Source organism: Rhizobium sp. Leaf453, from assembly GCF_001425605.1.
Classification (GTDB): domain Bacteria; phylum Pseudomonadota; class Alphaproteobacteria; order Rhizobiales; family Rhizobiaceae; genus Pararhizobium.
Genome location: NZ_LMRG01000029.1, coordinates 171158 through 286500 on the forward strand (window position 1 = coordinate 171158; position 115343 = coordinate 286500).

Consider the following 115343-nt stretch of genomic DNA (forward strand, 5'->3'; position numbering starts at 1 on the left):
TATGCGGCCGGTCTCTATGACTATCTTGCCGACAAAGTGGCGATCAAGCTGACGCAGACCTGCCTCGACATGCTGAAGCCGAACGGTTCTTTCCTGTTCGCCAACTTCTCCCGCGATGTCGCCGATGACGGTTACATGGAGACGTTCATGAACTGGGCGCTGCTGCTGCGCTCAGAAGTCGATATGTGGAACATCATCCATGCCAGCGCGCCGAAGGAGCAGTTCTCGGCGACCGTCGAGTTCGGTGCCAACGGCAATATCGTCTACGGCATGATCCGCAAGCTGTCCTGACATTGCCACGGATTACAATGAAAAGGCCGCGCTCCGGAAGGGCGCGGCCTTTTCGTTTCATGTCGCCGAAGAGGGCTGTCAGATCGGCGCGGGATACATCTTGTGCAGCTTTGCGATGCCAGCCAGCACGTCGGCCGACAGCGTGACGTCCTTGGCGCCGATATCAGTCTTCAACTGCTCCATTGTGGTTGCGCCGATGATGACCGAGGTCATGAACGGCCGCGTCAGGCTGAAGGCAAGCTGCATCTGGGCAAGGTCGAGGCCGTAGGTCTCGGCGAGCGCCGCGTAGGCAGCGACAGCCGGTTCCTGGTGTTCGGTATAGCGGCCGCCGAGGTCGCCATTGATCGTCAGGCGCGACCCTTTCGGCCGCGCACCATTCAGGTATTTCCCCGACAGCAGTCCGGCTGCCAGCGGCGAATAGGCGAGCAGGCCGACATTTTCGTGGTGGCTCACTTCGGCGAGGTCGAGATCGAAGGAGCGATAGAGGAAATTGTATTCGTTCTGGATCGAAGCGATGCGCGGCAGGCCGTGCTTTTCGGCAAGCGCCAGCATGGTCATCGTGCCCCAGGCAGTGTCATTGCACAGGCCGACATGGCGAACCTTGCCTTCCTTGACGAAGGCGGCGAGTGTTTCGTGGATGGCCAGCAGATCGTCGCGCGTGGCATTTGTATCCTGACGGGAGGGGTCGTAGGTCCAGGATTGACGGAAATGATAATGTCCCCGGTTGGGCCAATGCATCTGGTAGAGGTCGATGTAGTCGGTCTGCAGCCGCTTCAGGCTGATGTCCAGCGCTTCGCGCATCGTTTTCGGGCTGGCCGGCGAGCCATTGCGAATATAGGGGCGGCCCGGACCGGTGACCTTCGTGGCGACGATGATGTCTTCCCGCTTGCCGCTCGCCTTCAGCCAGGTGCCGATATAGTCCTCCGTCAGGCCACGCGTCTCCGGGCCGGCCGGCGTGACAGGGTAGAGTTCTGCGGTGTCGAAGAAGTTGATGCCCTGGTCGACGGCATAGTTCATCTGCCCATGGGCTTCGGCTTCGGAGTTCTGCGTTCCCCAGGTCATGGTTCCCAGGCAGATTTCGGAAACCTGGATACCGGTTCTGCCGAGTGTCTTGTATTTCATGTGCGGTGCGTGCCTCAAATTGGTTCGGCGGCGAATGTAGAGGCTGGTTGCTGCGGCGCAAGGGCAAAGCATGCCGCCGTTCACAAACAGCTATCAGACGGGCTGAAGCCTTGACTTGCAGTGCAGGAATGTGAATGGAAAGGAAAATATCGCCTGCCAGCATTATTTTGACAGTGCGCCGGACATTATAACTGCGCGTCTCATCGCGCAAGACGAGAGGGACCAACCTCATGGCCATCGCTTTCACATTTCCAGGACAGGGCAGTCAGGCGCTCGGCATGGGCAAGGATCTGGCGGATGCCTTCCCGGAGGCTGCTGCCGTCTTTGCCGAAGTCGACGACGCGCTCGGCGAAAAGCTTTCCGACATCATGTGGAACGGTCCGGAAGAAACGCTAACGTTGACGGCCAACGCACAGCCGGCGCTGATGGCGGTGTCCATCGCTGCGCTGCGGGTGCTGGAGGCAAAGGGGCTGGACCTGAAGTCCAAGGTTTCCTATGTCGCCGGCCACTCGCTGGGCGAGTATTCGGCGCTTTGTGCTGCCGGTACCTTCTCTTTGGCCGATACGGCACGGCTGTTGCGCATTCGTGGCAATGCGATGCAGGCTGCGGTGCCGGTCGGCATGGGTGCGATGGCGGCGATCATCGGCTTGGAACATGCCGACGTCGATTCTGTCTGCAAGGAAGCGTCGGTGCTCGGTTCCTGCCAGATCGCCAATGACAATGGCGGTGGCCAGTTGGTTATTTCCGGCGAAAAGGCGGCGGTCGAAAAGGCTGCGGCGCTCGCCACGGAAAAGGGCGCCAAGCGCGCCATCCTGCTGCCGGTGTCCGCTCCCTTCCATTCGTCGTTGATGGCGCCCGCCGCCGATGCCATGCATGCCGCTTTGGCAAAGGTGACCAAGCACAATCCCGTTATACCGCTGATCGCCAACGTCCGCGCACTTCCCGTAACCGACGCGGTCGAAATCGCCAGCCTGCTTGTCGAGCAGGTCACAGGCCAGGTCCGCTGGCGCGAAACCGTCGAATGGTTCGCAGCCAACGATGTCACGACACTCTATGAAGTGGGATCCGGCAAGGTTCTGACCGGACTGGCCCGCCGCATCGACAAGACGGTGACCGGTATCGCGATCAATTCGCCCGCCGATATCGACGCCGCGCTGCAGACCCTGCTTGCCTGAATTTATTGCGAATAGCGAAGAGCGAATAGAAAGCTGCCGCTGCTATTGCTCTTCATCTATTCGCGCCTCCCTATTCGCTATTTGCTCTAAAAAGAGGAAACAACCATGTTCGATCTGTCCGGCCGCAAGGCTCTCGTTACCGGCGCTTCCGGTGGTATCGGCGAGGAAATCGCCCGCATCCTGCACGCGCAGGGCGCCATTGTCGGTTTGCACGGCACCCGCGTCGAAAAGCTCGAGGAACTTGGCAATTCGCTCGGTGATCGCGTTCACCTGTTCCCGGCAAACCTTGCCGATCGCGCCGCCGTCAAGGCGCTGGGCGAAAAGGCAGAGGCCGATCTCGGCGGCGTCGATATCCTCGTCAACAATGCCGGCATCACCAAGGATGGCCTGTTCGTGCGCATGAGCGACGAGGACTGGGATGCCGTTCTCGAAGTCAACCTCACCTCGGTCTTCCGGCTGACGCGCGAACTGACCCATCCGATGATGCGCCGTCGCCATGGCCGCATCATCAACATCACGTCGATCGTCGGGGTGACCGGAAATCCGGGCCAAGCCAATTATTGTGCCTCGAAGGCTGGCATGATCGGCTTTTCCAAGTCGCTGGCGCAGGAAATCGCCACACGCAACGTCACGGTCAACTGTGTCGCTCCGGGCTTCATCGAAAGCGCCATGACCGGCAAGCTGAACGACAAGCAGAAGGACGCCATCATGGGCGCCATTCCGATGAAGCGCATGGGTACAGGCGGCGAAGTGGCGGCCGCAGTCGCTTATCTCGCGTCCAACGAGGCTGCCTACGTCACTGGCCAGACCATTCATGTCAACGGCGGCATGGCAATGATCTGACCGGCGTCAAACGCCTGCGCCGCCGCGATTCCGGGTCAATCGGAGGAGCGGGGCGCAAATACCGGGATTTGCGTGTTGACCAAGCCATTCCCGGCCATTTTCGGACTTTGCGACGGACTTAAACCGTGTTAATCGGGCCATGACTGTGCGCAGTCGATCGGATGATATGAGGTTCACGCAGGCTTTTGGCGCGTGGTTGACCGCTCTTCCGGTTGAACGAATTGCCTGCCGGATCGTCTTGATCTGTCAGGCGTTAATAGGGTACCGATGTCAGAACGGCATCGTTGAGAAAAACAAAGGTCGAGGAATCCGACATGAGCGACGTAGCAGAACGCGTAAAGAAAATTGTTATTGATCATCTTGGCGTCGATGCCGAAAAGGTTTCGGAAGGCGCAAGCTTCATCGACGACCTGGGCGCGGACTCGCTCGACACCGTCGAACTGGTCATGGCATTCGAAGAAGAGTTCGGCGTCGAGATCCCTGACGATGCAGCGGACTCGATCCTGACGGTCGGCGACGCTGTCAAGTTCATCGAAAAGGCACAGGCCTGATATAAGGCGGTGCAGGGCGGGGCGCGTTTGCGACCCGCCTCTTTCGTCCCGTCGCGGGGCACGCTTTCCTTTGGAAGGCAAAAGCGTGACAAGGAAAGCCGGCTAGGGCTTCCGTACCTGAGATCACGCGGTATTCGCATCACGGAAATGGATGTACGGATCCGGTTCATGCGCGAGGTCCGATCCAGTTCCGACTAACTGGCAGGGTGGATCACGGGTTATGAGACGTGTCGTTATCACCGGTACCGGCATGGTATCTCCCTTGGGTTGCGGGACCGAGGTTTCCTGGTCGCGACTCATTGCCGGAGAAAACGCAGCCCGCAAGGTTACCGAATTCGAAGTCGAGGACTTGCCTGCGAAGATTGCCTGCCGCATTCCGTTCGGCGATGGCACAAACGGCACCTACAGTCCCGATAGCTGGATGGAACTGAAGGAACAGCGCAAGGTCGATCCCTTCATCATCTACGCTGTTGCCGCTGCCGACATGGCGCTGGCGGATGCCGACTGGCATCCCAAGTCCGACGAAGACCAGATCGCGACCGGCGTCCTGATCGGTTCGGGCATCGGTGGCCTCGAAGGCATTGTCGAGGGCGGCTACACGCTGCGCGACAAGGGCCCGCGCCGCGTTTCGCCCTTCTTCATTCCCGGCCGTCTGATCAATCTTGCTTCCGGGCAGGTCTCCATCCGTCACAAGCTGCGCGGCCCGAACCATTCGGTCGTGACCGCCTGTTCCACCGGCGCGCATGCCATCGGTGATGCAAGCCGCCTGATCGCGCTCGGCGATGCCGACGTCATGGTCGCGGGCGGTACGGAATCTCCGATCTCGCGCATCGCGCTGGCCGGCTTTGCCGCCTGCAAGGCTCTTTCGACGCAGCACAACGACGATCCGACCAAGGCATCGCGCCCCTACGACAAGGACCGCGACGGTTTCGTCATGGGCGAGGGCGCTGGCGTGGTGGTTCTGGAAGAGCTGGAACACGCTTTGGCGCGCGGCGCCAAGATCTACGCCGAAGTGGTCGGCTACGGGCTGTCCGGCGATGCCTTCCACATCACCGCTCCGGCTGAGGATGGCGATGGTGCGTATCGTTGCATGCAGATGGCGCTGAAGCGCGCCGGTCTCTCCGCTGCCGATATCGATTATGTAAATGCGCACGGCACATCGACCATGGCCGACACGATCGAACTCGGCGCTGTCGAGCGGGTGCTGGGCGAGCATGCCGGCAAGGTTTCGATGTCATCGACGAAATCGGCGATCGGTCACCTGCTCGGTGCGGCCGGCGCGGTCGAGGCGATTTTCTGCGCCCTGGCGATCCGCGACAATGTTGCGCCGCCGACCCTCAATCTGGACAATCCTTCGACGGAAACGAAGATCGACCTGGTTCCGCACGTGGCGCGCAAGCGCCAGATCGACGTGGCCCTGTCGAATTCCTTCGGCTTCGGCGGTACGAACGCCTCCCTCGTTCTGCGCCGTTACGGCTGACACAGGCGATGCGGGGCCGCCAAACTGGCGGTTCGCCCGCATTCTGTTGCGCCCGGCGTATGACTATTTGCGGCAGCTATCCAGTTTTTGCCGCATTGCTCGGTTCAAACGTGCTGGAAGGACGATTGCGACCTTGAAAACGGATTCGGTGGGGCCGATTTCCGTTCACGCTGACACAAGGCCGGCAGGGCAAGATTGCTATCGTCGCTATGAAATGATTCTCTTTCCTGTTTCTCTTCTGGAGTTCGCATCAGGGATCGAGACGTGCATGATGCGGACTCCAGGATCAGGACGATCGTGAACGACGTAAACGACAACAGCGCAGCGCCATTCGGCCGCAATGAGGCCAGTGGCCCGATCATTCCGAAATCGGCGAGCGAAGCCCTTCGCCCAGAAAAAGTGCCGCAACCGCCCAAGCGTTCCCGCAAGGCGAAGAGTCAGGTCGTCATTTTCCTGAATTTCGTGATGACCGTCATTGTCTGCCTGACGATTGCCGCTGCTGGCACGGTCTATTACGCGATGACCGCCTATGAAGACAAAGGTCCGCTGGCGGCCAACACGAATTTCATTGTGCGCAACGGCGCCGGTATCCAGGAAATCGCCAGCAGCCTCGAGCGCAACAATATCGTCTCGGACGGACGCGTATTCCGCTTCATGTCGGAAGCCTACCTGGATGACAATGATACGCTGAAGGCCGGTGAATACGAGATCAAGGCCGGCTCTTCGATGCAGGAGATCATGCAACTCCTGAAATCCGGTAAGTCCATTCTCTATTCCGTTTCTCTTCCCGAAGGGCTGACCGTCAAGCAGATGTTCACCAAGCTGAGCGTCGACCCGGTTCTGGAGGGAGACTTGCCGTCCACCCTGCCGGCGGAAGGGACGCTGCGCCCCGACACCTACAAGTTTTCCCGCGGGACGAAGCGGGCGGAAATCGTCGCGCAGATGACGCAGGCGCAGAAGGCACTGGTCGACCAGATCTGGGACAAGCGCGATCCGGACCTGCCGATCGCCAACCGCGAAGAATTCGTCACGCTCGCATCGATCGTCGAGAAGGAAACGGGTATTGCCGACGAACGCTCGCGTGTCGCTTCCGTGTTTATCAACCGGCTTGAAAAGGGCATGCGCCTGCAGTCGGATCCGACGATCATCTACGGGATTTTCGGTGGCGACGGGAAGCCTGCTGACCGGCCGATCCTGAAATCGGACCTCGACAAGCAGACGCCGTACAACACCTATCTCATCAAGGGCCTGCCGCCGACGCCAATTGCCAATCCGGGCCGCGCGGCGCTGGAGGCGGTCGCCAATCCGTCACGGACCTCCGATCTCTATTTCGTTGCTGACGGAACGGGTGGCCATGTGTTCGCAACGACACTCGACGAGCACAACACCAACGTCCGGCGTTGGCGCAAGCTGGAAGCCGAAAAGGCCGCAGCAGCCGCCAAGACGGACGAAGCGGCTCCGGCTCAGGAATAAAAAGCCTTTCTGCTTGTGGATGATACGGCTCCGCTACGCTTGACCCTTGCGGTCGAGTGTGCCGGAGCCGTACACATTCCAGCACCAATTCAAAGTTCGGCAGGTGACCAGCGTCAGCGACGCCCGCCCGCGAGACCCGAGGAGACACGATGCCGTTGCAATCCATGACAGGATTTGCCCGTCGCGAGGGAACGTCCGGGCGTTATCGTTGGGCGTGGGAACTGCGTTCGGTCAACGGCAAGGGGCTTGACCTGCGCCTGCGCCTGCCGACGGGCACCGAGCATCTGGAGACGGATGTGCGCAGGCTGATCGCCGAGAGTTTTTCGCGCGGCAATATGCAGGTCAATCTCAGTGTCAGCACGAGCGAAGCGGGCGTCGAGACCGTCGTCAACCAAGGCGCTCTGGCGGCTGTCCTGTCGCTGCGCGAGCAGTTGCGCGACGTCATCGATCCGGCGCCGCTGCGCCTCGATACACTGCTGTCGATCCGCGGCATCGTCGATTTCCGTGAACCGGAAGAGCAGGAAGGCGAGCGTGCCGCGCGGGACGCCGATCTCCTGTCCGGCCTGCATCTGGCGCTCGCGGACATGACGACCATGCGCCAGGCCGAGGGCGAGGCTCTGCGCAAGGTTCTCCTGGAGCAGATCGAAACCATCGAGATGCTGACGCGCCAGATCGAGGCGGATCCCTCGCGCAGTGTCCAGTCGATCAGCGTTCGCCTGGCCGGCCAGGTCGCTATCATTCTCGAAGGAGCCGCCACAAGTATCGATCAGGATCGCCTGTACGGCGAGGTTGCGCTGCTGGCCGCAAAGGCCGATATCCGTGAGGAACTCGATCGCCTGCGCACGCACGTGACCGCGGCCCGCGACCTTCTGCGCAAGGGCGGTCCCGTCGGTCGCAAACTCGATTTCCTTTCCCAGGAATTTAACCGCGAATCGAATACGATCTGTTCGAAGTCCAATGCCGCGTCGGTAACAGCCGCCGGCATCGAGTTGAAGGTCGTCATCGATCAGTTCCGTGAACAGGTCCAAAATCTGGAGTGACCATGAGCCCCGCCAGCAAAACCTCTACCAAAGCCATCCAGCGCCGCGGCCTGATGCTGGTGATCTCCTCGCCATCCGGCGCAGGCAAGTCGACGATCGCCCGCAATCTGCTGGAATCCGACCCGCATATGAGTATTTCCGTCAGCGTGACGACGCGCAAGCGTCGCCCGAGCGAGATCGAGGGGCGTCACTACTTCTTCAAGTCGATCCGCGAATTCGAGGGCCTGCGCCAGACGGATGCGCTGCTCGAATGGGCCGAGGTTCACGGGAATTTCTACGGAACGCCGCGTGACGCTGTCGAGGCGGCAATGTCCGAAGGTCAGGACATGCTGTTCGATATCGACTGGCAGGGCGCCCAGCAGTTGCAGGAGAAGATGGGCGGCGATGTCGTGTCGATCTTCATCCTGCCGCCGACCATGGCCGAACTACAATCGCGCCTGCATCGCCGCGCCGAGGACACCGAAGAGGTGATCGCCACGCGTCTGGCCAATTCGCGTTCGGAAATCGAGCACTGGCTGGAATACGACTACATCGTCGTCAACGAAGACCTCGACAGCGCCTTCGCCTCCGTCAAGGCGATCGTGGAGGCCGAGCGCCTGCGCCGTGACCGTCGTCCCGGTCTGTTCGAATTCGTCAACGGCCTGCTGACCGAGACGCCGAAGCTCTAATGATCGGTATCGCTCGAGGCGTTGTCTTCAAGCGATACGTCACCGTTACAAGCAGTTGGCCAAACGGCAGAATTCTTCCACGGAGAGCGTTTCCGCGCGACGCTGAGGATCGATGTCGGCCTTGGCGAGCAGGGCTTCGCCGCCGATCGATTTGACACTCTGGCGCAGCATCTTGCGGCGCTGGCCGAAGGCGGCCATTGTCACTTTTTCCAGGTTTTCGGCGGAGCAGGGGATCGGGTTTGCGATCGGCTCCAGATGCACCACGGACGACGTCACCTTCGGTGGCGGCGAGAAGGCCTGTGGCGGTACGTCGAAGGCCATGCGGGCGTCGGTGCGCCAGCCGCAGAGAACGCCCAGGCGACCGTAGTGATTGTCGTCTTCGCGCGCCACGATCCGAAGTCCTACCTCACGCTGGAACATCAGCGTCAGCGACTGGTAGAAGGGTGGCCACGCCTTCGGCAGGAGCCAGTTGACCAGCAATTGCGTGCCGACATTGTAGGGCAGGTTGGCGATGATCTTCACCGGGCCTTCGATGCCGAGATCCTCGAATGGGGTCTTCAGCGCGTCGCCCTCGATCACCTCGAGACGGCCGGGATAGAAATCACCGATTTCCGCCAATGCCGGCAGGCAGCGGGAATCACGCTCGACGGCGACGACCTTCTTGGCGCCGAGGGAAAGAATGGCCCGGGTGAGACCGCCCGGACCGGGACCGACCTCGATCACCGTCACACCCTCAAGTGGCCCGGCGGTGCGGGCGATTTTCTGGGTGAGGTTCAGGTCCAGCAGAAAGTTCTGGCCAAGCGCTTTCTTCGCGTCGAGGCCATGCCTGGAAATGACATCGCGCAGCGGCGGCAGTCCGTCGATCGCCGCCATCAGCGTTTACCTTCCGCTGCATTGTCGGCAAGTTGCCGCGCCATGCGGAGCGCTGCCAGCAAGCTGTCGGCGCGGGCAATGCCCTTGCCGGCCAGGCTGAAGGCCGTACCATGGTCCGGCGAGGTGCGGATGAAGGGCAGGCCGAGCGTGACGTTGACGCTGTCGTCGAAGCCGAGCGCCTTGGCGGGGATCAGGGCCTGGTCGTGATACATGCAAATGGCCACATCGTAGGTCGCGCGGGCGCGGTCGTGGAACATGGTGTCGGCGGGCAGGGGGCCGGCAATATCGACGCCCTCCGCCTTCAAACGGTCGATGACCGGCTTGATGATCGCATCATCTTCATGACCAAGCGCACCACCTTCACCGGCATGCGGATTGAGGCCCGCAACCGCGACACGCGGTGACGGCAGGCCGAACCGGGCCTTGAGGTCGGCGACGGTGATCGCGCAGGTTCGGTAGATCAGGTCGCCGGTCAGTTGGTCGGGAACGTACTTGAGCGGAATATGGATCGTAACCGGCACTGCCATCAGCTTCGGCCCGGCCAACATCATGACAGGCAGCAGCGGCTTGCCGGTCGCCCGTTCGCCAATATCAGCGAGAAATTCGGTATGGCCGGGAAACTGGAAGCCGGCATCGTAGAGGACGGACTTAGCGATCGGATTGGTGACAACGGCGGACGTCTCGCCCGCCATCGTCAACTGGACAGCCATTTCGATGGCGCCCGTGATCGCGCCGGCGTTGGCCGAGTTCGGGATACCGGTGGAAACATTGGCTGCGCAGGTGACTGGCAGGACAGGCAGAGCGTCGTCAAATGTCGAGACGGCGTGATCACAGTCGGTTTCGCGAACAGGTACATCAAGCCCCAACAGCCGGGCACGCTCCGAGAGTGCGCTGGGATCACCGAGGAAAATGAAGGGCGGGACCTGCAAGTCCCGCCTGTCGACCCACGCTGCAAGGGTGATGTCGAGGCCAATGCCGGCGGGATCACCCATGGTCAGGGCGAGCGGCCTGTCGCGTGTCGGGTTCATGGAAGAAGGCTACTTTTCGACGATCTGCGCCCGCTTGCGCAGTTCTTCCATATAGCGCTTGCTGTTCGGATCTTCGCCTTCCTGCTTCTTGCCGATATCCTCGGCCCGGAAGACGATTTCAGCGGCGACGTCGTCATTCACTTCGCGCTTCTTGCAGATCGCGAGATATTCGACACCGCGTTCGGTCACGCGCGTTCCGGTCGTGTTGCCGTCACCGGCCTTTTCGATCAGCGGTTTCCAATCGGTCGGAAGTTCCTGTGCCATGACACGGCCGAGATTGCGGATCGAGACATCGCGCATCGTCGCGGCGAAAACCTTGGCCTGTTCACAGCCCGGATATTTCGAGCGCGATGCATTGGCTTCCGCCTGACGCTTGCCAATGATGGCGTTGCGCTTAGACGCCGGCACCACGAAGATCACCTGCTGCAGGAAATATTCTGTCGTCACTGGCTTGGTGCCGCCGTTCTCCTGCATCCGGCGGACAAGCTCCTCGTTCGAGAGGCGGCCGCCGCCGCCGCCGCTGCCATATCGACCGTTGACGAGGCGCGGCCAGCTCATGGCGATCGCAACATAGGCCTTGAAGTGATCGAGACCGACGCCAGCACGGTCGAGAACCTGTGAAAGCTGGGCGACCGTCATCTTGTTGCCGCTGGCAAAACGTCCGACTGCTGCATCCACATCCGTCGTGCTGACGGACGCGCCGACCCTCAGGATTTCGTCCCGCTTCAGAGCTTCGTCGATCAACTGTTCGCGGGCCACACCGGCACCACCGCCTTGCCGCTGCAGGCGCATGAAGGCGGTTCTCTTGGCCACGTCGCCGGATGTGATGGCCGTGCCATTGACGACCGCGACGACCTTGCTGGCTGCCAGCACGGCCGGCGCCGAAGACAATGCAATGCCACAGGCAAGGACCATTGCCGCAACAGCACGCGTGATCGAGAGTTTCCCGCCCATTCCCTATCCTTTTCATTCTCCTCGAACGCAGAGGGTTCGCAGGCCATGATCTTTGCCAAGCGCAGTCATCCTGCACATTTCAGTGCAGGATGCATAATACATGCGGCCGAACAATGACAAGACCCGCCGATCATCACAAGGAAGCGCATTGCGACGATCAGGCGCTACGTTTCAGCTCGCAACGGGTTTCAAACGGACCGGATCAGTTCAGTCCATCAAATTCAGTATCACCGACGTTGATATCGCCCAGCGTTCGGAAGCTGATGCGCGCACCGATCGACCAGTCGTTGGCGACCGACTGATCGGTGTCGCGTTCTTCCTTGTAGACGAGCGAGAAGATCGTGTCCCGGTCGTCATAGGTGAGGCCGACACCGTTGCGGGTGATGATATTGCTGTTCAGGTCGTAGGTAACGGAGCCGAACACGGACCAGTAATCTGCGAACTTGTAGGCGGCCGCCGTCTGGATTTCATCCTGATCGCTGGTGGACCCGTAGAGCGGTTGTGCCTGAATGCTGGTGTAGGTGACCGCCGTCTGCCAGAAAATCCCCTGGTAACCGACCGTCGCATCCGCACGGCGCAGATCGAAATTGCTCTCGTCGAGGCGACCGCTGAGGCTTGCTGTCAGACCGGATGGGGCATCGATGCCGACCATCGCCACATAGTCCGAACTGTCCGTCTCAAGTCCCGAATTTGCGCCCGCCTTGACCAGGTCGTCCGTGGCGAAGGAATTCAGGCCGCCGAGATGGAAGGACTGGCCAGCAATGGCCCGCAGTGCATAACCGTTGCCCAGCGCTCCGGTGTAGCGGAAGCCGAGATTGGCACGCGTGCCTCCTTCAATGCGGTCGTATCCGGAGAATTTGTCGCGATCGAACAGGTTGGTTGCGTCAAACACGAAGCTCTGCGCGTCTTCGTTTGGCAAGGCACCCGCATATTCTTCGTCTGGCCGGGTGAAGACCTGGGCGATCGGCTCAAGGATATGGCTGCTGTATTGCGTCGTCAGCAGGATCGGATAGCGGGCATCGATGCCGGCCGTCAGCATAGACCGGGTGGCACCGTCATCATCATAATAGCTGCCTGTATAGTTGGCCGGGTCGTTCATCGAGGTGCCAATCGCATCGCCGCGCGCGGCAAAGATCGGCGTCAGGGACAGGCCGCCCGGAACGATGAAGTTGCGCTTCCATTCGATGTCGGCGCTCAGGCGATGATATGTGCCTTCCAGTCCGCGGTAACGGAAAACGTCGGGGCCTGGTACGCTGATACGGAACTCGTCCTCGCGATTGCGCTTGACGTTGGTCAAATTGATATTCGCAGTCAATTCGCCGCCCAGAACCGGATCCGGATGCGTATAGGAATAGTCGAGGACCTGTGCGACCGGCTGCTTGTTTTCAGCAAGGCTGCCGGGATCGGCGTCCTGAATATCGAAATAGAAGGCGCGGGCATCGAAGTAATTCCGCTTGCCAAGACCAGTCAGGTAAGCCTGGTTGGTCAGCGTCGTGCCATCGAAGGTCGACAGTTCGTAGGTCTTGGCAAAGTTGTTGTCGCTCTGCACGAGAACATCCCAGCCGAACGTCCAGCGCGGGTTGATCTCGAACTTGGCGCGCGACGCGATCATGCCGCGAACGGTTTCCTCGGCGTCCACCGTGCCGCTGGTGAAGCCGTCGCGATTCATCTGGCTGATGCCGGCCATGCTCAGGATGTGTTCGCCATTTTCAAAACGCTGGCGGAACTCGCCCTCAAGCAGGAAGCCCTGACGTGTCAAACCCGTCGCGGTGACGGTTGCATCCATGTAGGGCGAAATAGCCCAGTAGTAGGGGATGCTGACACCGGCGCCAAGCTTCTGCGCATATTTGAACTTCGGAAACAGGAAACCGCTCTTGCGCTTCACTGTCTGGTCCGGAACTTCGAGAACGGGCAGGTAGAGGATCGGCTTGCCGAAGAGCTCGAACCTGGCGTTTTCCATACGAACGGTGTGGGTTCGGCCGTTCTGGACGATGCGCTGCGCTTTGACGTGCCACAGCGAGCGATGGTCCGGATTGGTCGCGCAGGGCGTGCAGGCTGTATAGACAGCCTGATTGAGAATCATTTCTTCGCCGTTGCGACGCTCGGCGGTGACGGCGGCGAGCTTGGTCAGGTCCGTCGTTTCGAGGCGCATGGTTTCGATGAAACCATCGGCAAAATTGTCGGTCACGTCCATCTGGTCGGCGTAGACGCGGTTTCCACCCGGTTCGATCAGCTCGATGTCACCAGTCGCAATGATGCGCCCGGTCTTCTGGCTGTATTCGACCTGCTTGGCGACCATCTGGTAGCCGCCGTAATTGATCTGGACGGCGCCGCGCACGATCACGCGCTCAGCGTCCTTATTATAGACGAGCTCGTTTGCCGACAGAAGCATCTTGGCATCTTCGGGAAGCGAGGGATTGAACGAATCGATACTGGTATCCTGCGCCCACGCGGACGTGAGCGGAGTAAACGCCTGGAACGCAACGCCTGAAAGCAGAATGGCCGTCAGCAGCCTGATATGTTTGCGGTTGCCTGCCGCCACTAGCCATCCTCCTCATGCAATAGAATCGTCGAGCCCAGCGCCATCGCTACAACAACTGGCAACCAGGCTGCAACGAACGGAGGCACAATGCCGCTGCTCCCGAATGCTTTTACAAGCACGGTGACGACATAAAGCACGAAGCCCGACAGGATTCCACCGAGAATTACCGGTCTCGATTGGTTAAACCGGCTAAATTTCAAAGACACGCTTGCAGCGATCAGGGTCATTGCGACCAGAAGCAGTGGAAGCGAAAGCATGGAGTGGAATTGGGTTTCCATTCCGTTGGTCGGGAAGCCGAAGGATTTCGCTACTTCAATCTTCCGTCGCAAATCGAAAAACTGAATGGAATCAGCCTTTGATAGCGTTTCCTGAACGAATTCAGGCTTGAGATGCGTGGGCAGCCGTGCCGTTTCGAGGCGCTTGGGCAACTGACCGTTGCGTGTTTCCGTAACACCATTAAGCAGCCAGTAACCATCTTCGAGTTTTGCCGTCGCGGCATCCTGTCTCGAAACGATCGTGCCGAGTGGATCGAAATGGATCACGGTCACATTGACCAGTGTCTTACCCTCATCCTGAACGGACCGCGCGCCGATGATCGTGTCGTCATCCCCATAGATCTGGCGAAGCCAGGGAATGGAAATCGCCGACTTGGCGGACGAAGAGCTTCCCCAGGACGCTTCCAGGGCTTCGGCCTGTTTGGTGCCCCACGCGGCGATCGGGTTGAGTGCGGCAACGGCAAGGAGCCCGAAGAGGAAGGCACCTATAACGAAGGGCTGCAGGAACTGCCAGACGGAAATGCCAGCAGCCCGTGTCACGACCAATTCGTAACGACGGTTCAGGGAGATCAACGAGGCCATTCCGGAAAACAGCGCGACGAACGGTACGGTCTGCTGCAGGATCGTCGGAATGCGGAACGTCGTCATCAGCAGCGCCCCGGTGATCGAATAGTGCGGCAATTGCGACATCCGGTTGGACAATTCGCTGAAGTCGATGATGAAAATCAGCGAGAAGATGCCCGCGAGGAACCAGAAGGTGGTGATCGCGTAGCGCCTGAAGAAATAGCGTCCGAGTGTCGTGAACATCATGGGGCCGGGTTTCCGTCTGAGGCGGAGGCCGGCTTGGTCAGGCGCAGGCGAACGAGGATTTCGTTGACCTTCTGTTCCCAGGTGAGCGGAATTTCCAACCGCTTGTTGCCCATCAACTGGCGGATGGAGAGATATCCGGTCAAAACCGGGATCAGGTACATGATCGGAATGAAGACGCGCGATTCCTCGGCGCTGTTGGCGGCGTAAAACGTCGTCCAACGGATGAAGAGACAGGTCAAAAGCGCCGTGATCATCGGATGCATGCGCGCCTCGCGGTGCGAGCGCGCATCGCTGCTGACGACAAGTGCGATCAGCGCGAACAGCAGCGGGTAAACCCATTCGGTCAGCCTGCGGTGCAGTTCCGCCTCGAACGACATCGGATTGCGCTCGTATACGGGGTCTTTCGGATCCGGATTGAACAGGAAGGGCAGATCACGGTCCTTTGCGCGGATCGTGGCCTCGCCGGCAGCCTTGGTCATATCCGTCAGGTCGAAGGCGTAGCTGTCGAACTTGATGATCGAGACATTGCCGTCCGGCAGCTTGCGATGGACTTCGCCGTCCTTCATCACCAATGCCGTGCCATTCTCGTCCACGGCGCCTTCACGGGCATAATAGACGAGTTCGTAAGCCGGATCCCGCGAATCGGCCACGAAGATTCCATGCAGTACGCCACCATTCCGACGCGATGCGACCTGCACATAGAGCCCGTCCGCGACCTTGCGGAACGTGTTTTCCTGCACGACCGAGGACAACAGATCGGCATGCGCGGTCGCGATCATCTTGCGCACCGCCATGCGGGAATAGGGCTCGACGAAATTGTCGACGGCAAAGGACGTGATGCTGAGCGCGATGCCGATATAGAGGACCGGGCGGATGATCGTCATGCGCGATGCGCCGGCAGCGTTCAGAACCGTCAGTTCCGAATCGGAATTCATCGCAGTCAGTGTCTGCGCAACGCCGATCACCAGCGCGAAGGGGAGAATGAGCGGAATGATCGACGGCAGGATGAGGGTTGCGAGCTTCAGAAAGGCGAAAATCGACTGGCCGCTATCCGTGACCAGATTGACGCTCGAGAGAGCCTGCGTCGTCCAGACGATGGCCATCAGCGGCAGAAGCGTGGCGAGGAATGCCCCCGATGCCCGCCTCAAAATATAGCGCTCGATGAGTTTCATGCCTGGTCCTGGCTCGACTTCCTGTCCGGTGCCCAGCCCACAACGATCCGCATGCATCCCGTCGGACGGCGTGTTCCTATCGCGCTGTATGAACCGGTTTGCAAGTTTTTCACGATAACCAAATTGTAAAAGGGCAGGACTAAAGCTCGGCAAAGAATGATAATTAACAGCATGTAAACATGTGGCTGCGTCTTGCCAAGGCCATCAAAACCAACAAGGGTGCGCAGACCTGTTTCCGGGCTTGCGGGGGATGGCGAATGTTTGCCACTGTAACCGCCATGTAACATATCGGCGCTTCGCCGAAGCCATTCTGGAGTCTCTTGATGTCATTGAAGTTCGAAATCGGTTTCAGCAAATCAGCACGCCTGTCCGGCGGTCTGGCGATCCTGCTCAAGACTCTTGACGGAAAAGAGGCGGCCGGTGCGGCAGAAGCCGATCCGGAGGGCGTTATCGCCAAGGCGGCTCGGATCGCCAAGTTCAAGGGGAAGTCTCTCGGTGTGCTGGATATCGTTGCGCCATACGGCTCGGAGGCCGACCGCATCCTCGTTCTCGGGCTTGGCGACGGTGCGGCCATGTCTGCGCACGACTGGCTGAAGGCAGGCGGCGCGACCGCTTCGAAAATCCGCGGTGCCGAGAAAGTCACCGTGTTTCTCGATGCTCCCGGCGTCGATGTCTCCGGCAAGGCGGCCGCCGATTTTGCGCTGGGCATGGAAATGAATGCCTACAGCTTCGACACGTACAAGACGACGAAGAAGGATGATGACGACCAGAAAGGGCCGCCGAAGCCGATCAAGGTGACGATCGTCACCGGGGCATCCGCGGACGCGAAAAAGGCCGCCGCGGATTCTCAGGCGATCGCAGAGGGCGTGTTCATCGCCCGCAACCTGGTCAACGAGCCTGCCAATGTTCTCGGCCCGGTCGAGTTCGCGGCCAAGGCCAAGGAACTGGAAAAGCTTGGTGTGGAAGTCGAAATCCTGACCGAGAAGGAAATGAAGAAGCTCGGCATGGGCGCGTTGCTTGGCGTAGCGCAAGGTTCGGTTCGTCCGCCGCGTCTTGCGGTCATGCAGTGGAAGGGCGGCAAGGCGAAGGATCGCCCGGTGGCGTTCATCGGCAAGGGCGTCGTATTCGATTCGGGGGGAATCTCGATCAAGCCCGGCGCCGGTATGGAAGACATGAAGGGTGACATGGGCGGTGCCGCCGCTGTCACCGGCCTGATGCACGTCCTGGCAAGCCGCAAGGCAAAGGCGAATGTCGTTGGCATCATCGGGCTTGTGGAAAACATGCCCGACGGCAATGCCCAGCGCCCCGGCGATATCGTCACGTCGATGTCCGGACAAACCATCGAGATCATCAACACCGACGCCGAAGGCCGTCTCGTTCTGTGCGACGCGCTCTGGTACTGCAACGACCGGTTCAAACCGCAGTTCATGATCAATCTGGCGACGCTGACCGGTGCCGTCATGGTGGCGCTCGGCAGCCATCATGCCGGGCTGTTCTCCAATGACGACCGTCTGGCCGCTGATCTGACCGTGGCCGGGTTGACGACGCAGGAGCGTTTGTGGCGCCTGCCGCTCGGCAAGGAATATGACAAGATGATCGACAGCAAGTTCGCCGACATGAAGAACACCGGCGGCCGCTATGCCGGATCGATCACGGCGGCGCAGTTTCTGAAGCGATTCGTCAAGGACACGCCTTGGGCGCATCTCGATATTGCCGGCACAGCGATGGGCTCGCCGACAGACGAAATCAACCAGTCTTGGGCCTCCGGCTTTGGTGTTCGTTTGCTGGACGAACTCGTCCGCGCCAATTACGAGGATTGAAGCGGCCTGTGACGGAAATCCTGTTCTATCACCTGACCGAATCCAAGCTGGAGGATGCCCTGCCGCCGCTACTCGACAAGAGTGTCGAACGCGGCTGGAAGGTCGTCGTCCAGACGGCGGATGACGAGCGCCGCGACATGCTCGACAATCACCTGTGGACCTATCGCGAAGACAGTTTCCTGCCGCACGGCACTGACGCGATGGATTTCGCCGAAGACCAGCCGATCCTGCTGACTGCGGGCGAAAGCAACGGCAACAACGCGACGGTGCGCTTTCTCGTCGATGGTGCGGTGCCGCCGCCGGTCGCAAGCTACGAACGCGTGGTCTTCATGTTCGACGGCTACGACCAGACCCAGCTGGAAGCGGCGCGCACGCACTGGAAGGTGCTGAAGGGCGAGGGGCACACGCTGACCTACTGGCAGCAGAACCAGGATGGCCGCTGGGTGAAGAAAGCTTGACCGCAATGAAGCGCATGAATGAAGAGGATTGGCGGGCCATTCCCGGAGGCGCTGCACTGATTGCCCACTTTGGGCACATCCCGATGTTTCACGATGGGGAAATTACACAGGTCGTCCTCAATCGCCTTTCGACCAGCACCATTTCGATTCACATTTGGGGCTTGGACGATTTCGGACCTGCCAAGCACGCGGTCGTTACTCTTCAGATCAACGATATTCTCGATCTCCAGCTCGAAAACTTCAGTCCGCAAAACGTCATCGGTGATCTGATCATTCGCGCGCTGCCGCAGCGCGAGGATCGCCGCGCCAACTATTCTCGCGATCCCAAGGATGGTGATGTCGAGATAGAGTTGATACCGATCTTTGGATTGAACGGCTCAATACGCGCAGGTTCGGTGTCGTTGGCGTTCGTTCCCGGCATGCCGCAGGACGCTTGACCTCAAGGGAGGCAGCCGGGGTAGCAAGACCAGAATTTACTGCACTGGCTTCGGCTCTGGAAACGTCCACGACCCATCAAGAATTTCTGCCCGTGGGCGATAGAGCCTGACAGTGTAGTTCCAGCCGGCCGGCGTCGGAAGGCAATTGGCGATTTTGCCGTCGCAGCCGCCAAACTGGATGGTGGTCGAACCGTCGTCATTCTTTTTTGCGGTAATGTCGTTCAGCGAATAGGCGTCGTAAGCGTTCTTCTCGTAATAGCCCTTCGCGTCATAGAGGCTGATCGACCAGAAGCCATCAACGGGCACATCCTTGACTGTGAGCTTGTAGATCGTTTTTGCGTCGTTCTTTTCCGGCGTCACGTTGAGATAGGTTGCGTCCTTGTCAGGATTGCCGCCCCATCCGGCGGCGCTGCCGACCAAATGCCGCACCGGATCGACCTCCTGTTTGGAGCCAAAGGCCTTGTTGAAATTCGGCATGGTGGCGGCAAGCACGAGCAAGGCGTCACGGACGGTTTTCTGGCTCGCCTGATCCCATTCCGGTATCGAAAATTCACCTTTGCTGGCCTGCTCGATCCGCATCGCATCCTGCAGAGCGTGCACCTTTTTGACATCGGCTGGATCGACAGGATTGACGAAGGTGCGAATGCCGATGACCGCGTATCGCGTCTCCACCTGTTCCTTGGTGACGGTGTAAGTTCCGCCGCCATAGGAGACGTTGGCGATGTAATGATCCTCGTTGATGACCATCAGGGACAGGAAACGATCTCCCGCATCCGGCATGGTCACCGTCACCGGCCCTGCATCAAGATCGACGACGGCCGATGAATACAACGTATCACGATTGAGGCGGATGACGGTCTGCTTGTCGATATCCGCCGGCTCGCGGCGATGGATGAATGTGCCCAGCGCGCCGTCCTTCACCATGTTGCCGAAATAGAGATCGCTTTCCGCGCGGATGAAATTGTCGACCGTGACCTTTTCAGCAGCCAGTGCGGGGCAGGCCGTCATGACGGCCAATGAGAGAACGCAGGCGGACTTCAGGCTCGTTTTCGTCATGATTTCAATCCTGTTCAGCTGGAATGATTGAGAGCCGGCGCTTTCCATCGGCCGTCCAGCGCGTCCGCTTTCGGCCAGTAAAGCCGCATGGCCATGAAGAATGGTCCGGGTGGGGCCGGCAGCCAGTTGGCCTCCTTGTCGGCCCCGGCGTTTCATGCTGGATATGCAGTGTTATGCCGCCATCACTGTCCTTGATCAGGTTCGGCAGCATGGCGGAGTTGATCAGGTAGCGGTTGAGGGCATTGGCCGACAGCAGGCTCGATGGCAGCTCATAGAGTGTCAGCGACCAGAAGGCGTTGACGGGCGGCAGTTCGCCGGGGGCAAAACGAAGCGTATAGCGATTCCCGCCACTCAACGGTTGTCCGGCTGCATCAATAAATAGGCCGGATACAGCGCCTCGTCCTTGGAATTGCCGTAGATCCCGAGAACAGCACCCGACATGCGGGTCAGATAGTTGTTCTTCAGAGCCTCGCGGGTTCCGAAGGAATCGGCGCTTGACGCCTTGCCGGTATCGACGAAGTCCTTCTTGTGCTGTTGGAATGCCGCCCAGGCATCGGCGATGCCATCGCTGACCGCTTGCTGCAATTCGGGTGACAGAGCTGCTGCGTCAAAGCTCTTGTCGTCACCGATTCCAAGTTTGGCGAAGCGCGCCCTCAGATCGGTCTCGGAAGGGTGTGTCGGGCAGAACTGGAGAATGAAGCTCAGTTGCTCGAAGAAACGCGGCGAGGTCTTTTCCTCGGCGGCGGTCAGCGGCTTGAAAAATTCGACCGTCGGTGCTGGAGTGGGGGCGGAAATCTTCAAGAACGCAGACAATGGCTCGACCTTATATCCGGCCTGCACCGCCTTCACCTTGTCGATGTCATCCGGCCCGAACAGTTAGGTCCGGTAGAGGACGAAGGCGAATTCGGTCTCGCAGGTTATGACCGAGGTAATACCCTCAGGCTTCTTGCCCTTCCAGCCCGGTCCGGCCAGCAGGTAATGGCCTTCGCCGTTGCCCGTCGCCCGACTGCCGACATAGGCGAAGTTGAAAGTGTAGAGATCGATGAACTGCAGGGAATAGTACCGGCCGTTTTCCACCTTCGGCACGGTGAAGACCAGCGGCTCGGCTCTCAGATCGGCGCCGACATAGGAATAGGGCGTATCCGAGTTCGGCGTCTGGATCGCCTTGTCGTCGGGCGTGTAGACGCGGGCATTGTTGACCAGCGTGTTCCAGTCCGCCTTGAATTCCGGCCCGCCCTTGTCGGCGAAATAGGTACTGCACCCGGTAATTGTCGACGAGCGGAAAGCCGTAGATCGTCGCTTCCTTGGCGACTGCCCGCGCTTCCACAGGATCGAGATCAACGGCCAGAGCCCGCTTCGATGTCAGGAGTGATGGCAATACAAACGTGCCGAGCGCCATCGAACCCAGGAAGTGCCTTCTCGAAAGCATGCCAATCTCCCTTGAAGCAGAAGCCATGGGGAGAAAAGAACATCCATCATCAGGATATTGCAACTGTAAATCTGAAGAATATCAAATCGAAACAATCAGCAGGCGCATGTCGATGCGTTTTTTGCTTCGCGTTGAAAGGCGGACGCCAGCATGCGGTCACGGTGAACTTCCCGGGAAAAAGCAGGCGTAAGCACTCTGCTCTTTCCCGGATATGTCTCAGTCGTGGAACGCATCCACGAACTTGCGGCGGCCGAGCATGAAGGCGTCGGCGACATGGCGCAGCGGAGCGAGATCGACGTCGGAGGTCTTCGCCTTGATGATCTCGGCGAAGCGGGCGTAGAGCGCCCGGGAAAGAGCAGGCGTAAGCACTCTGCTCTTTCCCGGATATGTCTCAGTCGTGGAAGGCATCCACGAACTTGCGGCGGCCGAGCATGAAGGCGTCGGCGACGTGGCGCAGCGGAGCGAGATCGACGTCGGAGGTCTTCGCCTTGATGATCTCGGCGAAGCGGGCGTAGAGCGCCGGATATTCCTGTTCCGGCTCGTCATGAACCAGCTTGCCGTCGATCGACAGCTTGGCGCCGCCTTCGGCCAGAACCATCAGGCCAGCCTCGGTTTCAGCCACAATATCCCAGCTCTGGTGGCCCGTCTGGCGCCAGTCGAATTCGGCCGAGACCGGCAGCTTGTTGGCATCGGTGAAATTGATCGAGGCAGCGATCGGCGCGTCGCGGTTTTCCGGGAATTCCAGGGTTGCCGAGGTGATGAAGACCGGGTTCGGCAGGATATGGGTGACGATCGACAGGGCGTTGATGCCGGGATCGAACACACCGAGACCGCCGGCGGCCCAGATCCAGTCCTGGTTCGGGTGCCAGTGACGCACGTCTTCCTTCCAGATCACCTTGACATCGTTGATCTTGGCGGACGCGAGGAATGCCTTTGCGGCTTCGACGCCCGGCGCATAGCGGGAATGCCAGCTGGCAAACAGCGAAAGGCCCCTGGAATCGGCCAGCGACTGCAGATCGGCGACTTCGCTGAGCGTCGCGCCCGGCGGCTTTTCGAGGAACACATGCTTTCCGGCTTCCAGCGCCGTGCGCGCGGCGGCATAGCGGAACTGCGGCGGCATGCAGAGCGAAACGGCATCGATCGCCGGAACTGCTGCCAGCATTTCCTCGATCGACTTGAAATTGTCGATGCCATCGACCACGCCATGGCGGCTGGCGGCGGCGATCAGCTTGTAGTCCGCATTCTTGGCGATGGAGGGAAGATGCTGGTCGCGGACGATCTTGCCGACGCCGACGATCGAGATATTGATGGGGCTCATGGGTGTTCGCTCGATTTGTATGACTTTATGGTGGGCTTTGTAGCAGAAAGCGATAGACGGGCAAGCCGCTTGCGATGGTGTCCGGATTGGGTGTGTGCACAATCGTCACGGTCGACGGTGGACAATAGCCAAGTCGCGCTATTTGGATAGTCTCGATTTTCAAAACCGGAGTCTTCATGCCCCCCATCATTCGAAAAGCCACCCGCGCCGATCTCGACATCATGATCGAATGGGCCGCAAGTGAAGGCTGGAATCCCGGGTTCGACGATGCACAGGCGTTCTGGCTGGCCGACCCGGAGGGATACTGGATCGCGGAAGAAGGTGACCGTATCGCAGCGGCCCTGTCGCTGGTCCGGTACGGGGACACTTATGGTTTTCTCGGCTTCTATATGGCGCATCCGGATTTTCGCGGGCAGGGCATCGGACACACGCTTTGGCAGGCAGCCGTCGCCGATGCCGGGTCGCGGACGATCGGGCTCGATGGCGTCGTTTCCCAGCAGGACAATTATCGAAAGTCCGGTTTCGTCTATGCGCATGCGAACTTCCGCTATGGCGGGGTCGTCCAGTGCGCCGAACCGCCCGGAACCGAGCTGACATCGGTTTCCCCTGTCCATATCCCGATGCTCGTCGACTACGATGAAAGGTTCAATCCGGCACGCCGGGAGGACTTTCTGCGCGAATGGCTGAGGCCGCTGGAGACACGCCAGAGCATTGCGCTGATCCGCAATGCCGCGATCGCCGGTTACGGCACCATCCGTGCCTGCCGGGATGGCTACAAGATCGGCCCGCTGTTTGCCGACACCGAAACCGCCGCCGATCTGATCTTCCGCAAACTGGTCGCAAATATCGGGGGCGGGCAGGTTTTCCTCGATATTCCCGAACCGAACGCGGCGGCAAGGGCGCTGTGCGACCGGTATAATCTGAAGCCTGTGTTCGAGACGGCACGCATGTATCGCGGCACAGCACCTGACCTGCCGCTTTCCAATATCTACGGGATCACGACATTCGAGCTGGGATAGGGCGAGGAATGTCAGATCCAGCGGAGAAGATCGTGATGACTGCCGATGATCACGATGCTGGCGAAGACGCTGATCACCAGGGCGATGACGAGCCCCCAGAACAGCCTGCTGGATGACGCGGATTCTTCCACGAAGACGGGCTCTTTCAAACGCAAGGCATTCATCGAGTGCCTTGGGTTTCCCCATTTCACGCGCCGGAAGCGGAATACGTTGTCTGTTTCGTGTGTCATGGGCGAAAAGTTAAAACGTCCATTTGAACAGCACGTTAAAGGATTTCTTAAAATTTTAGCGATCGCTTGTGGATGGCGCGAAATTGGGCGGAGGCCGCTTTTGTCAGGTCGCTATGCCGCGCTTCTGCAGCGCTGCGCGCGCCGTCGATGCATCCCAGTCTTCATCTGTTTCCTGTGCCGGAATTTCTTCTTCGGCGACCGGTGTTGCCCGGATCAGCGGGACGGCGCCGAACGGCATGTCCGGGATGGTCTCCCCGGTTGCGCTGAGAATCATCCGCGTCGCCGGCAGATAGTCGTCTGTCAGCCCGCAGAAGAGGATCGCCCGGTGTTTTTCCACATCGCGCGCCACCCGGTAGCCGTCAGCGACGAGATCGCCGATGCTGATCAGCAGGTTCGCCCACAGACTGATCCGCTCTTCGTCGGTTGCGTCGGTGCCCGTCAGTTCCAGCATGAGTTCGCATTCGACGCCATTTTCCGGATCGGCGATGCTGGCCCAAGGCGTCGAGAGACCGTCGGTGGCGAGGATGACATCGTCCGCGCGGCGGACCAAGAGAACCCGGCGATGTGGGCCGAACCATTTGGTCTGGCCGTAACTGTTGGGTTCCCCGCGCTGTGCGGCATCGCCGACCGCGCCAAGGGATTGCCAGAAACGCCGGCGGGTCGCGGCGACGGTGTCGTAGATCGGATCATCCGCTCTGCGCGGAACGGTGCTGGCATCGAAGCGCGTCTCGATGCTGATGTCGCCACGCTTCCACGGAAAGCGGGCCTTTTTCCAGCGAATCGTGACGGCGTTGAATTTCGAGGTTGCGGAGGCTTCCAGCCGGGCGACGATGTCCTCGATCACGTTCAGGGGTTCCGTCGGATCCTGACGCACATGATCTCCGTTCGCATCGAGATATCCGCCGGTCCGGGAGGAGTGGCCGGCCTGCATTGTCGATGCGGTCCATTCGCCGCTGACGGCGCCCTTCGGTGCCTTGTCGAGGATGGGGAGCAATTCCTGCTCGGCATCTGCAACGGAATAGGACGTCAAGGGTGATCTCCCGGTTGGTTCAAGGACTGGGCTGCATCGAGAGATTGAAACCTAGTTTTGCGTCGGCAATTTGAAAGGGTTGTCGATGCAGTTTCCTGATGTGCAGTGTCAGAATTGAAAAGCCGCCCGCAACATGGGTTGCGAGCGGCTTGAAATGTAAAACCGATTTTTGGCGGAGGACGGCAGATTATCCCGCCATCGCCTCTTCATATTCGGTGGAAAGTTCCATCCATTCCTCTTCGGCCTTGGTGAGCTTCGCAAAGATCTCGGCGCGCTCCTTGACCTTGGCTGTCGCTTTGGCGGGGAATTTTTCGTAGAGTTCCTGGCTCTCAAGTTCCGTATCAAGCACCCGAATCTGCTTCTGAAGCTTTTCCGTCAGGGATTCGATTTCATTGATCTTTTTCTTGAGCGGAGCGAAGGCGGCGCGCTTTTCGGCGGCGGCCTTGCGTTGGTCGGCCTTGTTCACCGTCTCGTCGGCAACTTTCGCCTTGTTCGCCTTCGGCTTGGCGCTGGCAACGACGATGCTGCGGTAATCCTCGAGGTCGCCGTCATAATTGGTGACGGTGCCGTCCTTGACCAGCCAGAGCCTATCCACCGTCGCCTCGATCAAGTGGCGATCGTGGGAGATCAGGATGACAGCGCCTTCGTAGTCGTTCAGCGCCTCGATCAGCGCATTGCGGCTGTCGATGTCGAGGTGGTTGGTCGGCTCGTCGAGGATCAGCATGTTGGGCGCATCGAAGGCAGCGAGGCCCATCAGCAAGCGTGCTTTTTCACCACCCGAGAGATCCTTGGCGGGCGTGTCCATCTTCTCGGTCGCGAGACCCATCTGCGCCACGCGGGCGCGCACCTTGGCCTCCGGCGCATCCGGCATCAAAGGGCGCACGTGCTCGACGGCGCTTTCAGCGGGCCTCAGATCGTCGATCTGATGCTGTGCGAAAAAGCCGATCTTCAGGTTCGGTGCCAGCTTGAGATCGCCCGCCTCGGCCTGCAGCCGGCCGGAGATGAACTTGGCGAAGGTCGACTTGCCGTTGCCGTTCGAGCCGAGCAGGGCGATGCGATCGTCATTGTCGATGCGCAGGTTGAGACCCTTCAGGATCGGCTTGCCCGGCGCATAGCCCACCGCGCCGCCCTGGATGGCGATGATCGGCGAAGCCGGCTGCTTTTCAGGCTCCGGGAAGGTGATCGGATGAACGTGGTCCTCGATCACGGCAGCAACCGTGCCCATGCGCTCCAGCGCCTTGACGCGGCTCTGCGCCTGGCGGGCCTTCGTGGCCTTGGCCTTGAAGCGGTCGATGAAAGACTGCAGGTGTTTGCGCGCGGCCTCGTTCTTGATCTTGGCTTTCTGCTGCAACTCGATCGCCTCGGCGCGCTGGCGCTGGAACTGGTCGTAGGAGCCGCGATAGAAGGTCAGCTTCTGCTGGTCGAGATGGATGATCGAATTGACCGCCGTGTTCAAGAGGTCGCGGTCGTGGCTGATGATGATGACGGTGTGCGGATAGCGGCGGATATAGTCTTCCAGCCAGAGCGTGCCTTCGAGGTCGAGATAGTTGGTCGGTTCGTCGAGCAGCAGCAGGTCGGGCTCGGAAAACAGCACGGCCGCGAGCGCCACGCGCATGCGCCAGCCGCCGGAAAAGGACGAGGCCGGGCGCTTCTGTGCCTCGTGATCGAAACCCAGGCCATCGAGAATGCTGGCCGCGCGCGATTCCGCCGAATGGGCCTGGATATCGGTCAGACGAGTCTGGATTTCGGCGATCCGGTGTGGGTCGGTGGCGGTTTCGGCTTCCTGGAGCAGCGCCTCGCGCTCCTTGTCTGCCTTCAGCACGATCTCGATCAGCGGCTCCTCGGTGCCGGGTGCCTCCTGCGCCACCTGGCCGATGCGGGAATTGCGAGGGATGGAGACGGATCCGCTTTCGCTGTCCATCAAGCCGGTGATGATGCGGAACAGCGTCGACTTGCCGGCGCCATTCTTGCCGACGAGGCCGGCCTTGGTGCCGGCGGGAAGCGATACCGTCGCCTGGTCGATGAGCAGGCGCCCGGCAATGCGCGCGGAGAGATTGTTGATCGTGATCATGGCCGCGTTTTGGCCGAACTCAACCGAGAAGGCAAGGCTTTGACGCGGAGCGATAGATCATGCCGCGTGCGGCGAGTAGGTTTTTTTCGTCCGTCCGCCGATCGCGGCGGAAAACACCAGCGTGCCCGGCTTGCCGGAACTGCGAACGGCCCGAAGCGCCAGTTCCGCCTGGGTGAACAGATCGACGCCGCCGGATGCGGTAAAGGCCATGGCGATGCCGGTTGAGAGCGACAGTGTTTGCGTCGTGAAGGCCCGGTTCGGCAGCGCAACCTGCACGCCCTCGACCGAGGTGCTGATGCGCTGGGCGATCGCTTCTGCGTTGTCGGCGGACACATCATGGAAGACGAAGGCGAATTCGTCGGTGCCGATGCGGGCGACGAAATCGTTCTTCTTGACGGATTTGCGGAATTCCGGCGCAAGCTTCTTCAACGCCTTCTCGACCGTTGCCGCGCCATGGCGCTCGCCCATGTCGCGCAAGCCTTCGACCGTGACCAGCGCCAACGCGGCCGGGCCGATGGCCTTGCCATCTTCATACAACGCGCTGAGCTTGGCCGAAAAGGCGATGCGGTTCGGCAGGCCGGTGACGGGATCGCGAGTGGAGACCTTCCGCATCGCCTCGATATCGCTGTCGATGCCGCCGAGCTGCGTCACAGCCTCGTTCATCGCTGCGGCAAAGGTCCGCTCCTCGCGCTCGAACACGGCGACCGCATCGCGCAGGCGCGCAGCATCATCGGCGAAATCCGACATGCCGGCGACGGGATCTTTTTCGAGCCGGCCGATGAACGTGCGCAGCATCGCGGCAAAGGCATCCTTCTTGGCAATGCTGTCCTTGAGGGAATGGCTGATCGCGGAAATCGCACGGGCGGTTTCGGCGCGGATCGTATCCGCCTCGATCGCCGCAAAGCCCGGCAGGTGGTGCTTGACGCCGATCTGCTCCAACTGGTTCTGCGCCGGATGGGCGCCGAGCGCGACGAAATCGCGGGTGAGCTTGGGATTATTGCCGGACAGGGCTTCGTAGAACAGTTCGTAATTGCGTGGGAAGGCGGCGACACCGGCCTTGGCCATGGTCTGCGCGACCTTGAACAGTATTGCGGCATTCTGCGAATGATTGCCGTCGTTCTGAGTTTTTTCCGCCATTGCCATTCCCCACGAAATCGCCTGAAGCGCGACCGGTTGCAGGAAACAGCACTTAACATATTGGGATTAAAAGACTGTCAAAGTGCGTGCGTTTTAAGTTGGCACAACCACCGGGGTTGTGATCGGGGCATAACGCTATTTCGCCGGGCAGGGCCACTTCGATTGCATGGCCAGTTGCACCAGCATGTCGGCGCTGCGGCCCCGATCCTGCGGATGATCAGCCACGAAGGCGCAGACGACCCGCACCTGCTCCTCCAGTGTCACAGTATCGGGATCGCAGACATTGGCGCGGATCTTGTCCGTGACCGGAACCTTGCTCTTCGGCCGGTTGTTTTCCGCATCCACCACGTCGGAGAGTTCGGCATGATGCAGGTCGCGCGACCAGCGATCGAGCACCCCGGCAACATAACCGAAGGCGACAGGGTGGCGCTGCTCGCAGAATGTATGGAGGTCATCGGCATCCATGAATTGTGCCTGGGCCGCCGAAGATACCAGCAGCAGGCCGGCCAGAATCAGCATCGTCTTCTTCATGCGATTTCCACCTCGAGTGCCTGTGCCCGGGCAAAGCTTACAGGAGACAGGCAGACGTTATCAACGGATTGTCCGTCGGCGGCCGCGCCCTATATCCCCGGCGTTTCGGAGAGGAAATTGCATGGACGGAAACACAGGCATGAACTGGGATGGCGTTCGGACAAGGGGCGTCTTCCATGTCCGCTAGGCACCCGCACTGGATTCGCACCGAAGAACCCGATCAGACCAGTGCCAGTTTTCCCGAACTGTTCTTCGATCTCGTGTTTGTTTTCGCGCTCGTCCAGCTTTCGCATACGCTGGCGGAGGAGTTCAGTTCGGCGGCGGCGTTCGAATCGGCTCTGTTGGTACTGGCCATCTGGTGGGTGTGGATCAACACGACCTGGGTGACCAATCTGCTCCATACCGGCAGGGAGCCTGTGCGGCTGATGCTGTTCGGGATGATGTTCGGGGGCGTGCTCCTTGCCCTGGCGCTACCGGAAGCCTTTGCGGAACACGGGCTGATGTTCGCGCTGATCTACTGCGCCATGCAGACCGGCCGTTCGCTGTTCACGCTCTATGCGTTTCGCGGCGTCGATGATGCGGCTTTCATGACATTCGTGCGGATCACCATCTGGTCGCTCGCATCGGCCGCCTTCTGGATCGTGGGCGGCATGATGGAGCTGGAAGGCCGCATCCTTTGCTGGAGCGTGGCGCTTGCGATCGACTATGCCTCGCCCGCCGTCCACTATGCCGTTCCGGGATTGGGCCGGTCGTCACCGGAAACGCTCGATGTGTCGGGCGAGCACATGGCCGAGCGCTGCGCCCTGTTCGTCATCATCTGTCTGGGCGAAACGATCCTGACCACAGGCCGCAACGCTGCCGAGCACATGAATTCCAACACGACCTTTGCCGTGTTCTGCAGCGCGTTCCTGAGCACGGGCTTCATGTGGTGGATCTATTTCCATCACGGGCAGGAGAAAGCGGCCGACAAGGCGGAAACGACGTCGCGGCCCGAAAGCGTCGCGCACAATCTCTTCACATACGGTCATCTGCCGATCATTGCCGGCATCATCCTGACGGCCGTGGGTGAGGATTTCAGCCTGTCGCATGCGCGGGAGGAAAGCTCGCTGAAATACGCCATCGCCATGATCGGCGGGCCGGTGCTGTTTCTGGCCGGCAATATCTGGGTGAAAATGGCGGTCGCGCGGCAGATCCCGGTGTCGCACCTGGCCGGGATCGCGATGCTGTTGATCCTGACGGCGCTCGTGCCGTTCAGTCCCAATTACATCATCCAGCTTGCCGCAACCGGCATCCTGTTCATTGTTGCTGTCTGGGAATACTGGGCGCTCAGACCCGGAAGGGGTGCCACCGCCTGAGCGATGGCACTTGAGGATTTACAGAGCCGCCGAAACGATCTGCTTGGCGCTGGCAGGCAGCGCAACGAAGAGCGAGGAAAGGTCCTGCCAGCCATCCGGCTTCTGGCCCGAAACGTTTTCCGGCCAGTGGCAGACGCCGTCGCCATGAATATATCCGACCCAGCGTTGCTCGTCCTGATTTTTGAAATGCAGGACCGCAAGCTTTCCAGCCTCAAGAGCCTCGATCGGATACCAATCCATTCTGCGTCGTCCTCCATGTTTTGAAATCGGAGAAGATGATGGGGCATTTGACTTGCTTCAGCCTTGCGCTACGTGAGTTGGAGCGAAAGAATGAACGAATTCTGATGGTTGTTTCAATCTGTGTAGACTTTCCCGTCCGCGGTCCGCAGGAAATAACTCATATCCAGCCCCAGACTCGGCCCGCCCAGCGCCGTCAGCGTCATATGGCACTGGCCCCTGTGGTGAGTCTGGTGGTTGAAGAAGTGAGCCAGCGGCGGGGCGAGGCGCTGGGTGACTGGGGTGGGGTTAGTGATCGGGGTATAGGTGAAGCGGCCGGCGAGGTCTTGTTCGGTGAGGCGGGCAATCCAGGTGACGATGCGGTCGTCTTCGGCGGCACGGGCAGCGGAGAGGTCGGCGAACGTGTCGTAGAGGATGGTGTCGAGCGCCTTGGGCGCCTCGCCGGTGCCGGTGAAGCGCTTCATCCAGATGCGGTCGGCGGAAAGGATGTGGTTCAGGGTGGCGTGCAGCGAGCCGAAGAAGGCGCCCTTGTTTTCGCGATATTGCGCTTCGTCGAGATTGCCGGCAGCGGCATAGAGCATGCGGTTGGCCCAGCGGTTGTAATCGGCAAACATCCGGTAATGGTCGAGCATCGCAAAGCCTCCCTGTTTTCGGCAGTCTAGCCGCAAAAGATATGCCGGTGGGTGATGCGATCCATGAAATTAACTGATTTGATTGTTGCGCCGGCCTCGGCTGGAATGGCCCGCATCATTACACGAGGACAAGGACGCGATCATGAACCGCAAACTCTATGCGCTCTGCGGGGCGGACCCGAGCCGGCCCTTTTCGCCGCATGTCTGGAAGACGGCGCTGTCGCTGAAGCACAAGGGGCTGGATTTCGAAACGGCGGCTGTCGCCTTCACCGAAATCCCGAAGATCGAGAACGGTGCGACCAAAATGGTGCCGCTGCTGCGCGACGGCGAGACGCTGATCAATGACAGTTTCGATATCGCCGTGTATCTGGAAGAGACCTATCCGGATCGTCCATCGCTGTTTGGCGGCCCGGGCGGAAAGGCTATGGCCCGTTTCATCGAGAGCTGGTCGCAGCTGACGCTGCATACGGCTCTGGTCAAGGTCGTGGTGCTTGATATCCATGATCGCCTCGCGCCGGTCGATCAGGTCTACTTCCGCTCATCGCGCGAAGCCCGGTTCGGCACGACGCTGGAGGCCTTCGTGGAAAAGAATGCAGAGGCCGAGCTTGCCGCCTTTGCTGCCCGGCTGGAGCCGATCCGCGCGACGCTGAAGCGCCAGCCTTTCATCGGCGGCGAGACACCGCTGTTTTCCGACTATATTCTCTTCGGCCCGCTGCAATGGGCGCGCATCACCTCGCCGAAGACGATTCTTGCTGCGGGCGATCCGGTCACCGACTGGTTCGAGCGCTGCCTCGATCTTTATGACGGTATCGGGCGCTCCGTGACAGCTGCGTGAAACTTCGCCTCTCCCCCTTGTTTTGCGCGGCATTGGCGGCTATGGAACCGCCAAATTCGCGGAAAAAACCCCGATTTATGTAAGCAAAGGGAATTGAGACAATGGCGATTGAACGCACCTTTTCGATGATCAAGCCGGACGCCACCAAGCGCAACCTGACGGGCGCCATCACCAAGATGCTCGAAGACGCCGGCCTGCGCGTCGTCGCTTCCAAGCGCGTCTGGATGAGCAAGCGCGAAGCCGAAGGCTTCTACGCCGTTCACAAGGAACGCCCCTTCTTCGGCGAACTGGTTGAAGGCATGACCTCCGGCCCGACCATCGTTCAGGTTCTCGAAGGCGAAAACGCCATCCTGAAGAACCGCGAAATCATGGGCGCCACCAACCCAGCCAACGCCGACGAAGGCACGATCCGCAAGACGCACGCCCTGTCGATCGGCGAAAACTCGGTTCACGGTTCGGACGCTCCGGAAACCGCTGCCCAGGAAATCAAGTACTGGTTCTCCGACACCGAAATCGTCGGCTGAATCAATCCTTGAGGGTTGCGGCCCGAAGAGATTGAAAACTATCGGGAAAAGCCGGGGCGGTAACGCTCCGGCTTTTCTGTTTTGAGGAAGGGCTATGCCGCCGCCCGCTGTTCGCGGAAGCGCGACAGCACGTCGTCGAGCGGCACGTGGCCGCGAAAGCCGCCGCTGCCCGATGGTGTCAGGCCATCCTCGATCTCCATCGCAAAGCGCACCGCCGGGAGAGTTTCTATGCGCGCCCGCAATGCCTCGAGGCGCGGATAGGCGGCCTTGTCACGCAAGTCGTGGAAATCGGCCCAGCGGGCAACGCCGATCAGCACGGCATCCGCCAGCGTGAACCGGTCACCGGCAAGAAAGGCGGTGTCGCCGATCATCGCCTCCAGCCGCGCATGGCGATCCGCCACCAGCAGTCCGCCGAGTTCGCGGTAGAGGGCGCGTTCGGTGGCGGATGCGTCTTCGCGTTCGAATGCCAACCAGAGCGGCGTGAATGCCGAGGTGAAGCCGGTGTTGATGAAGGCCATCATCTGCCGCATGCGGTCGCCCTGCGGCGTGCCGGCGGCATAGCTGACATGCTGGCCGCGGTCGCGGTCGGCAAGCCAGCCTGCGATTGCCATGGTTTCGGTGATGACCCGGCCATCGGGGGCGATCAGCACCGGTGTTTCCTGGCGGCCGTTCAGCCGGCCATAGGCATCGTTCTTCATATCCGCTAGCATATCGACGCGGCACAGGCGGTAGGGTTGTTGCGATTGCTCGAAAGCCGCGACCAGCCCCATGGAGCTTCCGGCGGGGAAGCCGTAGACAAGAATGGGTTCCATCTGAGTATCCTTCGGTGATGGTTGGAGAGGATGCTGCGCAGCGGGTCTTTTCTTGCCGGTGTTCTCTCCCCATGTAAATTACGCACTATTTTGTAACCAGGAGCACTCCCGATGAAGGACGCGGTGACCGAATGCCCGATCGAGGAGGCGATGCGCATCCTCAGCGGCCGCTGGCCGACGCTGCTGCTCTACTATCTCAAGGATGGCGACAAACGCTTCAGCGATTTCCAGCGCGATCTGCCGACGGTGTCGCACCGCATGCTGACGCACGAACTGCGGAAGCTGGAAACGGCGGGCATCGTCCTGCGCACGGCGCAGCCCGGTTATCCGCTCCGGGTCGATTACAGCCTGACGAAGGCGGGGCTGAAGCTCTTGCCGCTCGTCGATGCGCTGGGGGATTGGTGGGAGGAGAATATCGCGCCCGAATCCGGCCGTGCTGCTATCCTCCAGGCCGCCGAATAGTCGGCACCCTCAAATCGGGCACGTCGCCGTCTGGAAATGCGCCGGCGCCTTGCCGTCCTTGAAGACGGCCGGGTTCTTGTCGTAGGCCGGCCCGACCACCAGCGCCTGTGCCGGCAGGATGTCCTGATCGAGGCTCGAGGTAACCTCCGTCTTGAGGGTCTGGATGGTCGTGCCGTCCGGTCCCTTGACCTCGATGGTCACGGCATAGGGCGTTTCCTTCTTGACGCAGGTCACGTCAGGGCTTTCCAGTACCACCTTATCCAGCTTGGCAAACAGCTTGCGATCGAGCCGCAAAGGCTCTCCGCCAGCCGGATTCTGGAATGTAGCCACAACCGTGCTGCCCTCCGGAACGGGCTGGGTTTTGTTCAATGTGATCATGTAGGTGGCATAGGCCAGCCGATAGTTGAAGACGAACAGCTTGCCCGTCAGTTCGAGCGGGTCCGGTCCTGTCTCGCGCTGGCAGGCGGCTAGGCCGGGCAGGACGATGATCAGAGCGGCGGCCAGAAGATGCTTCCCGTGAAGGCGTGTCATGCGCTCAACTCCCTTTTCTGGCGATGATAGTGCCGGCTGGCTTTCATGCGGTTGCCGCAGACGGTCATGTCGCACCAGGTGCGACTGCGGTTGCGGCTGCGGTCGAGGAAAAGCCACTGGCAATTAGGGCAAATCTTGAGGCGTTCGGGGTCGACAGAGGTCGCGAGCGTCAGCGCCGAACGTGCCGCCGCGGCATCGAGCGCGGTCGGCATCGACTTGAGCGGATGGCGCCGGATGATCGATGACGCGGCATCCAGAAGGTCTGCGAGCCATTGGGACGAGGAATTGCCCAGCACTTCAGCGCGAAAATGGCGATCGGTCGCCTCCCGCAAATGCAGGAAGGCGGCGCGGTTTTCCGGCAGGACAGGCTCCAGCGGGCCGAACAGGACGTTTTCCGCAGAAAACCGCGTCGCGGCATCGGCAAAGCCGTCAAGCCCGGCGGGATCGGCGTAGCGATCGATCCGGCGTGCGGGATCAAACCGCAGGACCACGGAATTGGCGACGTCCAGCGCGAGCGCGCCGCCAGCAAACCGGTGTGGAGTCCAGGAGAAGGTCATCGTATAATCCTAACTGGTAAAAGTCATTTTACCAGTTATAGTGATTTTGTCATCAGCCGGAATTGTCATGGCCTATTTTCTCCAGCAACTCGCCAGCGCCCTGCCGATCGCGGCACTCTATGCGCTGCTGGCCTTCGGCTATTCCATCGCCTTTTCGGTGACGCGGCGGGCGGACCTGACCTATGGTGCGCTCTTCGGATTTTCCGGCCAGGTCTTCCTGCTGTTTTCCGATTTTGCTTTCAATCGGCTCTGGCTGCTGCTGCCGCTCGCGCTGACTTTGGGGGCGGTCATGGCTCTGGCCTACACGTTCGGGGCCGGCCTGCTGATCGGCCGATCGGTCATGCGCCGGTTGGCGGAAAATTCCGCCAATACAGTGGTCGTTGCTTCGCTCGGCGTGGCGCTGGTCCTGATGGAACTGTCGCGACTGGCGGCGGAGACCCGCAGCCTGTGGCTGTCGCCGTTTCTCAACACGCTGATCGTCCTGTGGCCCGATCCGAACTTTCCGGTGACGTTGACGTTGATCCAGCTTGCCAACGCGCTACTGATGATCATGCTGGTGATCGGCGGGCATGTGTTTCTGGCGCGCTCGGCTTGGGGAAGGTCCTGGCGGGCGGTGTCGGACGATGCGGGCGCTGCGGCTCTGTGTGGCGTTGATGGCAGCCGCGTCTTTATCGCTGCCTATGCGCTATCGGCGCTGTTGGCCGCCATCGCCGGCATCCTTGCGACATCCTATTACGGCACGATGGATTTCGGCGCTGGCATTGTCTTCGGCGTCAAGGTTCTGTTCATCGCGGCGATCGGCGGCCAGACGGCACCCTTGTTGGCGGCACTCGGCGCTGCTGTGATGGGGTTCAGCGAAACGCTGTGGAGCGCCTACGGTCCCATGCTGTGGCGGGATTTTGCGATCTTCTCGTTCCTGGTCCTGCTGCTGGTTCTGACCCGCAAGGAGCAGTTCCAACCGTAGTACCGAATGCCGATCGATCCTATTCCTTCGTCCAGCGATCCCTTGCGCTGTCGTCGGCATCCTTGGCGCTCACCCAGTCGCGCTCCGAGCCATCAGCCGCATGTTCCTTCTTCCAGAAGGGTGCCGAGGTCTTCAGGAAATCCATGATGAAATTGGCGCCGTCGAAGGCGGCCTGCCGGTGAGGGGAGGCGGCACAGACGAGCACGATGTTTTCGCCCGAAGCGATCGTGCCGTAGCGATGGATGGCGGTGACCGCCTGTAGGCCGAACCGCTGGACGGCTTCATTACAGATCCGGGTGATCTCCGCTTCCGCCATGCCGGGATAGTGCTCGAGTTCCAGTGCGCTCAGCGTGCCCGCCTCGTCGCGGCAGAGGCCGGAGAAGGTGACGATGGCGCCGATATCGTGGCGACCGGCCGAGAGGGCCTGTACCTCATGCGCGAGATCGAAGTCATCGCGCTGAACGCGCACGACAACAGGCAAGCCGGACATCGCGCTCAGCCCCCGGTCATGGGTGGGAATAGTGCGATCTCACGCGCACCTGCGATTGGTTCGCGATGGTCCACATGTTCCTGGTTGATCGCCACCCGGATGACATTTTCGTGCTCGAGCGCTCCCTCGTATTCCTCGCCCAGCGTCTTCAGATGGGCGAGCAGGTCGCCGGCAGTGATGACGCTCTCCGGCAGATCGAGCGTTTCCTCGCCCTTGCCGATCCGCTCACGTACCCAGGCGAAATAGACGAGGTTGACGGCGGTCATTCGTCGATCACATGCTTGAGGCCGGCGCGGAAATAGTCGTAGCCGGTATACATGGTGATGAGCGCTGCGACCCAGAGCATGGCAATGCCGGCGCCTGTCACGATACCGACCGCGTCGCTTTCCGGGGGAATGTTGTCGAGTGCCGGCCCAACGAGCAGCAGGGCGATAGCAACCATCTGAATCGCCGTCTTCCACTTGGCGATCCGCGTCACCGGCACGCTGACTTTCAACGCGGCGAGATATTCCCGAAGGCCCGAAACCAGAATCTCGCGGCAAAGAATGATGATGGCGGCCCAGATCGTCCAACCTGCGATCGTGCGGTCGGCGGCCATCAGCAGCAGCACGGATGCGACCAGCAGTTTGTCGGCGATCGGGTCGAGCATCCGGCCGATATTCGACGTCTGGTTCCAGATTCGAGCGAGATAACCGTCGAGGTAGTCGGTGATCGAGGCGGCTGCAAACAGCCAGAAGGCCGTCCAGCGGGCGAAATCGGAACTCTGCAGCTTGCCTTCGACGAAGAAGCACAGGACGATCAGCGGAACGGCCAGAATCCGTCCGTAGGTCAGGAGATTGGGTATGTTATAGGCAGCAGGCGTGGAGGACATGGATTCGGGTTCTCTGCGAGTTCTTGGCTACAGATGAAGGACTTTGTGACAGCGGCGTCAACCTGTCTTTGATCATTCTGCCCTGATTGTGGCGGAATTCATCTGAACGCACGGTGAACCGGCATGAGGGCGTTTGTCGTTAAATTGATCGGGTTCGCCGGTTGCGTGTGAAGGAACCTTTGTTATGTATGGTACGTTGACGAATAATTGCTCAAGCACAGATTTTTTGTATGTCTGACGCATCAACGCTGATCGATCGCATTTATGAAGCGGCTGTCATACCCGAGCTGTGGTCGGATGTGTGCATCAGCCTGGCGGCGGAAGTGAACGCCTATTCCGCCTGCCTGCTGACGATCGGCTCGGATCAGCGGATCGACTGGATATGCTCGCCGAATATCAACGAGGCGATGATCCGTTATTCGCGTAGCGAAGTCCGTTATCAGAATGTCCGGCCGGAACGGTCGATGATCTCATCGCCTGCGGCATTCTCGCGCGATATCGACGTTATGACGGCGCAGGAAATTATTGACGACCCCATCTACAATGCGTTTCTTCGGCCGATGGGGCTCGGCTGGAGCATGGGAGCGGTGTTTCGGGAACCGTCCGGCCATACACTGATCTTCGATTTCATCGCCCGCGAGGCCGACGGACCGTTTTCGTCCACGCATGTCGATCGCCTCAACAGCATGAAGGGCGACCTGGCGCGCGCCGCGCTGATTTCGTCGCGCCTGACATTCCGGCAGGCGGAAAATATCACCTCGACCATGTCGATGCTCGGTCTTCCCGCGATGGTCGTCGGTGAGGACAATCGGGTGCTTGTCATGAACGACGGAATGGAGGGGCTCGCGCCGCGCATTCGAACCGGTGCGGCGAACAAGCTGTCGCTGGAAAATCCGGCGGTCAATACGCTCGTGCTCGGCGCGCTCGACGAATTGCGGGTTGCCGAGACAGCCAAGGTCCAGTCGATCCCGCTTCCGGCCGTCGAAGATCAGCCGGCGCTCATCCTGCATCTGCTGCCGGTTCGCCGCAATGCAAGGGACATTTTTTCAAGGGGGCTTGCCGTCGTGATCGCCACACCGGTCGGTCTGGCGGGCCCGCCGGATCTGCGCGTCCTGAGCGGGCTGTTCGACTTGACGCCCGGTGAGGCGCGTGTCGCGCGCGAGCTTTCATCCGGCGCCAATCTTGAAACGGTCGCCGTGACACTCGGATTGTCGCTCGAAACGGTGCGCACCTACCTGAAGCGCATCTTCTTCAAGACCGGCACCCGGCGGCAAGCGGAGTTGACGCATCTGCTGTCCGGGCTCGGGCGCGTGGCGGCCTGAGAGAATTTTGCTGTCGGGCTCATAGTTCGGTGACCTGACGGATCGTGTCGACTGTCTAATCATGTTTCAGGATTTGGGATAATACGAATGTCCGACGAAGCCCATCAAGCCACGATGATAGCCGAAGAGTTGCTGCTTCTACGGAAGGCCATTCGTTTCACACAAAAGGAAATGTCTGATGCCATGGGGCTCGGCATAAATGAATATGATGCTCTGGAAAGCGGAGCATCTCGGCTAAGGAAAATTCATCAACTCGCGGCAGAGCGCGTCGCATTCGCTCGGGGGGCTGACCTGAATGACCCATCGGCCGTTCCAGGCTCTATGCTTCTCGAGGCGTATAAAGTCGCCAAGGCGTTTGACAGTAAACGGGGCGGACATTGAAACGAAACGGCGCGTGCTCTTGCAAAGCGTATTGTCTTGTCATGGGAACCATGTGAGCACTTGGCAAAGACCGATGCGGAGACTCCCGCTGGGCAACTCGTTTCGGTGTATCGCTTATCTACTTTGCCCCGTCCTCATGGAAGTGATCGTAGACCAACTTGGCCACAGCTTCCGAAATGCCCTCGACGGCGCGCAGGTCGTTGATCCCCGCGCGTGACACGGCCTTGGCGGTGCCGAAATGATGGAGCAGGGCGCGTTTGCGCGTCGGGCCGATGCCGCCGATCTCGTCCAGCGGGTTCTTGACCATTTCCTTCTTGCGCCGCGCCCGATGCGAGCCGATGGCAAACCGATGCGCTTCGTCGCGCATGCGCTGGATGAAGTAGAGCACAGGGTCGCGCGGCGGCAGGGTAAATCCGTCGCGGCTGCCGCCCGGCGGGAAAAAGCGTTCGCGGCCGGCTTCGCGGTCGACGCCCTTGGCGACGCCGATGGCGGTGACGCAATCCTCGACGTCGAGTTCCTTCAGGATTGCCCGCACCGCCGTCATCTGTCCCTGGCCGCCGTCGATCAGGATGACATCCGGCCAGGCGGGGAAGGCGCTGTCTTCTGTCGTCTCGACGGTACGGTCGGGCTTGCCCTCTTCCTTCAGCAGCCGCGAGAACCGCCGGGTCATGACTTCCTTCATCATGCCGAAGTCGTCGCCGGGCGTGATGTCGGTCGATTTGATGTTGAACTTGCGGTACTGGCTTTTGACGAAACCATCCGGGCCCGCCACCACCATGCCGCCGACGGCATTGGTTCCCATGATATGGGAGTTGTCGTAGATCTCGATCCGGCGCGGGATGCGATCGAGCTTGAAGGTTGTCGCCAGTCCCTCCAGCAGACGGGATTGGGATGCGGTCTCCGCCAGCTTGCGCCCATGCGCCTCGCGGGCATTGGCAACTGCGTGATCGACCAGATCCTTCTTCTCGCCACGCTGCGGCACAAGGATCGAGACCTTGTAGCCCGATTTCTCCGTCAGTGCCTCGCCGAGCAGATCCTGTTCCTCGACGGTTTCGCAGAGCAGGATCTGCCGGGGGCAGGGCTTGTCGTCATAGAACTGCGCGAGGAATGCGCTCAGCACCTCGGCGGACGTGAGCGTCGGGTCGGCCTTCGGGAAATAGGCGCGGTTGCCCCAGTTCTGGCCGGTGCGGAAGAAGAAGACCTGAATACAGGAAATGCCACCCTCGTGATGGATGGCGAAGACATCGGCTTCCTCCACACCCGACGGATTGATGCCCTGATGGCTCTGCACGTGCGACAGCGCCGCCAGACGGTCGCGGTAGAGCGCCGCCCGCTCAAAATCGAGATTTTCGGACGCTTCGCTCATCGCCGCCGCAATGGTCGCCTTTACGGCCTGGCTCTTGCCGGAGAGGAAGTCGTTGGCTTCGCTCACCAGTTCGGCATAGTCGGCGTCGCTGACCTCATGGGTGCAGGGCGCGGCGCAGCGCTTGATCTGATGCAGCAGACACGGACGCGTCCGGCTTTCGAAGACGCTGTCGGTGCAGGTGCGCAGCAGGAAGGCGCGCTGCAGCGAGTTGATCGTGCGCCCGACGGCGCCGGCCGAGGCGAAGGGGCCGAAATAGCTGCCCTTGCGGCTGCGGGCGCCGCGATGCTTGTAGAGCGCCGGCGCCCGGCTGTCGCCCGTCACCAGGATATAGGGAAACGACTTGTCGTCGCGCAGCAGAACGTTAAAGCGTGGCCGCAAGCGCTTGATCAGATTCGCTTCCAACAGCAGCGCCTCGATCTCGGTACGCGTGGTGACGAATTCCATATTGGCGGTTTCGCGCACCATCTTGGTCAGGCGGTTGGAGTGCAGCCGGCCTTGCGCATAGTTGCTCACGCGCTTCTTGAGGTTGCGCGCCTTGCCGACGTAGAGCACGTCGCCGGCTTCGTTGAACATGCGGTAGACGCCGGGGCTGTTGGGCAGGAGCTTGACGAAGGCCTGGATCAGGTCGGCGCCGCGCACGCCATCGGGAATCGCGCTTGTTTCCGCCCAATCGACAATCGGCGCAGGTACGGCGTCCGGCGTCTCGATCAGGTCGTCGTCATCGCCGGCATTTTCATCGTAGAGAATGCCGCCATCATTGGGCACGCGCCCGCTCATTCCACGATCTCCAGAATATCCGGCGTCTCCCAGGCCAGATGCTGACCGCCGTCGAGGGCGATCATCTGGCCGGTGACGGAGGGCGTGTCGAACAGGAACCGGATCGTCCGGCCGAATTCGTCGAGCTTCGGTCCCTGTTTCAAGATCAACGCATCCACCTGTGTTTCGAAGTCTTTCCGGTTCTGCCGTTCGTTCGGCAAGGTCGGGCCGGGGCCGATACCGTTGACGCGGATCGCCGGGGCCAGCGTCTGCGCCATCGTCTTCGTTGCGGTTAACAGTGCCGACTTCGATAACATATAGGAATAAAATCTCGGATTGGGAGCCCAGACCCGCTGATCGATGATGTTGACGATCAGGCCGGAATGGTCGGGCGGCAGTTGCGCGGCGAAATCGCGGGCCAGCAGGGACGGGGCTTTGACATGCAGCGCAAAATGCCGGTCCCAGATCGTCTCGTCGAAATCGTCCAGGCTGTCCTTCTTGAACAGGGATGCATTGTTGACGAGCAGGCCGATCGGCCCCAGCACTGCGACAGCCTGTTGCATGACGGTGGAGACTGCGGCCGTCTGCGAGAGATCGGCAGCGACGGCGGCAGCCTTGCCGCCTTGTGAGCGAATGTCCGATGCCAGTGCTTCAGCTTCTTCGCGCGAGGTGTCTGCATGAATGGCGACGGCAAAACCATGGCCGGCCAGATCCTCGACGATCGCCCTGCCGATGCGCTTTGCGCCACCGGTCACCAGCGCTGTTTTCAGGGAGGTCCGCAAATGTGTTTCCTGCCGCGATTCGAAATTCGTGTGTCGGGCAAGGATATAGGAGCAGGGGCGATATTGCGAAACGGGCACCAAGCATTCGTTTCGGAAAAATTAACGGAAACGCGTTAAATTGAATTGTTTTTGAGTGTTATAGTATAAATTAAGTTAATCTGATTTTGTGGTTAATAATTACCCTGTGGCGATGAAGCAACATCGCATTTTGGCCCTGCTGCTGCCACTAAAATTTCACATTTTGGCTCTTGTGAATCCGCATTTGGTCGCCAATTTCTCTATCAACCGGGCGGGGTTAATTGAAATTTGCCCGATGTATCAAACAGGACCGCGAGGGTCCGGGACATCGGTTCGAAAGGAGACTTTAATGCGTACTCTCACCACCACTCTCATGGCATCGGCCGTATCCCTCATCGCCTTCTCCGCAGTTCATGCTGCTGACGCGATCGACGAGGTTCCGGCTGCTCCGGCTGCCGAATATACCGAGCCGGTCGCCAAGAACTGGTCGGGCGCCTATGTCGGTGGTACCGCAAACTGGGCCCACGGCAATTTCGACGCCAATGGCGATCGTTCCGCTGCCGGTTTCGGCGGTGGTCTCTATGGCGGCTACAACATGCAGAGCGGCCAGATCGTTTACGGCGGCGAAGCTGATGTAAACTACGGCGACAACGACAGCAGCAACGGCAATGTCGGCCTGCGCCAGCGCGCCAACGGCTCCGTCCGTGGTCGCGTCGGTGTCGATCTGAACCCGGTCCTCGTCTACGGTACGGCTGGTGTTGCCGCATCGAACGTCAAGGCAGCGCAGGGCGGCAGCTCGGACTCCAAGACGCTGCTCGGCTGGACAGCCGGTGCTGGTGCGGAAGCCTTCGTGACCGACAATGTCACGGCGCGTGTCGAATACCGCTACTCGGACTACGGTTCGAAGGACTTCAGCCTGAACGGCGGCAAGGTTTCGTCGGGCTACGACGAACACAGCGTTCGCGTTGGTATGGGCGTGAAGTTCTGATCCTTCAGATCTCGAATGACAAAAAGGCCGGAGCGATCCGGCCTTTTTGCTATCTGGCGTTTGGCAGGTGCCGGGTCAGAGCTTGAACTGGGCGTGATCGGGGAAGAACTTCTCAAATTTCTGCATCCAGTTCTTCAGTTTCGGCCGGCCCCTTTGCCATTCGCCGGTAAACCGCAATTCGATATAGCGCAGCATCGCGGCCATCGCGAAATGCCCGGCATGCAGTTTGGCTGCGGTTTTCGGCATATTGGCATTGAGGTGGTCGAGTGCGCGGGTCACCTTTTCCCACTGCCGGTCGATCCAGGGCTGATGAATCTTTTCCGGCGGATGGAAGCGCTTTTCGTAGACGATCGCGAGCAGGCAGTCGCAGATACCGTCGCAGAGCGCTTCCAGCATCTCCACCTCGGTACGCTTCTGCGCGTTGCGCGGATAAAGCTTGCCCTTCGTTTCGCGGTCGATGAACTGCATGATCACCCGGCTGTCGAAAATGGCCTTTTCGTCCGTCGTGATCAGTGTCGGGATCTTGCCGAGCGGGTTGTTGTCGATCAGATGCGGCGGATTGGCGTTGGTGTCGGTCAGAACGCTCTCGAACGTGAAACCGGCGTGATGAGCGGCCATGCGCACCTTGCTGGAATAGGGGGAGGCGGGGGAATAGAGGATTTTCATGGCGGTTCTTTCTCTGGATGATCAGGGTGTCGCCGGCAGGCTGAGGTTTTTCACCTTGCAGCCACCCCGGTCGATCTCGCCGCAGGCGCGGAAGGTCAGGTCCTTGTTGAAGCAGATCCGGACTTCCTCGACCCGCCCGGCCGTGCATCCTACGGCGATGGCGTTTGCTTGAAGGCCGGGGTTGGCCCCGGTCAGCCGGGTTTCGATGTCCGTGGGACTGGTCCGTTCTTGCTGCTGAACGGTTTGCAGCGATGCCGGGATGGTGACCCGCTCGCGCGCCGCCCTGAGAACGGTGAAATAATCCTTCTGGCTCAGGCCCGAGCATGAGCCATGCTTGCGCCATTCGTGGCCGATCAGCCCCATCGACGGCATGATGTCGAACAGGCCGCGCCCTAAGGTTTCAGGCACGCGGTCCGGTTCGCGGGTGCGGCAGAATTCCGGATAGCCGCGCTCGTTCTGCGGCCAGAGCCCGTGGACGATGAAGCCGTGGCTGTTTTCGGCGGCACATTGTTGCGAGCGCCCCTTGGGATCGTTCTCCAGACACCAGGTCGGCGACCAGGAGAGCGACAGTACATAGAAATCGAACCCGCTGCCTATTGGCATCCGTTTGGCCTTGGATGGCCTCTTCGCCGCAGGGTTTCCTGCGATCGGCGTCGTGGTGACGGGTGTATTGCCATTATTCTGCGCCGGCTTCTGTTCGGCCTGTTCGCCGTTACAGGCCGCAAGCGCGAGCAGGGCGAACGGAAGCGCAATGGAACGACGCATGAACGACATCAAGCGGATCACCGAACCGAGGCGCAGTCGGCGCCGTGGACATACCACGGGTCAAGGCCGCTGAGGCAATATTCGATATTGGAGCCGAAGCCCGCAAAGCCCCAGCCACGCTCGATCAAGTACCACATCGGCCGCTTTCTGCCATCGGTGGTCATGGCCGTGGCCCGACAATATTCGCGCTCGACCTGCCTCGTTTCGTCACGCAATTCTAGTCGCCTCTGCCGGATGTCGTAGACATCGGCGATGAGAATGTTCGCGTTCAGGTAATTTTCGGCTCTGTAATGGAAATTCGAGCGGATGAAACCGAGGACGTCCGCATTGCCGCATGCGGAGCCGCGGTAGGCTCCGTTATAGCTGGCCTGATCGACAGCCATGGCCGGCATCGCGGCGGATGCGAGGATGGCGAGGGAAAGAAGCGCCGATCGTGCAAGCATTCCGGTCATGACCGCCCCCCGATTTCCCTTTGCCAACTGTCCGCAGATTGCGTCTGCCTAAGGCGGACCGTCAAGCCCCGTCAGTCGCGTTCGATCGCTTCTTCGCCACGAAGCCAGAAGGCACGGGCCGATGCGTGGCGGTCCTGCTTCAGCTTGTCCTTCAGCAATGGCAGGATGACGTCGAGTTCTTCCTTCAACGTGAAGGGCGGGTTGACAATGATCAGGCCGGAGCCGGAAAGCCCGGTCGTGTCGCGATCGCTGCGCACAGACAGTTCAGCGCAAAGCATTTTTGGGATTTCCAGCGCCTTCAACGCCTCATGGAACTCCCGGATCGGCGCGCCTTGCTTCAGCGGATACCAGAGGCAGAAAGTGCCGCCGGAAAAGCGGCGATAGGCTTTTGCGAGCCCGTCTGCCAAGCGCTCGTATTCGCCTGATATTTCGAAGGGCGGATCGACCAGGACGATGCCACGCTTCTCCTTCGGGGGCAGGTGCGCGCCGAGCGCCAGCCAACCATCGAGCTCGGTGATCCGGCTCTGGAAATCGCCATCGAACAGGCGGTGCAGCGTCTCGTAGTCGTCCGGATGCAGTTCCATCGCCGAGAGGCGGTCCTGCGGCCGCATCAGCATGCGGGTCAGCTTCGGCGATCCCGGGTACAAGGTCAGCCCGCCATCCGGATTGAGATCGCGCACCGCGGTCAGATAGGGCTCCAGAACCGTCTTGGCTCTTGCTGGAATGTCCGCGTCGAGAATGCGGCCTATGCCATCGCGCCATTCGCCCGTCTTCTGGGCTTCTTCGCTCGACAGATCGTAGAGACCGATACCAGCATGGGTGTCGAGCACGCGGAAGGCCTTGTCCTTCTGGCCCATATAGACGACCAGGCGGGCGAGCACGGCATGCTTGAGGACGTCGGCGAAATTACCGGCGTGGTAGATGTGACGGTAATTCATTTGCGTCCCTTATCGGCCCGATGAAAGTTTGAAATGCGTTGGCGAGAGGACTTTGAGACCCTGCCGCGATGCAATATAGAAAAGCCATGAACGTTGCGACCCCCATCAAGCTAGAAAAGTCCGTCGGCCATTCGGTCTGTCCGCACGACTGTCCCTCCGCCTGCGCGCTCGAGATCGATCTGACGCAGGAGGGCCGGATCGGCCGGGTGCGCGGGGCAAGCGCCAATACCTACACATCCGGCGTCATCTGCGCCAAGGTGGCGCGCTATTCCGAGCGCATCTATCATCCCGGCCGGCTGATGGTGCCACAACGCCGAAAGGGCGCCAAGGGCGAGGGCGGCTGGCAGGATGTGACCTGGGAAGACGCGCTCGACGAGATCGCAAATGCCTTTGTCAGGGCAGAGCAGCAGTACGGTTCCGAGGCCGTCTGGCCCTATTTCTACGCCGGCACGATGGGGCAGGTGCAGCGCGATTCCATCGAGCGGTTGCGGCACGCCAAGCGCTATTCCGGCTTCCTCGGCTCGATCTGCACCAGCCTTGCCTGGACGGGCATGTCGATGGGCGCCGGCGGCCTGCGCGGGCCGGATCCGCGCGAAATGGCAAAGTCCGATTGCGTCGTCATCTGGGGCACCAACGCGGTCGCAACCCAGGTCAATGTGATGACGCATGCGATCAAGGCGCGCAAGGATCGCGGCGCGAAGATCGTCGTCATCGACATCTACGACAATCCGACGGTCAAGCAGGCCGATATGGGGCTGGTGCTGAAGCCCGGCACCGATGCAGCACTCGCCTGCGCGGCCATGCATATCGCTTTCCGCGACGGCTATGCCGACCGCGCCTACCTGGCTGAATATGCCGACGATCCCGAGGGGCTTGAAAACCATCTGAAGACACGGACGCCGGAATGGGCCTCCGCGATAACCGGCCTACCGGTCGAGGAGATCGAGGCCTTCGGCAAGCTGATCGGCACGACGCCGAAAACCTATTTCCGCCTCGGCTACGGCTTCACCCGCCAGCGCAACGGCGCCGTCGCCATCCACGCGGCAGCCTCTGTCCCGACCGTGCTCGGCTCGTGGAAGCATGAAGGGGGCGGGGCATTTCACTCCAACAACGATATTTTCAAGTTCGACAAGCGTGACCTGATGGGCACGGCCATGCTCGATCCGGACATCCGCATGCTTGATCAGTCACAGATCGGCCGCGTGCTGACCGGCGATGCCGAAGCGCTGCGCCATCGCGGACCGGTGACGGCGATGCTCATCCAGAACACCAACCCGGTCAATGTCGCGCCGGAACAGCGGCTGGTGACGCGCGGTTTCCTGCGCGACGATCTCTTTGTCGCCGTGCACGAGCAGTTCATGACCGACACGGCCAAGGTCGCCGATATCGTCCTGCCGGCCACCATGTTCCTCGAACATGACGATCTCTATCGCGGCGGCGGTCACCAGCACATCCTGCTCGGCCCGAAGGTGGTCGAGCCGCCGTCGACGGTGCGCACCAATCTCTTCGTCATCGAGGAATTGGCCACGCGCCTCGGCGTGGCCGACAGGCCGGGTTTCGGCCGCAGCGAGCGCGAGCATATTGACCGCATCCTCGTCAATCACGGCACGAATTTCGAAGGCCTGAAGCGCGACAAGTGGATGGACATCCAGCCGGATTTCGAAACCGCGCATTTCATCAAGGGCTTTGCCCATCCGGATGGCAAGTTTCATTTCAAGGCCGACTGGACGGGGCAGGCGGCACCGAACAAGCCGCCGAAATCACTCGGCGTCTTCGGCCCGCACGAACAATTGCCCGAGTTCCCCGATCATGTCGATCTGATCGAACTTGCCGACGAACAGCACCCGTTCCGGCTGGCGACATCGCCGGCGCGTTCGTTCCTCAATTCGACCTTCGCCGAGACGCCATCCTCCATCCAAAAGGAGGTTCGTCCCGAAGCGATGATCCACGCCGATGATGCCGCGGCTGCCGGCGTCATCGATGGCGATATTGTTCGGATCGGCAACGAGCGTGGCGAGATCCGCCTGCACGCCAAGATCGGCGGCGGTGCACGGCGCGGCGTGGTCATCTGCGAAGGTCTCTGGCCGAACGACGCGCATCTGGACGGCGAGGGTATCAACGTGCTCACCGGCGCCGATGCCGCCGCGCCTTATGGTGGCGCGGCCTTCCACGACAATCACGTATGGATGCGCAAGGATTGAAGACCGCATGACGAAGTTCGACAATGCAAAAATCGAAGTCCTGAAGGACGAGACGCTTTCGAAAAACTGGTACCATCTGCGCAACGTCACCTTCAATTACACCGGCTCGAACGGGGTGACGAAGAAGCTGAAGCGCGAGGTCTATGATCGCGGCAATGGCGCAACGATCCTGCTTTACGATCCCAGGCGCGACAGCGTCATTCTCGTGCGGCAGTTCCGCATGCCGGCGCATGCCAACGGCCATTCCGGATGGCTCCTGGAAACGCCGGCGGGTCTCTTGGATGGCGATCATCCGGCGGAAGCGATCCGTCGCGAGGTGATGGAAGAGACCGGTTATCTGGTGACGGATGTGCAGCCGGTGTTCCAGGCGTTCATGTCGCCGGGCGCGGTCACCGAGACCATTCACTTCTTCGCTGCCGTCATCGATGTCACTGTTCGTGCCGAGGATGGCGGTGGCGCGGCGCACGAGGACGAGGATATCGAGGTGCTGGAAGTACCGCTCACCGACGCCATGGCGATGATCGGCAGTGGTGAGATCTGCGACGGCAAGACGATCATGCTGCTGCAGTGGGCGATGCTGAACAAGAAGACACTGGCGGGCGCATAAGGCGGGCGGCTAACTCAGACATTTGAGCGAGCCGCCGCTCTGGTAGCTCAGAACGTTCCCTTCAAGCCGAACTTGACGGACATTGTCTGGAACGACGCTCCGGCGCCGTTCTTGCTGCTGTCGGTTTCGCCGGTCACCGTGTTTCTGGACCGCATGTCGCCACGCCGGTTGAAGACGTTTTCGTAAGTGCCGCCAACGAACAGCGATGCCGTCTCGGTCATGTGATAGGCGGCTTCGACGTTGAACATCAGCACCGGCGCCGGCTTCATGTCGTCATGGAAGCGGGTATCGGTGCCCCAGTGATCGTCGATATCCCGGATGCCGGTCGTGAAGCCGCCCTTGGCGCCACCGGAAATGGTCAGGCGGTCGATATCCACCGAGCCATCGGCGCCGAGGAACAGGACCGGGATTTTCTGCTGATAGCTGATGACGCGCATGCCGTCGGGAAAGTCGCCGATATCGTCGCGTGTCGTGGTGTCGCTGTAGATGTAAGAGCCACCGAAGGACTCCCACTTCACGTCGGAATATTTGAAGCCGGCATTGACGCCGAAGCGCTTGCCGTCTTCATCGAGAAGCTGGCGGGCAATTTCGATGGAGCCGGCGAAACAGTGGGAAAGGCGCGTGTCCGGGCTGATCGACCGATCGCTCCAACCATCCATGCTGGTATCGACGTAGAGGCCGGGAACCCAGTCGTAATCGACCATGTGACCGTCACCATTGGCGCCGATGTCGAAGGTTGCCTTGACCGACCATTCGGATGTCAATTCTGCTGCTGCGGTGCCGCTATAGAGCGTGACGCCCTTGCTGTCCCAATCCAGCTGGCTCGCCTTGTGCGAGCCCATATAGACATATTCCTTAGCCTGAATGTTCATCAGCCCGACAGCGCCGGTGAAGGTGAAGGCATCATTGCCGAACGTGGCCGTGGCATCGTCGGCAAGGCAAGCGCCGGTCGAGGCCAGCAGGAACGCAATCGAGGAAAGGGGAAACCGCATAAAGAAAATCCGCCGCATGAATTGGAATTGCGGCGCACTGGTAGGCATTCGTTGATTCTTCACAAGGGGCTCAGGCGGATGCACCCAAATTTGAGTCAAAATGACCCATGGGATTCATCTGTCGTGCCGGACGTGGTGTTAATTGGTCACAAGAGGAGGGTTGCTTCGACGGGGCTTAACCCGCGACGTTGACCGTCCTGCCACCATCCATCCGGACCTTGCCGTCGGCAATCAGGCGCAGGGCTGCCGGATAAGACTTGTGTTCCTCGACAAGAACGCGCGCAGCCAGCGTGTCGGCGGTATCGCCCTCCAGCACCGGCACTTGCGCCTGCAGGATGACCGGGCCTTCGTCCATGCCTTCTGTGACGAAATGGATGGTGCAGCCGGCGGTCGTCATGCCGGCGTCGATGGCGCGCTGGTGGGTATGCAGGCCCGGAAATAGCGGTAGCAGGGACGGGTGGATGTTGATGATGCGGCCTTCATAGGCATTGATGAAGCTGGCGCTCAGCAGGCGCATGTAGCCGGCGAGGCAGACGATGTCGGGCGCAAGGCTGGCGAGTTGCGACAGGATCGCGGCCTCGTGGGCCTCCTTGCTGTCATAGTCCTTGCGGGCAAAGCAGAACGTGTCGATGCCGAGCGCCTGTGCCTTGGCCAGTCCGCCTGCATCCGGCTTGTCAGAAATCACGGCGACGATCTCGGCCGGAAAATCCTGTTCCGCCGCAGCCTTTGCCAGCGCCAGCATGTTGGAGCCGCCGCCGGAAATGAACACCACGACCCGCTTGCGGGCCGCTTTCACCGTCGAGGTCATAGAGCGAGAGCGCCCTTATAGATCGTGCCGGCGGCACCTTCTTCGCGTGCCACCATGCGGCCGAGCGTGAAGACGGTTTCACCTTCCGCGGTCAGGATCGAGGCGACCTTCTCGGCATCCTCGGCCTTGACGACGGCGATCATGCCGACGCCGCAGTTGAAGGTGCGCAGCATTTCATTGGCGGCAACGCCGCCGGTCTTGGCAAGCCAGGAGAAGACGGCCGGGGCCTTGATCGCGTCGAGATCGATTTCGGCCGCCAGATGCTTCGGCAGCACCCGCGGAATGTTTTCCGGGAAGCCGCCGCCGGTAATGTGGGCCAGCGCCTTGATCTTTCCGGTCTCGCGGATCGCCTTCAGTAGCGGCTTCACGTAGATCTTCGTCGGCGTCATCAGCACATCGGCCAGCGTACCGTCGCCGAACGGCGCCGGCGCATCCCAAGCGAGGCCGGACAGCGCGACGATCTTGCGGACCAGCGAATAGCCATTGGAATGAACGCCGGAGGAGGCGAGGCCGAGAATGACGTCGCCTTCGGCAATATCACCCGCCGGCAGCAACTGGCCGCGTTCGGCGGCACCGACCGCGAAGCCTGCGAGGTCGTAGTCGCCGCCCGCATACATGCCCGGCATTTCGGCGGTCTCGCCGCCGATCAGCGCACAACCCGCATCGCGGCAACCGGCGGCGATGCCGGCAACGATCGAGGCGCCCTGATCCGGATCGAGCTTGCCGGTGGCGAAATAGTCGAGGAAGAAAAGGGGTTCGGCGCCCTGCACGACAAGATCGTTGACACACATCGCGACGAGGTCGATGCCGACCGTGTCGTGCTTGCCGGCATCTATGGCGATCTTGAGCTTGGTGCCGACGCCGTCATTGGCGGCGACCAGAACCGGGTCGGTAAAGCCTGCGGCCTTCAGGTCGAACAGGCCACCGAAGCCGCCGATCTCGCCGTCTGCGCCCGGACGCCGGGTCGAGCGCACATGCGGCTTGATCTTCTCGACCATGAGGTTTCCGGCATCGATATCCACACCCGCATCGCTGTAGGTCAGACCATTCTTTCCAGGCTCGCTCATGGCTCGCTCTCCGCTGCTCGTCATATTGGGACTGCGATTGGCATGGGAGTGCCGCGAGTGCAAGACGATTGCCGCCATAAGTCCCGCTTTTTCACCGTTTTGCCCTGTCGCGGGCACCGTTTTCGGTCGCAGGCTTGACCATGATCGGTGCCACATCCTATCTCCATCGGTAGAGGCTGCGTGGCATGGCGCAAGCGGCAGGACATCGGAACGGCGGCATGGTCAACAAACTGAGCGGCAGCGGGTTGCAGCGCCAGATCATTTTCTGGCTGCTGTTCCTCGCAGGCTTCATCGCCTTCCTGATGGTTTTCAGCACGATCCTCCTGCCGTTCATTGCCGGCATGGCGCTCGCCTATTTCCTCGATCCTGTCGCCGACCGGCTGGAGCGATTGGGCATGAGCCGGCTGACGGCAACGATCGTCATCCTCATCGGCTTCATCTTTCTGTTTGCCCTGTCGCTGGTCGTCATCATTCCCATCATCTTTACCCAGGCGTCGGAGTTCATCGCCAAGATGCCGGGTTATGTCGCCAGACTGCAGGAATTCCTGACCAGCCCGGACACAGCCTGGCTGCCTGACTGGATTTCGAGCCAGATGGACACGATCAAGCAGAATTCCGCCAAGCTCCTGGAGCAGGGTGCGGGTTTCCTCGGGACGTTGTTCCAGCAATTGTGGAATTCGGGCATGGCGCTGCTCGACATCCTCTCGCTGTTCATCATCACCCCTGTCGTCGCCTTCTATCTGCTGCTCGACTGGGACCGGATGGTCGACAGGGTCGATAGCTGGGTTCCACGCGATCACGTCGCTACGGTTCGCCAGATTGCCGCCGACATGAATACGACGATTGCCGGCTTCGTGCGCGGGCAGGGGTCGCTCTGCATCATTCTCGGCCTGTTCTATGGTCTGTCCTTGACCGTGGCCGGGCTGAACTTCGGGCTGCTGATCGGCCTGTTTGCCGGAATGATCAGCTTTATCCCCTATGTCGGCTCGTTGGTGGGGCTTGTGCTTGCCGTCGGCGTGGCACTCGTCCAGTTCTGGCCGGACTATCTCAATATCGGCATCGTGGCGGCGATATTCTTTGCCGGACAATTCCTGGAAGGCAATATCCTGCAGCCGAAGCTCGTTGGCAAAAGTGTCGGCCTGCACCCGGTCTGGCTGATGTTTGCCCTTCTGGCATTCGGCGCGCTGTTCGGTTTCGTCGGCCTGCTGGTCGCGGTGCCGGCAGCAGCGGCGATCGGCGTGCTTGTCCGCTTCGGGATCGGGCGTTACCTTGACAGCACGCTCTATCACGGCCATCGCCACATTCTGACCATCGAGCCGGAACACAGGCAGCCAGAGAAGCATCCAGAGTAAACAGCGTATGGTCCGCAAGTTCGAACAATTGCCGCTCGTTTTCAAGCACGAGCCTCAAACCGGTCGTGACGATCTTCTGGTGTCCGAGCGCCTGACAGCGGCCGTTTCCATCATCGACAGCTGGCCGCGGTGGCCGTCACCAGTCGTCATCCTGGCGGGGCCTGTCGGTTCCGGTAAATCGCATTTGGCCTCGATCTGGCGAGAGCGCAGCAATGCCGTCGCCATTCATCCCACTGCTGACAGCGATTCCGCCGAAGTCGCATCGATAGGTCCGGTTCTGTTCGAAGATGCCGATCGCCAGGGCTTCGATGACCGGGCACTTTTTCACGTAATCAACAGCGTGCGTGAAAACGGCCAGAGCCTTCTCATCACCAGCCGCCTCTGGCCGATGTCCTGGCCGGTCGAACTGCCGGACCTGCGGTCGCGGCTGAAGGCCGCAACGGTCGTGGAAATCGGCGAGCCGGATGACGAATTGCTGGCGCAGGTTCTCGTCAAGTTGCTTGCCGATCGCCAACTCGCGGTCGATGATCGTCTGATCGGTTACATCGTAGCGCGCATGGAGCGTTCGCTTGAAAGCGCTCAGACGATCGTCGAACGTCTGGACCATCTGGCGCTTGCACGCGGGACGCGCATCAATCGTGCCCTCGCGCTGGAAGTGCTGGATAGCATTGGAAAGACACGCGAAATCGATTGACTGTCACAGTTCCGTCGTCAAATTGGGCTAGCTGCTTCGAGAAAAGCCAAGAAAAAAGGGCCGGGGGACAATGGATACATCGACATCACCAGCGAATGTGAACACTCCGGTGGCCGATGAAATCGACCTGCTGACAAGCCCCGACCGCTTCATTAACCGCGAATTTTCCTGGCTGCAGTTCAACCGACGCGTTCTTGAAGAGACGCTGAATACGGCCCATCCGCTTCTTGAGCGCGTGCGCTTCCTGTCGATTTCCGCCGCCAACCTCGACGAATTCTTCATGGTGCGCGTCGCTGGTCTCGAGGGCCAGGTGCGCCAGGGTGTGCTTGTCCGCAGCCCGGACGGAAAGACGCCGGCCGAGCAGCTTGAAGACATCCTGAAGGAGATCGACAACCTGCAGATGGAGCAGCAGGCCTCACTGGCCGTTCTGCAGCAATATCTCGCCAAGGAAGACATTCTGATCGTCCGACCGGTCTCGCTGTCGCAGCAGGACCGGACCTGGCTTGCGAACGAGTTCGAGCAATCGATTTTCCCGGTCCTGACGCCGTTGTCGATCGACCCGGCGCATCCGTTCCCGTTCATTCCCAATCTCGGCTTCAGCATGGGGCTGCAACTGGTCAGCAAGCGCGGCCGCGAGCCGATGACGGCTTTGCTACGCCTGCCGGTGGCGCTGGACCGGTTCATCCGGTTGCCGGACGCCAAGTCGGTAATCCGCTACATCACGCTGGAGGATGCCGTCAGCCAGTTCATCGAGCGGCTGTTCCCCGGCTACGAGGTCAAGGGCTCCGGCACCTTCCGCATCATCCGAGACAGCGATATCGAAGTGGAGGAAGAGGCCGAAGATCTCGTTCGTTTCTATGAAACGGCGCTGAAGCGCCGCCGGCGTGGGTCGGTCATCCGCATCGAGATCGATTCTGAAATGCCGCTGGAATTGCGCCATTTCGTCGTGTCTGAACTCAACGTGCCGGAAAACCGCGTCGCGGTTCTGCCCGGTCTTCTCGCTCTCAACACGCTGTCCGAAATCACAAAGGCGCCGCGCGACGATTTGCGCTTCGAGCCGTACAATGCGCGATTTCCCGAGCGTGTCCGCGAACACGCCGGAGACTGTCTCGCTGCCATCCGCGAAAAGGACATGGTCGTCCACCACCCCTACGAAAGCTTCGACGTGGTGGTCCAGTTCCTTCTCCAGGCTGCGCGCGATCCTGATGTTCTGGCGATAAAGCAGACGCTTTACCGCACCTCCAACGACAGCCCGATCGTTCGCGCTCTGATCGACGCGGCCGAGGCCGGTAAGTCGGTAACAGCTCTGGTCGAATTGAAGGCGCGGTTTGACGAAGAGGCCAATATCCGCTGGGCACGCGATCTCGAGCGCGCCGGCGTACAGGTCGTGTTCGGCTTCATCGAACTGAAGACCCACGCCAAGATGTCGATGGTTGTGCGCCGCGAGGAAGGCAAGCTTCGGACCTATTGCCACCTCGGCACCGGCAACTACCACCCGGTCACAGCGAAGATTTATACCGATCTGTCCTTCTTCACCTGCAATCCGGATATTGCCCATGACATGGCCAATATCTTCAACTTCATCACCGGCTACGGCGAGCCGGAGGAGGGGATGAAGCTGGCGATTTCGCCACATACGCTGCGTCCGCGAATCCTCCAGCATATCGGCGAGGAGATTGCCCATGCAGAGGCCGGACGTCCTGCATCGATCTGGATGAAGATGAATTCGCTGGTCGATCCGGAGACCATTGACGCGCTCTACCGCGCCAGCCGTGCGGGCGTGGAAATCGATCTGGTGGTGCGCGGCATCTGCTGTCTGCGGCCGCAAGTGCCGGGATTGTCCGATAATATCCGGGTCAAGTCGATCGTCGGCCGCTTTCTTGAGCATTCGCGCATCTTCTGCTTCGGAAATGGGCACGGGCTTCCATCCGAGCATGCGCTCGTATATATCGGCTCCGCGGACATGATGCCGCGTAATCTGGATCGGCGGGTGGAGACCCTTGTGCCTCTCACCAACCGGACCGTGCATGAGCAGGTGTTGTCGCAGATCATGCTGGGAAATCTTATCGACAACCAGCAGAGCTACGAAATTCTGCCGGACGGAACGTCGCGGCGCATGGAAGTGGCCAGGGACTCCGAACCGTTCAATACGCAGGTCTATTTCATGACCAATCCCAGCCTTTCCGGGCGGGGCGAGGCCTTGAAATCCAGCACGCCCAAGGTAATTGCCGGCTGGAAAAGCGGTCGCAGAAGATAAAAGCGGAATGGCATGGTAGAATCTGAAGCCCAGGGGCGTTTGCCTGGAATTGCCCCGGTCTCCGTCGTGGATATTGGGTCGAACTCGATTCGACTGGTCATCTATGAAGGATTGAGCCGTTCTCCGGCCGTTCTGTTCAATGAAAAGGTGATGTGCGGGCTCGGCAAGGGCATCGACGCGACCGGCCGCATGGACGCCGAGAGTGTCGAGCGTGCGCTGAAGGCCCTGCACCGCTTCAAGGCGCTGTCGACCCAAGCGCGCGCATCGACGGTCTTCGCGCTGGCAACAGCTGCGGCTCGTGATGCCTCAAATGGACCGGACTTCATCCGCCGCGCCGAAATCATTCTCGGCCAGAAAGTTCGTGTACTGACCGGTGAGGAGGAAGCCTATTTCTCCGCCATGGGCATCATCAGCGGTTACCACGATCCCGATGGCATCGTCGGCGATCTCGGCGGTGGGTCGCTCGAACTGGTCGACGTGATCGGCACGAAGATCGGGAAGGGCATCACGCTGCCGCTCGGCGGCATCCGGCTTTCGGAACACGCCGAAGGATCGATCGTCAAGGCCCGCAGCCATGTCCGACGCTACATGAAGGGTGCCAGTGTTCTGGAAAAAGGGGCAGGGCGAACCTTTTATGCGGTCGGCGGTACCTGGCGGTCGATCGCCAAGCTGCATATGGAACTGCGCAATTACCCGCTCCACATGATGCAGGGCTATGAAATCTCCTACGACGAGGCCATGGCCTTTCTGCCGGAAATTATCGAACCGAAGGATACAAGGGCCCCAGCCTACGCCCATATTTCGAAGAGCCGCCGCAATCTCCTGCCTTTCGGCGCCATCGCCCTGCAGGAGACGATCGCCCAGATGAAGCCGGCGCGAATCTCGTTCTCGGCGCTTGGCGTTCGCGAAGGCTATCTGCTTTCGCTTCTATCCGACACCGTTCGCGCCCATGACCCGCTCCTGACAGCAGCGCGCGAAATCGCCATCCTGCGCGCCCGTTCCCCCGAACATGCGCGTGAACTTGCCGATTGGAGCGGCAAGGTGGTGCCGCATTTCGGCATCACCGAAACGGAGGAAGAGGGACGTTATCGCCAGGCTGCCTGTCTGCTGGCCGATATCAGCTGGCGCGCCCATCCCGATTACCGCGGCCTGCAGGCGCTGAACATCATCGCCCACAGCACATTCTCCGGCATCACCCATGCCGGTCGCGCCTATATCGCCCTTGCAAATTACTACCGGTTCGAAGGGCTGAACGATGACGGGGCCACCGAGCCCTTGGCAGCCATCGCGACGCCGCGCCTGCTGGAACTCGCAAAGCTGCTCGGAGGCCTGCTCAGGGTCGTCTATCTCCTGTCGGCATCCATGCCGGGCGTGGTTCGCAATCTCGACATTCGTCCATCGAAGGCCGCTGATTTCGATCTGGAATTCGTTGTTCCATCGGCCTATTCGGAGTTTGAGGGAGAAAGACTGGAAGGGCGCTTGCAGCAATTGGCAAAGCTGACGGGCAAGCGGATCGCGTTCCGGTTCCTTTAGGCTAAACTTGATCCGGATTTTCTCCGGCATGGGAGCGGCGATGTCGTTGCGCGAGAGTTTTCTTTCCGCGCCTGCGTGGTTGATTGCCCAAAATACAAGAATTTTTCAACAAGACGCGATGCCAAGTTTGGATGTCGCTGCCGGATTCTATTTGAACCAAAGTATACATGGCTGGGCAGCAAAGTGCATCTGGAGGTTTTTTACAGTGGAAACCGCGTAAATTGTTGCGGAGCCTATCTCGCTAACACAATTCATGGTAATTGAGTGGCCGTTGGAAAGCATGCCAACCGAGTTTCGAGGGAGCGAAAATCATGCCAACTTTTACACTGAAATCACTAGGCGGGCGCGGCGCCGATCTCAGCCAATACGACATAACTGATCTTGCGACATATGACTCGTGGACGGGAAGCTCCACGTTGGTCAAGTTTTTTGATGACGCACTCAACTATACGCAGTTCACGGGCACTGGCATTACGGCCAAGGTCAGCGGCGGGCGTTTGCAGGATGTCACGGCTGGTACGATCCAGTCCTTCACGCTTGTCGTCGCCGGGGTCAAGGTGATCTCCGTGACGGGGCTCAACCTGTCGGCCGTTACGCTTTTCGACTTTTATCAAGCTCAAAATCCGCTGGGTGCCGTCAATTACATACTCGGGGGTGACGATACGATCCATGGCACCGAGTTGAAGGATGTCCTTGCGTCGGGCAATGGGAACGATCGCATTCTGGGGAATGGTGGCAGCGACATTCTGAGCGGCGACGCCGGTAATGATTCACTGCTCGGGGGTGACGGCAACGACGCGCTCAATGGTGGTACCGGCAATGACCGGCTTTACGGCGACGCGGGTACGGATACGCTTCGAGGCAACAGCGGCGACGATACGCTTTCCGGTGGCGCTGCGGACGATTCACTTTACGGCGGTGCCGGCGTGGATACGCTTGAGGGTGGTACCGGCAATGACAAGATCTTCGGTGACACGGAAAATGACCGGTTGGTCGGCGGATCTGGTAATGACACGCTTGATGGCGGCACCGGCAACGACCGGCTTTACGGTGACGCCGGCGTGGACACGCTTCTTGGCGGCACCGGCAACGACATAATGGCGGGCGGGACCGACAACGATACGCTTCGTGGCGGTGTCGGCGCTGACACTCTCGAAGGAGAGGCGGGTAACGACAAGCTTTACGGCGACGAAAATGATGACCGTGTCCTCGGCGGTGACGGGAACGACACGGTATACGGTGGTACGGGCAATGACGGGCTTTATGGTGACGCGGGCATCGACCGACTTATCGGCGGTCTTGGCAGTGACCGGCTGTATGGTGGCGCCGCCGCAGATACCTTTGCTTTTGCGACGATTGGGGATTCGACGGTCGCAGCGTCGGGCCAGGATACGATTTACGATTTCAAGCAGTCGGAACTCGATAAGATCGACCTGAAGTCGATCGACGCGGACGAGACAATCGCTGGAAACCAGACGTTCAGCTTTATCGGAACCGCTGGGTTCCATGGCGATGCCGGTGAGTTGCGTTATGCCAAGACGACAGCACGCACTTATATTCAGGGCGATGTCGATGGCGATGGTACGGCAGATTTCCAAATCTGGATCAATTCCCTCGTGACCCTCAAGAGTGCCGACTTCATTCTCTGATGCAAAGATGAAATCGGTTTAATTAAAAATAGGCCGGGCGAAAGCTCGGCCTATCTTTCGTTGACCGCATATCTGAAGTTCAGCAATTCACGAATCTCGAGTGGCGCGAAATCATTGCAGCCGAATTGTGGAGCGAACCGCAGTCGTGTGCCGGCGGTAGCACTATCCCAACCGAAAGCTATCGGGTCGTCTGCGGTTGTTGCTGTCGCGGTACTGTCTTTGCTTTCTGCGACCAGATATGCTTCGGCCATATAGTAGTTTTTCCAATATTTGACGTTTGATGGAGGATGTTGATGGCAACCTTTACGTACGCGGACCTCGGCGGCGGAATTGATATGACGCTGACGACGACGGATGGGGTTTTGGGCTACAAATTCTGGAGTGCCTCGTCGACATCTTTGAAGCTGTACGACAATTCTTCGAATTACACTCTGTTTACAGGCAGCGGGCTCAAGGTGACCTCAAAGTCCGGCACGCTGACCGATATCACCGCCGGCACGGTAACCGGCATCAAGGGCGTGACAGCTGGGAAGGTCGCGGTGACGGTTACCGGCCTGAGCGTTTCGGCGGTTAAACTCGGCGATGCGGTCTTCGCGCACGATGATGCTGCCTTTCTGTCCGTGTTGCTCGCCGGCAATGATACGATCAACGGAACGGCCTATGGCGATGGCCTGCTGGGTGGGGCCGGAAACGACATCCTGAAAGGCAATGGCGGTGATGATTCGCTGATGGGGGCAATCGGAGCCGACCAGCTCCTTGGCGGTACAGGCTTTGATACGGTTTTTTACGTCGCAGCGACAAAGGGTGTCGTGGCCAGCCTTGCGAAGCCCTCGCTCAACACCAATGAGGCCAAGGGAGACACCTACTCATCGATCGAGGGTCTGGTTGGATCGCGCTTTGCCGATAGCCTGACCGGCAATAGCGGGGCCAATTACTTGTCGGGGCAGGCCGGAAACGATGTCCTCGACGGAGGGGCCGGCGATGATGCGCTGGCGGGAGGCGCGGGCGCAGATACGCTGCGTGGCGGCGATGGCCGGGACATGGTCGACTACGCCTTTGCCACGAAGGGCGTCGTCGCCAGCCTTGCCAAGTCTTCGATCAACACCAATGACGCAAAGGGTGATATCTATTCCTCGATCGAGGAGTTGCAGGGCTCCGAATTTTCCGACAAGCTCTACGGCAACGGTTCTGCCAATGGACTGGCAGGGCTCAAGGGAAATGACGTCGTCGATGGTGGTGGTGGCAATGACATCATCTATGGTGACGCCGGCGCCGACGATCTGACCGGCGGTACCGGTAAGGATACGTTCGCGTATTTTGCCGCCTCCGATTCCAAGGTCGCCGCCTCCGGCCGTGATACGATCTTCGATTTCTCCGCCAGCCAAGGCGACAAGATCGATCTGTCGGACATCGACGCGATCAGCAAGAGCACCAAGGACGATGCGTTCACCTTTATCGGCACCGCTGCGTTCCACGGCAAGGCGGGTGAATTGCGCTACGTCAAGCAGAGTTCCGACACCTATGTCTACGCTGACATCAACGGCGACAAGACGGCGGATTTTGCTATCCATTTCGATGATGCACTGACTCTCTCCAAGGGTTATTTCGTCCTCTGACGGCACTTGAAGGCAACAAAAGGCCCCGCAACGCAGGTTGCGGGGCCTTTTTTCTTGAGGCTAGTCGATGCTTACTTCGCGTTCAGGAACTCGCCGACCTCGAGCAGGACGAATTCATTATCGTCGGCCTTGTCGAGCGCGCGGCCAGCCGAGAACGGCAGGTTGTTGTCGTTTCCAACGATGATGTGGGTGTCATCGACGCGGTCGACATTCTCGATGGTAACGAAGGGCATGTCGTAGAAGCCGTCGCCGCCGCCCTGGCGCTTCTTGTTGTCGGGATCGGCGATCTTCAGAAGGTCGATATAGCCCATCTTGCGGACTGCCTTGCCGGCGTTGGCATCGGTCATCTCGATCTTGTAGACGCGCTTGACCTTGGAGCCGACAGCAAAACAATCCGGCTTCGGTTCCTTCGGATTGGCGCAGGCCTTGTCGACGGTGCCGGCGCCGTTGTCCCGCTCGATCACCAGCGCGGTCGTCTCGTCGAGCATGTTGAAATCGCCGATCGCTTCGCCACCTTCGGCCAGCGGATAGAGCCAGCTACGGCCGGTCCAGGCCTTCGACGCGACATCGAGTTCGATGATCCTCAGCGCCGGGCGGCCGTCTGCCTGTTCCACGCTCTCGGCATCAACCCAAAGCGGACCTTCGAGCAGGCCATAAAGCTTGCTGCCGTCCTTCGACAGTGCGAGGCCTTCGTAGCCGCCGGAGCGCTTGACGTTGAAGGCCGGAACCGGCTTGGTCGGATCGGCCTGTGTCGTCAGCGTCGGATTGTCGGGCGAGAGGACCGGCTTGTCGTTGACGGTTGTCGCAATGACGTCGGTCAGTTTGCCATCCAGATCGAACTTCAGGATGTAGGGACCGAATTCCTCGCCGACCCAAAAGCCGTCGGCAACGGGCTGGATCGATTCGACGTCGAAATCGGCGCCGGTCAGATAACGCTTCGTGGCACCTTCCATAACTGTCGGGAAAGGGGCCTTTTTGTCGGGATCGGTCAGGAAGATGGTCTTCAGCGCTTCGACTTTGCCGTTTTCCCAGTCGATCTTGATGTTGTGCAACATCAGCATTGTGTCGGTCGAATTCAGCTTGGCGCCGAAACCATTGTCCGACAGGCTCCAGAACGTGCCGTCCGGCATGGCCTTGATGCCGGAAAAACCCTGCATCGGCTGACCGTCGAACGGCAGCGACAGGCCGGTCAGGCGCACGCCGTCCTTGCCGGGCACGGTGCCGAGCGTCTCGGTGCGTTTGCGATCGGCGGTGGTGAACTTGCCCGATGTCTTCAGGTACTCGGCCGCATCGGCGGGCGCCGGAATGATCGTGTTGGCCGGCAGCACCGCGTGGGCGGTGAGCTTGGCCGGGAAGACCTTGTCTTCCGCCAAAGCGCCGGTTGTCATCAGCAGGCAAAGTGCTACGGAAGCAAAAAGAGCGTTTTTCATCCTATCCCCATTCGAGCGGTTAATTGAGACATTCCGCTTAGCAGGGGATTGATGTCGATGAATTGACGACGGGATGAAGCTTTGGTGACGGGCCTGGTGACTGTTTACTCAGCCGGCATCCGCAATTCAAAGGGCGCGATGACCGGAGCGAGTTTACGCCCGGCGAGCGACATCACCCCGAGCGTCTGTCCGCGCCCCTTGACGGCGTGCGTGCCGAGATCTTCCAGCGCGAAGGCCTCGGGCACCTTGATACGCTGGGCGAGTTCTGCCGAGATCAGCACCTGCCGGTTCAACGACTTGCACAGCGCTTCCAGCCGGGAGGTCGTGTTCACGGTATCGCCGAAATAGGTGATCTTGTGCCGGTCGATGCCGATTTCGGCCGTGATGATGGGGCCGCCGTGAATGGCCGCGCGCAGGCGCGGCACTTGACCGAACTTCTTCTGCCAGGCTTCGGCATTGGCCTCGATGTCGTCGATAATGTCGAAAACACAGCGGACACACCGGGCATGCTTGACCCCGCGCTTCAACGGCCAGGTGACGATCGCAGCATCGCCGACATAGTCGTCGATCGCGCCCTTGTAGCGGCGCACGGGCTCGGCAAAGGCGGCGAACAGGGCCTTCAGGAACTGTTGGGCGCGCAGGTCGCCGTGCCGTTCGGCATAGGAGGTCGAATCGGCGAGATCGATGAACAGGAAGACGCGCTCTTCCGCGACCGGCGCGCGGTAGCGGCTGATCAGCATGCTGGTGAACACATCCCTGCCCAACAGATCGCGAACCCTGAGAATGAAGACGATCAGCGCGCAGACGGCCAACGCATAGAGGAAGACGTTGAACGGCATGACCAATTGGTCGATGGACGTTCGTGGTGTCAGATATCCCAGCCATGAGAGCAACGAGGCTGCAGCGGCATAGCCGACGCTCATCAGGATTTCGTAGATCACAAGAGCGGATATGATGAAGGCGACCGTCGGCAGCTTCTCGATCCGCCTATAGAGTCCACGCAGCAGGATACGGCGCTCGAATGCGATCATCGGCACGCCCATGGCAACCGAAAACACGACGCCGATAATCTTTGGTTCGTCGGGGAAGACAACCATGCCGTAGAGAACACCACTGAGCGCCATGCCGAGCGTGATCAGCAGCCAGTTCTCTGTCGGGGATATTTCTCTCATGATTCCAGCTCCGCTCCCCCGGTGCTCATACGCATTGAGCCAAATGGGTAGAGCGGGTCAAGCAATTTCATGTAACGGTTTATGACGAGTTTGAGAGGTTCGCCCACCGCCCGGGCGTCATGCCATGGGTTTTCTTGAAGTGGCGGGTGAAGTGCGCCTGGTCGGCAAAGCCGGTTTCGAGCGCGATTTCGACGAGGCTCCGGCCGCTGCCGATCATGCCGCGCGCCCGCTCCAGCCGCCGCATGACAAGGTAACGATGCGGGCTTGTACCGAGGCTCGCGCGAAAATGCCGCGCCAGGGTGAAGCGGTCGAGACCGCTGATTTTTTCCAGTTCGCCTGATGTGACCTGCCGTTCGGATTGCGCCTGCAGATAGTCACAAACGCGGCGAATGGCGGCCGAATCCGTTTTGCCGCCAACCTTTCCCTTGGCGCTGTCGGCATGGCGCAGCAGCCCGTCGGCCATCCGGGAGAGAATGTCGTGCAGGTGGAGATCGCCGATTTCACCGTCGAGATCCTGCATCGCATCGGCAAGGCTTTCCGCAAAGGCGCGGTCCGCCACAACCGGTGAGGCGACGAAGGGCAGGCCGGCGCGACGATCGCCCAAGGCATCGATCAGCATTTCCGGCGGCAGGTACATCATCCGGTAGCGGAGGCCTTCATCGGTTGCGGCACCGCCGTCGTGCACCTCGTCCGGATGCAGCACGATGACATTGCCGGGCTGGCTGTAGCGCACGATGCCGCGATAGCTGAAGGTCTGCACGCCGCGCAGGGTGAGGCCAAGCGCGTAAGTGTCGTGGCGGTGCGGCTCGAAGGCATCGCCATGAAACTGCGCCTCGATCCGGGCAATGCCACCGGATGCCGGGGCGATTCGGATGCTGTCTGAGGTCACCGGCATGCACGAACGTTCAAGATCGCCCGCGCCATTACGGGCTATGGAGCCCTCCGACGTTACAAGCATCCTGTTTCCAAGAGTGGAGTTGGCATTCATGTTTGAGACCAAATTTGCAATCGTGTTGCGCGACGACCTGGCCGTCTGGCAGAAGTTGAACGTGACGGCGTTCCTGACCAGCGGGATCACCGCGCAGAAGCCCGGCATCATAGGAGAAGTCTACCGCGATGCCGATGGCAACGTCTACAATCCCTTGAGCATCCAGCCGGTCATCGTCTTGTCCACCGACCAGGAGACATTGGGCAAGATCCATCAGCGGACGCTGGAGCGCGAGGTGACGTCCTCGCTTTACATCGAGGAAATGTTTGCGACCGGCCATGATGCGGCGAACCGCGCGGTGTTCGCGCAATTCGGCCCAGCCGATGCCAAGGTCGTCGGCATCGCTGTGCATGCGGACAAGAAGCTCGTGGACAAGATTACCAAGGGCGCAAAGATGCACCCATGATCGGGCAGCGGATTACAGTTCCACCGCTTCGATCTTGCGATCAACGAAGCGCAGCGCGACTTCACCGTTGATGAGCTTGAGGGCGGTTTCGCCGAACAGCTCACGCCTCCAGCCCTTGAGAGCGCCGACGTCGGCCTTCGGGCCTTCGGCGGCAATGCGTTCGAGATCTTCGCTGTTGGCGATGATCTTGGCGGCGACGCCCTGCTTTTCGGCAATCAGCTTGAGCAGCACCTTGAGCATTTCGCTGGCGGCTTGGGCACCTTCGGGAGACTGGCTCTGGCGTGGAACCTTCGGCATGTCGGCCTTCGGCATCTCGATAGCGGCGTTGACGGCTTCGAGGATCGCGGTGCCGGAGGCGGAGCGTTCCCAACCCTTTGGAATGGTGCGAAGCCGCGACAGGGCTTCGGCATCCTTCGGCTGTTGTTGTGCGATCTCGTAGAGGCCGTCGTCCTTGAGGATCCGGCCGCGCGGCACATTGCGGTTGCGGGCCTCGCGCTCGCGCCAGGCGGCGACCTTCTGGAGAACGGCCAGTTCCACCGGCTTCTTCAGGCGCATCTTCAAGCGCTGCCAGGCGTCGTCCGGATGGATGTCGTAGGTTTCCTTGGCTTCGAGGATCGCCATTTCCTCGGTCAGCCATAGCGAGCGGCCTTCGCGCTCGAGCTCGGTCTTCAGATGCAGATAGACGTCGCGCAGATGGGTGACGTCGGCCAGCGCATAATCCAGCTGCTTGTCCGAAAGCGGCCGGCGGCTCCAGTCGGTGAAGCGCGAGGACTTGTCGATATGGACGCCCTTGATGCGGCTGACGAGCTGGTCATAGGAGACGCTGTCGCCAAAACCGCAGACCATGGCAGCGACCTGCGTGTCGAAGATCGGATGCGGGATCAGCTTGCCGAGATTGTAGATGATTTCGATGTCCTGGCGCGCAGCATGGAACACCTTGATGACGCTGGTATCGGCCATCAGTTCGAAGAAGGGCGTCAGATCGATGTCCTTCGCCAGCGGATCGACGATGACGGCGATGTCCGGCCCGGCCATCTGGATCAGGCAGAGCTGGGGCCAGAAGGTCGTTTCGCGGAGAAATTCCGTGTCGATTGTCAGGTACTGCCCCTCGGCCAGCGATTTGCAGGCGGCGGCAAGCTCAGCGGTTGTCTCGATCATTAAACTTCAATCACTGTGGCGGAAATGCGGCGTTAAAACTCACCCGATGTATCCCTTCATGCCCGGTGTCACAATCGAAAAAGCTCAGGCGACCCGGAAATATCCGGTCATTCCGGTCTTCTGATGCTCGATAATGTGGCAATGGAGCAGCCAGTCACCGGGATTGTCGGCAACGAGACCGAGTTCTGCCTGCTCGTCAGGCTGGAGCAGGATCGTGTCGGTTGGCGGCGGCAGGATTTCACGCGTGTTGGACTTCAGAACGCGGAAGGTCATGCCGTGCAGATGGATCGGGTGGGCATGCGGCGTACGATTGCGCACCTGCAGGACATAGCTCTTGCCGAGCTTCAGTTCCGAGATAGGGGCGACGGGATCGGGCGTATCGCCTTGCCACGTCACCTTGTTGATGGCCCAGAACGTGTAGCCGATCGTGCCGCAGATGCTGGGAGCCGGCGCATGTTCGGCGGTGGCGGTGAAGTCCAGCGGGATTTTCTCGGCTGTCGACAGGTCGGCTTCCGCGATCGGATTGGCAGGCAGCGGCCGGACATCCCGAATGTCCCGCTTGAGCGATGGGCCGGTTGCCGTGATCGAGGCGATCGTAAACGGGCTCGATCCGCGGAAATTGCCGAGCTTGACCACTGCGCCTTCGTCGTCCGGCATGCGCACGATGAGTTCGACACGCTGCCCGGGTCCGAAATCCAGCCGGTCGAGCGGGAAGGGGACCTCGACCGAATTGCCGTCGAGCGCCACAACCAGCGCCGGCGCTCCCTCGATGCCGAGCATGTAGATCCGCGTCACATCCGTTGCCGCCAGACGGACGCGCACGAGCCCGCCGGCTGGCGCCTGATGCGCGGGTTCCTGTTGCCAGTTTGCGGTGCGAACGGTGCCGTAAGTGCCGCCGCGGGCCGCGTCTCGAGGCTTGAAGGGTGGTAGGAATTCGCCAGCCTTGCCCAGCCGCCAGTCACGCAGATTGAGCACGATCTCAGCATCGAAAACCGGGTCGTCCGGGTTTTCGACGACGATCACCCCGGTCAGGCCGTGGCCCATTTGCGTCAGCGTGTTGCAATGGGGGTGATACCAGAAGGTTCCGGCATCCGGCGGCGTGAAGGCATAGTCGAAACCATCGCCGGGATAGACATAGGCCTGCGTCAGTTCCGGCACGCCATCCATGGCGTTGGGAAGGCGAATCCCATGCCAATGGACCGTCGTCGGCTCATCCAGCGCGTTGAGGAGGCGGGCGGCGAAGGGCTCGCCCTTCTTCATGCGAAGGACCGGCGGCATGCCTGACGTCGAGTCATTGCCCAGGCCATAGGTCATGACCTGGGGCGTGGGGCCAGCCGGCACCAGGTGGGCTTCGGTGAATTGCGCCTTAAGCAGAACCGGTGTCGGTGCGGCAAGACCATTTCGGGCCGCGAAACCGGCGCCGAGCGAGAACGAGGCAGCGGCGGCAGCCGATCCTTTCAAAAGCGTGCGGCGGCTGATGATCGGCATGGCAGTGTCCCGGCTATGTGGCTTTGTATCCGTTCTTAAACTTGATGATGGTATTCAGCAATTGGCGGGAATGCGCATCTTGCCGCAGCCGTTAGACGTCCTTCTTCTCGTGGGGTGCCGCGGCCAGCTTGTTGAAGAAGGCGGAGGTGCGCAGGAGATTGCGAAAGCGCATGGTGCGCTGGCCGGTTGGGACAGCACCGCGCGCCATCATCCGCTGCAGCGTGTAGACCATGAAGATGGCAAGCACGGCTGCTGTGTAGACGAAGAGTGCCTGCGGCCCGAAATGATCCAGCAGGACGGAGGCGAAGAGCGGACCGATGATGGCACCGAGCGACCAGAAAAAGAGCATGCCAGCCGAGACCAAAGCATGCTGGCCTTCGGCGGCATGATCGTTGGCATGGGCCGAGCAGAGCGAATAGAGTGGCATGGCAAAGGCGCCGAACACGAAAATGCCGATGAAATTTCGCCATTCGCTGCTGCCGGCGGCAAAGGCGAGAAACAGCCCGGCGAGCAGCGAGCCGAAGGTGGCAACGAGGATGATCAGCCTGCGGTCGAGACGGTCGGAATAGATGCCGAGCGGATATTGCAGAACCACGCCGCCGATGATCCCAACGCTCATGAAGGTGGCGATCGCGGTGATCGACAGGCCGATGCCCTCGGCATAGATCGGCCCGAGCGAGCGGAATGTCGAATTGGTCAGGCCGACGACGATGCAGCCGATGGTGGCCAGTGGCGAGATATTCCAGAGCGCCTTGACGTCGAACTTGATGGCTTCCGGCACACCGGGGCTCGAGCGGTCGGCAAACGAAATCGGCACCAGCGACAGGGTCAAGGCCATCGAGACGATGGCGAAGAGCTGGAATCCCTCGATGCCGACTGTCGGGATCAAATACTGCGCCGCCGTGACGGAGCCGAGATCGACAAGGCGGTAGATCGACAGCGTGCGGGCGCGGTTGGCGTTGGTCACCCGCGCATTCAGCCAGCTTTCGACGGTGGCAAACAGGCTGGCAAAGCAGACGCCGGCGACAAGCCGCATCAGGAACCAGAACCAGGGATCGATCAGCAGCACCATGGCGATCGACGCGGCTGATGCGATTGCGGCCATGGCCGAGAAGGTGCGGATATGGCCTATGGAGCGCAGGATGCGGGTGACATAGATGCAGCCGACGGCAAAGCCGATATTGTAGCCGGTGCCGACGAGGCCGATGACAGATGTCGAAAAACCCTCCTCCAGAGCACGCAGGGAAATATACGTCCCCTGCAGCCCGTTGCCGCCGATCAGAATACCTGCGGTGACGAGAAGCGGGATGAGGGGACGAAGCTGCGACATGAGGGAAAAATCCGGATTTCGGCCGCGACTCGGAAGGATTTTTGAGCGCTACAGCGTTGTATCCCCCTCGCAGGAGCGAGAACAGCGCGAAATCGCCGGATTTTGCCGCTTGGCGGCTGATTTGACAAAATGGAGGCGTGCCGCCGCTACACGGCCGTGAGCCGGTCACGCCCGGCGCGCTTCGAGCGGTAAAGTCCATCATCGGCGCGCTGCAGGATTTCTTCGCAGGCAATGTCCTTGGCGGTGAATTCGCTGAGACCGCCGCTGATGGTTACCGGGTGGTTCAGTGTCCTTGTCAGATCGGCCGAGATGCGCCGGCGGAGACGGTCGGCGACGGCAAGTCCCTGGTCGCGCGCCATCAATGGCATCAGGATCACGAATTCGTCGCCGCCGAGGCGTGCGGCGAAATCGCTGCCGCGCAGCACTTCCTTGCAGGTATTGGCGATCGAGACGAGGACCTTGTCTCCCTCCGGATGACCGTGCACGTCGTTGATCGTCTTGAAATTGTCGACGTCGAACATCAGTGCGACGGTGGGGTTGGCATCCTGCTGGAACAGCTGGAACCGGGCATCGAGAACGTCGATCAGCTTGCGCCGGTTGAAGAGGCCCGTCAGCGCGTCCGTTTCGCTCTGCAGGCGCAGTTGCGTCTCGATGACGTTTCTTTCGGTGATATTACTGGCCACCCATACCACGGCCTCTTCCCCATCGACAGCAAAGTCGAGTGCCTGGATTCGGCCCTCGAACCAGATGGGATGACCGGGGCCGGTATCTTCCAAGCCCTTCACGTCGCTTCCCGCCAAGCTGTATTCGACGATATGCAGGGCGCGGGTCGCAAGCGCGTGCCGGATTTCATTGATGAACCATTGTGCCTTGTCGACGTTGAGAACGTCGAACACGGTCTGGCCGACGAGCGAACTGCCGTCGTGATAATAGCGATGGTCGGCTCCACCGAAAATTGCGCCATAACGGCCGCTCTCGGTCAGGATGAAGGCCGGGTCCGGCAGGGCCGAAAGGATGAAATAGAGTTGCTCCCTGGAGAAGACCGTGCCGATTTCCTTCTTCGGGATCAAAGCGAGAAGGCTTGGTGAAGCGCTCATGAGTTCTGTTCCCGAAGGTGTGTGTGTCATGCCGTGTCTGGCACATAGGCGGGCTGTGCGTGTATCGGTGTGGCGAAACGTTAGCCCGAAATCCCTTCCAAAGACTCAACGCGGCGGAATGGCATGCACGCCTATGGTTGCGTTTCCCGCCATCTTTCTGAAGGGATTGGCATCCGGGACGAGGTTCGCAACGACCGCTGGCCTTGACAAATCGGCCCCATCATGCGCTTTTCCGCCCGATTTTGACGCTGCCGCAGCGCGCTTTGGCGTGGCCGCGCGGCCCTCGGTTCCAGGATAATATCATGCATCGTTACCGCAGCCACACTTGTGCCGCTCTCCGCAAAGCCGATGTCGGCCAGACCGTCCGGATTTCCGGCTGGGTTCACCGTGTCCGCGACCATGGCGGCCTGCTGTTCATCGACCTTCGCGACCATTATGGCATGACGCAGATCGTCGTCGATCCCGACTCACCGGCTTTCAAGACCGCCGAGACCGTTCGCGGCGAATGGGTCATCCGTATCGACGGTGCGGTCAAGGCGCGTTCCGACGAGACCGTCAACAAGCTGATGGCGACTGGCGAAATCGAACTCTATGCGCAAGAGATCGAGGTTCTTTCTGCATCCAAGGAACTGCCGCTGCCGGTCTTCGGCGAGCCGGACTATCCGGAAGATATCCGCCTCAAGTACCGCTTCCTCGACCTGCGCCGCGAAACGCTGCACAAGAACATCATCAAGCGCAGCCAGATCATTTCCGACATGCGCAACCGGATGAACTCGGCCGGTTTCGCCGAATATTCGACGCCGATCCTGACAGCGTCCTCGCCGGAAGGCGCGCGCGACTTCCTCGTGCCGAGCCGTATTCATCCAGGAACCTTCTTCGCCCTGCCACAGGCGCCGCAGCAGTACAAGCAGCTTCTGATGGTTGCCGGTTTCGACCGCTACTTCCAGATCGCGCCGTGCTTCCGTGACGAAGACCCGCGTGCCGACCGGCTGCCGGGCGAGTTCTACCAACTCGACCTGGAAATGAGCTTCGTCACCCAGGAAGACGTCTGGAACACGATGGGTCCGATCATGACCGGCGTGTTCGAGCAGTTCGCCGAAGGCAAGCCCGTGACCAAGGAATGGCCGCGCATTCCTTATGACGAAGCGATCCGCAAGTATGGTTCCGACAAGCCGGACCTGCGCAACCCGATCGTCATGGAAAACGTCACCGAACATTTCGCCGGTTCCGGCTTCAAGGTGTTCGCCAACATGATCGCCTCGAACCCGAAGGTCGAAGTCTGGGCGATCCCTGCCAAGACTGGTGGCAGCAGAGCCTTTTGCGACCGCATGAACGCCTGGGCACAGTCGCTTGGTCAGCCCGGTCTGGGCTACATTTTCTGGAAGGAAGAGGACGGCAAGACCGCAGGCTCCGGTCCGCTCGCCAAGAACATCGGCGAAGAGCGTACCGACGCCGTTCGCGCCCAACTGGGCCTCGAAGCGGGCGACGCCTGCTTCTTCGTGGCCGGTGAACCGTCGAAATTCTACAAGTTTGCAGGCGAAGCCCGCACCAAGGCCGGCGAGGACCTGAACCTTGTCGATCGCGAGCGCTTCGAGTTGTGCTGGATCATTGACTTCCCGTTCTACGAATGGAGCGAGGAAGACAAGAAGGTCGATTTCGCCCACAACCCGTTCTCGATGCCTCAGGGTGGTCTCGAAGCCCTGCAGACGCAGGATCCGTTGACGATCAAGGCCTATCAGTATGACGCCGTCTGCAACGGCTTCGAAATCGCATCCGGCTCGATCCGTAACCAGTCGCCGGAACTGATGGTCAAGGCGTTCGAACTGGTCGGCCTGTCGCAGAGCGATGTCGAGGAGCGCTTCGGCGGCATGTACCGCGCGTTCCAGTACGGCGCGCCGCCACATGGCGGTTGTGCTTTCGGTATCGACCGCGTTGTGATGCTTCTGCTCGGCGCCAAGAACCTGCGCGAAATCACGCTGTTCCCGATGAACCAGCAGGCGCAGGACCTTTTGATGAACGCCCCGGCGCCGGCCATGCCGAAGCAACTGATGGAACTGTCGTTGCGTGTCATTCCGCCGATGAAGAAGGACTGACGAAGTCAGTCACCTCAATCGGATACGCTTGCGGCCGCCTCCGGGCGGCCGTTCTGCTTTCAGACGGCGCCCGGGGGAAGACGGTTGTCGAGAAAGTACCACTGTTCGAGATGGGCGCGGATAATCGGCTCGACCACCGCGTTGATGAAGACGATATCATCCATCAGCGTATCGGCCTTGCCGTCGGCAGGCGGCAGGCTGAAGGGCTCCACGCAGTGGAAGATAAACCGCGCCTGGTGAGTGCGCACACAATAGATCGGAGCGATCTTTGCACCGGTCATCCGGGCAAGCCGGGCGATTACCGCCATGTTGCATTCGGTTGTCGGGGGGCGGCCGAACAATGGTCCGCGCACGACGCCGCGAAAACCCTCGTCGCAGAATTGTACGATGACGCCGCCCGATTTCAGTTCCTTGAACGCAGGGCGGATGCTGGCATATCCTGAGGGCAAGAGTCTGAGCCCGGCCTTGCTGCGGACGCGTCTGGTGATCCAGTTGCGGCCCCGTTGCGGTGGTGGCGCGAAATTGACGTTCGGCACCACGCCCATTTCGACCAGCTCCGGTGCCATGATCTCCCAGTTGCCGAGATGCATGGCGGCAAGGATGACCGGGCCTTCCCGGACGGCTTCGAGCATCTTCTCCGTTCCGACGCGCTGAACACGCCGGGGTCTGGCGGCGGCAATGCGCATCAGGACCGAATATTCCGCCACGAACCGCCCCTGCGCATCGCAATTGGCGATGAACATGGCGTCGCGCTGTGCATCGGTGAGATCCGGGCGCAACCGCGCGAGATTGGCGCGCGCGCGCTTTTCCTGCTGCTTGAATTGGCGTGGAATGGTGTAACGGCTGTAGCGTGCACCGAGATCGGAACAGGCATCGATGGGCAAAATCTTCAGGGCGAAATAGACGGAGATGTCCAGCGCGTTGCTTGGCCCTTCCTTGAACCAGTAGCGATAGAACTCCTGCCGGCCTTCCGGTCCCCGGAACAGGGCGGCAAGGCCCGGGCGGGGGGAATGTCCCTCGTAGACCCAGACCTTGCGCTGGCCGGCATTTTCCCGCGCCATGAATCCATTCCTCCTAACGACGATGCAGGGTTACCGGCATTCCCCCGCGCGGCCGCAATGTCAACTGGTAAACCGCTTCGACCTTGTGGCCTTCCTCTACCCGGACACGGAAGCGCTGGGCGATCACCGCGAGGCAGAGGATGGCTTCGGTCAGGCCGAATTGCAGCCCCGGGCAAAGCCGTGGTCCGCTGGCAAAAGGAATATAGCTGTAGGGCGCGGGACGCCGGCCTTCCAGGAAACGCTCCGGGCGGAACTGGTGGGCTTTGGGAAACAGGGCTTCGGTTCGGTGCAGGAGCCATGGTGCGATCATGATGAGATCGGCACGCTTGATTTCATATCCGCCAATCTCATCGGTCGCCTTTGCCTGTCGCGCCAGGATCGGGACGGGAGGATAGAGTCTCAGCGCTTCCTCCACCACGGCGCGGCACCATTCGAGTTGATCGACATGCTCGATCGACGGTGCATTGTCACCGCAGACACGCGCGATTTCATCGTGGATGGCCGTTTCCACCCATGGCGCACGCGACAGGAGATACCAGATCCAGGTCAGCGTCGCGGCGGTGGTTTCATGCCCGGCCATGAAGATCGTCGCGGCCTCGTTACGCAGGGCAACAACGTCGAGCTTGAGTTCCGGATTGCGCTGCTGCCGGCGCACGAGCAGGTCCAGCATCGAACTGTTGTCTCCCTTGCCGGCAATGTGGTCCTCGACCACCTTGTCGATGACACGGTGGATCCGGCCAACGGAGCGCTTCATCGAGGGCGTGCCGAGCAGGGGCAAGCCTTCGTCAAAACCGAGGAAATAACCGAGATTCACCGAATCGACCAGCGACTGGTAGCTGGTGAAACCTTCGGTCACTTCATTTGCGCCATCCGGGCCGAGATCATTGCCGAAGACGCTGCGCGCGATGATCTCGGCCGTCAGTCCAGCCATTTCGTGGAGCATGTTGACACGCGCTCCCTCGCCGAGCGAGCGCCAGCGCTCGGTCATTTCCAGCGCCGTATTGGTCATGATGCCGCCGAAGGCCGGCACGCGGTTCTTGTGGACGATATCGGCGACCAGCGGGCGGCGCTGCTTCCAGATTTCGCCGTCGGAAATGAACAGGCCATCGCCGAGCAGTTTTTCCAGGGCACGCCGCATCTGTGGGCTCTTGCGTTCGAAATTGTCGTGTCGGGTCGCGACGACATATTTGATGGCTTCAGGCGCGTTGACGACTGTGATCTGGCGATTGAAAATCCGCATCGTCCCGATGCCGACCTCATAGTGCTTCTTGCGGAAGACCGCGAGCAGGTTGGCGCGCGCTTGCAGAATCAGCTTGATCTGCCGGTTGCCGGGACTGTTGTAATAGGCCGGATGAGCGGGTTCGAACTCGCGCCTGGTCGTATTCAGCCGCTCGACGGACGCATTCGTTGGGTTAAGCCAGTCGAAAAGCCTGCGCAACGTCCCCTCCGGTGCGACTCGTCATAGACATCTGATCGCGGGAATCTCCCTTTGTGCCATAAGGCGAATTGGCCCGGATCATAGCGATATCAGGAACATGGCATGTTCGTCGTCGAAGAGTCGAGGGACTTCGCAACCCACAACCGTCCCGGGCGAATTTCGGCAGCGATCTCCCGGGCGATCGCTCCTGTTTCCGTATCTGCATTTTGCCTGAAAAGCGCCCCCAAAGCGGCGATATTCCGCGCGTAATCGGCCTTAATGCACTCTTAACGATAGTGGGCCGGCACCTACCCAGCCGGTTTCAATGTCTGGGGGTTTGGACATGACCGATATACAATCGAACCCGGAAGGCAATTCCGGAGAACCGCAACCCGTTTTTCTTTCTCAAACATCCGACAGGGCAGGGACGGTTCGCACCGTCTTGTCCTCGCCGGGTGTCAAGTTCATCATGATCGGCTTTATTTCCATGGCCCTTCTCATCCCGACCTTGCTGGTGTGGGGGCTGGTGGAAGAGCGCGGCAAGCGGGCAGAGGAGGTTTCCGCCCGGATCGCCACGGGATGGGGCGGGCCGCAGATTTTGAATGGCCCCTATCTCGCCGTTCCTTTCGAAGTGAACCGCAACCAGACCATTGATGGCCGCATCGTCTGGCAGACGGTCACGGAATGGGCGCTGCTGATGCCCGAAACGCTGAACGTCGACGCCAAGCTGGCGACGGAAGAGCGCAGGCTATCGATCTACACCTTGCCTGTCTACAACGCCAAGATCGGCGTCACCGGCCGCTTTGCGCCCAGCATGACGGAAAATCTCCGGCAGATGGAGGGCAAGCCCGATCTGGACCGGGCCATCCTCGTCATGAGCATCGCCGATATCACCGGGATTCGCTCGGATGCCGGCGTTCGAATCGATGGTGGGCCGCTGATGCCGTTCGATCCCGGCATGAAAGTCCTGTCTTCCGTCATGCCCGGCAATTTCGACAAGTATAGTTCGCCAGTGAGAATCGATTCCGGAGTCAATCGCCCCATCGTCCGATCCCTTGTCGAGAACGGCTTCAACTTTGCGATTGATCTTTCGCTGAACGGTTCAGGCAGTTTCGCGATTGCACCGGCCGGTCAGACGACGCGCTTCTCCGCCGAGGCAAACTGGCCGCATCCCGGTTTCGAAGGCCTGTTCCTGCCGGAGGAAAAGACGATCGACGACAAGGGCTTTTCCGCCAAATGGACAATTCCCTATCTCGCTCGTGGCGTCGATCGCATCGTCGCGGGACCCGTCCTGCCGCTGACCAACAGCCTGATGACGGTGAACATGGTGGAGCCGGTGAAGTTCTACCAGGTCGTCGCCCGGACGCTGAAATACTCGATCGGCTTCTTCTCGGTGGTCTTCCTGGCCGTCTTCATCATCGAGTTGAAAAGCGCCCGCAAGGTCCACTGGATCCAGTATGTTCTGACCGGGCTGGCGCTGGTGGTCTTCTACGTCCTGCTTCTGGCGCTGGCCGAGCATACTGGCTTCGAGATCGCCTATGTTCTGGCGTCGCTGTCGACAGCCGGACTGATCTCAACCTATGTCGGCTCGGTGACGGGTAGTGTCGGGCGTGGCGGCGTCCTCGCGGCTGTGCTCGTGGCCGCCTATGCGATAATGTACCTGATCCTGCGGGAGGACGAGTACGCCCTGTTGGCCGGCGCGCTCATTTCCTTCGTGACCATCGCTGCAACGATGTTTTCCACCCGCAAGGTGGATTGGTCGGGTGGCGGCAAGGCGGGCTGAGAAAGCTTTTCCGTGGATTTGGCGAGAGAGAACCCGGCCTCGGTTGCCGGGTTCGAGTCATCTCGGCGGTGGTGGCGTTTGACAGCGCCGAGGTTAAAGTTGGGAACTTTCTCTGCGTCGATCTGTTGTCCGGGCATCGAAAGCAAGGAGAAAGAACATGCGCAAGACATTCATGCTCGCATCGGCTGCTCTGATGGCGCTGTCGACGACCGCCTTTGCCCAAAGCACCGTGATCGTTGAAGAGCCCGGTGCCGTCCTCGTCGATCCCGGCGTGACGAACTCGACGGTGGTGGAAGTCCCGGGCGAGGTTCGCACCTATGTGCTGGATCAATCGGCACCCTCAGTCGTCTATGACGGTGATGTCGTCGTTGGCACCGCGCTCCCTGATACGGTCGACCTTCATGTGGTCCAGGGCTATGACGACTATGCCTACACCGTCGTCAATGAGCGCCGGGTGATCGTCAATCCGCAGACCCGCGCGGTGATACAGGTTCTCGAGTAACCCAAGCCCAATCAAAAAAGCCGCGGACATCGACACGACGTCCGCGGCTTTTTCTGTTTACGAGAAGACTATCAGTCGTTCGCAGTCACCTTGACGCCGAGAACGCTCGGAACGGTGTTCGGAGCACCCATGGCAGCACCAATGATCATCGGGAACGGAACGGGCTTGGCCGGCTCGGCCGAGACCGTCAGGCTTTTCGGCGCGTCGAGATAGGCGTTGACGGCGGTCGAGACCTGGTTCTGCAGTTCCGGTACATTGAGCTGCGCCATCATCAACGGCACCATGCCCTTCAGCGACTGGGCAAGCTGGTCGCCGGTGACGCCCTGCTGTGCGCCGATATAGTCGAGCACGCGCTTGGTGATTGTCGCGTCGTCGAAGCGAACGGAGGCGCTGTTGAAGCTCAGCTGCTGGATGAGGCCCATCATGGCAAGGCCGAGCGCCTGATTGGCCTCTTCCTTGTTCGGATTGGCTTCCTGAGCCTTCATGGCCTCCTGGACGGCCTTCATGAATTCCATCGTATAGCCGGAAATGTCGAGGGCGAGGGCCAGACGGCCGACATTGGTGAAATCGAAGGCATATTCCTCGAGCGAAACGTTGCCCGTGGCAATTTCCCAGCTACCCTTGATCGTCATTTCGCCGGCGAGTGTCTTCAGGCCCAGCTTTTCAATAGCATCCTTGGCCTTGGCGTCCTCGACGTCGGAGAGGTCGGCCTTGATGCCGGAAAGCGTGGCATCGAAATCGAAGCCGGCGTCGCTCTCCTGCTTTGTCAGGTTGGCTTCCGATTCTTCCATCGAGAAGACCTGCTTGCCCTTGGCGGTCACGGTGACCGGGCCAGTCGATGCCGATTCGTACAGCAGAATGTCGTTGACGGTGCCGCCATTCGGATTGCCCGGAATGTTCAGGCCGCCGAGCGTGATGTCCTTGGCGGTAAAGGCAGTGTCGTCTTCCTTGACGTCGACATCCGGAAGGCTCACGGTTTCGACATAATAGCCGCCGTTGTCGGTTTCCTCGACGCCTTCAAGCGTGACTTCGCCGACCTTCAGGTCCTTGCCCGGTGCCGCGGCTGACTTGACGGTGACGCCCGTGAGGGTGACCGTCGTGCCATCGACATTGACGCCTTCATAGGCGACCGTCGCGCCGCTCGAGCCGGAAGCGGCATTCAGCTTGGTGACGAGGTCGGCGCCGTCGAGTGCGAAGGCCGGGCCGGACAGGCCGATGAAGGCGGCGCTCGCGAGCATCAGACGGAGGTGGCGGGTAGACGTCATGGGGCGGTTCCTTTGTTGTAAAGGTTTAATTTCGAAGGCATTTCTAATACGGATTAAGGCCGAAATATATTCGAATTCGCTTCCGGAGTCATGTTTTGTGCCGCCGCTCATTTTCGGCATGACGGCGCAGTGAAAAATACGGATCGCCGCTATTTCACGACGACGTCGATTGCGTCCTGAATATACTTCGTATCGGATCGGCCCTCATATTTCTGCATGTTCATGCCGTAGGTAAAACGGTCTTTGCCATGAAAGCCGGCTTTCGGCTTGAAAAGGATCGCCATGCCCCATGCCGGCCGGCCGTCGCAGAGTTTTGAAATGTTGTTGATCTTGTATTTTACCCATTGAAACCGGACGCTGCCATGCTCCGGTGCCTTCACCACCGTCATCTTCGGCTTGGCAATGTTGCGGCAATTCGGGGTGACGCCGGTGACGAAATTGATGGCGCTTTCGCGGCCTGCGGGAATGGTCACGTCGGCCGCATGAACGGTTTGCAACGAGAGAAGGGAGACAATGGCTACTACGGCAAATTTTGGCGAGATACGCATGTTGGCCTTTATGGACGAGTCGCTGAGATAGTCCCGGCAGCGGTTAGCATGGTTGCAACCATATGTGGTAGGGTGCGCGACAGCTTTTTGATGCGCGCGGTTAATGACTGTTGACTTCCCGCCATCCCGGTTCTCCACAGCGCAATGCCCTGCAATCCTTGCTGTTGCGGGCATCTTGGAGTAGCAAGAAACCATGGGACAGAGCCTTTTGCCGCCGTCTGGCGGAGACGATAACATCCAACCGGTCGACCTCAAGGCGGCGCTGGAAGAGCGCTACCTTGCCTATGCGCTGTCGACCATCATGCACCGTGCGCTTCCGGACGTGCGCGACGGCCTGAAGCCGGTCCATCGCCGCATCGTCCATGCGATGAGCGAAATGGGGCTGCGCTCCAATTCCTCGTTCAAGAAATGCGCCCGTATTGTCGGCGATGTCATCGGTAAATTCCACCCGCACGGTGACCAGTCGGTCTATGACGCGTTGGTGCGTTTGGCGCAGGATTTCTCGCAGCGCTACCCGATCGTCGATGGCCAGGGCAACTTCGGTAATATCGACGGCGACAGCGCCGCTGCGTACCGCTACACCGAAGCGCGCATGACGGATGTCGCGAGCCTCCTGCTCGAAGGCATCGACCAGGACGCCGTGGATTTCCGGCCGACCTACAACGAGGAGGATCAGGAACCGGTCGTCATGCCGGGCGCCTTCCCGAACCTGCTGGCCAACGGCGCTGCCGGCATTGCTGTCGGCATGGCGACATCCATTCCGCCGCACAACGCGCACGAGCTTTGCGACGCGGCCCTGCACCTGATCAAGAACCCGACTGCCACGATCGAAGACCTGATGTTCGATCCGAACAATCCTGAGCGGGGCGGGATCGAAGGTCCGGATCTTCCGACCGGCGGTATCATCATCGACAGCCGCGAGAGCATGATTGAGGCCTATAAGACGGGTCGCGGCGGTTTTCGCGTTCGCGCCAAGTGGGAGGTCGAGGATACCGGCCGCGGCGGTTACCAGATCATCGTCACCGAAATCCCCTTCCAGGTGCAGAAGTCGCGTCTGATCGAAAAGATCGCCGAACTGCTCATCGCCCGCAAGCTGCCGCTGCTTGAGGATGTGCGTGACGAATCCGCCGAGGATGTCCGGCTGGTGCTGGTGCCGAAGAGCCGCTCTGTCGATCCGACCATCCTGATGGAATCGCTGTTCAAGCTGTCGGAACTGGAAAATCGCATTCCGCTCAACATGAACGTCCTGTCCATGGGCCGCGTGCCCAAGGTGATGGCGCTGAACGAGGTTCTGCTGGAATGGCTGGATCATCGCCGCGAGGTGCTGCAGCGCCGGTCGCGCTTCCGGTTGGCCGCCATCGATCGCCGGCTGGAAATCCTCGGCGGCTATCTCGTCGCCTATCTGAACCTAGATGAAGTCATCCGCATTATCCGCGAGGAGGATGAGCCGAAGCCTGCTTTGATGGCGCGTTTCACGCTAACGGACCTCCAGGCGGAATCGATCCTCAACATGCGGCTGCGCTCACTGCGCAAGCTGGAAGAGTTCGAGATTCAAACCGAGTTCGATGCCCTGTCGAAGGAGAAGACGGAGATCGAGACTCTGCTCGCCTCCGACGACAAGCAGTGGCAGACGGTCGCCTGGGAAATCGGCGAAGTGAAGAAGAAGTTTGCCAAGGCCACCGAGCTTGGCAAGCGCCGCACACTGTTCTCCAATGCCCCGGAAGCCGATCTGGAGGCCATCCAGCAGGCGATGATCGAGAAGGAACCGATCACCGTCGTCATCTCCGACAAGGGCTGGATCCGCGCGCTGAAGGGGCATATTTCCGATGTCTCGACGCTGCAGTTCAAGGAAGGTGACGGTCTGAATCTGTCGTTCACCGCCTCGACCACCGACCGCATCCTGATCGTTACCACTGGCGGCAAGGCCTATACGCTGGGCGGCGACAAGCTGCCGGGCGGGCGCGGTCATGGCGAACCGCTGCGCATCATGGTCGACATGGAGAACGACCAGGACGTCCTGACCGCCTTCGTCCATGATCCCGCGCGCAAGCTGCTGATTTCGTCCGCCGCCGGCAATGGCTTCGTCGTGCCGGAAGCCGACATGGTCGCCAATACCCGCAAGGGCAAGCAGATCATGAACGTGGCGATGCCGGACGAAGCCAAGCTGGTCATTCCGGTCAAGGGCGATCACGTCGCCATCGTCGGCGAAAACCGCAAGATGCTGGTGTTTCCGCTCGCCCAGATCCCGGAAATGGGACGCGGCAAGGGTGTGCGCCTGCAGCGCTACAAGGATGGCGGCGTGTCCGATATCCGCTGCTTCGCCATCGCTGACAGCCTCACCTGGGCAGACAGCGCCGGCCGCAGCTTTGCGAAAAACAAGGACGAACTGCTGGAATGGCTGGGCGACCGCGCATCGGCGGGCAGGGCGGTGCCGAAGGGCTTCCCGAGAAGCGGGAAGTTTACGGGATGATTGGGATTCTCATCTCATCATCTCCGACGCTTATTCGGCTTTGATAACGAAATCGCGAAGAAAACGCGTAGCGCCTGCCTCATCTATTTCGCCTGCGGCAACGGATAGGACGAAACTGAAGAGGTTGGCGTCCGTGGTTTCGATTTCATATCCATGGTCCATGAGGAAAACGGCCGCTGCGACAATCGCGATGCGCTTGTTTCCATCAATGAACGCGTGGTTCATCGCAAGACCGTAGAGATAGGCTGCTGCCAATTCGATGATATCATCGCAGCCATAATTCGCCTTGTTGAAAGCGCGAGCCAAAGCAGATTCCAGCGCGCCTTCGTCTCTGAGGCCGAAGGCGCCGCCAAATCGCTCGATCTGCATCGTGTGCAACTGTTCGACGATCTTGCGGTCGAGAAAAATCCAGTCGCTCATTCAGCCAGCTTCTTCAGAGCGACCTTATATTTGTCCATGAAACGGTTGGCATGTTCGAGTTGACGCTGAAATGCTTCGTCAAGCGGCTGCAAGTGATAACCGCCGTCCTTGGCTGTAAGCGCCACCTGGTCCCCCGCTTTTACCCCCATGCGATCAAGGGCTTCCTTCGGGATGATGATACCCTCGGAATTGCCGATCTTGCGGATGGTGATATTCATGAGAGGCCTCCATGTTATAATTGCGTTATAACATGGCTTTCTCAAAGCAGCAATTGACGCGCACTTCTCCGCGCAGTCAGGTCATCCCGTAAACGGAAACTCGTTGGAAGCCTCGCCTTTGTCGGCGGATTTCTGACGCATCTGCCAGAGTGAGTGGCCGACCAGCGCGACGATCAGGATGGCGCCGCCGATCAGGGTGTTCTGCGTCGGAACCTCGTTGAAGGTCAGCCAGATCCAGATCGGCGCGAGGATGGTTTCGAGCAGGTAGAACATGCCGACTTCCGGCGCGGACAGGTAGCGTGGGCCGGTGGCAAGGCAGAAGAAGGCGAGCGGGATCATGAACAGGCCGTCGAAGATGATCCAGCCGGGGTGGGCGATCTGCAGGCCTTCGGCAGGTGAGAGCATATAGCCGATCACACAGGGGAAAATGGCGGTGGCAAGCGGAACCAGCCCCATATCCTTGCCGCTGGCTCGGCTGACGGTGATGGCGCTGGCGAGCATCAATGCGGAACAGAGCGCCAGGGCGTCGCCGAAGAAATTGCCGCTCTTCAGGCCGTCATGGACGATCAGGCCGACACCGAAGACCATAACCGCCATGGTCACGAGCGTGGCGTTGGAGGGGCGTTCCTTGAGGAAGATCCAGGACAAGACAGCCGCGAACATCGAGGTGAAGGCGACGATGAAAACGACGTTGGCGGTCGCCGTGTTGAACACCGATAATAGGAAGGTAAAAGAACCGAGGCCGTAAAACAGGCCCGCCAGAAGACCGACCTTGCCGGGGACCAGTCCAATCCTCTTGCCGAGAACTCTATTGAGCATAACCCAGGCGACAATCGCCACCGAGAAGGTGCATAGGCTTCTCACAGCGAGCAAAGACCAGACTTCCCCGTCCGAGGAACGGATCAGCGGAATGTCGAAGGAAAGGGCAAGGCCGCCAAGTCCGGTAATAAGAAGCCCGCGGCGGTGGTGGGCGGCATCGATTGTCTGGCTCAAGTCTCAGTCCGATTCAGTGGCTGCGCTTTCCTCTGTATAGCGCTCCCACCCCTGAGCCATAAGGTGCTCTTGCGGCAAAAACTTTGTTTTATAATCCATCTTGCGTGAGCCCTTGACCCAGTAGCCGAGATAGACGTGGGGCAGGCCGCGTTCCTTTACCTTGCGTATATGGTCGAGGATCATGAACGTGCCCAGCGATCGCTCCGACAGGGCGGGATCGAAGTAGGAATAGACCATCGACAGGCCGTCGCCCATCTTGTCGGTCAAGGCAGCGCAAATTAGCGGACCTTTTTCGCCGCCGATGCCATCGCCTTCGACCTTCAACCGGTATTCGATGATCTTGGTGTTGACGTGCGTGTCCTCCACCATCATCGCGTAGTCGAGCACAGACATATCCGACATGCCGCCCTTCTGGTGGCGATGGTCGAGATAGCGGCGGAACAGGCTGTATTGCTCGCTGGACGGCTCGGCCGGATATTCCGTCGAGACGACGTCGCGATTGAGCGCAAGAATGCGGCGCATCGAGCGCGTCGGCACGAATTCGCCGGCGACGATCCGCACGGAGACACAGGCGCGGCAGCTTTCGCAGGCTGGGCGATAGGCGATGTTCTGCGAACGGCGGAACCCGCCCTGGGTCAACAGGTCGTTGAGTTCGGGCGCGCGTTCGCCCACCATATGCGTGAAGACTTTCCGCTCCATTTCCTGCGGCAGATACGGACAACTGGCCGGTGCGGTCAGGTAGAATTGTGGAGACGGTGCAGTTTGTGTGTTCATAAGGTGCGGAAATCGCTCTTCATGGCCGCTTCGAAAACCTTAGCATGGCGCAAGAATAAAAAAGGTCAATCGCGACTTTTCGAACAGCCGCGTTGCACTGCGATAAACCGATTTTTCCGTGTTTTCCATGGGCTATTTCATATGGGCGACACAAGGGTCGCCCAAGCCCATCGGCGAATCAATAGATATCCCGGCGAACCGTGACCGTGCCAATCAGCAAATCGTGCAGCAGGCGGCCGCGATCGGTGAACAAGCCGACCATTAACACTAGCGGCGTCAGCAGCGCATTGGCGATCCAGAAGATCACGAGGTGTACGATGGCCGTCAAGAAATCCATCGGCCGTCCATCGGTGCGGGCAATCGCGAGCCCCATCATGCGCATGCCGGGCGACGCCTGGCTGCTGCTGCCAACGGTCATGCCGAAATAGAGCATAGCGAGACCGGCAAACAGGACGGGATAGAGGAAGAAACCGAGGCCCAGCGTCAGGATGCCGAGGAAAAACACGACCACAGCCGCGGGGATCCAGAGCAGCGCAACGATCGCATAGTCGATGACGAATGCGATCACCCGCCGGCTGAGCACGCCCTGATAGGCACGCCAGTCTGTGCTGGGGATACGAAGGTTTTCGTCACGAAAGGTCATTCAGATGTCTCCGGTTAGTCCGCAGATGGATATGGGGAGGAGTAAATGGAAAAACAATGGATGGATGGCTCGGTAGCTTTCGACCGGCAGAAAATGCCGCCACGACACCGATAATTCTAGTGAGCGGCATCTACCGAACAAGCTCGGAGGCTGCACCTCCGAGAATGGTTTGCAATCCAAGTCCGGACGTATCCGGACGCGTTACAGGCAGGCTCTGCGTGGCCGCGACCGCAACTCGGCCGGGTCATGTCCCAGACCGATCAGGGTCTGGTCATCCAGACGGCTCAAGGCATCGTTGACGTACGGACGCATCCGGCGCTCTTGCGCCGCGACAAGGCGATCGAAAAATCCAATCTTTGCAGACATGGGAAACTCCTTTTGTTGGAAAGGATTTTACGCGATTGCGCGCACCTATGCCGTGTTAAGCCGGAAACCGAGCTATGCGGCCGGGGCGTGTCTTTACCCTTTTGAGGGAGAGAGTGATGGCCAGCGACGGGCATAGCCGACTATTGGTTCACCGCTTGGCCAGGATCCTCGCAACATCGACAGCGAAATAGCTCAGGATCCCGTCGCAGCCGGCGCGCTTGAAGGCGAGCAAGGTTTCGAGCATGACGCGTTCGCCGTCGATCCAGCCATTGGCGGCGGCGGCCTTGATCTGGGCATATTCGCCGGAAACCTGATAGGCGAAGACCGGCAGGCCGAAGGCTTCCTTCATTCGCCAGCATATATCGAGATAGGGAAGGCCGGGCTTGACCATCAACATGTCGGCACCTTCCTCGACATCGAGTGCTGCATCGCGAATGGCTTCGGTGCCGTTGGCCGGGTCGATGTAATAGGTCTTCTTGTCGCCCTTCAAGAGGCCGCCGGTGCCGATTGCCTCGCGATAGGGGCCATAGAAGGCGGACGCGAACTTGGTGGCATAGGACATGATGCCGACGTTCTGATGTCCTGCGGCGTCGAGCGCCTGGCGGATCGCGCCGATGCGGCCATCCATCATGTCCGAGGGCGCGATGATATCGGCACCGGCATCCGCCTGCAGCACGGCTGCCTTGGCGATCTGCGCGACGGTTTCGTCGTTTATGATCTCGCCATCACGCAGGATGCCGTCATGCCCGTGGCTGGTGAAGGGATCGAGCGCGACGTCCGTGATGACGCCAATGTTGGGCACGGCCTTCTTGATTGCGCGGGTCGTCTCGTTGATGAGATTGTTGGCGGCGAGGCTGTTGGAGCCGGTCTCGTCGCGCAGTGACATATCGACATTGGGGAAGGTGGCGAGTGCCGGAATGCCGAGATCGGCCGCTTCCTTCGCTGCCTCCACCGCCTTGTCAATGCTCATGCGGTTGACGCCCGGCATGGCGGCGATCGGCTCTACGATGCCGGAGCCGGAAACCACGAAGATCGGCCAGATCAGGTCATCCACCGTCAGCCGGTTTTCCTGCACCAGCCGGCGCGTCCAATCGGCCTTGCGGTTGCGGCGCATACGGCGGTGGCCGGTGATGAGGTCAACGGCATTGGTCTGGTCGGTCATCGCACTGATCTTTCGGTCATTGGTGGTGTGCTGGCGGTGTATCACGCGAGGTAGGCAAAAGAAAACGCTGCGAAGCAGGGGCCGATCGACGCAGTGGCGTCCCTATCATCGATACGAAATGGCACCGGACAGGAACAATTTCCGCGTTCCACGGTTCACCTCCCGTCTGAAGGAGGCTGACGATCGCCATCGATGAACGGTGCGAGCGCCTTCGAAACCGAGGAGAAGACAATGAAGACCCTTGCCAAACTTGCCCTTGCAGCCGTGATGTCCGCAACGCCGCTCGCCGGTTACGCCTATGCGCAGACCACCGGATCGGTCGTTCCCATGGTGGCCGACGACATGTTGACGATCGTCAATGTCGGCGAGGAAACCAATGCTGACAGCACCGACAGCACGATGATCCCGGAAACCTATCGCAACCCGTCACCGGAAACCATCACCAAGGCGCAGGCTGAAATCCAGAACGACCCGAACCTGGCGGCCGCGTTGCAGGCGAAGAACGTCCAGATCATCAATGTCATCGGGATCCAGACGGCGGCCAATGGCGGCAAGATCGTCTATACCAAGTAAGCTTGACGCACAAAAAAGGGCTCCGTCGCGCGGAGCCCTTTTGCTTGGGCGGTCGCTTAGCGGCAGTCGTCATCGGGCGAATTTGCGATCGGCTCGCTTCTGCCTCTTTCAGTTCAGCCCTCAAATCCCATATGCATCTGCATAGAGGCGGTTTAGCCTTTCGAACAGGGCAGGGGGATGGTGCATGAGCGAAACGCACCGCAAGCTGACAACCATCTTTTCGGCTGATGTTCAGGACTATACGCGTCTGATGGGAGCTGACGAAGAAGGCACCCTGGCGACGCTGAAGCGGTATCGCGATGCCATGTCGCGATTGATCGTCTCGCGTGGTGGGCGCGTCGTCAATACCTGGGGCGACGGCGTCATCGCGGAGTTTCCCTCCGTCGTGGAGGCGGTGCGCGCGGCCGTCGATATTCAGAACGAACTGGCCGGGCTTAATGCCAACCGACCGGTCGATGGGCAAATGTTGTTTCGGATCGGAATTAATCTCGGCGACGTGATCGTCGATGGCGACGATATCTATGGCGATGGCGTCAACATCGCCGCGCGCCTGCAAGCCTCGGCTGCTCCCGGCGGCATCCTTATCTCCAACACGGTGTATGATCAGGTCCGCAACAAGGTGGCCGTCGGTTTCGAGTTCCTTGGGCCTCTCTCGGCAAAGAATGTCGTGGAGGCGGTGCCGAGTTACGCCGTGCGGATTGGCGATGACCCGGAAAGGACGGCATCGACAGTACCGCGACGTGACGCCGATGAGAGGGCGACAGGTCGTGGGATCGTCGAAGGGAAGCGCCGTTTGTTGACGATGTTGGGGCTGACCGGTGCGGCGCTGGTGGCGATCAACCTCTTGTCCTGGCGTGGCACCTTCTGGGCGGCCTGGCCGCTTCTTGCCTTTGCATGCGTGCTGGCGCTGGCTTGGGTTCGCAGCCAGACGCGGGTTGATCGGGGCATCGCGTTGGCTGGGGTCGTCGCGTGCGGTTTGATTGCGATCAATGTGCTGTCCTGGCAGGGCACGTTCTGGGCTTCGTGGCCCATTCTGGCTCTGGCCGTTGCTGCTGGCGTACGATGGATCGCGCGCAGGTGAGGGGGATTTGTTCGATTCTGCTGTCCTATCAGCCATCCACAAATCCTCGTCTGGCAAAGCGCGTCGCCGCCAAGTATCGTCGCCGCCATGTCGCTTGATTCTGTGCAGGTTCCCAAACTTTCGCTCACCGAGACGATCTTCGGATTGTTTCTCCGGCTCGTGGCCGTCTCGTGTTTCTGGTTCGGCCTGAACTATTGGGCGATGCTGATCGGCTATTCCTTTGCCGGTGCCGGGCGGTTCGATCTGCTGCCCTTGCCCTGGCGGGTGGCGGCAACATCGCTTGCTGTGGTCTATCCGGTGGCGGCGCTCGGACTGTGGCTGCTGGTCTCCTGGGGACCGGTTCTCTGGGTCGTCGCGGCGGCGGCCGAAGTCGCGATGTTTGCGGTCTATCCGCAGGTTTTCGGGACCAAGCCGCTGCTGCTGATTCTCCATTCAGCCGTGGCTTTCACCTTCATTCTTTTCCGTTCCGCGATCTTCTATCAGCGGGCCAAACAGGCCAAGGCTGCAAGAATTGATTTACCCTGAGACAAGGGCTGTGGATGGTAAGGCGCTGTTAAGGCTGTAGTTTAAGTCGAATTTTATACGTATTCGATAGTGTCTACCTCAAGGCGGGAAGAGAAACATACACCGCCAAACAAAACAGTGAGGCAGTCATCATGAACACGAAAATGAAGCCGCAGGTCGTTGCAGTCAAAGATCCCCACGAAGATGCGATCCGCTCGCTCTACATGGAATCCCTCCACCTCGTCGAACGTCTTCACCGTCGTCTGCTCGACGTCGTCAAGGACGAATTCGACCGCTCGGGTCGCTCCGACGTCAACGCCGTCCAGGCCCTTCTCCTCTTCAACATCGGCAACTCGGAACTGACCGCCGGTGAACTGCGCTCGCGCGGTTACTATCTCGGCTCCAACGTATCGTACAATGTTAAAAAGCTGGTTGACCTCGGCTTCATCAACCACCAGCGCTCGCGCATCGACCGCCGCTCGGTCCGTATCAGCCTGACGGACGAAGGCCAGGAGATCGCCGAGACGGTCGCCAAGCTCTATGAGCGTCATATCGGCTCGATCCAGAAGGTCGGCGGCATCGGCACCGACGAGTTCGGCCAGATGAACAAACTCCTGCAGCGCCTTGATCGCTTCTGGAACGACACCATGCTCTACAAGCTCTAAGCGCGGCTACGCGCAGGGCACATCGTGATGGATTGCTGACGGGTGCGCGAGGAGCGCACCCGTTCGCGCATCGGGAGTGCCGATGTTCACTTGACGAGAAGTTCGTCGCCGGCATTGACGACTTGCTGATCCGTCAGCCCGGAACCTTCATGCTCCCAGAGAAACTCTCCGGCAGCGTCGCCGTAGTCATCCGTTTTCAACGCATCGACCGGCACACGACCGTCATTCTCGATGACATCCTCGAACACGACCTTGGATTCATTGTTATTGAGCCGTTGAAAGACGCGTACGGTTGCAGTGTCGCCCTCGTTCTTCACGTAGATCACGAATGCCATTGTTTTTTGTCCTCTTTCTTGGTTGGGGTGGGGCGCGTATTGATCGCTAGTCCACCGGTTTTTGCTGAATCGGAATGGGCGGTGAAACGGCGATGATGCGTGCCTGAGCCTCCACCATGGCGTTGAGGCCAGCCGGCGCGACATCAAGGGCGGGTTCCGCTCCGCCGGCGTTCGAAAACAGCCAGCCGAAATCGAAACGGCCGTCAAAGGTCGGTCGCGCCGCATGAAGGAGGGATACGTCCGTCCAGAATTCGCCGGCGCCTGCCTTCCCCTCTGCCGTCAGGCTGACGAAAAAACCGGGATTGTGATTGTCGGCGCCCAACAGTCCATGCTCATCGCCCGGTGCGGGATAAGACGCGGACACCATTTCACCATCGGACATAACGACGGCCGACCGATAGGAGAGCTTGGCGTTCTCGTCTTGCCGCTCGACAAACAGTTCCACGGCGGTGGCAAAGGCCTCCTTCGTGTTACCGAGGCTCACGGCGACGGCATGCTGCGTTAAGGCGCCGTCCGCATTCCCTGTGCCATAAGCCAGCATGATCTTAAGCGTCGTGAATTTCCGCAGATGCTCGCCTGTGCCGGCAAAGCGGAAGAACAGGCGTGCCGATGCCGGGCCGCTTGTTTGCCGGAACCCGGTGGCAACAAGATCGAAATATGCTTTCCGATAGGTTTCCGGCGCGACGACCTCATGGCTGCAAAGGATCGAGGATGGCGTTTCGAATTCGACGAGCCGCAAGCAGTCCTCGCGATCCCCCGTTCCGGAAAGCCGCGATGACTGGCGCCCGACGCAGAGTGCAGAACGGCTGTATTGCTCGAGTGGCCGGCCCGGTTCGCGAAGATAACCCGTCGTGAGAACCGCCAGATGCCGCTGGACATGCAGAGGGTAGGGTTTCTGAAAGGTCGAGGCACACAGCCAGGTTTCGCCGCTTCCGCTTTGCGCCAAGGTCAGTGTCGCGTCGTCAGAGACAATGCCCTGGAGTTTGCGGGTCAGTAGCTCGCGCGGTGTCTCGGCGGATAGGGTAAAGTCCGGAGAATAGGCGATGTCGAAATTGCGCCCCATGCGCGTCCAGGCGAGAAAGGTGGCCGCGCTCGCCATGGTCAGGCGTGCGTTAGCATTGCCTGCCTTGAGCCTGACCGTCGCCGGACCTTTCGTCTCGGCCACTTTGTCTTCGGTCGTGCCGGTCGGCGGTCCCCACTCGAAATTGCAGATCAACAGCGGTGCGTTGCCGCGGCCGCGTTTGACCTCGTCCTTGTTCTGCGCAAGGTTTACGAAGACAGATGTGGAATAGCGGCCGGGTGCGACCGGCTGGTGCAGAAGGCTCAAACGGTCGGAGATGCCCGCGTTCCAGCGGGCGATCGCGACATCTTTTTCCTTCGCGCCCGCGACGCCATCGATCGCCGCCTTCATCACATGCACGACGTGAAAGCTGGCGTTGTTCGTCAGTGTCAGCAACGGTGTCTCAATGCCGTTGCTCGTGTAACTCAAAAGGACGCGCGGCTCAGTCGCTGGGCCGTGGCCGATCCACCAGCAGCGCTCCGCGTCTAGGTCCAGCGGGTCGGGTGCTTCATCGCCGATCGTCCAGTGCGGATCGATGTAACGGCGCATCGAGACACCGAGAAAATGCTCTTCGAGATTCTGTTTCTCGCCACTCAACTGCACCGGCGACAGCGAGATCATCGAATTGGGAAAGGCGGGAGCCGGAGAGTTGACGGGATCGAAGGTCAGTCCAATTGGTCCCTCCGCGTCCAGCGCCATGCCGAGCGCGGTGTCATGATCCGTCGGCCTGTAGGTAAGGCGAGGGTCGGGACCGATTTCCTTGCGGGAATCAAGGATTTCCACCGCCGCATTTTCGACATCCTCAAAACCGTAGCCGAAACCGGTCTTGATTTCGGCCGCGATCCGGTCGGCGAGCCCGCCACGCGAAAAAGGCGGTTCCTGCAGGATGGCCAGCACGGGCGGCGCGCTCGGTACATCGCCGTCGTCACGGGGCGCCGAGGTCAGCGGTATCAGTGCACGCTGCTGCGGCCGGGTCAGCAGCAGGCGCGTGAGGTCCGCCAGCATGGCGATCCGCAGGGTCCAGGCGTCCGCCGGTGTCCTGCGCGTTTGGCGATCGGTGTTCCAGGCTTTAACTTCCTGGTGCGACACGGCCTTCAGGGCGCCGGCGTAGCGGGAGCGAAGGGTGAACCGGTGCCGGAAATAGCTTGCCGACGGCGCTTCCCAAAAATGCTCTTCCAAAACGGTTCTGGAGGGGAGAGGCAGCAATCGTTGCGTGATCGTCTGTGAATCGACGTTGGGCCGGTCGAAGAACGCTTCCTGTTCGAACCGGGAAAGCGGGTAACCGTTGGCGCCCGGCTTCTCCCGCAAAGGCATGGCGGCGTGCAAAGCCCGGGGCGAGGGCGGGTCCGACAAGACTGTGTCATCCCGGAATGCGAAGGGATCGATATGATGATAGATCGGTTTGCCGCTTGGCCGCCACCGCTGGGTCGTCACGTCGATTTCGCCCAGGAGGCGCCATTGACGGGTGCGTTTTTTGCTCTCGGCGGCCGGAAGCCCCGCCCGTGTCTGGAGATCGTAGCGACGGGTGCGATCTATCGGTCGCACGGCTATCATGTCGGCGGCAAGCGCAATCGCCGGTTTGTCGGCCGGTTTCATCTTGTCCTTGACGTCGATATCGGGGATGCCGTTCAGCATCGTCTCGATACGCAGCGCGACCGAGGGAAAGGCCAGGAAAACCGCGCCCGTTCCAGCCTGGACGATGGCGCGCGGCGCATGCTGGCACAAACCCTTGTGAAAGACCGCCGGATGTTTGCCGGCTGGATTGAAGTGGCGGTTGGCGACAAGGGACGAAATGGAGAGACGGACGGCAATCCCGGCCGGAACACTCGCTCCCGACCCGTTGGAAGCGAGGCCGAAGTTTCCTTCCGTCAGCCGTATCCTGTAACGGAATGCCGTCTCGATCGGGAGGAAGACAAGATCCATCAGCAGTTTCGGAGTCCACGACTGTCCTGACTTGATCTTGGCAGCGATGGCCAGGAGTCTTTGCCCGAAAAGAACATCGGCTTGAGCAAAGGAAAACGGTGGGTCAGACGCTGCTAATTGATCCTGGATTGCCAGTTCGATGCGCAGTCCGTCCACAGCAGGGTCCGGCAAGCGATCAAGTGCGCCCGCAAGCGCCTCATCCGCATCGCGCAGCACATAGGCTGTCAGCAATGCTCGCCGCAACCTGTCCGCAGCCGCCGTGTCAACCTTTCCTGTCTTGGGATCACGGAACGCCGTGTCACGCAGATCGGCGTTGGAGAACCATCGATCGAAATCGAGATAGCCCACGCGCGGGGTAATGATATCGACGGTCACAGGATCCCGCACATCCCCTTTCCACGCGTCGTCGTCTGGTGCGAGCATCAGTAGCGGCGCGCCGACATCATAGGGCTTCAGTTCGTCCGTGACGGCAAAACTCAGCGAGGCGGGCGCGGTCGATGCAAGAGACAATCTGATCCAGCCCGCTTCGATGGCATTGTCAGTGCCAATGGTTGCGGATTTCGTGATGCTACCGCATGTTGCCGAGAACTGCCGGATCTGGGCTCCTTTTTTGTCTACACCAGGCGCGACACGGAAGGTCAGTCTGTCCACCAGGCCGAAATCAAAGCCTTCGGCAAACTCCAGGTCGATGCCGGCAATACCGGGATCGTCTGGGCCGGTGGGCGCCTTGTCGAATAAGCGCACCGAAATCTTTGACGGCTTGCCCCGGATAACGGCCTCACCGAGGCGCCATTCCGTCATTTGTTTCAGCGGGTTCGGAATGTCCAATATTCCTGCGCCGTCTCGATCCCTGAAAATATCGAGGACGCCCGGGCTGCCGGCTGAAGCGATCACGGTGCGGGGATAATCCTGGGACACCGGAACAACCCCCTTGATCGGTGCTCCGATGCGGCGGCTCCGGTTGACCGTGGGGATTTCTTCGAGCGTGATCTGGCCGATCGCGGTGCGCCGCTGGTAAGCCTTCGTCAGCACGTAAGACGGATCGATAGCGCCGTCTTTCCGTGGCGGCTCGATATCCTGTCCCGGCATCCACGGCACTGTGGTCGAGGGCGCTTCCGGCGGTTTGGCCTGCCGCTGCAAGGCGAGCGGCAGTGATCCGGCATTGGTCGTGGCAAAGCTGAAAGCCTCGAATTTGCGCCCGTAGGCGAGCCGGGGAACCTTGACGAACTCCGCGGCTGTCTCGAGATCCGGTGCCTCGTGAATGTAGAAGGAAGCGTTCCGGCCCGTAGCCTCGGGGATAAGGTCTGCGGCGGTGCGGCCGAATGTGGCCGCAGCCAGCGGCAAGCCTTCATAGGCGACGAACATCGGGGCGCGACCGTCGCTGATGGCCGGAAGGAAGGGATGAATGGCGCCCGAGAAAGTCGGCGGGACGTCGGGTTGTCCTGGTTTCGGTGGCGGCGGCAATGGCCAGGTGAGATCGGCCAGACTTGCATGTGTCCATCGATCGCTGGCGTCGTCCGTATCGATGCGTCGGATGGCGAGGCCGATGCCGTTGAAATGACGGGCGAACATATCGATCTCGGCGCCGTCTATGTTGGAGGCAATCTGGATCGGCAAAGGGGCGGGAGCAGCGTCGGGTATGAACCGGGCGGATTGGTCGATCACGTCAGCCATCGGCGCGATCGCCGCTGAATAGGCATCCATAAAAAACTGTTTCAGCAATTCGATGCCCGCCGGATCGAAGCCGGTCATCGGCGGGGTTCGCAAGAGGCTGCCGGCGATCGACCGGAAGCAGGCGATCGGGTTGAAGGGATCGGGCTCTTCCGAGAACGGGAAAAGACGGACGAAATAGTATTCAGCCCCGCCGGCGACATCGATCAGGTGCTGCGGCTTCGATATGGCTGGCTCCGGCGGCGGGACGATCGGGCGAGCCTTGGCAAATCCCATCAGCGCCTTGCTGAATTCACCGGCTGCGCCGCTTCGAACCGCCTCCGCGCCGTTGAAGGGGCTTTCCAGAAGTGTACGATACGCGGCCCAAGCCTCGTCGAAGGCGTTTTCCACGGCCGAGAGGAGGGCCGTGTTCCCGGCCTGTTGAATGTGAACCAGGTAGGCTTCCGCGAAAAGTCTCGGGAGCCTGATGCCATCACTGCGGACAGTGCCTTCCAGAAGGCGAATGATTGCCCCTTCGGCGCCTGCTTCGTCCTGCAGCCTCTTTACGGTTTCGGCGAGTGCCCGTCGCAGAAGCGCATTTTCCCCGTTTGCAATTGCCGTTTTCAGGTCGGTTGGAATTGGTGGAGCGGCATCGATTTCGAACGCCTGGAGGAGAACATCCAGCAGTCGGGTTTCGAAACTGGCATCCTTGGCCTTGGCATCGATGCTGTGAACGCTCTTGAGCAGGTCGGTGATGGCTTTTCGGCTTGGCTGCACCGGCAGGTTATTCGCCTGCATGAAAAAGGGATTGCCAGCCTTCAGCGCCAGGCGAAACGAACTGGTGAGTGTGTCGATCTGCAGGTCGCTCACCTTGAGATCAAAAGGATCCGCGATGGTTGCTTCAATCCGGTCGAGCAGGTCGATCAGCAGCGGAGCAATAACCTCGCCCGCACTGTCTTTGCCGGCAACTGGTTTGAGGATCGACAGAACGGTGGCATCGAATGCCGTGATCAGGCTGGTCGTCGCAAGCCAGGCGGCGGCGGGGGCGATCAGCGTTGGTGGGGCGGTGGTTTCGTCAATTTTCAATGGGAACAGTTTATCGAACGCTTTGACGCTTTCCACATCGGTATCGGGGCCGGCAAGGGTCTCCGTTACCGACATCAGCGATGTTGCGCGAGCTTCGAACCAGTTCGTGATGCGCCAGAGGTTCTCGGCTTCCGCGTCGACTTTCAGATATCCTTCCGGAGCCAGGACATCCTGCAGTTCTTTCGGGAAAACAAAGAGGTCTTTGGTATCCAGCACCACGGTCCGGCAGATAGCTTCATCCAGCGTGCCGCCTGGATGATAGGCGAAATCCCATTGAAGGTCCGTGCCCGCGGCTGACGATACCGGAATCCCGGAAATATCGGGTAGCGGTTCGGCCGGCGCCGAAAAGAATGGCAGAACGACATAATGTGGCTCGGTCATGGCCGGTGGGCGCAGGATATGGGTGAGGCCCAAGCGGTGTGCGACCGGCGCGTTCCAGGAATGCGCCGCCCGAAGTCGGTAGGTTGCCGGTGCCGTTTCTGCATTGATCGGGGCTTCCGGTTCAGTCCCGGCAAATGTGGACCAGTAGTGCACCTTAGGATCTTGCGGCTTTGCGTTGCCGAGCCAATCGATGACCTGTTCAGGCATGCCGGCAGCGGGCGCTTCGGACGTCTTGTCGATGACGCCGAGATGGGTAAGCGTGCAGTTGGATGGATCGGCAGGATTGTCCAACAGGGCTTCGAAGAGATGAAATTCCACCACTCGGGCATCGGCAAGAAATGCTTCGAACCGGGCTTTCGCCAAGTCCTCGTCGCCCTCAAGTGCATCCCGCTTGGTTTTGGCGCCGTCATCCTCGCCGATCACGTCGCCGCGGCTGATATCGGTCGGGCATTCAAACCCGAGATTGACCGCAAGTGAAGGGGTTGCGTGATAGCTTTCCGGCTCGGCATCGACGAGGCAATGGATGATGGAGGTCTTCAGGGCCATGATTAGTTGCTCGCCTTCTGGAGTTTCTTGACCGCCTGTTCGGCCTGCTCGATCCTCTTATCGAGATTTCCCTTTTCAACTTCGCCGCTGACGCTGCTGGTCACGGATGTCTCCGACTTTCCGCCGCGCAACTTGTAATTGACGTTGGCCCGGGCTCTCAGGGTGAAGAAGCGGGAGATGCGGATGCTGACCGAAAGCGAGCCCTGGCCGTCGATCTGGCCGTTGTCGCGGTAACTCAGCCGCAGCACGAGGTTGATGCCGACGGTCACGATGCCGCAGACTTCGACTTGGCCGGCAATCACGACGACGACAGCGAGCGACAGCCCGCCGCCCGGTTTGCCGATCATCTTGCGATAGGTCATGACGCCCGACAGGGTGATGAACACCTGCCCGACGAAGGGGCCGACCGCGAAGGCAAGCGCTGCCGAACCGCCGGCGCCCGCTTCGACCGAGACCATCAACTGGCTGTCGAAAGGCCGGTATTCCGCGTCGATCTGGATATAACCGGTGCCGCCGATGATGAAGATCGAGAAGATGAACGGGCGCTCCATCGTCGATAGGTTGAACCGGTTGGCGATCATGAAATCCGGGAAGGCGACCAGCTTGAAATGGTTTTCGATCGAGATGTTCGAGACACCGCTGGTTCCGAAATTCAAGGTCATCGGCGGAATGACGAAATCATGCTCGACGCCGACCGGGATATTGTCCTGTTTGACGATTTTCAGCCCGCCAACCTCGTCCGGGAAGAGATTGGAGAGGAAGTCCTGGATGAATTTGAAGGAAGGGTTGAGACGGATGTTCTTCGGGTCGAATTCTATCTCCAACCCTTTTTCACGGGTGAAATTCAGGGCGAATTTTTCGAAGCGGACTATGGACTGACCGGCAGCGATAACGTCGATCGTCGTGTCGATGCGGCCGAAGCCGGTCTGAGTCACCCTGTCCTGATCCTTCGAGGCTTCGAGCCGGACCTGTCCCGTCATGCGCATGTCGACGAAATCGATCTGGAAGACGCCGAGAGAAAACAGTGTTCGCCGGCCTGGCATCGGTGCATCGATATCGACCTGAACCCAGGCTCTCGCTTGCGCCTTGTCGAAATCATGGGTGATGCGAATGGCGTCTTTCATGCCGGCCGGCATCTTGTAGCCTTCGAACAGGCTCTTGAGATTAAGCCCGCCGAAATTGCCGAAGATATCGCCGATGTTGAAATTGGAGAGATCGGGCGGGATCAGCCGGTCGCCGATCTGGTTGAAGGGCAAGGTCAGGCCGAGTGCCTTCAACTCGTCGCCAAGCCGGTTGAACAGCGCGTTCGCCTCGGTCGTGTCGATGATATCGCTCAAGTCGTCGAAGCCGGAGCGGATCCGGTCGATATCGGCTTTCAACGCCGCTAGTTCGGGGGCGGAACTGACTGCCGAATAGAGCTTTAGAATATTGGACGGCATGGCCATTGGATCGGGATCGTCAAGCCGCCCGACGGCATCGAGCACCCGGTCCCCATACATCCGCGCGGTCTCGAACGAGCGTGACAGATCGTTTTGCAGGCTGCGCACGGAGTGATCGAAAGCCTTGACGGTGCCGATGAGGCTAGCGGCCTTGGCGGGCAGGTCGTCAAGCGCAGCGTTGATGCTGTCGATCAGCGGCTGATATTGCGCGCTGATGCCGTTTATCTGATCCGAGACGTAGCCCGTGAAATCAGCCGCGACAGACTTGATGTAATCGCCGGCCTCATCCACCCCTTCGAAGATCGCGCTGCAAGCGGCTGATACCTGATCGACGCTGCCGAGAGCGGAAACGGTCAGAGAGGCCAGGATCGCGGCGGCCTTTCCGCTCAATTCTGCAAGCCTGATGCGAATGGCAGCGAGTGCATTGTCGATGGCCGAGAGGTCCTCCGGCAGAGGCGCCAGCAGATCCTGTAATGCCGGTACGACGACCTTGTCCCTGACGACGGTCTGAAGAAGCTGGTTTGGACCGAGCGTTGTCCGCACTGCCTCCAACGCATCCTGGATATCGCCAAGAATGGAATCGATTGCCTTGTGCGCCTCGCGCACGTCGCCGATCAGCGTTTCGTTGACGGAGGAAATCTGCTCGATCGTCGATGCCACCAGGAAATCGACAGGTTCGCCGACTTTCAGCAGGGCATGCTCAAGCCACATCGACAGCTTCGCAATATCGGCGTTGATCTCGACCCAGACCAAGTCCATGTCGGTAGCGATCTCATCAAAGCCCGCGTCAACGAAGGCTTTGGCGATATCGACAAGTCCGGCAGCCTTGTTCGCCAACTCTGTCACGAGGGATGTCACGTTCGCGGTGAGATCGGAGATGGTGTTGCCGAGTTCGCCGAAGCTGCCGTCGTTAAGGGCCTCCAGTTCGACCGTCAGAGCTCGAATGCTGGCAATGATCGGCTTGGCATTGACAGCAGCATCGTTCAGAAGCTGGAGCGCATCCATCGCTCGCGTCTTGAGTGGTTCGCTGATGCCGGCCGTCGTTTGAATTTTCGCGGTCAGCGCGGCGATCCCGGAGATCGCGTCATCGAGCTTGCCGGTTCCCGCCACCGCTGAGAGGTCGTCGATGACCTTGGTCACGTCCTGAAGCAGCCGATCGATATTGCCCTTGACCGTCGCGATATCGTCAGCCGCGATTTGCCCCGTTTTGGCGATCGCTGTCAGCGCCTTCGACAAGTGGCCGCCGATCGTCTGGGTGACGCCGGAAAGCTCGACCGCAAAGCGCTGGCGAGCCTCCGTTACCGAAGCGGCGATGTCGGCGCCAATGTTGCTGACGCTGGCCTCGAGCCCGGCGCGGAACGATTTGCGCCGTTCCGCGGACCAAGGTTTGCCCCGATCGTATCCTGCCGAGAATTGCTCGACGCGCTGCCGTGCCCGATCAAAGACCGCCTCGATATCGGCTTCCACCGACAACAGGATGGCCCTGGCTTTTTCCGCACCGGCGCCGGCTGAGCCGATATCGTCGCTCGCATCGTCAAAGATCGGTCGCAGTTGCGCGGTGATGCGATCCGCAAGTTCCGCGATCACCTGGCTTTTTGTCGGAAGCGGATGTGGTAGTTTCGGAAAATGATGCTCGATGTCTGCCACCCAATCGGACAAGGCGGTCGAGATCAGCATTTCCTTGCGTCTGATCATGCCGATGGCGTCGGTTTTCAGCTTGTCGCAAAGCTTCGCGACTTCGTTCAGGGGATTTTCGAGACGCTTTAGTTTGGCAAGAAGTGGTGGGGCGTCCTTTGCGATGTCCGGCAGGGCGGATTTGATCTTGCCGGGAAGGTTTTCGTTGATCCATTGTTCGCCAAGGGATTGGAGGGCTGTTTTGACCGACGGCACGTCCGCTTTGGAAAGGCTATCGATCAACTCGTTGATCGCCGTCGAATATTGGGCGGCGGCCGGAATACCATTGCCCGTGCCGTCAGCATTCCAGTAGGTCAGATTTGCGATTGCGTCTGGTTCCGCGGGCATGCCGACCGCACTTTGCAGAGCTGCAACCACGTTCTCCGCAAGCGGCTTTCGCCCTTCCGCTTGATGACTGACGCGCATGAAGCTGACACTGTCCAGCCCGACATAGACGGGCTTTCCCGAGCGGCCGGCGTTGATTGCGGTCTTCTGCGCGGCAGGTGCCAGGCGCCAGGTGAAGTGGCGCGTTCCGGGCAGGATGCGGGTAACAGACGGGCGGCGCTTGTCAGGACCGGTCGATTCCTTGGGCGGATCGGTCAGCTTGGCGATCGTTTGTGCGGGCGGCATGCAGGCATAGTCGATGTCGAGGCGTGCCAGCCATTGGTTGGTATCGCTGGTGGTCGTCCTGAATTCGGAGAAGAAGAACAGGTTGTCGGTATCGATGCATTCCTGAGATACGACCGGATTGTTGCCGTCTCCCTCGGCGGTCGTAACGAAAGCGATATCCGGCATCGGGTAGACTTGAGGTCGTTCACGTGCGCTCATAAGATTCCACAGCGGGATCTTCCAGCCATAGTCACCGACCTCGGTGCTCCATGCGCTGTCGACATTGATGATTTTCGAATTGAAACGGACACGTTCGAGAAAGCCGGCACAGCGCGGTGCGGCAGCGGAAAAGTCGGGGTAGCGGCGCTCCGGCTCCAACAGCTCGATATATTCGCGCACCTTTCGCAGAATGGGACGGCGCGAACGGGTTCGGCCCGGGTCTTCAACATGCCGGGGAGCGAACTGGGCTGAGGGATTGACCGTGCGTTCATAGACGACGACATGCTTTGCGCGGTGCCAGAAGGCGCCGATGCGGCCGAGCACTTCCACCTTCTGCCGTTCCACATGGCCATTGCGGGTCTCGCTGATAACGGTGACGATGCCACCGAGAAACGCCGCCTTCTGTGTCGCGTCGCCGCCGGTTGGGGAGAGGGCGATGGACTCGATGACTCCGCTGGTCGTTTCCGGTCGTCGCAGAAGTTCGTTGAACAGGTTGCTGGATTCGACCGGCCAGAGCGCTCCGCCGCTCAAACCCTGCGGATGCGTGCGCGGCTTGCTGCGGTCCAACCGTTGCGGGTCAGACCGATCGGCAAGATTTGGCTTGAAGCCTCCGATCTTTGGCCGGGCGTCCTGATCACCGGGAGCCTCGAGCCTGGCGAGGGGCGGGCGGTGCAGGGCCGTGCCGCGCAGGGTAAAGCTGACGCCATCGGCGAAACGGGCCGGCGTGAAGTCAATCGCCGAGTCCGGGTCTCTCGCCCAAACTTCGAGCCGTTCCGGCCGGCGCGCGACGGCGCGGGACAAGGCGTTCCATCGCGCCTTGAGGCGCGGTTCGGCATCGGCATCGCGCGCGGGGCCCGTGATGCGGCCGGTGAGCGCCTCGATTTCGGCAACACGCGCCTGCCGGGCAATGGAGGTTTCCCGCGATACGTCGATACCGACCGACAGGCCATACAGAAACTCGCCACGAAGGTAGGATAGGGCAGCGCCCATGCCATATTCCCCGCGCTGGCGGAAAATCTCGTGGCTCGCCGATTCCGGCATGAAATAGCCTCGCTCGACGTCGCTCGGCCGAATCCAGAATTCGGTGGATGGCGTGAGACGGAACTCGACCGCCCGGCGCTTCAGGTCATCCTCCTTGCCCGTGACGAAAGGCCGGATTGCGTCGGGCGTCCCGTCTTCAACAGTCTTGGCGAGGTCGTGGATTTCGAGCCGTCTCGGCTTGTCCGCACTCTCGCCGACGGCCTGTGGCGGCAGAATGTAATGATAGAGGTCCGCCGCCTTGCGATATTGCCAGATGCGGTCGTCGCTTGAGTAGGTGGCGACGGACGCGGAACCGGCATCTCCGCGATCACCGAGAGGTTTGTGGCTGTATCGGAACAGCGAAAACGGTTCTTCGGACAGAACGACGTAGCTCTGTGCGCCCGTTTCCGGCGCGGTTTCATAGATATCCGCCTCCCGCAGGCGATCTGCGGTCGGCGCGATACTTTCCTTGAGGCTGAGCCAGTAGCGATAGCCCGATACACCATCGGCCGGATCACTTTCTTCGGGGCGGATCAGCAGAGGTGTTGGGCGGCCGGATCGATCCATGCGGGAGACGTCCACGCCGATGGGCGTGACATCATTGACGGCCAGAACCATATGGATCGAAGCCGCGATACGGCCGTCCGGCACTGAAATGGGCGGCGCGCCATTACCCATGCCACTTCGGATTCCTGGGCCGCCTGCACGCAGATAAGTCCGTGTCAGGTCATCCGGTCTTGTCGGCAAGGGGCCAGCCCCTGGCGCCATATCGAACCGCAGCGACGAAAGCCGTCCGGACCGGGCATCTGCCGGCGGCATAACCTCTAGCACATACGACGCGAAGAACGGTTCGCCGTCCGCCATGGATTCGCTTTGCGTGTCACTCCAATCATCGTCGCGGGACAGGCGTAGGTTGAGCCGCGATGGTGCGGCGCTGTCGTTGAAGAAGGTCTGGTTGCTGGCGATCAGCTTGAGCGAATTGTCGGTGAAACCGGCCGTGTCGTCTGAATTTTGAATGAGATTGCGAAGGTCAGCGAGCGTGAGCCGCAGACGAGGGCGGACAAAAAACGCGCCCTTCGCTCCGCTGGCTGCCGGGCGTCCCCAAGTGAGCAGCCCGGAGTGTGGCTGATCCTTGATGCCATCAGTCAGGAAGCCGGCGTCCAGCATTGGCCCTGAGAGCGCAAGCCTGATCGATTGCTTGCCGTCAGCCTTGAGGTCCGGAAGGGCGGAGCGGGCTTGCCCGCCCTCGACGGATTTCAATGCGTTCCGAGCTTCTCCAAACGAATGCGCCGCGTGGCGCAACAGGCCGATATCGAGGTCCGCACCATTCGCCGGACTGCCGCCGAAATTGTCACCGGTCGGAATGTCGTTTTTCCAGTGCAGGCTGAGTTCCACTTTTGCCGACCAGCGGCGCTCGTCGGTGTTCCAGATGTCCCTGTCAGAGATGTCCCATGACAGCTTGCAATCGACATAGAGGTTCTCGGCGATGTTAAGCCACCCGCCGGCCTCCTCCCGCAACCGCAGGCTCAGGCCATTGATGCCCTTCTTGATATCATCAGCGGCCTTCGGATCGTCGCCGCTGGCAGAGACGGCGATCCGGTAGATGAAGGCGGGTTTTCTTGCGTCTGATTCATTCGTTGCAAACCGGAGGCTGAGGTCCGCTGTCGTGTCGCCGGCCTTCAATCGCGGCCATTCCGCCGATTTGGGATCGATCGTAAAGCCGTAGCGGCCCAGCATGTCCTGGGTAAAGGGGCGGGAGTTATCAGGCCAGAATGTCTTGGCGTCGATCGCTTTGTATTTCTGCGTTCCCCCATAAACGGCGAAGCTTCCCTGCGCTGGTTTCCCCCGAGCCGAAAAGCCGAATGTTCCAAGCGATGCATCGTCAGGATATTTGTTGCCGGCGAAAACGAAGGAAGTATTGGATACAGGTGCGGGAGACGTATCGACCGCATCCCCTTCGATCCAGCCACCGACGAGCGTGGTGAATTGCAGAATCTTGTCGAAAGCGCCGTTGCCTGGTTCGTAGACGGCCGTGAAGGGAAATGCGCTCGGATCGGTTTGTGAGCCGGACAGGAGTGTCGCACGGCGCGCGGGCAGGGGCAGGTGCAGGTTGAGGCAGAACCGCGGACCGCCGCGCCGCCCGACGTCCAGCCCCGACAGGACGGTCTTGCCCGGTACATATCGGCACGACCGGACCAGTGGCCACCGAAGGTCGAGCGCTTCCTTCTCTAACGCGTTCGATGCTCGGTGCTGTTCAAGAAGGAAGGCTCCACGGAAGGCGACCCAGTCGGTATCGGCCGTGTACGCTCCTGCATCGATCCAGATCGCGCAATCATTCGTTTCGTTGGCATCGAACCAGGCAACGGCTTCCTTCACCTTGAAGTCGAACAGGCTGGGGTGAATGTCCGGCAGTGGAGTATCGGGCAAATATTTGTCGCGCGGTGTCCATCGCAGGATGGGGCGGAAAATCCCGGGCGCATCCTTTTCATGAAAGTGTATCTCGACGACGCCTTTGATTGTTTTCGTCGCCAAATCCTCGATGTCCGGGCGTGGCGGCCAGTGAAAATCACCATAAAGACGAAAAGCCAGAACCATCTTGCGTGTCCCCCCGGACGTCCGACCGCTGACGTTGAGGGGATATTAACACATATTTAATTTGCAACGTAAAGTACATATAATAAATTTATTATCGTAAAGGTTGCAATCTTTTGGTGTGGAAAGTTGTGCCGGTTGGCGCGGTGTATTTCCCTCCTTTTCGGGGAAACGCTGTGGCCAAAATTCCGCACTGGAGATGTTGAGAAATGCTGCGTTGCGGGAGGCTCGGTAAAGACACGAATTGGCCATATTACTGTGACAGCCACAGATTGAGAAAAACGCGAACTCCGGGTTGCTCCAGCGCTTATGTTTTTGCGAGAGACTGGTGGAGCGTCGCAGGTGCCCATCTCGGGAATTTGATCGGTTCGTGTATCCGTTTTTGGGTATAGTTTGCGTTTGTTAACCGTATTTGTGATAGCGCTGCGCCTTGCACCGCAGCATTGATTGGTAGGGATTATGTCGAAGAAAAACGGAACTGATGCTTTCTCACGCCGCAGCTTTCTGCGCTCAGCTGCCGCGTTCGGTGCGGCGACATGGGCAGGCGGTGCGATGGCGCAGGACGCAATCGACGAGATCATCAATGCGCCGCGACGCGGCGTCTGGGACGACCAGTTCGACGCCAAGGCTTCGCGCAGTGCAACCACTGTCGTGTCCAACAACCCGATCTTCGGCACCGATACGCTGTTCAACACCCAGAACGCCGTCGCTCAGTATCAGCAGATCGTTTCGGCTGGCGGCTGGCCGCAGGTCAACGCGCCGGTTCGTCTGGAAATGGGCGTCTCTGATCCTTCCGTTCAGGCTTTGCGCCAGCGCCTGATCATTTCCGGTGACCTTCCGCGTTCGGCCGGTATCTCCAATTCCTTCGACAGCTATGTCGATGGCGCCGTCAAGCGTTTCCAGGCTCGCCACGGCCTGCCGGCGGATGGCGTGCTCGGCGAATATTCCGTCAAGGCCATGAACATCGCCGCCGATGTTCGTCTCGGCCAGCTCAACACCAACATCGTGCGCCTGCAGTCGATGTCCGGCGACCTCGGTGGCCGCTACGTGATGGTCAACATTCCGGCCGCTCACATCGAGGCCGTCGAAAACGGCCGCGTGGCGACGCGTCACAAGGCCATTGTCGGCCGCCTCAGCCGCCCGACCCACATCATCAATTCGAAGATCTATGAGGTCATCCTCAACCCCTACTGGACCGCACCACGTTCGATCGTCGAGAAAGACATCGTGCCGCTGATGCGCAAGGACCCGAACTACCTCAAGGACAACGCCATCCGTTTGCTCGACGGAAGTGGCAATGAGGTTGCACCAGAAACGATCGACTGGAACGCCGAGAAGGCGCCGAACCTGATGTTCCGTCAGGACCCCGGCAAGATCAACGCCATGGCGTCAACCAAGATCAACTTCCACAATCCGAACAACGAATACATGCACGACACGCCGTCGCAGGGCCTGTTCAACAAGCTCGCACGCTTCGAATCCTCCGGCTGCGTGCGCGTCCAGAACGTCCGCGACCTGACGACCTGGCTTCTGCGCGACACCCCCGGCTGGTCGCGCCAGCAGATCGAGGCCACCATTCGCTCGGGCCAGAACTCGCCGATCAAGCTGGCGGTCGAAATCCCGGTCTATTTCAAGTATGTCACCGCATGGGCCGCGACCGACGGTGTGGTACAGTTCCGCGACGACATCTATGAGATGGATGGTGCGCAGGAACTGGCTCTGCAGACCACCACCGGCATAGAGCAGGCTGCCGGCTCCATCGATCGTGAGGCACTGCCGCAATAAGACATTTCGGCATCTGATTTCAAAAGCCGCGCCTTCTTCGGGAGGTGCGGCTTTTTCATTCCTGCGCGCGTCGCATTTCCGGCGTCGCATGTGTGGGAAATGGCGCAAATCGCACAGCCCGTATTGCCCTTGCCATGCGAGGACGTTAAACACCGTGCCACAGTCTCACAGGAGCTTTGAGAATGAGCGTTTCCGCCTCCACCGACGTTTTCTTCAGCCGTTCGCTCGCCGACACCGATCCGGATATTTTTGGCGCGATCGAGAAGGAGCTGGGCCGCCAGCGCCATGAGATCGAGCTGATCGCGTCTGAAAACATCGTCTCGCGCGCCGTTCTGGAAGCGCAGGGCTCGATCATGACCAACAAGTATGCCGAAGGCTATCCGGGCAAGCGCTATTACGGCGGCTGCCAGTTCGTCGACATCGCCGAAGAACTCGCCATCGAGCGTGCCAAGAAGCTGTTCGGCGTCAACTTCGCCAACGTTCAGCCGAACTCCGGTTCGCAGATGAACCAGGCGGTCTTCCTGGCGCTGCTGCAGCCGGGCGATACCTTCATGGGCCTCGACCTCAACTCAGGCGGTCACCTGACCCACGGCTCTCCGGTCAACATGTCCGGCAAGTGGTTCAACGTCGTGTCCTACGGCGTGCGCGAAGGCGATCACCTGCTCGATATGGACGACGTCGCCGAGAAGGCACGCAAGAACAAGCCGAAGCTCATCATCGCCGGCGGCACCGCCTATTCCCGCATCTGGGACTGGAAGCGCTTCCGCGAAATCGCCGATGAAGTCGGCGCCTATCTGATGGTCGACATGGCCCACATTGCCGGTCTCGTCGCCGGTGGCCAGCATCCGTCGCCGTTCCCGCATTGCCATGTCGCAACCACCACCACGCACAAGTCGCTGCGCGGCCCGCGCGGTGGCGTCGTTCTGACGAACGACGAGGATATCGCCAAGAAGATCAACTCGGCCGTCTTCCCGGGCCTCCAGGGTGGCCCGCTGATGCACATCATCGCCGCCAAGGCCGTTGCCTTCGGCGAGGCGCTGCAGCCGGAGTTCCAGGACTACGCCGCGCAGATCGTCAAGAACGCAAAGGCGCTGGCCGAAACGCTGATTGCCGGCGGCCTCGACATCGTATCGGGCGGCACCGACAATCACCTGATGCTGGTCGATCTGCGCAAGAAGAACGCAACCGGCAAGCGCGCGGAAGCAGCCCTCGGCCGCGCCTATGTCACCTGCAACAAGAACGGCATCCCGTTCGATCCGGAAAAGCCGTTCGTCACCTCGGGTGTTCGCCTCGGCACACCGGCAGGCACCACCCGTGGCTTCAAGGAAGCTGAATTCCGTGACATCGGCAACCTGATCGTCGAAGTCCTCGACGGCCTCAAGGCTGCTAATTCGGACGAAGGCAATGCTTCCGTCGAAGCCGGCGTGCGCGAGAAGGTCGTAAAACTGACCGACCGCTTCCCGATGTACCCTTACCTGTAATCAAGGAGCCCGGATGCGCTGCCCCTATTGTGGATCGGAAGACAGCCAGGTGAAGGATAGCCGTCCTGCAGAGGACGGTGCAGCCATTCGCCGGCGGCGCATCTGCCCGGATTGCGGCGGACGCTTCACGACCTTCGAGCGGGTGCAGCTTCGGGAACTGATGATCTTGAAGAAGACCGGCCGCAAGGCACCGTTCGACCGGGACAAGCTGCTCCGGTCGTTCGAGATCGCGCTGCGCAAGCGGCCGGTCGATCGCGACCGGATCGAGCGTGCAGTCTCCGGTATCGTCCGGCGGCTGGAAAGCTCCGGCGAGACCGAAATTGCTTCGGAAGAAATCGGCCTTCAGGTGCTGGAAGCGTTGAAGAGCCTCGATGATGTGGCCTTTGTCCGCTACGCCTCGGTCTATCGCGATTTCTCCCATGCGGAGGATTTCGAAAAGGTCATTGCCGAAATAAGCGCGAAGATCGCGCGCGATCCCGGTGCCTGACCTCTGCTTCCGGAACGCCGCCGCACAAGCGGCGTTCTGCATTTCGCAATCGATGACATGACGCGGGACAGGATGGCTGACAGGGCGCAAGACGAGCGGTTCATGGCGGAGGCACTCCGCGTCGCGCATCGCAATCTCGGCGCCACGGGCTCCAATCCCTCCGTCGGCTGCGTGATCGTGCGTGACGACGGCAATGGTCCAAGAATTATCGGCAGCGCCGTGACGGCTGTCGGCGGTCGGCCGCATGCGGAGACGCAGGCGCTGACGATTGCCGGGGAGGCCGCACGCGGCGCGACGGCCTATGTCACTCTCGAACCCTGTTCCCATCACGGCAAGACCCCGCCCTGCGCCGACGCGCTGGCGGCGGCGGGCATTGCCCGCGTCGTCGTCGCGGTTACCGATCCTGACGAACGGGTTTCCGGGCGCGGGCTCACCATCCTGCGGGATGCGGGCATCGTGGTCGATACCGGTGTTCTTCAGGACGAGGGCGAGCGCGAACTTGAGGGCTACCTCATGCGCAAGCGCAACAACCGTCCCTATGTGACTCTGAAACTTGCGGTTTCCGCCGACGGCATGATCGGCATCAAGGGGCAGGGGCAGATCCGTATCACCGGATCCGCCGCACGTGACTATGTGCAGCATCTGCGGGCGGAGACCGACGCGATCCTCGTTGGCATCGGCACCGCGATCGCGGATGATCCGAAACTCACCTGCCGTATTCCGGGGCTTGAAGCGCGATCGCCGCTGAGAGTTGTGATCGATAGCGAACTCGATCTGCCGACAACGTCGAAGCTGGCGCAGACGGCGCGGACGGTGCCCGTGCTGGCGGTGAGTGGGCGGCAGAACGGCTCGGTGACCTACGCTGCGCGCCGGGAGGCGCTGGAAGCGCTCGGCGTCGAGGTCGTGGTCTGCAACCCAGCCGAGCCGGCTGACCTGCTCGGAGCACTTGCCTCGCGTGGCATCTCCTCGCTGCTGGTGGAGGGCGGCGCGCGAACGGCGCAGCGGTTCCTCAATGCCGGATTGGTCGACCGGATTTTGCTGTTTACCGGCCCCGCCACCCTTGGCGAAGAGGGGGTGTCATCCCCATTTGATCGCCATCTGATCCCGGTGGGCTTCGTCCATCGTCAGACCATAACCTTCGGCGAAGACCTCCTCGATACCTGCGAATACGAAAGAACCTCCTGATGTTCACCGGCATTATCACCGATATCGGCACCGTCGAAACGCTCACGTCTCTGGATGAAGGCGTCAAGCTGCGCATTGCCACGACCTATGATCCGAAGGGCATCGACATCGGCGCTTCGATCGCCTGCTCCGGCGTCTGCCTCACCGTGACGACGCTGCCGGAAGAAGACTCGAACCAGCGTTGGTTCGAGGTCGAGGCCTGGGAGGAGGCGCTACGATTGACGACGATCTCGGCGTGGGCGGTCAACCAGAAGATCAATCTCGAGCGCTCGCTGAAGATCGGCGACGAACTCGGCGGTCATCTGGTTTCCGGCCATGTCGACGGCAAGGCGGAAATCCTGTCGGTGGAAGCCGAAGGCGAGGCGACCCGCTTCCGCCTGCAAGCACCGGAACATCTGGCAAAATTCGTTGCGCCCAAGGGCTCCGTCGCGCTCGATGGCACGTCGCTGACGGTCAATGCTGTCGATGGCACCGTTTTCGATGTGCTGTTGATCCGCCATTCATTGGAAGTGACGACGTGGGGCCAGCGCGAGGCCGGCGATTTCGTCAATTTCGAAGTCGATACCATGGCCCGTTATGCCGCACGGCTGGCGGAATTTCCGGCTCCGAAGGGCGCGTAGGAAATCATTGAAGGCGACTTGGCGAAACGCACGGCATCTTCTGGATGCCGGCGTAAAACGAAAGGACACGCCATGAAGTTCACTCGGGAATTCTCGCTGACGGCCAAGAACGGCCAGATCCGCTATTCCACGGGACCGATCGTCCCGTTTCCGGTGCGGGTCAAGTCGCTCAAGGTGGTCGTCGACGATCAGTCCAAGATTGAGGGCAAGCAGTTCCAGGTGCTCTACAACGGCACGGAAATTCTGTCGGGCGCCAGCCGACCGGGCGAGGAAATGGAGCTAGACGAACCTTTCCGGATCTCGATCGGCAAACAGATATTCAGCGTCGTGGCGAAACCCTTCGAGGACGGCACCTCGATCAACGGGCATGTCGAGATCCGGTATTCGATTTTCTGACGGATTACCGTTCGAACAGGATCACCTGTGCGCCGTGATAGGTGGTTCGTCTGGCTTCCCTGAACTGCAGCTTCGATGCGACACGCAGCGAGGCGAGGTTTGCCGTGTCGATGATGCAGGTCTTGCGGAGCGTCGGGAATTGCTGGTCGCCCCAGATAAGAGCGGCTTTGACGGCTTCGGTCGCGAGACCACGGCCGTGCGAAAGCGGCGACAGCGCCCAGCCGGTTTCCATCGTGCCCTCCAGGGATGGACTAATGACGCGGTGAAGGTCGTGAAAGCCGGCCTCGCCGATGAAATGGCCGGTCTCCTTTTCCTGTAGCGCAAAGAAACCGAAGCCGAAATAGTGCCACATGCCCACTTGGCGCAGGAAGCGCGTCCAGGCCTGTTCGCGTGAAAAGGGCACGCCACCGATGAAGCGAGTGACGCCGGCATCGGCAAAGAGTGCGCTGTAGGGGCCAAAATCATCACGGCGATAGGGACGCAGGATCAGGCGGTCGGTCTCGATGGTCGGTACGCTGTGCATGGTGTCCGTTCGGTCTGGTCAGGGTATGATTCCACTATTCGATCAGATTCCCGGCTCGCCGTCCCAATAATCGACTTCGCTGTCCTTCCTGCCGACAAAGCGGAAGACGGGTTTGGCTCCTGGCGTCTCGCGCGATTTGGCGAGGAACTTGCCGGAATCCGGATATTCAACGATTTCCGCCTTGGCGTTGGCCGAGATCGACAGATATTTCAGCGGTTCGGGTCCCGTGTTGATCAGGTGATGAGCGGTTTCCGGTCCGCCGGAGGGGGCGCCCAGCACATCGCCGGGTTTCACGGGGTAGCGGTTGGGGCCGAAGCGGTATTCCCCCCGGCCGCTCAGGATGATGAAGAGCTCTTCCTCGATATGATGGTTGTGAAAGGGACATCCGGACTTGCCGGACGGAACTTCCCCATAGCCGATGCCAAGATCCTTGAGGCCCAGCTTTGCCCCGAACGAAGCATCGCGGGATTCGAAGAACGCGCCTTGCTGCCAATGCTCCAGTTCAAGCTCTGCCGGGTTGATGACTGGTTTTCGTATCTCTGCCATACTTTCCTCCACTTCGAAGCAAAGTTGTACCGGGACGTCATGGGATTGAAAAGCCGAGGTCGATTTTCGCTTTTGGCCAAGCAATTGATCTCGGGCGGCCCGCAAATGGGCGGTTCAGACGAAAAATGCTTGCCAATCGGGCTCCAGCGTGATTTGACCGCCGCCTGCGCCGGAGATGTCCGGCCCAAAAAATCAAACGGGTGAGATATGGCTGAAACATCCAAACCACATATCCTGATTGTGGAAGCGCGCTTCTATGACGACATGGCCGACGCTCTGCTCGATGGCGCGACATCGGCATTGAAGGATGCCGGTGCGACCTATGACGTCGTCACCGTTCCCGGCGCGCTGGAAATTCCGGCCGCCATCGCCATGGCGCTCGACGGTATCGACAATGGCGGCACCGAATATGATGGTTTCGTCGCGCTCGGCATGGTCATCCGCGGCGAGACCTATCACTTTGATATCGTCGCCAACGAATCCTGCCGCGCCATCATGGACCTGACCGTCAGCGAAAGCCTTGCCATCGGCAACGGCATCCTGACCGTCGAGAACGATGCGCAGGCCTGGGCGCGCGCGCGCAAGTCTGAAGGCGACAAGGGTGGCTTTGCTGCCCGTGCGGCGCTCACCATGATCGACCTCAAGATCAAGCTGGGCGGCGACCAGTGAGCGATATCCCGACCAATCCGCCCGCCGACCAGCCGCAGATCAAGCAGGCCAACCAGCGTGGCGCCGCGCGTCTCGCTGCCGTCCAGGCGCTTTACCAGATGGATGTCGGTGGCACCGGCGTGCTTGAGATCGTCGCCGAATACGAGGCGCATCGCCTTGGCCAGGAACTGGATGGCGACACCTATCTGAAGGCGGACGCTTCCTGGTTCCGTTCGATCGTTGCGGGTGTCGTACGCGATCAGCGCCTGCTTGATCCGCTGATCGGCACGGCTCTTCAGGACGACTGGGCGCTGTCGCGTCTCGACTCGACCGTCCGAGCCATCCTGCGCGCCGGTACGTTTGAGCTCAAGGAGCGCAAGGATGTCCCGGTCGCAGTGATCGTCACGGAATATGTCGAGATCGCCAAGGCCTTCTTCGAGGAAGACGAGCCGAAGCTCGTCAATGCCGTCCTTGACCGGATCGCCCGGACGATCAGAACCGACGTCAAGAAGTAGGGAATTCACAATGACTGCGTGGCAGGGCAAGGGGCAGGGCATCGACCATGCACTGCGCGGTGCCCGCTACAACGTCTATCTGCTGACGGCGGCCCAGGCCGTCCTCGGCACGATCGGTCCGATTGTCTTCTCCGTTGGTGGTGTCGCCGGCTATCAGTTGCTGGGCGACGACAAGTCGCTGGCCACGGCGCCACTGACCGGCTTCAATGTTGGCGTAGCGCTCGGCGCTGTCTTCGTTGCGGCCATGTCGAGAATGCTCGGCCGCAAAATGGCCTTCATGGTCGGCGCGCTTCTCGGCGCTGGTGGCGGCGTTGTGGCTGCCTACGCCCTGTTTCAGAGCGATTTCTGGCTGTTTGCGCTCGGCCTCTGCATTTCCGGCATTGCCGGCGGCTTCACCCAGAAGCTGCGCTTTGCCGCCGCCGATGCCTCGCCGAGCTTCTACAAGCCGCGCGCGATTTCCTGGATCCTCGCTGGTGGCATGATTTCGGCCGTGCTCGGGCCGCAACTCGTCATCCTCACCAAGGACATGCTGGCTCCGGTGTTCTTCGCCGGCGCCTTCATCGCGCTCGTTCCAACCTGCCTCGCCGCCATCGCCATCCTCGCGTTTCTCAAACTTTCCGACCTGCGCCCGGTGACAGGCGTAACACTTGCCGGCCCGGTGCGCCCCTTGCGCGAGATCGTGCTCACCCAACGCTTCCTCACCGGCATGATCTGCGGCATCTCCACCTATGCGCTGATGACCTTCATGATGACGGGCGCGCCGATCGCCATGGTTGTCGGCTGCGGGTTCTCACAGGATATGGCGACGCTCGGTATCCAGTGGCATGTACTGGCCATGTTCGCGCCGAGCTTTTTCACCGGCATGCTGGTGACGCGCTTTGGCGCAGAGAAGGTCGTTGCCTGCGGCCTGGTGATCCTGATGCTGTGTGCTGTGGTCGCCCACGCCGGCATCGCGCTGTGGAATTTCTGGGGTGCGTTGGTGTTGCTTGGGCTGGGCTGGAACTTCGGCTTCATCGGGTCGACTGCCATCGTTGCCTCCAGCTACCGGCCACATGAGGCCGACAAGGTCCAGGGTTTTCACGACATCATTCTATTCAGCGCCGTGGCGTTGGCGTCGTTCGGTTCCGGCAAGGTTCTGACGGCCTATGGCTGGGACATGTTGAGCGCCGCCGTCTGGCCGGTAACCGTTTTTTGTCTGCTGCTGCTGGTTTCACTTTTTATCGCGGAAAAGCGCCGCTCGCCCTGAGATTCACCTCTCAAACTCCTCTTTCTCAGACGTAAGTCATGGCCAACATACCGGAAAACGTGGGTTTTTCCGGTTGCGCTGGCTTGACGATACCGATTCGCCACCGCACTCTGGCGCTCACGGATGCGGCCCGACCTTGAAGAGGAGGCGAGGTCTGCGGCGTTGTTGAGGGGTCTGCGGAACGGAGTGAGACCGCAGGCTGAAACGGAGGAAAGAGCGAAATGACCATATTACTGGGCGTTATCGCATGCGGGTTGCTTTCGGTGGTTTATGCCATCTGGGCGACGCAATCGGTTATGTCGGCCGATCAGGGCAATGCCCGCATGCAAGAGATTGCAGGCTTCATTCGCGAGGGGGCGCAGGCCTATCTCACACGTCAATACAAGACCATTGCCATCGTCGGTGTCGTCGTTTTCGTCGGTGCCTGGCTTCTTCTCTCCGCTACGGCCGCTATCGGCTTTCTGATCGGTGCAGTTCTGTCCGGGGTGGCCGGCTTCATCGGCATGCATGTTTCGGTCCGTGCCAATGTGCGCACGGCGCAGGCGTCCTCGGTCAGCCTCGCTGCCGGTCTCGATATCGCCTTCAAGTCCGGTGCCATCACCGGCATGCTCGTTGCCGGTCTCGCACTGCTCGGTGTTGCGATCTATTACCTCGTGCTGACTGCCGGCCTCGGTCTGGCGGAAGGCTCGCGTGAAGTGATCGATGCGCTTGTATCGCTCGGCTTCGGGGCTTCGCTGATCTCCATCTTCGCCCGTCTCGGCGGCGGCATCTTCACCAAGGGCGCCGATGTCGGCGGCGATCTCGTCGGCAAGGTCGAAGCCGGTATTCCGGAAGACGACCCCCGTAACCCGGCGACAATTGCCGACAATGTCGGCGACAATGTCGGCGACTGCGCCGGCATGGCCGCCGACCTGTTCGAAACCTATGCTGTCTCGATCGTCGCCACCATGGTCCTGGCCGCCATCTTCTTCGCCGGCGGCGCGAACCTCGGGCTTGTCATGGCCTATCCGCTGGCCATCTGCGGCGCCTGCATCATCACTTCGATCATCGGTGCCTTTTTCGTCAAGCTCGGGTCGAACGGCTCCATCATGGGTGCCCTCTACAAGGGCCTGATCGTCACAGGCGTGCTTTCCATCGTCGGTCTTGGCGCCGCCACATCGCTGACCATCGGCTGGGGTTCGATCGGCATGGCCGACGGCAAGGACATTACCGGCACCAACCTGTTCATCTGCGGCATTCTCGGCTTGGTGGTCACCGCGCTGATCGTGGTGATCACCGAATACTATACCGGAACCAACAAGCGGCCGGTTAATTCGATCGCCCAGGCATCGGTCAGCGGTCACGGCACCAACGTCATCCAGGGCCTTGCCGTCTCGCTGGAATCGACGGCTTTGCCGGCGATCGTCATTGTTGGTGGCATCATTTCGACCTATCAGCTGGCAGGCCTGTTCGGCACCGGCATCGCTGTTACCGCCATGCTCGGCATTGCCGGCATGATCGTGGCGCTCGACGCGTTCGGCCCTGTGACGGACAATGCCGGCGGTATCGCCGAAATGTCCCATCTGTCGCCGGATGTGCGCAAGGCGACCGACGCGCTCGATGCCGTCGGCAACACCACCAAGGCGGTCACCAAGGGCTATGCGATCGGTTCTGCCGGTCTCGGCGCTCTCGTTCTGTTCGCCGCTTATTCGAACGACCTGAAATACTTCGCAAGCAATGGCGATAAATATCCGTATTTCGCAGATGTCGGTTCGATCTCGTTCGATCTGTCCAACCCGTATGTTGTTGCCGGCCTGATCTTCGGCGGCCTCATTCCTTACCTCTTCGGCGGTATCGCCATGACGGCGGTCGGCCGTGCGGCGGGCGCCGTGGTGGAGGAGGTGCGCAAGCAGTTCCGCGAGAAGCCGGGCATCATGGAAGGCAAGGACCGGCCGGATTACGGCCGCGCCGTCGACATGCTGACCCGCGCTGCGATCCGCGAAATGATCGTGCCGTCGCTCTTGCCGGTGCTGGCGCCGATCGTCGTCTATTTCGGCGTGCTGCTGATTTCCGGCTCCAAGGCTTCAGCCTTCGCGGCGCTCGGCGCTTCGCTTCTCGGCGTTATCGTCAATGGCATCTTCGTTGCCATCTCGATGACCTCGGGCGGTGGTGCATGGGATAATGCCAAGAAGAGCTTCGAAGACGGGTTCGTCGACAAGGACGGAGTTCGTCACGTGAAGGGATCCGACGCCCACAAGGCATCCGTCACCGGCGATACCGTCGGCGATCCCTACAAGGACACCGCCGGACCGGCCGTCAATCCGGCGATCAAGATCACCAATATCGTTGCACTTCTGCTTCTGGCGGTTCTCGCTGGCTGATCCTGAAATTGGACCCCGCGGCATCGATCCGGTGTCGCGCGGGCGTCCCCAAAAGAAAACCCGCCGGCGAAGAGCATCGCCGGCGGGTTTTTCATGTCGGGCTTGGTAGGGTGGCTTAGTTGTTGCCGCCGAAGATGGATTTCGCCATGCTCTTGCCGACGCCGTTGCCGGAGAGTAGCTGGCCGAGGAAGGTCATTTCCTTGCCGCCAGTCGGAGTGGTACGGGAAATCATGTCGAAGACCTTGCCGTCCTGAAGCGTGTAGTGCGCGAGTTGCGATACGACGCCATCCTTGTCGAAATAGACGGCGAGCACGCTCTGATCGACGATCTTAGGCTTCATAAAGGCAACCGGGCGGGTGCGCTTCTGGGAGATGTAGTAGAACACCTCGTTGTCAAATGTCGCTGTTGTCGATGGCGTGCCAAGCGATAGAAGAACCTGTTCACGGCTGGAGCCGACCGGTGCCAGAGCGAGCGTCTCCTGATCGACGACATAACCCTGATTGATGGTCTGGCTGGTGTTCAGCACGTCGGCCGTCTTGCAGGCCGAAAGCGTGGTGGTGCAAATTGCCAATGTGAAAACGACGTTGCTCAGAAATTTCATGTCTGACTTGAAATACCGTTTCGTCAACGACATCTCCCTCAAGGTAACGCTGGCAGATGCGCCATTGCATTTCGTGCCTGCTTCGGTAAACCAGCTTCAGCGATCATGCAATAACAGGATGCGTGGGCTTTCGCATTTTGAAGCGGGCAAACTTGGGCTTTATGATGATATTCGGACTGTTCGGCAAAAAAAACAGCAATACGGCGATTGTCGAGCGCCAGTATCAACTCCTGACCAGTGCCGCGCGCCGTCCATACCTCTATACGGACCTTGATGTCCCGGACACGGTCATGGGACGGTTCGAGATGCTGTCGGCCTCGCTGATCCTGTATTTTCGCCGAACGCGCACCTCGCCGCGCGCCGGCCAGGAGATCGCGCAGGAGATTATCGATGCCTTCTTCGAGGATGTCGATCACTCGATCCGCGAGCTTGGTGTTGGCGATGTCGGCGTGCCCAAGCGGATGAAAAAGCTGGCGGCGATGTTCTATGGCCGCCT

At 60.3% G+C, this 115343-nt stretch carries 104 protein-coding genes and 1 pseudogene (2 of these 105 running past the window's edge); 49 read left to right on the plus strand and 56 right to left on the minus strand.

The window, feature by feature from the left end; all coding sequences use genetic code 11:
• Positions 1–291: the 3' end of a class I SAM-dependent methyltransferase gene (locus ASG68_RS27155; protein WP_062576645.1), read on the plus strand. Its footprint begins 753 nt before the window's first position; 291 of the gene's 1044 nt are visible here — the last part of the coding sequence; the start codon falls outside the window, past its left edge; its stop codon occupies positions 289–291.
• A gap of 78 nt (positions 292–369) precedes the next feature.
• Here the strand turns inward: ASG68_RS27155 and ASG68_RS27160 are convergent, their stop codons facing one another.
• A complete protein-coding gene (locus ASG68_RS27160) occupies positions 370–1413 on the minus strand; it encodes an aldo/keto reductase (protein WP_062576244.1) in 1044 nt (347 codons plus the stop codon).
• 230 nt (positions 1414–1643) lie between these two features.
• On the opposite strand from ASG68_RS27160, the gene fabD reads away from it, so the two are divergent.
• The 7 genes from fabD (at position 1644) to gmk (ending at position 8643) form a co-directional block, all read left to right on the plus strand.
• Entirely contained in the window at positions 1644–2588 is a 945-nt protein-coding gene (gene fabD / locus ASG68_RS27165) for an ACP S-malonyltransferase (RefSeq protein WP_062576245.1), read from the plus strand.
• A 105-nt stretch (positions 2589–2693) separates the two neighbouring features.
• Positions 2694–3431 (plus strand): 3-oxoacyl-[acyl-carrier-protein] reductase, encoded by a 738-nt coding sequence (gene fabG, locus ASG68_RS27170; RefSeq protein ID WP_062576246.1) that lies wholly within the window; start codon positions 2694–2696, stop codon positions 3429–3431.
• Between the two features lie 314 nt (positions 3432–3745).
• Positions 3746–3982, plus strand: coding sequence for an acyl carrier protein (locus tag ASG68_RS27175; protein WP_018327362.1), 237 nt, complete (start codon positions 3746–3748; stop codon positions 3980–3982).
• Between the two features lie 220 nt (positions 3983–4202).
• Complete coding sequence (gene fabF / locus ASG68_RS27180) at positions 4203–5462, plus strand: beta-ketoacyl-ACP synthase II (protein WP_062576247.1); 1260 nt, start codon at positions 4203–4205, stop codon at positions 5460–5462.
• 297 nt (positions 5463–5759) lie between these two features.
• Entirely contained in the window at positions 5760–6935 is a 1176-nt protein-coding gene (gene mltG, locus ASG68_RS27185) for an endolytic transglycosylase MltG (protein ID WP_062576647.1), read from the plus strand.
• A 149-nt stretch (positions 6936–7084) separates the two neighbouring features.
• The gene (locus ASG68_RS27190) at positions 7085–7975 is read left to right on the plus strand and encodes a YicC/YloC family endoribonuclease (protein ID WP_062576248.1); all 891 of its coding nucleotides are present in this window, start codon (positions 7085–7087) and stop codon (positions 7973–7975) included.
• A gap of 2 nt (positions 7976–7977) precedes the next feature.
• On the plus strand, positions 7978–8643 hold the full coding sequence (gmk, locus tag ASG68_RS27195) for a guanylate kinase (protein ID WP_062576249.1): 666 nt from the start codon (positions 7978–7980) through the stop codon (positions 8641–8643).
• Between the two features lie 45 nt (positions 8644–8688).
• On the opposite strand, the gene rsmA is transcribed toward gmk, so the two are convergent.
• From rsmA to lptF, 6 genes are all read right to left on the minus strand, one after another.
• A complete protein-coding gene (gene rsmA / locus ASG68_RS27200) occupies positions 8689–9516 on the minus strand; it encodes a 16S rRNA (adenine(1518)-N(6)/adenine(1519)-N(6))-dimethyltransferase RsmA (RefSeq protein WP_062576250.1) in 828 nt (275 codons plus the stop codon).
• Complete coding sequence (gene pdxA, locus ASG68_RS27205) at positions 9516–10544, minus strand: 4-hydroxythreonine-4-phosphate dehydrogenase PdxA (RefSeq protein WP_062576251.1); 1029 nt, start codon at positions 10542–10544, stop codon at positions 9516–9518. The genes rsmA and pdxA overlap by 1 nt, the downstream gene beginning before the upstream one ends.
• 9 nt (positions 10545–10553) lie before the next feature.
• Positions 10554–11459, minus strand: coding sequence for a peptidylprolyl isomerase (locus ASG68_RS27210; RefSeq protein WP_413814051.1), 906 nt, complete (start codon positions 11457–11459; stop codon positions 10554–10556).
• A gap of 241 nt (positions 11460–11700) precedes the next feature.
• Entirely contained in the window at positions 11701–14040 is a 2340-nt protein-coding gene (locus tag ASG68_RS27215; protein WP_062576253.1) for an LPS-assembly protein LptD, read from the minus strand.
• A complete protein-coding gene (gene lptG / locus ASG68_RS27220) occupies positions 14040–15125 on the minus strand; it encodes an LPS export ABC transporter permease LptG (RefSeq protein WP_062576254.1) in 1086 nt (361 codons plus the stop codon). Before lptG ends, ASG68_RS27215 begins: the two co-directional genes overlap by 1 nt.
• Positions 15122–16297, minus strand: a complete 1176-nt coding sequence (gene lptF, locus ASG68_RS27225) for an LPS export ABC transporter permease LptF (RefSeq protein ID WP_062576255.1) — start codon at positions 16295–16297, stop codon at positions 15122–15124. The genes lptG and lptF overlap by 4 nt, the downstream gene beginning before the upstream one ends.
• A gap of 323 nt (positions 16298–16620) precedes the next feature.
• Between lptF and ASG68_RS27230 the strand changes: the two genes are divergently transcribed.
• The 3 genes from ASG68_RS27230 to ASG68_RS27240 are packed head-to-tail and all read left to right on the plus strand — an operon-like array spanning position 16621 to position 19012.
• Positions 16621–18117 (plus strand): leucyl aminopeptidase, encoded by a 1497-nt coding sequence (locus ASG68_RS27230; RefSeq protein ID WP_062576256.1) that lies wholly within the window; start codon positions 16621–16623, stop codon positions 18115–18117.
• 8 nt (positions 18118–18125) lie between these two features.
• Positions 18126–18575, plus strand: a complete 450-nt coding sequence (locus ASG68_RS27235; protein ID WP_062576257.1) for a DNA polymerase III subunit chi — start codon at positions 18126–18128, stop codon at positions 18573–18575.
• Positions 18572–19012, plus strand: a complete 441-nt coding sequence (locus tag ASG68_RS27240) for an Imm50 family immunity protein (RefSeq protein WP_156384922.1) — start codon at positions 18572–18574, stop codon at positions 19010–19012. Before ASG68_RS27235 ends, ASG68_RS27240 begins: the two co-directional genes overlap by 4 nt.
• A gap of 36 nt (positions 19013–19048) precedes the next feature.
• Here ASG68_RS27240 and ASG68_RS27245 read toward each other — a convergent pair whose 3' ends face one another.
• From ASG68_RS27245 to ASG68_RS27255, 4 genes and pseudogenes are all read right to left on the minus strand, one after another.
• Positions 19049–20068, minus strand: a complete 1020-nt coding sequence (locus ASG68_RS27245) for a DUF1254 domain-containing protein (RefSeq protein WP_062576649.1) — start codon at positions 20066–20068, stop codon at positions 19049–19051.
• A gap of 14 nt (positions 20069–20082) precedes the next feature.
• Positions 20083–21467, minus strand: a pseudogene (locus ASG68_RS27250) (DUF1254 domain-containing protein).
• A gap of 246 nt (positions 21468–21713) precedes the next feature.
• Complete coding sequence (locus tag ASG68_RS31670) at positions 21714–21866, minus strand: hypothetical protein (RefSeq protein ID WP_413814052.1); 153 nt, start codon at positions 21864–21866, stop codon at positions 21714–21716.
• Positions 21867–21888: 22 nt separating this feature from the next.
• Positions 21889–22815: a Gfo/Idh/MocA family protein gene (locus tag ASG68_RS27255; protein ID WP_062576259.1), complete on the minus strand. Its 927-nt coding sequence runs from the start codon at positions 22813–22815 to the stop codon at positions 21889–21891.
• Between the two features lie 176 nt (positions 22816–22991).
• On the opposite strand from ASG68_RS27255, the gene ASG68_RS27260 reads away from it, so the two are divergent.
• Complete coding sequence (locus tag ASG68_RS27260) at positions 22992–23834, plus strand: GNAT family N-acetyltransferase (protein WP_062576260.1); 843 nt, start codon at positions 22992–22994, stop codon at positions 23832–23834.
• Between the two features lie 333 nt (positions 23835–24167).
• Here ASG68_RS27260 and ASG68_RS27265 read toward each other — a convergent pair whose 3' ends face one another.
• The 4 genes from ASG68_RS27265 to ASG68_RS27280 all read right to left on the minus strand — a co-directional run bounded on the left by ASG68_RS27265 (position 24168) and on the right by ASG68_RS27280 (position 28833).
• Positions 24168–25094 carry a hypothetical protein gene (locus tag ASG68_RS27265; RefSeq protein ID WP_062602679.1) on the minus strand — a complete coding sequence of 309 codons (927 nt, stop codon included), beginning with the start codon at positions 25092–25094 and terminating at the stop codon, positions 24168–24170.
• Positions 25095–25281: 187 nt separating this feature from the next.
• Entirely contained in the window at positions 25282–27165 is a 1884-nt protein-coding gene (locus ASG68_RS27270) for an ABC-F family ATP-binding cassette domain-containing protein (RefSeq protein ID WP_062576262.1), read from the minus strand.
• 57 nt (positions 27166–27222) lie between these two features.
• Positions 27223–28302, minus strand: a complete 1080-nt coding sequence (locus ASG68_RS27275; RefSeq protein WP_062576263.1) for a GGDEF domain-containing protein — start codon at positions 28300–28302, stop codon at positions 27223–27225.
• A gap of 135 nt (positions 28303–28437) precedes the next feature.
• A complete protein-coding gene (locus ASG68_RS27280) occupies positions 28438–28833 on the minus strand; it encodes a Rap1a/Tai family immunity protein (protein WP_062576264.1) in 396 nt (131 codons plus the stop codon).
• 176 nt (positions 28834–29009) lie between these two features.
• Between ASG68_RS27280 and ASG68_RS27285 the strand changes: the two genes are divergently transcribed.
• On the plus strand, positions 29010–30188 hold the full coding sequence (locus ASG68_RS27285) for a low temperature requirement protein A (protein WP_244484349.1): 1179 nt from the start codon (positions 29010–29012) through the stop codon (positions 30186–30188).
• Between the two features lie 18 nt (positions 30189–30206).
• Here ASG68_RS27285 and ASG68_RS27290 read toward each other — a convergent pair whose 3' ends face one another.
• Complete coding sequence (locus ASG68_RS27290) at positions 30207–30428, minus strand: hypothetical protein (protein WP_062576266.1); 222 nt, start codon at positions 30426–30428, stop codon at positions 30207–30209.
• Positions 30429–30541: 113 nt separating this feature from the next.
• Entirely contained in the window at positions 30542–31057 is a 516-nt protein-coding gene (locus ASG68_RS27295; RefSeq protein WP_062576267.1) for a DinB family protein, read from the minus strand.
• 142 nt (positions 31058–31199) lie between these two features.
• Here ASG68_RS27295 and ASG68_RS27300 point away from each other — a divergent pair, with 142 nt between their 5' ends.
• Positions 31200–31892: a glutathione S-transferase family protein gene (locus tag ASG68_RS27300; protein ID WP_062576268.1), complete on the plus strand. Its 693-nt coding sequence runs from the start codon at positions 31200–31202 to the stop codon at positions 31890–31892.
• A 101-nt stretch (positions 31893–31993) separates the two neighbouring features.
• A complete protein-coding gene (ndk, locus tag ASG68_RS27305; RefSeq protein ID WP_028736091.1) occupies positions 31994–32416 on the plus strand; it encodes a nucleoside-diphosphate kinase in 423 nt (140 codons plus the stop codon).
• Between the two features lie 92 nt (positions 32417–32508).
• Here the strand turns inward: ndk and ASG68_RS27310 are convergent, their stop codons facing one another.
• Positions 32509–33228, minus strand: a complete 720-nt coding sequence (locus tag ASG68_RS27310) for a glutathione S-transferase family protein (protein WP_062576269.1) — start codon at positions 33226–33228, stop codon at positions 32509–32511.
• 111 nt (positions 33229–33339) lie between these two features.
• Between ASG68_RS27310 and ASG68_RS27315 the strand changes: the two genes are divergently transcribed.
• Entirely contained in the window at positions 33340–33690 is a 351-nt protein-coding gene (locus ASG68_RS27315) for a winged helix-turn-helix transcriptional regulator (protein ID WP_062576270.1), read from the plus strand.
• 9 nt (positions 33691–33699) lie between these two features.
• On the opposite strand, the gene ASG68_RS27320 is transcribed toward ASG68_RS27315, so the two are convergent.
• Positions 33700–34221, minus strand: coding sequence for a hypothetical protein (locus ASG68_RS27320; RefSeq protein WP_062576271.1), 522 nt, complete (start codon positions 34219–34221; stop codon positions 33700–33702).
• Positions 34218–34778 (minus strand): CGNR zinc finger domain-containing protein, encoded by a 561-nt coding sequence (locus ASG68_RS27325; protein WP_062576272.1) that lies wholly within the window; start codon positions 34776–34778, stop codon positions 34218–34220. The genes ASG68_RS27320 and ASG68_RS27325 overlap by 4 nt, the downstream gene beginning before the upstream one ends.
• Positions 34779–34845: 67 nt before the next feature.
• Here ASG68_RS27325 and ASG68_RS27330 point away from each other — a divergent pair, with 67 nt between their 5' ends.
• The gene (locus ASG68_RS27330; protein ID WP_062576273.1) at positions 34846–35742 is read left to right on the plus strand and encodes a branched-chain amino acid ABC transporter permease; all 897 of its coding nucleotides are present in this window, start codon (positions 34846–34848) and stop codon (positions 35740–35742) included.
• Positions 35743–35761: 19 nt separating this feature from the next.
• On the opposite strand, the gene ASG68_RS27335 is transcribed toward ASG68_RS27330, so the two are convergent.
• From ASG68_RS27335 to pgsA, 3 genes are read right to left on the minus strand one after another with little or no spacing between them, the layout of a single operon-like run.
• Positions 35762–36232: a molybdenum cofactor biosynthesis protein MoaE gene (locus ASG68_RS27335; RefSeq protein ID WP_062576274.1), complete on the minus strand. Its 471-nt coding sequence runs from the start codon at positions 36230–36232 to the stop codon at positions 35762–35764.
• A 5-nt stretch (positions 36233–36237) separates the two neighbouring features.
• Positions 36238–36498, minus strand: coding sequence for a molybdopterin converting factor subunit 1 (gene moaD / locus ASG68_RS27340; protein WP_062576275.1), 261 nt, complete (start codon positions 36496–36498; stop codon positions 36238–36240).
• The gene (pgsA, locus tag ASG68_RS27345; RefSeq protein ID WP_062576276.1) at positions 36495–37103 is read right to left on the minus strand and encodes a CDP-diacylglycerol--glycerol-3-phosphate 3-phosphatidyltransferase; all 609 of its coding nucleotides are present in this window, start codon (positions 37101–37103) and stop codon (positions 36495–36497) included. The genes moaD and pgsA overlap by 4 nt, the downstream gene beginning before the upstream one ends.
• 230 nt (positions 37104–37333) lie before the next feature.
• Here pgsA and ASG68_RS27350 point away from each other — a divergent pair, with 230 nt between their 5' ends.
• Positions 37334–38425 carry a helix-turn-helix transcriptional regulator gene (locus tag ASG68_RS27350; protein WP_062576277.1) on the plus strand — a complete coding sequence of 364 codons (1092 nt, stop codon included), beginning with the start codon at positions 37334–37336 and terminating at the stop codon, positions 38423–38425.
• Between the two features lie 87 nt (positions 38426–38512).
• Positions 38513–38806 (plus strand): hypothetical protein, encoded by a 294-nt coding sequence (locus ASG68_RS27355; RefSeq protein ID WP_062576278.1) that lies wholly within the window; start codon positions 38513–38515, stop codon positions 38804–38806.
• Positions 38807–38924: 118 nt separating this feature from the next.
• Here ASG68_RS27355 and uvrC read toward each other — a convergent pair whose 3' ends face one another.
• Entirely contained in the window at positions 38925–40949 is a 2025-nt protein-coding gene (gene uvrC / locus ASG68_RS27360) for an excinuclease ABC subunit UvrC (RefSeq protein WP_062576279.1), read from the minus strand.
• Positions 40946–41710 (minus strand): SDR family oxidoreductase, encoded by a 765-nt coding sequence (locus ASG68_RS27365; RefSeq protein ID WP_062576651.1) that lies wholly within the window; start codon positions 41708–41710, stop codon positions 40946–40948. The genes uvrC and ASG68_RS27365 overlap by 4 nt, the downstream gene beginning before the upstream one ends.
• A gap of 367 nt (positions 41711–42077) precedes the next feature.
• Between ASG68_RS27365 and ASG68_RS27370 the strand changes: the two genes are divergently transcribed.
• On the plus strand, positions 42078–42716 hold the full coding sequence (locus ASG68_RS27370) for an outer membrane protein (RefSeq protein ID WP_062576280.1): 639 nt from the start codon (positions 42078–42080) through the stop codon (positions 42714–42716).
• Positions 42717–42791: 75 nt separating this feature from the next.
• Here ASG68_RS27370 and ASG68_RS27375 read toward each other — a convergent pair whose 3' ends face one another.
• The 4 genes from ASG68_RS27375 to ASG68_RS27390 all read right to left on the minus strand — a co-directional run bounded on the left by ASG68_RS27375 (position 42792) and on the right by ASG68_RS27390 (position 45537).
• On the minus strand, positions 42792–43382 hold the full coding sequence (locus ASG68_RS27375) for a glutathione S-transferase (protein ID WP_062576281.1): 591 nt from the start codon (positions 43380–43382) through the stop codon (positions 42792–42794).
• A 21-nt stretch (positions 43383–43403) separates the two neighbouring features.
• The gene (locus ASG68_RS27380; protein ID WP_112405879.1) at positions 43404–44156 is read right to left on the minus strand and encodes a ribonuclease T2 family protein; all 753 of its coding nucleotides are present in this window, start codon (positions 44154–44156) and stop codon (positions 43404–43406) included.
• An 8-nt stretch (positions 44157–44164) separates the two neighbouring features.
• Positions 44165–44599, minus strand: coding sequence for a hypothetical protein (locus ASG68_RS27385; protein WP_062576282.1), 435 nt, complete (start codon positions 44597–44599; stop codon positions 44165–44167).
• 71 nt (positions 44600–44670) lie between these two features.
• Positions 44671–45537 carry a 23S rRNA (adenine(2030)-N(6))-methyltransferase RlmJ gene (locus ASG68_RS27390; RefSeq protein WP_062576283.1) on the minus strand — a complete coding sequence of 289 codons (867 nt, stop codon included), beginning with the start codon at positions 45535–45537 and terminating at the stop codon, positions 44671–44673.
• A 68-nt stretch (positions 45538–45605) separates the two neighbouring features.
• On the opposite strand from ASG68_RS27390, the gene ASG68_RS27395 reads away from it, so the two are divergent.
• Both ASG68_RS27395 and ASG68_RS27400 read left to right on the plus strand, forming a co-directional pair.
• Positions 45606–47738 (plus strand): molybdopterin oxidoreductase family protein, encoded by a 2133-nt coding sequence (locus ASG68_RS27395; protein WP_062576284.1) that lies wholly within the window; start codon positions 45606–45608, stop codon positions 47736–47738.
• A gap of 7 nt (positions 47739–47745) precedes the next feature.
• Entirely contained in the window at positions 47746–48345 is a 600-nt protein-coding gene (locus ASG68_RS27400; RefSeq protein WP_062576285.1) for an NUDIX domain-containing protein, read from the plus strand.
• Between the two features lie 47 nt (positions 48346–48392).
• Here the strand turns inward: ASG68_RS27400 and ASG68_RS27405 are convergent, their stop codons facing one another.
• The 3 genes from ASG68_RS27405 to purM form a co-directional block, all read right to left on the minus strand.
• The gene (locus ASG68_RS27405) at positions 48393–49337 is read right to left on the minus strand and encodes an omptin family outer membrane protease (RefSeq protein ID WP_162247285.1); all 945 of its coding nucleotides are present in this window, start codon (positions 49335–49337) and stop codon (positions 48393–48395) included.
• 175 nt (positions 49338–49512) lie between these two features.
• The gene (purN, locus tag ASG68_RS27410) at positions 49513–50145 is read right to left on the minus strand and encodes a phosphoribosylglycinamide formyltransferase (RefSeq protein WP_062576287.1); all 633 of its coding nucleotides are present in this window, start codon (positions 50143–50145) and stop codon (positions 49513–49515) included.
• Positions 50142–51212: a phosphoribosylformylglycinamidine cyclo-ligase gene (gene purM, locus ASG68_RS27415; protein ID WP_062576288.1), complete on the minus strand. Its 1071-nt coding sequence runs from the start codon at positions 51210–51212 to the stop codon at positions 50142–50144. The genes purN and purM overlap by 4 nt, the downstream gene beginning before the upstream one ends.
• 218 nt (positions 51213–51430) lie before the next feature.
• On the opposite strand from purM, the gene ASG68_RS27420 reads away from it, so the two are divergent.
• The 6 genes from ASG68_RS27420 (at position 51431) to ASG68_RS32835 (ending at position 60313) form a co-directional block, all read left to right on the plus strand.
• Positions 51431–52564, plus strand: a complete 1134-nt coding sequence (locus ASG68_RS27420; protein WP_156373802.1) for an AI-2E family transporter — start codon at positions 51431–51433, stop codon at positions 52562–52564.
• Between the two features lie 7 nt (positions 52565–52571).
• Positions 52572–53258, plus strand: coding sequence for a DnaA regulatory inactivator HdaA (gene hdaA / locus ASG68_RS27425; RefSeq protein WP_062576290.1), 687 nt, complete (start codon positions 52572–52574; stop codon positions 53256–53258).
• Between the two features lie 70 nt (positions 53259–53328).
• Entirely contained in the window at positions 53329–55515 is a 2187-nt protein-coding gene (locus tag ASG68_RS27430; RefSeq protein ID WP_062576291.1) for an RNA degradosome polyphosphate kinase, read from the plus strand.
• 12 nt (positions 55516–55527) lie between these two features.
• Entirely contained in the window at positions 55528–57048 is a 1521-nt protein-coding gene (ppx, locus tag ASG68_RS27435; protein WP_062576292.1) for an exopolyphosphatase, read from the plus strand.
• Between the two features lie 311 nt (positions 57049–57359).
• Positions 57360–58697 carry a calcium-binding protein gene (locus ASG68_RS27440; RefSeq protein WP_082478324.1) on the plus strand — a complete coding sequence of 446 codons (1338 nt, stop codon included), beginning with the start codon at positions 57360–57362 and terminating at the stop codon, positions 58695–58697.
• Positions 58698–58990: 293 nt separating this feature from the next.
• Positions 58991–60313: a calcium-binding protein gene (locus ASG68_RS32835; RefSeq protein WP_062576295.1), complete on the plus strand. Its 1323-nt coding sequence runs from the start codon at positions 58991–58993 to the stop codon at positions 60311–60313.
• 71 nt (positions 60314–60384) lie between these two features.
• Here ASG68_RS32835 and ASG68_RS27455 read toward each other — a convergent pair whose 3' ends face one another.
• The 3 genes from ASG68_RS27455 to ASG68_RS27465 all read right to left on the minus strand — a co-directional run bounded on the left by ASG68_RS27455 (position 60385) and on the right by ASG68_RS27465 (position 63810).
• Complete coding sequence (locus ASG68_RS27455) at positions 60385–61743, minus strand: esterase-like activity of phytase family protein (RefSeq protein WP_062576296.1); 1359 nt, start codon at positions 61741–61743, stop codon at positions 60385–60387.
• Between the two features lie 104 nt (positions 61744–61847).
• Positions 61848–62915 (minus strand): adenylate/guanylate cyclase domain-containing protein, encoded by a 1068-nt coding sequence (locus ASG68_RS27460; RefSeq protein WP_062576297.1) that lies wholly within the window; start codon positions 62913–62915, stop codon positions 61848–61850.
• A 79-nt stretch (positions 62916–62994) separates the two neighbouring features.
• Positions 62995–63810, minus strand: a complete 816-nt coding sequence (locus ASG68_RS27465) for an AraC family transcriptional regulator (RefSeq protein WP_062576298.1) — start codon at positions 63808–63810, stop codon at positions 62995–62997.
• A 91-nt stretch (positions 63811–63901) separates the two neighbouring features.
• On the opposite strand from ASG68_RS27465, the gene ASG68_RS27470 reads away from it, so the two are divergent.
• The gene (locus ASG68_RS27470; RefSeq protein ID WP_062576299.1) at positions 63902–64309 is read left to right on the plus strand and encodes a DUF2000 family protein; all 408 of its coding nucleotides are present in this window, start codon (positions 63902–63904) and stop codon (positions 64307–64309) included.
• A 12-nt stretch (positions 64310–64321) separates the two neighbouring features.
• Here the strand turns inward: ASG68_RS27470 and rnd are convergent, their stop codons facing one another.
• The 4 genes from rnd to ASG68_RS27490 form a co-directional block, all read right to left on the minus strand.
• A complete protein-coding gene (rnd, locus tag ASG68_RS27475; protein ID WP_062576300.1) occupies positions 64322–65467 on the minus strand; it encodes a ribonuclease D in 1146 nt (381 codons plus the stop codon).
• Positions 65468–65551: 84 nt separating this feature from the next.
• Positions 65552–66955, minus strand: a complete 1404-nt coding sequence (locus ASG68_RS27480; protein ID WP_062602681.1) for a multicopper oxidase family protein — start codon at positions 66953–66955, stop codon at positions 65552–65554.
• 91 nt (positions 66956–67046) lie between these two features.
• On the minus strand, positions 67047–68285 hold the full coding sequence (locus ASG68_RS27485) for an MFS transporter (protein WP_062576302.1): 1239 nt from the start codon (positions 68283–68285) through the stop codon (positions 67047–67049).
• A 146-nt stretch (positions 68286–68431) separates the two neighbouring features.
• Positions 68432–69382, minus strand: coding sequence for a GGDEF domain-containing protein (locus tag ASG68_RS27490; protein WP_062576303.1), 951 nt, complete (start codon positions 69380–69382; stop codon positions 68432–68434).
• 302 nt (positions 69383–69684) lie between these two features.
• On the opposite strand from ASG68_RS27490, the gene aspS reads away from it, so the two are divergent.
• The gene (gene aspS / locus ASG68_RS27495; protein WP_062576304.1) at positions 69685–71475 is read left to right on the plus strand and encodes an aspartate--tRNA ligase; all 1791 of its coding nucleotides are present in this window, start codon (positions 69685–69687) and stop codon (positions 71473–71475) included.
• 59 nt (positions 71476–71534) lie between these two features.
• Here the strand turns inward: aspS and ASG68_RS27500 are convergent, their stop codons facing one another.
• Positions 71535–72536 carry a lysophospholipid acyltransferase family protein gene (locus ASG68_RS27500; RefSeq protein ID WP_062576305.1) on the minus strand — a complete coding sequence of 334 codons (1002 nt, stop codon included), beginning with the start codon at positions 72534–72536 and terminating at the stop codon, positions 71535–71537.
• A 13-nt stretch (positions 72537–72549) separates the two neighbouring features.
• Positions 72550–73974, minus strand: a complete 1425-nt coding sequence (locus tag ASG68_RS27505; protein ID WP_062576306.1) for a cytochrome P450 — start codon at positions 73972–73974, stop codon at positions 72550–72552.
• A 102-nt stretch (positions 73975–74076) separates the two neighbouring features.
• On the opposite strand from ASG68_RS27505, the gene ASG68_RS32075 reads away from it, so the two are divergent.
• The 3 genes from ASG68_RS32075 (at position 74077) to ASG68_RS27515 (ending at position 76238) form a co-directional block, all read left to right on the plus strand.
• Positions 74077–74223, plus strand: coding sequence for a hypothetical protein (locus ASG68_RS32075; protein ID WP_156386334.1), 147 nt, complete (start codon positions 74077–74079; stop codon positions 74221–74223).
• Between the two features lie 73 nt (positions 74224–74296).
• Entirely contained in the window at positions 74297–75736 is a 1440-nt protein-coding gene (gene creD, locus ASG68_RS27510; protein ID WP_082478330.1) for a cell envelope integrity protein CreD, read from the plus strand.
• Between the two features lie 157 nt (positions 75737–75893).
• A complete protein-coding gene (locus tag ASG68_RS27515; protein WP_062576307.1) occupies positions 75894–76238 on the plus strand; it encodes a DUF1236 domain-containing protein in 345 nt (114 codons plus the stop codon).
• Positions 76239–76309: 71 nt separating this feature from the next.
• Here the strand turns inward: ASG68_RS27515 and ASG68_RS27520 are convergent, their stop codons facing one another.
• Together ASG68_RS27520 and ASG68_RS31680 are read right to left on the minus strand one after the other, a co-directional pair.
• On the minus strand, positions 76310–77503 hold the full coding sequence (locus ASG68_RS27520) for a hypothetical protein (protein ID WP_062576308.1): 1194 nt from the start codon (positions 77501–77503) through the stop codon (positions 76310–76312).
• Between the two features lie 149 nt (positions 77504–77652).
• A complete protein-coding gene (locus tag ASG68_RS31680) occupies positions 77653–78246 on the minus strand; it encodes a hypothetical protein (RefSeq protein WP_156373804.1) in 594 nt (197 codons plus the stop codon).
• Between ASG68_RS31680 and parC the strand changes: the two genes are divergently transcribed.
• On the plus strand, positions 78245–80521 hold the full coding sequence (gene parC, locus ASG68_RS27530; protein WP_062576310.1) for a DNA topoisomerase IV subunit A: 2277 nt from the start codon (positions 78245–78247) through the stop codon (positions 80519–80521). The two genes, ASG68_RS31680 and parC, sit on opposite strands and share 2 nt — an antisense overlap.
• Before the next feature lie 30 nt (positions 80522–80551).
• Here the strand turns inward: parC and ASG68_RS27535 are convergent, their stop codons facing one another.
• The 7 genes from ASG68_RS27535 to hemB all read right to left on the minus strand — a co-directional run bounded on the left by ASG68_RS27535 (position 80552) and on the right by hemB (position 85097).
• Positions 80552–80941 carry a type II toxin-antitoxin system death-on-curing family toxin gene (locus ASG68_RS27535; RefSeq protein ID WP_062576311.1) on the minus strand — a complete coding sequence of 130 codons (390 nt, stop codon included), beginning with the start codon at positions 80939–80941 and terminating at the stop codon, positions 80552–80554.
• Positions 80938–81159: an AbrB/MazE/SpoVT family DNA-binding domain-containing protein gene (locus ASG68_RS27540; RefSeq protein WP_062576312.1), complete on the minus strand. Its 222-nt coding sequence runs from the start codon at positions 81157–81159 to the stop codon at positions 80938–80940. The genes ASG68_RS27535 and ASG68_RS27540 overlap by 4 nt, the downstream gene beginning before the upstream one ends.
• An 81-nt stretch (positions 81160–81240) precedes the next feature.
• On the minus strand, positions 81241–82152 hold the full coding sequence (locus tag ASG68_RS27545; RefSeq protein WP_062602689.1) for a DMT family transporter: 912 nt from the start codon (positions 82150–82152) through the stop codon (positions 81241–81243).
• Between the two features lie 3 nt (positions 82153–82155).
• Complete coding sequence (locus ASG68_RS27550) at positions 82156–82926, minus strand: arginyltransferase (RefSeq protein ID WP_062576314.1); 771 nt, start codon at positions 82924–82926, stop codon at positions 82156–82158.
• 178 nt (positions 82927–83104) lie between these two features.
• Complete coding sequence (locus ASG68_RS27555; protein WP_062576315.1) at positions 83105–83569, minus strand: RDD family protein; 465 nt, start codon at positions 83567–83569, stop codon at positions 83105–83107.
• A gap of 201 nt (positions 83570–83770) precedes the next feature.
• Entirely contained in the window at positions 83771–83935 is a 165-nt protein-coding gene (locus ASG68_RS31975) for a hypothetical protein (protein ID WP_164491903.1), read from the minus strand.
• A gap of 148 nt (positions 83936–84083) precedes the next feature.
• Complete coding sequence (gene hemB / locus ASG68_RS27560) at positions 84084–85097, minus strand: porphobilinogen synthase (RefSeq protein WP_062576316.1); 1014 nt, start codon at positions 85095–85097, stop codon at positions 84084–84086.
• A 231-nt stretch (positions 85098–85328) separates the two neighbouring features.
• Here hemB and ASG68_RS27565 point away from each other — a divergent pair, with 231 nt between their 5' ends.
• The 4 genes from ASG68_RS27565 to ldtR all read left to right on the plus strand — a co-directional run bounded on the left by ASG68_RS27565 (position 85329) and on the right by ldtR (position 87920).
• Positions 85329–85670, plus strand: a complete 342-nt coding sequence (locus tag ASG68_RS27565; RefSeq protein WP_156373805.1) for a hypothetical protein — start codon at positions 85329–85331, stop codon at positions 85668–85670.
• 184 nt (positions 85671–85854) lie between these two features.
• Complete coding sequence (locus ASG68_RS27570) at positions 85855–86751, plus strand: adenylate/guanylate cyclase domain-containing protein (protein WP_062576318.1); 897 nt, start codon at positions 85855–85857, stop codon at positions 86749–86751.
• Between the two features lie 87 nt (positions 86752–86838).
• Positions 86839–87276 (plus strand): DUF6163 family protein, encoded by a 438-nt coding sequence (locus ASG68_RS27575; RefSeq protein WP_062576319.1) that lies wholly within the window; start codon positions 86839–86841, stop codon positions 87274–87276.
• A gap of 131 nt (positions 87277–87407) precedes the next feature.
• Positions 87408–87920: a transcriptional regulator LdtR gene (ldtR, locus tag ASG68_RS27580; RefSeq protein WP_062576320.1), complete on the plus strand. Its 513-nt coding sequence runs from the start codon at positions 87408–87410 to the stop codon at positions 87918–87920.
• An 86-nt stretch (positions 87921–88006) separates the two neighbouring features.
• On the opposite strand, the gene ASG68_RS27585 is transcribed toward ldtR, so the two are convergent.
• From ASG68_RS27585 to ASG68_RS27595, 3 genes are read right to left on the minus strand one after another with little or no spacing between them, the layout of a single operon-like run.
• Positions 88007–88255, minus strand: coding sequence for a hypothetical protein (locus tag ASG68_RS27585; RefSeq protein ID WP_062576321.1), 249 nt, complete (start codon positions 88253–88255; stop codon positions 88007–88009).
• 46 nt (positions 88256–88301) lie between these two features.
• Positions 88302–94901, minus strand: coding sequence for a hypothetical protein (locus ASG68_RS27590; protein ID WP_062576322.1), 6600 nt, complete (start codon positions 94899–94901; stop codon positions 88302–88304).
• Between the two features lie 2 nt (positions 94902–94903).
• Entirely contained in the window at positions 94904–102457 is a 7554-nt protein-coding gene (locus tag ASG68_RS27595) for a methyl-accepting chemotaxis protein (RefSeq protein ID WP_062602693.1), read from the minus strand.
• Between the two features lie 456 nt (positions 102458–102913).
• Here ASG68_RS27595 and ASG68_RS27600 point away from each other — a divergent pair, with 456 nt between their 5' ends.
• The 6 genes from ASG68_RS27600 to ASG68_RS27625 all read left to right on the plus strand — a co-directional run bounded on the left by ASG68_RS27600 (position 102914) and on the right by ASG68_RS27625 (position 108408).
• The gene (locus ASG68_RS27600; RefSeq protein WP_062576324.1) at positions 102914–104239 is read left to right on the plus strand and encodes a L,D-transpeptidase family protein; all 1326 of its coding nucleotides are present in this window, start codon (positions 102914–102916) and stop codon (positions 104237–104239) included.
• Positions 104240–104421: 182 nt separating this feature from the next.
• Positions 104422–105720: a serine hydroxymethyltransferase gene (gene glyA, locus ASG68_RS27605; RefSeq protein WP_062576325.1), complete on the plus strand. Its 1299-nt coding sequence runs from the start codon at positions 104422–104424 to the stop codon at positions 105718–105720.
• A gap of 13 nt (positions 105721–105733) precedes the next feature.
• On the plus strand, positions 105734–106207 hold the full coding sequence (gene nrdR, locus ASG68_RS27610) for a transcriptional regulator NrdR (RefSeq protein WP_062576326.1): 474 nt from the start codon (positions 105734–105736) through the stop codon (positions 106205–106207).
• A gap of 72 nt (positions 106208–106279) precedes the next feature.
• Complete coding sequence (gene ribD / locus ASG68_RS27615) at positions 106280–107392, plus strand: bifunctional diaminohydroxyphosphoribosylaminopyrimidine deaminase/5-amino-6-(5-phosphoribosylamino)uracil reductase RibD (RefSeq protein WP_062576327.1); 1113 nt, start codon at positions 106280–106282, stop codon at positions 107390–107392.
• Complete coding sequence (locus tag ASG68_RS27620) at positions 107392–108012, plus strand: riboflavin synthase (protein WP_062576328.1); 621 nt, start codon at positions 107392–107394, stop codon at positions 108010–108012. Before ribD ends, ASG68_RS27620 begins: the two co-directional genes overlap by 1 nt.
• A gap of 72 nt (positions 108013–108084) precedes the next feature.
• Positions 108085–108408 carry a hypothetical protein gene (locus ASG68_RS27625; protein ID WP_062576329.1) on the plus strand — a complete coding sequence of 108 codons (324 nt, stop codon included), beginning with the start codon at positions 108085–108087 and terminating at the stop codon, positions 108406–108408.
• A 4-nt stretch (positions 108409–108412) separates the two neighbouring features.
• Here ASG68_RS27625 and ASG68_RS27630 read toward each other — a convergent pair whose 3' ends face one another.
• Positions 108413–108931 carry a GNAT family N-acetyltransferase gene (locus ASG68_RS27630; protein ID WP_062576330.1) on the minus strand — a complete coding sequence of 173 codons (519 nt, stop codon included), beginning with the start codon at positions 108929–108931 and terminating at the stop codon, positions 108413–108415.
• Positions 108932–108973: 42 nt separating this feature from the next.
• Positions 108974–109477: a cupin domain-containing protein gene (locus ASG68_RS27635; RefSeq protein WP_062602695.1), complete on the minus strand. Its 504-nt coding sequence runs from the start codon at positions 109475–109477 to the stop codon at positions 108974–108976.
• 207 nt (positions 109478–109684) lie between these two features.
• Here ASG68_RS27635 and ribH point away from each other — a divergent pair, with 207 nt between their 5' ends.
• The 4 genes from ribH (at position 109685) to ASG68_RS27655 (ending at position 114246) form a co-directional block, all read left to right on the plus strand.
• Complete coding sequence (gene ribH / locus ASG68_RS27640; protein WP_062576332.1) at positions 109685–110146, plus strand: 6,7-dimethyl-8-ribityllumazine synthase; 462 nt, start codon at positions 109685–109687, stop codon at positions 110144–110146.
• Positions 110147–110151: 5 nt separating this feature from the next.
• Positions 110152–110640, plus strand: coding sequence for a transcription antitermination factor NusB (gene nusB, locus ASG68_RS27645; RefSeq protein WP_062576658.1), 489 nt, complete (start codon positions 110152–110154; stop codon positions 110638–110640).
• Positions 110641–110650: 10 nt separating this feature from the next.
• Positions 110651–111886 carry an MFS transporter gene (locus tag ASG68_RS27650; RefSeq protein ID WP_062610281.1) on the plus strand — a complete coding sequence of 412 codons (1236 nt, stop codon included), beginning with the start codon at positions 110651–110653 and terminating at the stop codon, positions 111884–111886.
• 221 nt (positions 111887–112107) lie between these two features.
• Positions 112108–114246, plus strand: a complete 2139-nt coding sequence (locus tag ASG68_RS27655) for a sodium-translocating pyrophosphatase (RefSeq protein WP_062576334.1) — start codon at positions 112108–112110, stop codon at positions 114244–114246.
• Between the two features lie 115 nt (positions 114247–114361).
• On the opposite strand, the gene ASG68_RS27660 is transcribed toward ASG68_RS27655, so the two are convergent.
• The gene (locus ASG68_RS27660) at positions 114362–114880 is read right to left on the minus strand and encodes an outer membrane protein assembly factor BamE (protein ID WP_062576335.1); all 519 of its coding nucleotides are present in this window, start codon (positions 114878–114880) and stop codon (positions 114362–114364) included.
• Between the two features lie 131 nt (positions 114881–115011).
• Between ASG68_RS27660 and ASG68_RS27665 the strand changes: the two genes are divergently transcribed.
• Positions 115012–115343 carry the 5' portion of a ubiquinol-cytochrome C chaperone family protein gene (locus ASG68_RS27665; RefSeq protein WP_062576660.1) on the plus strand. Its footprint extends 211 nt past the window's final position, so only the first 332 of its 543 coding nucleotides appear in the window; it begins with the start codon at positions 115012–115014; the stop codon falls past the right edge of the window.

Excerpts from the sequence above, each read along its gene's own strand:
- ASG68_RS27160 (WP_062576244.1), bottom strand. The coding sequence starts at position 1,413 with ATGAAATACAAGACACTCGGCAGAACCGGTATCCAGGTTTCCGAAATC.
- fabD (WP_062576245.1), top strand. The coding sequence starts at position 1,644 with ATGGCCATCGCTTTCACATTTCCAGGACAGGGCAGTCAGGCGCTCGGC.
- fabG (WP_062576246.1), top strand. The coding sequence starts at position 2,694 with ATGTTCGATCTGTCCGGCCGCAAGGCTCTCGTTACCGGCGCTTCCGGT.
- ASG68_RS27175 (WP_018327362.1), top strand. The coding sequence starts at position 3,746 with ATGAGCGACGTAGCAGAACGCGTAAAGAAAATTGTTATTGATCATCTT.
- fabF (WP_062576247.1), top strand. The coding sequence starts at position 4,203 with ATGAGACGTGTCGTTATCACCGGTACCGGCATGGTATCTCCCTTGGGT.
- ASG68_RS27190 (WP_062576248.1), top strand. The coding sequence starts at position 7,085 with ATGCCGTTGCAATCCATGACAGGATTTGCCCGTCGCGAGGGAACGTCC.
- gmk (WP_062576249.1), top strand. The coding sequence starts at position 7,978 with ATGAGCCCCGCCAGCAAAACCTCTACCAAAGCCATCCAGCGCCGCGGC.
- rsmA (WP_062576250.1), bottom strand. The coding sequence starts at position 9,516 with ATGGCGGCGATCGACGGACTGCCGCCGCTGCGCGATGTCATTTCCAGG.
- pdxA (WP_062576251.1), bottom strand. The coding sequence starts at position 10,544 with ATGAACCCGACACGCGACAGGCCGCTCGCCCTGACCATGGGTGATCCC.
- ASG68_RS27210 (WP_413814051.1), bottom strand. The coding sequence starts at position 11,459 with ATGGTCCTTGCCTGTGGCATTGCATTGTCTTCGGCGCCGGCCGTGCTG.
- lptG (WP_062576254.1), bottom strand. The coding sequence starts at position 15,125 with ATGATGTTCACGACACTCGGACGCTATTTCTTCAGGCGCTACGCGATC.
- lptF (WP_062576255.1), bottom strand. The coding sequence starts at position 16,297 with ATGAAACTCATCGAGCGCTATATTTTGAGGCGGGCATCGGGGGCATTC.
- ASG68_RS27230 (WP_062576256.1), top strand. The coding sequence starts at position 16,621 with ATGTCATTGAAGTTCGAAATCGGTTTCAGCAAATCAGCACGCCTGTCC.
- ASG68_RS27245 (WP_062576649.1), bottom strand. The coding sequence starts at position 20,068 with ATGACGAAAACGAGCCTGAAGTCCGCCTGCGTTCTCTCATTGGCCGTC.
- ASG68_RS27255 (WP_062576259.1), bottom strand. The coding sequence starts at position 22,815 with ATGAGCCCCATCAATATCTCGATCGTCGGCGTCGGCAAGATCGTCCGC.
- ASG68_RS27260 (WP_062576260.1), top strand. The coding sequence starts at position 22,992 with ATGCCCCCCATCATTCGAAAAGCCACCCGCGCCGATCTCGACATCATG.
- ASG68_RS27270 (WP_062576262.1), bottom strand. The coding sequence starts at position 27,165 with ATGATCACGATCAACAATCTCTCCGCGCGCATTGCCGGGCGCCTGCTC.
- ASG68_RS27275 (WP_062576263.1), bottom strand. The coding sequence starts at position 28,302 with ATGGCGGAAAAAACTCAGAACGACGGCAATCATTCGCAGAATGCCGCA.
- ASG68_RS27280 (WP_062576264.1), bottom strand. The coding sequence starts at position 28,833 with ATGAAGAAGACGATGCTGATTCTGGCCGGCCTGCTGCTGGTATCTTCG.
- ASG68_RS27285 (WP_244484349.1), top strand. The coding sequence starts at position 29,010 with ATGTCCGCTAGGCACCCGCACTGGATTCGCACCGAAGAACCCGATCAG.
- ASG68_RS27290 (WP_062576266.1), bottom strand. The coding sequence starts at position 30,428 with ATGGATTGGTATCCGATCGAGGCTCTTGAGGCTGGAAAGCTTGCGGTC.
- ASG68_RS27295 (WP_062576267.1), bottom strand. The coding sequence starts at position 31,057 with ATGCTCGACCATTACCGGATGTTTGCCGATTACAACCGCTGGGCCAAC.
- ASG68_RS27300 (WP_062576268.1), top strand. The coding sequence starts at position 31,200 with ATGAACCGCAAACTCTATGCGCTCTGCGGGGCGGACCCGAGCCGGCCC.
- ndk (WP_028736091.1), top strand. The coding sequence starts at position 31,994 with ATGGCGATTGAACGCACCTTTTCGATGATCAAGCCGGACGCCACCAAG.
- ASG68_RS27310 (WP_062576269.1), bottom strand. The coding sequence starts at position 33,228 with ATGGAACCCATTCTTGTCTACGGCTTCCCCGCCGGAAGCTCCATGGGG.
- ASG68_RS27315 (WP_062576270.1), top strand. The coding sequence starts at position 33,340 with ATGAAGGACGCGGTGACCGAATGCCCGATCGAGGAGGCGATGCGCATC.
- ASG68_RS27320 (WP_062576271.1), bottom strand. The coding sequence starts at position 34,221 with ATGACACGCCTTCACGGGAAGCATCTTCTGGCCGCCGCTCTGATCATC.
- ASG68_RS27325 (WP_062576272.1), bottom strand. The coding sequence starts at position 34,778 with ATGACCTTCTCCTGGACTCCACACCGGTTTGCTGGCGGCGCGCTCGCG.
- ASG68_RS27330 (WP_062576273.1), top strand. The coding sequence starts at position 34,846 with ATGGCCTATTTTCTCCAGCAACTCGCCAGCGCCCTGCCGATCGCGGCA.
- ASG68_RS27335 (WP_062576274.1), bottom strand. The coding sequence starts at position 36,232 with ATGTCCGGCTTGCCTGTTGTCGTGCGCGTTCAGCGCGATGACTTCGAT.
- moaD (WP_062576275.1), bottom strand. The coding sequence starts at position 36,498 with ATGACCGCCGTCAACCTCGTCTATTTCGCCTGGGTACGTGAGCGGATC.
- pgsA (WP_062576276.1), bottom strand. The coding sequence starts at position 37,103 with ATGTCCTCCACGCCTGCTGCCTATAACATACCCAATCTCCTGACCTAC.
- ASG68_RS27350 (WP_062576277.1), top strand. The coding sequence starts at position 37,334 with ATGTCTGACGCATCAACGCTGATCGATCGCATTTATGAAGCGGCTGTC.
- ASG68_RS27355 (WP_062576278.1), top strand. The coding sequence starts at position 38,513 with ATGTCCGACGAAGCCCATCAAGCCACGATGATAGCCGAAGAGTTGCTG.
- uvrC (WP_062576279.1), bottom strand. The coding sequence starts at position 40,949 with ATGAGCGGGCGCGTGCCCAATGATGGCGGCATTCTCTACGATGAAAAT.
- ASG68_RS27370 (WP_062576280.1), top strand. The coding sequence starts at position 42,078 with ATGCGTACTCTCACCACCACTCTCATGGCATCGGCCGTATCCCTCATC.
- ASG68_RS27375 (WP_062576281.1), bottom strand. The coding sequence starts at position 43,382 with ATGAAAATCCTCTATTCCCCCGCCTCCCCCTATTCCAGCAAGGTGCGC.
- ASG68_RS27380 (WP_112405879.1), bottom strand. The coding sequence starts at position 44,156 with ATGTCGTTCATGCGTCGTTCCATTGCGCTTCCGTTCGCCCTGCTCGCG.
- ASG68_RS27385 (WP_062576282.1), bottom strand. The coding sequence starts at position 44,599 with ATGACCGGAATGCTTGCACGATCGGCGCTTCTTTCCCTCGCCATCCTC.
- ASG68_RS27390 (WP_062576283.1), bottom strand. The coding sequence starts at position 45,537 with ATGAATTACCGTCACATCTACCACGCCGGTAATTTCGCCGACGTCCTC.
- ASG68_RS27395 (WP_062576284.1), top strand. The coding sequence starts at position 45,606 with ATGCAATATAGAAAAGCCATGAACGTTGCGACCCCCATCAAGCTAGAA.
- ASG68_RS27400 (WP_062576285.1), top strand. The coding sequence starts at position 47,746 with ATGACGAAGTTCGACAATGCAAAAATCGAAGTCCTGAAGGACGAGACG.
- ASG68_RS27405 (WP_162247285.1), bottom strand. The coding sequence starts at position 49,337 with ATGCGGTTTCCCCTTTCCTCGATTGCGTTCCTGCTGGCCTCGACCGGC.
- purN (WP_062576287.1), bottom strand. The coding sequence starts at position 50,145 with ATGACCTCGACGGTGAAAGCGGCCCGCAAGCGGGTCGTGGTGTTCATT.
- purM (WP_062576288.1), bottom strand. The coding sequence starts at position 51,212 with ATGAGCGAGCCTGGAAAGAATGGTCTGACCTACAGCGATGCGGGTGTG.
- ASG68_RS27420 (WP_156373802.1), top strand. The coding sequence starts at position 51,431 with ATGGTCAACAAACTGAGCGGCAGCGGGTTGCAGCGCCAGATCATTTTC.
- hdaA (WP_062576290.1), top strand. The coding sequence starts at position 52,572 with ATGGTCCGCAAGTTCGAACAATTGCCGCTCGTTTTCAAGCACGAGCCT.
- ASG68_RS27430 (WP_062576291.1), top strand. The coding sequence starts at position 53,329 with ATGGATACATCGACATCACCAGCGAATGTGAACACTCCGGTGGCCGAT.
- ppx (WP_062576292.1), top strand. The coding sequence starts at position 55,528 with ATGGTAGAATCTGAAGCCCAGGGGCGTTTGCCTGGAATTGCCCCGGTC.
- ASG68_RS27440 (WP_082478324.1), top strand. The coding sequence starts at position 57,360 with ATGCCAACTTTTACACTGAAATCACTAGGCGGGCGCGGCGCCGATCTC.
- ASG68_RS32835 (WP_062576295.1), top strand. The coding sequence starts at position 58,991 with ATGGCAACCTTTACGTACGCGGACCTCGGCGGCGGAATTGATATGACG.
- ASG68_RS27455 (WP_062576296.1), bottom strand. The coding sequence starts at position 61,743 with ATGAAAAACGCTCTTTTTGCTTCCGTAGCACTTTGCCTGCTGATGACA.
- ASG68_RS27460 (WP_062576297.1), bottom strand. The coding sequence starts at position 62,915 with ATGAGAGAAATATCCCCGACAGAGAACTGGCTGCTGATCACGCTCGGC.
- ASG68_RS27465 (WP_062576298.1), bottom strand. The coding sequence starts at position 63,810 with ATGCCGGTGACCTCAGACAGCATCCGAATCGCCCCGGCATCCGGTGGC.
- ASG68_RS27470 (WP_062576299.1), top strand. The coding sequence starts at position 63,902 with ATGTTTGAGACCAAATTTGCAATCGTGTTGCGCGACGACCTGGCCGTC.
- rnd (WP_062576300.1), bottom strand. The coding sequence starts at position 65,467 with ATGATCGAGACAACCGCTGAGCTTGCCGCCGCCTGCAAATCGCTGGCC.
- ASG68_RS27480 (WP_062602681.1), bottom strand. The coding sequence starts at position 66,955 with ATGCCGATCATCAGCCGCCGCACGCTTTTGAAAGGATCGGCTGCCGCC.
- ASG68_RS27485 (WP_062576302.1), bottom strand. The coding sequence starts at position 68,285 with ATGTCGCAGCTTCGTCCCCTCATCCCGCTTCTCGTCACCGCAGGTATT.
- ASG68_RS27490 (WP_062576303.1), bottom strand. The coding sequence starts at position 69,382 with ATGAGCGCTTCACCAAGCCTTCTCGCTTTGATCCCGAAGAAGGAAATC.
- aspS (WP_062576304.1), top strand. The coding sequence starts at position 69,685 with ATGCATCGTTACCGCAGCCACACTTGTGCCGCTCTCCGCAAAGCCGAT.
- ASG68_RS27500 (WP_062576305.1), bottom strand. The coding sequence starts at position 72,536 with ATGGCGCGGGAAAATGCCGGCCAGCGCAAGGTCTGGGTCTACGAGGGA.
- ASG68_RS32075 (WP_156386334.1), top strand. The coding sequence starts at position 74,077 with ATGTTCGTCGTCGAAGAGTCGAGGGACTTCGCAACCCACAACCGTCCC.
- creD (WP_082478330.1), top strand. The coding sequence starts at position 74,297 with ATGACCGATATACAATCGAACCCGGAAGGCAATTCCGGAGAACCGCAA.
- ASG68_RS27515 (WP_062576307.1), top strand. The coding sequence starts at position 75,894 with ATGCGCAAGACATTCATGCTCGCATCGGCTGCTCTGATGGCGCTGTCG.
- ASG68_RS27520 (WP_062576308.1), bottom strand. The coding sequence starts at position 77,503 with ATGACGTCTACCCGCCACCTCCGTCTGATGCTCGCGAGCGCCGCCTTC.
- parC (WP_062576310.1), top strand. The coding sequence starts at position 78,245 with ATGGGACAGAGCCTTTTGCCGCCGTCTGGCGGAGACGATAACATCCAA.
- ASG68_RS31680 (WP_156373804.1), bottom strand. The coding sequence starts at position 78,246 with ATGGTTTCTTGCTACTCCAAGATGCCCGCAACAGCAAGGATTGCAGGG.
- ASG68_RS27535 (WP_062576311.1), bottom strand. The coding sequence starts at position 80,941 with ATGAGCGACTGGATTTTTCTCGACCGCAAGATCGTCGAACAGTTGCAC.
- ASG68_RS27540 (WP_062576312.1), bottom strand. The coding sequence starts at position 81,159 with ATGAATATCACCATCCGCAAGATCGGCAATTCCGAGGGTATCATCATC.
- ASG68_RS27550 (WP_062576314.1), bottom strand. The coding sequence starts at position 82,926 with ATGAACACACAAACTGCACCGTCTCCACAATTCTACCTGACCGCACCG.
- ASG68_RS27555 (WP_062576315.1), bottom strand. The coding sequence starts at position 83,569 with ATGACCTTTCGTGACGAAAACCTTCGTATCCCCAGCACAGACTGGCGT.
- ASG68_RS31975 (WP_164491903.1), bottom strand. The coding sequence starts at position 83,935 with ATGTCTGCAAAGATTGGATTTTTCGATCGCCTTGTCGCGGCGCAAGAG.
- hemB (WP_062576316.1), bottom strand. The coding sequence starts at position 85,097 with ATGACCGACCAGACCAATGCCGTTGACCTCATCACCGGCCACCGCCGT.
- ASG68_RS27565 (WP_156373805.1), top strand. The coding sequence starts at position 85,329 with ATGAAGACCCTTGCCAAACTTGCCCTTGCAGCCGTGATGTCCGCAACG.
- ASG68_RS27570 (WP_062576318.1), top strand. The coding sequence starts at position 85,855 with ATGAGCGAAACGCACCGCAAGCTGACAACCATCTTTTCGGCTGATGTT.
- ASG68_RS27575 (WP_062576319.1), top strand. The coding sequence starts at position 86,839 with ATGTCGCTTGATTCTGTGCAGGTTCCCAAACTTTCGCTCACCGAGACG.
- ldtR (WP_062576320.1), top strand. The coding sequence starts at position 87,408 with ATGAACACGAAAATGAAGCCGCAGGTCGTTGCAGTCAAAGATCCCCAC.
- ASG68_RS27585 (WP_062576321.1), bottom strand. The coding sequence starts at position 88,255 with ATGGCATTCGTGATCTACGTGAAGAACGAGGGCGACACTGCAACCGTA.
- ASG68_RS27590 (WP_062576322.1), bottom strand. The coding sequence starts at position 94,901 with ATGGCCCTGAAGACCTCCATCATCCATTGCCTCGTCGATGCCGAGCCG.
- ASG68_RS27595 (WP_062602693.1), bottom strand. The coding sequence starts at position 102,457 with ATGGTTCTGGCTTTTCGTCTTTATGGTGATTTTCACTGGCCGCCACGC.
- ASG68_RS27600 (WP_062576324.1), top strand. The coding sequence starts at position 102,914 with ATGTCGAAGAAAAACGGAACTGATGCTTTCTCACGCCGCAGCTTTCTG.
- glyA (WP_062576325.1), top strand. The coding sequence starts at position 104,422 with ATGAGCGTTTCCGCCTCCACCGACGTTTTCTTCAGCCGTTCGCTCGCC.
- nrdR (WP_062576326.1), top strand. The coding sequence starts at position 105,734 with ATGCGCTGCCCCTATTGTGGATCGGAAGACAGCCAGGTGAAGGATAGC.
- ribD (WP_062576327.1), top strand. The coding sequence starts at position 106,280 with ATGGCTGACAGGGCGCAAGACGAGCGGTTCATGGCGGAGGCACTCCGC.
- ASG68_RS27620 (WP_062576328.1), top strand. The coding sequence starts at position 107,392 with ATGTTCACCGGCATTATCACCGATATCGGCACCGTCGAAACGCTCACG.
- ASG68_RS27625 (WP_062576329.1), top strand. The coding sequence starts at position 108,085 with ATGAAGTTCACTCGGGAATTCTCGCTGACGGCCAAGAACGGCCAGATC.
- ASG68_RS27630 (WP_062576330.1), bottom strand. The coding sequence starts at position 108,931 with ATGCACAGCGTACCGACCATCGAGACCGACCGCCTGATCCTGCGTCCC.
- ASG68_RS27635 (WP_062602695.1), bottom strand. The coding sequence starts at position 109,477 with ATGGCAGAGATACGAAAACCAGTCATCAACCCGGCAGAGCTTGAACTG.
- ribH (WP_062576332.1), top strand. The coding sequence starts at position 109,685 with ATGGCTGAAACATCCAAACCACATATCCTGATTGTGGAAGCGCGCTTC.
- ASG68_RS27650 (WP_062610281.1), top strand. The coding sequence starts at position 110,651 with ATGACTGCGTGGCAGGGCAAGGGGCAGGGCATCGACCATGCACTGCGC.
- ASG68_RS27655 (WP_062576334.1), top strand. The coding sequence starts at position 112,108 with ATGACCATATTACTGGGCGTTATCGCATGCGGGTTGCTTTCGGTGGTT.
- ASG68_RS27660 (WP_062576335.1), bottom strand. The coding sequence starts at position 114,880 with ATGTCGTTGACGAAACGGTATTTCAAGTCAGACATGAAATTTCTGAGC.